At 43.5% G+C, this 115343-nt stretch carries 90 protein-coding genes and 2 tRNA genes (1 of these 92 running past the window's edge); 44 read left to right on the forward strand and 48 right to left on the reverse strand.

Annotated elements, in window-relative coordinates; genetic code table 11:
• Window positions 1-6 precede the first annotated feature (6 nt).
• Window positions 7-681 (reverse strand): 2,3-bisphosphoglycerate-dependent phosphoglycerate mutase, encoded by a 675-nt coding sequence (locus PJIAN_RS12810; protein ID WP_068705680.1) that lies wholly within the window; start codon window positions 679-681, stop codon window positions 7-9.
• A 267-nt stretch (window positions 682-948) separates the two neighbouring features.
• Here PJIAN_RS12810 and PJIAN_RS12815 point away from each other — a divergent pair, with 267 nt between their 5' ends.
• From PJIAN_RS12815 to PJIAN_RS12930, 24 genes are all read left to right on the forward strand, one after another.
• Window positions 949-1164, forward strand: coding sequence for a hypothetical protein (locus PJIAN_RS12815; protein ID WP_068705682.1), 216 nt, complete (start codon window positions 949-951; stop codon window positions 1162-1164).
• Window positions 1165-1225: 61 nt separating this feature from the next.
• Complete coding sequence (locus PJIAN_RS12820; RefSeq protein ID WP_068705684.1) at window positions 1226-1540, forward strand: DUF6660 family protein; 315 nt, start codon at window positions 1226-1228, stop codon at window positions 1538-1540.
• 145 nt (window positions 1541-1685) lie between these two features.
• Window positions 1686-6068, forward strand: a complete 4383-nt coding sequence (locus tag PJIAN_RS12825) for a CusA/CzcA family heavy metal efflux RND transporter (protein WP_068705686.1) — start codon at window positions 1686-1688, stop codon at window positions 6066-6068.
• Window positions 6069-6379: 311 nt separating this feature from the next.
• The gene (locus tag PJIAN_RS12830) at window positions 6380-7561 is read left to right on the forward strand and encodes an efflux RND transporter periplasmic adaptor subunit (RefSeq protein ID WP_068705687.1); all 1182 of its coding nucleotides are present in this window, start codon (window positions 6380-6382) and stop codon (window positions 7559-7561) included.
• Window positions 7562-7613: 52 nt separating this feature from the next.
• Window positions 7614-8225, forward strand: a complete 612-nt coding sequence (locus PJIAN_RS12835) for a hypothetical protein (protein WP_068705688.1) — start codon at window positions 7614-7616, stop codon at window positions 8223-8225.
• 501 nt (window positions 8226-8726) lie between these two features.
• Window positions 8727-9953, forward strand: a complete 1227-nt coding sequence (locus PJIAN_RS12840) for a right-handed parallel beta-helix repeat-containing protein (RefSeq protein WP_068705689.1) — start codon at window positions 8727-8729, stop codon at window positions 9951-9953.
• 329 nt (window positions 9954-10282) lie between these two features.
• Window positions 10283-12214: a polysaccharide biosynthesis protein gene (locus PJIAN_RS12845; RefSeq protein ID WP_068705691.1), complete on the forward strand. Its 1932-nt coding sequence runs from the start codon at window positions 10283-10285 to the stop codon at window positions 12212-12214.
• A 68-nt stretch (window positions 12215-12282) separates the two neighbouring features.
• Complete coding sequence (locus tag PJIAN_RS12850) at window positions 12283-13089, forward strand: polysaccharide biosynthesis/export family protein (RefSeq protein ID WP_236714406.1); 807 nt, start codon at window positions 12283-12285, stop codon at window positions 13087-13089.
• A 37-nt stretch (window positions 13090-13126) separates the two neighbouring features.
• On the forward strand, window positions 13127-15451 hold the full coding sequence (locus tag PJIAN_RS12855; protein ID WP_084252410.1) for a GumC family protein: 2325 nt from the start codon (window positions 13127-13129) through the stop codon (window positions 15449-15451).
• Between the two features lie 24 nt (window positions 15452-15475).
• Window positions 15476-17284 (forward strand): Coenzyme F420 hydrogenase/dehydrogenase, beta subunit C-terminal domain, encoded by a 1809-nt coding sequence (locus PJIAN_RS12860; protein WP_068705697.1) that lies wholly within the window; start codon window positions 15476-15478, stop codon window positions 17282-17284.
• A 39-nt stretch (window positions 17285-17323) separates the two neighbouring features.
• A complete protein-coding gene (locus PJIAN_RS12865; RefSeq protein WP_068705699.1) occupies window positions 17324-17554 on the forward strand; it encodes an acyl carrier protein in 231 nt (76 codons plus the stop codon).
• A gap of 27 nt (window positions 17555-17581) precedes the next feature.
• The gene (locus PJIAN_RS12870) at window positions 17582-18586 is read left to right on the forward strand and encodes a 3-oxoacyl-ACP synthase III family protein (RefSeq protein WP_068705701.1); all 1005 of its coding nucleotides are present in this window, start codon (window positions 17582-17584) and stop codon (window positions 18584-18586) included.
• Between the two features lie 89 nt (window positions 18587-18675).
• The gene (locus tag PJIAN_RS12875; protein WP_153802568.1) at window positions 18676-20220 is read left to right on the forward strand and encodes an MATE family efflux transporter; all 1545 of its coding nucleotides are present in this window, start codon (window positions 18676-18678) and stop codon (window positions 20218-20220) included.
• A gap of 42 nt (window positions 20221-20262) precedes the next feature.
• Complete coding sequence (locus tag PJIAN_RS12880; protein ID WP_068705705.1) at window positions 20263-21459, forward strand: polysaccharide pyruvyl transferase family protein; 1197 nt, start codon at window positions 20263-20265, stop codon at window positions 21457-21459.
• Between the two features lie 11 nt (window positions 21460-21470).
• Window positions 21471-22346 carry a glycosyltransferase family 2 protein gene (locus PJIAN_RS12885; RefSeq protein WP_068705707.1) on the forward strand — a complete coding sequence of 292 codons (876 nt, stop codon included), beginning with the start codon at window positions 21471-21473 and terminating at the stop codon, window positions 22344-22346.
• A gap of 145 nt (window positions 22347-22491) precedes the next feature.
• Entirely contained in the window at window positions 22492-23700 is a 1209-nt protein-coding gene (locus PJIAN_RS12890; protein ID WP_084252411.1) for an O-antigen ligase family protein, read from the forward strand.
• A 24-nt stretch (window positions 23701-23724) separates the two neighbouring features.
• Window positions 23725-24345, forward strand: a complete 621-nt coding sequence (locus tag PJIAN_RS12895) for an acyltransferase (RefSeq protein WP_068705710.1) — start codon at window positions 23725-23727, stop codon at window positions 24343-24345.
• A 27-nt stretch (window positions 24346-24372) separates the two neighbouring features.
• Window positions 24373-25473, forward strand: a complete 1101-nt coding sequence (locus tag PJIAN_RS12900; protein ID WP_068705711.1) for a glycosyltransferase — start codon at window positions 24373-24375, stop codon at window positions 25471-25473.
• A 29-nt stretch (window positions 25474-25502) separates the two neighbouring features.
• Window positions 25503-26420 (forward strand): glycosyltransferase family 2 protein, encoded by a 918-nt coding sequence (locus PJIAN_RS12905; RefSeq protein WP_068705712.1) that lies wholly within the window; start codon window positions 25503-25505, stop codon window positions 26418-26420.
• Between the two features lies 1 nt (window position 26421).
• Window positions 26422-27180: a polysaccharide deacetylase family protein gene (locus tag PJIAN_RS12910; RefSeq protein WP_068705714.1), complete on the forward strand. Its 759-nt coding sequence runs from the start codon at window positions 26422-26424 to the stop codon at window positions 27178-27180.
• A gap of 4 nt (window positions 27181-27184) precedes the next feature.
• A complete protein-coding gene (locus PJIAN_RS12915) occupies window positions 27185-28201 on the forward strand; it encodes a glycosyltransferase family 2 protein (protein WP_068705716.1) in 1017 nt (338 codons plus the stop codon).
• A 265-nt stretch (window positions 28202-28466) separates the two neighbouring features.
• Complete coding sequence (locus PJIAN_RS12920; RefSeq protein WP_068705718.1) at window positions 28467-29711, forward strand: DegT/DnrJ/EryC1/StrS family aminotransferase; 1245 nt, start codon at window positions 28467-28469, stop codon at window positions 29709-29711.
• Window positions 29708-30295: a sugar transferase gene (locus tag PJIAN_RS12925; RefSeq protein WP_084252437.1), complete on the forward strand. Its 588-nt coding sequence runs from the start codon at window positions 29708-29710 to the stop codon at window positions 30293-30295. The genes PJIAN_RS12920 and PJIAN_RS12925 overlap by 4 nt, the downstream gene beginning before the upstream one ends.
• A gap of 114 nt (window positions 30296-30409) precedes the next feature.
• On the forward strand, window positions 30410-34555 hold the full coding sequence (locus PJIAN_RS12930; protein ID WP_172795615.1) for an MBG domain-containing protein: 4146 nt from the start codon (window positions 30410-30412) through the stop codon (window positions 34553-34555).
• 103 nt (window positions 34556-34658) lie between these two features.
• Here PJIAN_RS12930 and pafA read toward each other — a convergent pair whose 3' ends face one another.
• The 17 genes from pafA to hsdR all read right to left on the reverse strand — a co-directional run bounded on the left by pafA (window position 34659) and on the right by hsdR (window position 62234).
• On the reverse strand, window positions 34659-36317 hold the full coding sequence (pafA, locus tag PJIAN_RS12935) for an alkaline phosphatase PafA (RefSeq protein ID WP_068705723.1): 1659 nt from the start codon (window positions 36315-36317) through the stop codon (window positions 34659-34661).
• Between the two features lie 55 nt (window positions 36318-36372).
• Window positions 36373-38658: a GH92 family glycosyl hydrolase gene (locus tag PJIAN_RS12940; RefSeq protein WP_068705725.1), complete on the reverse strand. Its 2286-nt coding sequence runs from the start codon at window positions 38656-38658 to the stop codon at window positions 36373-36375.
• 100 nt (window positions 38659-38758) lie between these two features.
• Window positions 38759-41161: a GH92 family glycosyl hydrolase gene (locus PJIAN_RS12945; protein ID WP_369691203.1), complete on the reverse strand. Its 2403-nt coding sequence runs from the start codon at window positions 41159-41161 to the stop codon at window positions 38759-38761.
• 48 nt (window positions 41162-41209) lie between these two features.
• Window positions 41210-42757 carry a glycoside hydrolase family 28 protein gene (locus tag PJIAN_RS12950; protein ID WP_068705729.1) on the reverse strand — a complete coding sequence of 516 codons (1548 nt, stop codon included), beginning with the start codon at window positions 42755-42757 and terminating at the stop codon, window positions 41210-41212.
• Between the two features lie 5 nt (window positions 42758-42762).
• Window positions 42763-44973 (reverse strand): alpha-N-acetylglucosaminidase, encoded by a 2211-nt coding sequence (locus PJIAN_RS12955; RefSeq protein WP_068705731.1) that lies wholly within the window; start codon window positions 44971-44973, stop codon window positions 42763-42765.
• A gap of 94 nt (window positions 44974-45067) precedes the next feature.
• A complete protein-coding gene (locus PJIAN_RS12960) occupies window positions 45068-46210 on the reverse strand; it encodes an acyltransferase family protein (protein WP_068705733.1) in 1143 nt (380 codons plus the stop codon).
• Between the two features lie 139 nt (window positions 46211-46349).
• The gene (locus PJIAN_RS12965) at window positions 46350-47966 is read right to left on the reverse strand and encodes a RagB/SusD family nutrient uptake outer membrane protein (protein ID WP_068705737.1); all 1617 of its coding nucleotides are present in this window, start codon (window positions 47964-47966) and stop codon (window positions 46350-46352) included.
• Between the two features lie 46 nt (window positions 47967-48012).
• A complete protein-coding gene (locus PJIAN_RS12970) occupies window positions 48013-51285 on the reverse strand; it encodes a TonB-dependent receptor (RefSeq protein WP_068705738.1) in 3273 nt (1090 codons plus the stop codon).
• A gap of 395 nt (window positions 51286-51680) precedes the next feature.
• Window positions 51681-52694 (reverse strand): FecR family protein, encoded by a 1014-nt coding sequence (locus tag PJIAN_RS12980; protein ID WP_172795616.1) that lies wholly within the window; start codon window positions 52692-52694, stop codon window positions 51681-51683.
• A 105-nt stretch (window positions 52695-52799) separates the two neighbouring features.
• Window positions 52800-53372 carry an RNA polymerase sigma-70 factor gene (locus PJIAN_RS12985; RefSeq protein WP_084252412.1) on the reverse strand — a complete coding sequence of 191 codons (573 nt, stop codon included), beginning with the start codon at window positions 53370-53372 and terminating at the stop codon, window positions 52800-52802.
• A gap of 190 nt (window positions 53373-53562) precedes the next feature.
• On the reverse strand, window positions 53563-53856 hold the full coding sequence (locus PJIAN_RS12990) for a thiamine-binding protein (protein WP_068705743.1): 294 nt from the start codon (window positions 53854-53856) through the stop codon (window positions 53563-53565).
• Window positions 53857-53868: 12 nt separating this feature from the next.
• A complete protein-coding gene (locus PJIAN_RS12995; RefSeq protein ID WP_236714408.1) occupies window positions 53869-54726 on the reverse strand; it encodes an SGNH/GDSL hydrolase family protein in 858 nt (285 codons plus the stop codon).
• A gap of 93 nt (window positions 54727-54819) precedes the next feature.
• On the reverse strand, window positions 54820-55470 hold the full coding sequence (locus PJIAN_RS13000; protein ID WP_068705745.1) for an HAD family hydrolase: 651 nt from the start codon (window positions 55468-55470) through the stop codon (window positions 54820-54822).
• 78 nt (window positions 55471-55548) lie between these two features.
• Window positions 55549-57501: a restriction endonuclease subunit S gene (locus tag PJIAN_RS13005; protein ID WP_068705748.1), complete on the reverse strand. Its 1953-nt coding sequence runs from the start codon at window positions 57499-57501 to the stop codon at window positions 55549-55551.
• A complete protein-coding gene (locus tag PJIAN_RS13010; protein ID WP_068705753.1) occupies window positions 57498-58934 on the reverse strand; it encodes a class I SAM-dependent DNA methyltransferase in 1437 nt (478 codons plus the stop codon). Before PJIAN_RS13010 ends, PJIAN_RS13005 begins: the two co-directional genes overlap by 4 nt.
• Window positions 58935-59114: 180 nt before the next feature.
• On the reverse strand, window positions 59115-59507 hold the full coding sequence (locus PJIAN_RS13015) for an endonuclease domain-containing protein (protein WP_068705756.1): 393 nt from the start codon (window positions 59505-59507) through the stop codon (window positions 59115-59117).
• 315 nt (window positions 59508-59822) lie between these two features.
• Window positions 59823-62234 (reverse strand): EcoAI/FtnUII family type I restriction enzme subunit R, encoded by a 2412-nt coding sequence (gene hsdR, locus PJIAN_RS13020; RefSeq protein ID WP_201787363.1) that lies wholly within the window; start codon window positions 62232-62234, stop codon window positions 59823-59825.
• 737 nt (window positions 62235-62971) lie between these two features.
• Between hsdR and PJIAN_RS13025 the strand changes: the two genes are divergently transcribed.
• A complete protein-coding gene (locus PJIAN_RS13025; RefSeq protein ID WP_068705758.1) occupies window positions 62972-63946 on the forward strand; it encodes a hypothetical protein in 975 nt (324 codons plus the stop codon).
• Window positions 63947-64426: 480 nt separating this feature from the next.
• On the opposite strand, the gene PJIAN_RS13030 is transcribed toward PJIAN_RS13025, so the two are convergent.
• From PJIAN_RS13030 to PJIAN_RS13080, 14 genes are all read right to left on the reverse strand, one after another.
• Window positions 64427-64630: a hypothetical protein gene (locus tag PJIAN_RS13030; protein WP_068705760.1), complete on the reverse strand. Its 204-nt coding sequence runs from the start codon at window positions 64628-64630 to the stop codon at window positions 64427-64429.
• Window positions 64631-64662: 32 nt separating this feature from the next.
• Window positions 64663-64815: a hypothetical protein gene (locus PJIAN_RS14935; protein WP_153802569.1), complete on the reverse strand. Its 153-nt coding sequence runs from the start codon at window positions 64813-64815 to the stop codon at window positions 64663-64665.
• A 1-nt stretch (window position 64816) separates the two neighbouring features.
• A complete protein-coding gene (locus tag PJIAN_RS13035) occupies window positions 64817-66892 on the reverse strand; it encodes a discoidin domain-containing protein (RefSeq protein ID WP_068705762.1) in 2076 nt (691 codons plus the stop codon).
• A 13-nt stretch (window positions 66893-66905) separates the two neighbouring features.
• Window positions 66906-69326, reverse strand: a complete 2421-nt coding sequence (locus tag PJIAN_RS13040) for a glycoside hydrolase family 2 TIM barrel-domain containing protein (protein WP_068705763.1) — start codon at window positions 69324-69326, stop codon at window positions 66906-66908.
• A gap of 421 nt (window positions 69327-69747) precedes the next feature.
• Window positions 69748-71787, reverse strand: a complete 2040-nt coding sequence (locus tag PJIAN_RS13045; protein WP_068705764.1) for a beta-galactosidase — start codon at window positions 71785-71787, stop codon at window positions 69748-69750.
• Between the two features lie 104 nt (window positions 71788-71891).
• On the reverse strand, window positions 71892-72044 hold the full coding sequence (locus PJIAN_RS14940) for a hypothetical protein (protein WP_153802570.1): 153 nt from the start codon (window positions 72042-72044) through the stop codon (window positions 71892-71894).
• A 684-nt stretch (window positions 72045-72728) separates the two neighbouring features.
• The gene (locus tag PJIAN_RS13050; RefSeq protein WP_068705765.1) at window positions 72729-73244 is read right to left on the reverse strand and encodes a flavodoxin; all 516 of its coding nucleotides are present in this window, start codon (window positions 73242-73244) and stop codon (window positions 72729-72731) included.
• A gap of 33 nt (window positions 73245-73277) precedes the next feature.
• Window positions 73278-73841: a flavodoxin gene (locus tag PJIAN_RS13055; protein WP_084252413.1), complete on the reverse strand. Its 564-nt coding sequence runs from the start codon at window positions 73839-73841 to the stop codon at window positions 73278-73280.
• Between the two features lie 6 nt (window positions 73842-73847).
• On the reverse strand, window positions 73848-74183 hold the full coding sequence (locus PJIAN_RS15020; protein WP_236714409.1) for a carboxymuconolactone decarboxylase family protein: 336 nt from the start codon (window positions 74181-74183) through the stop codon (window positions 73848-73850).
• Complete coding sequence (locus tag PJIAN_RS15025) at window positions 74183-74608, reverse strand: carboxymuconolactone decarboxylase family protein (protein ID WP_236714410.1); 426 nt, start codon at window positions 74606-74608, stop codon at window positions 74183-74185. Before PJIAN_RS15025 ends, PJIAN_RS15020 begins: the two co-directional genes overlap by 1 nt.
• A 29-nt stretch (window positions 74609-74637) precedes the next feature.
• The gene (locus PJIAN_RS13065; RefSeq protein ID WP_068705772.1) at window positions 74638-75624 is read right to left on the reverse strand and encodes an aldo/keto reductase; all 987 of its coding nucleotides are present in this window, start codon (window positions 75622-75624) and stop codon (window positions 74638-74640) included.
• 12 nt (window positions 75625-75636) lie between these two features.
• A complete protein-coding gene (locus PJIAN_RS13070) occupies window positions 75637-76161 on the reverse strand; it encodes a nuclear transport factor 2 family protein (protein ID WP_084252414.1) in 525 nt (174 codons plus the stop codon).
• A gap of 36 nt (window positions 76162-76197) precedes the next feature.
• On the reverse strand, window positions 76198-77049 hold the full coding sequence (locus tag PJIAN_RS13075) for an aldo/keto reductase (RefSeq protein ID WP_068705774.1): 852 nt from the start codon (window positions 77047-77049) through the stop codon (window positions 76198-76200).
• 20 nt (window positions 77050-77069) lie between these two features.
• A complete protein-coding gene (locus PJIAN_RS13080) occupies window positions 77070-77630 on the reverse strand; it encodes a DapH/DapD/GlmU-related protein (protein WP_068705776.1) in 561 nt (186 codons plus the stop codon).
• A gap of 186 nt (window positions 77631-77816) precedes the next feature.
• Between PJIAN_RS13080 and PJIAN_RS13085 the strand changes: the two genes are divergently transcribed.
• Entirely contained in the window at window positions 77817-78719 is a 903-nt protein-coding gene (locus tag PJIAN_RS13085) for a helix-turn-helix domain-containing protein (RefSeq protein WP_068705778.1), read from the forward strand.
• A gap of 88 nt (window positions 78720-78807) precedes the next feature.
• Here PJIAN_RS13085 and PJIAN_RS13090 read toward each other — a convergent pair.
• Both PJIAN_RS13090 and hisC read right to left on the reverse strand, forming a co-directional pair.
• Window positions 78808-78894 (reverse strand) — tRNA-Ser (locus PJIAN_RS13090).
• A gap of 69 nt (window positions 78895-78963) precedes the next feature.
• Window positions 78964-80001 (reverse strand): histidinol-phosphate transaminase, encoded by a 1038-nt coding sequence (hisC, locus tag PJIAN_RS13095; RefSeq protein WP_236714411.1) that lies wholly within the window; start codon window positions 79999-80001, stop codon window positions 78964-78966.
• 139 nt (window positions 80002-80140) lie between these two features.
• Between hisC and PJIAN_RS13100 the strand changes: the two genes are divergently transcribed.
• Window positions 80141-80701 carry a helix-turn-helix domain-containing protein gene (locus PJIAN_RS13100; protein ID WP_068705780.1) on the forward strand — a complete coding sequence of 187 codons (561 nt, stop codon included), beginning with the start codon at window positions 80141-80143 and terminating at the stop codon, window positions 80699-80701.
• Between the two features lie 86 nt (window positions 80702-80787).
• The gene (locus PJIAN_RS15045; protein WP_262496839.1) at window positions 80788-80910 is read left to right on the forward strand and encodes a hypothetical protein; all 123 of its coding nucleotides are present in this window, start codon (window positions 80788-80790) and stop codon (window positions 80908-80910) included.
• Window positions 80911-80988: 78 nt separating this feature from the next.
• On the opposite strand, the gene PJIAN_RS13105 is transcribed toward PJIAN_RS15045, so the two are convergent.
• The 3 genes from PJIAN_RS13105 to PJIAN_RS13115 all read right to left on the reverse strand — a co-directional run bounded on the left by PJIAN_RS13105 (window position 80989) and on the right by PJIAN_RS13115 (window position 84099).
• Window positions 80989-82116 carry an NAD(P)H-dependent flavin oxidoreductase gene (locus PJIAN_RS13105; protein WP_068705782.1) on the reverse strand — a complete coding sequence of 376 codons (1128 nt, stop codon included), beginning with the start codon at window positions 82114-82116 and terminating at the stop codon, window positions 80989-80991.
• Between the two features lie 189 nt (window positions 82117-82305).
• On the reverse strand, window positions 82306-83142 hold the full coding sequence (locus PJIAN_RS13110) for a LytTR family DNA-binding domain-containing protein (protein ID WP_068705789.1): 837 nt from the start codon (window positions 83140-83142) through the stop codon (window positions 82306-82308).
• A gap of 75 nt (window positions 83143-83217) precedes the next feature.
• Complete coding sequence (locus PJIAN_RS13115; RefSeq protein ID WP_068705791.1) at window positions 83218-84099, reverse strand: homocysteine S-methyltransferase family protein; 882 nt, start codon at window positions 84097-84099, stop codon at window positions 83218-83220.
• A gap of 92 nt (window positions 84100-84191) precedes the next feature.
• On the opposite strand from PJIAN_RS13115, the gene PJIAN_RS13120 reads away from it, so the two are divergent.
• Window positions 84192-84647 carry an MFS transporter gene (locus tag PJIAN_RS13120; protein WP_068705793.1) on the forward strand — a complete coding sequence of 152 codons (456 nt, stop codon included), beginning with the start codon at window positions 84192-84194 and terminating at the stop codon, window positions 84645-84647.
• A gap of 5 nt (window positions 84648-84652) precedes the next feature.
• Here the strand turns inward: PJIAN_RS13120 and PJIAN_RS13125 are convergent, their stop codons facing one another.
• Window positions 84653-86026, reverse strand: a complete 1374-nt coding sequence (locus PJIAN_RS13125; protein ID WP_068705797.1) for a dipeptidase — start codon at window positions 86024-86026, stop codon at window positions 84653-84655.
• A 601-nt stretch (window positions 86027-86627) separates the two neighbouring features.
• Here PJIAN_RS13125 and PJIAN_RS13130 point away from each other — a divergent pair.
• Window positions 86628-88262 (forward strand): hypothetical protein, encoded by a 1635-nt coding sequence (locus PJIAN_RS13130; protein WP_068705798.1) that lies wholly within the window; start codon window positions 86628-86630, stop codon window positions 88260-88262.
• Window positions 88263-88419: 157 nt separating this feature from the next.
• Window positions 88420-89772 (forward strand): DUF5723 family protein, encoded by a 1353-nt coding sequence (locus PJIAN_RS13135; RefSeq protein WP_153802571.1) that lies wholly within the window; start codon window positions 88420-88422, stop codon window positions 89770-89772.
• A 61-nt stretch (window positions 89773-89833) separates the two neighbouring features.
• Here PJIAN_RS13135 and PJIAN_RS13140 read toward each other — a convergent pair whose 3' ends face one another.
• On the reverse strand, window positions 89834-90682 hold the full coding sequence (locus PJIAN_RS13140; RefSeq protein ID WP_101750754.1) for a bifunctional methionine sulfoxide reductase B/A protein: 849 nt from the start codon (window positions 90680-90682) through the stop codon (window positions 89834-89836).
• A 472-nt stretch (window positions 90683-91154) separates the two neighbouring features.
• Here PJIAN_RS13140 and PJIAN_RS13145 point away from each other — a divergent pair, with 472 nt between their 5' ends.
• From PJIAN_RS13145 to coaD, 6 genes are all read left to right on the forward strand, one after another.
• Window positions 91155-91391, forward strand: coding sequence for a hypothetical protein (locus PJIAN_RS13145; RefSeq protein ID WP_068705804.1), 237 nt, complete (start codon window positions 91155-91157; stop codon window positions 91389-91391).
• 13 nt (window positions 91392-91404) lie between these two features.
• Window positions 91405-91839 (forward strand): hypothetical protein, encoded by a 435-nt coding sequence (locus PJIAN_RS13150; protein ID WP_068705807.1) that lies wholly within the window; start codon window positions 91405-91407, stop codon window positions 91837-91839.
• Window positions 91840-92132: 293 nt separating this feature from the next.
• Window positions 92133-93857, forward strand: a complete 1725-nt coding sequence (gene lysS / locus PJIAN_RS13155) for a lysine--tRNA ligase (protein WP_068705811.1) — start codon at window positions 92133-92135, stop codon at window positions 93855-93857.
• 1 nt (window position 93858) lies between these two features.
• Window positions 93859-94884 (forward strand): NAD(P)H-dependent glycerol-3-phosphate dehydrogenase, encoded by a 1026-nt coding sequence (locus PJIAN_RS13160; RefSeq protein WP_068705813.1) that lies wholly within the window; start codon window positions 93859-93861, stop codon window positions 94882-94884.
• Window positions 94885-94923: 39 nt separating this feature from the next.
• On the forward strand, window positions 94924-96267 hold the full coding sequence (locus PJIAN_RS13165; protein ID WP_068705816.1) for a glucose-6-phosphate isomerase: 1344 nt from the start codon (window positions 94924-94926) through the stop codon (window positions 96265-96267).
• A 100-nt stretch (window positions 96268-96367) separates the two neighbouring features.
• Window positions 96368-96820, forward strand: coding sequence for a pantetheine-phosphate adenylyltransferase (gene coaD, locus PJIAN_RS13170; protein WP_068705818.1), 453 nt, complete (start codon window positions 96368-96370; stop codon window positions 96818-96820).
• Between the two features lie 13 nt (window positions 96821-96833).
• Here coaD and PJIAN_RS13175 read toward each other — a convergent pair whose 3' ends face one another.
• The 7 genes from PJIAN_RS13175 to PJIAN_RS13205 all read right to left on the reverse strand — a co-directional run bounded on the left by PJIAN_RS13175 (window position 96834) and on the right by PJIAN_RS13205 (window position 101908).
• Window positions 96834-97034, reverse strand: coding sequence for a Sec-independent protein translocase subunit TatA/TatB (locus tag PJIAN_RS13175; protein ID WP_068705819.1), 201 nt, complete (start codon window positions 97032-97034; stop codon window positions 96834-96836).
• A 166-nt stretch (window positions 97035-97200) separates the two neighbouring features.
• Window positions 97201-98118, reverse strand: a complete 918-nt coding sequence (metA, locus tag PJIAN_RS13180; protein WP_068705820.1) for a homoserine O-acetyltransferase MetA — start codon at window positions 98116-98118, stop codon at window positions 97201-97203.
• A gap of 99 nt (window positions 98119-98217) precedes the next feature.
• Window positions 98218-99063, reverse strand: coding sequence for a glutamate racemase (gene murI / locus PJIAN_RS13185; protein ID WP_068705824.1), 846 nt, complete (start codon window positions 99061-99063; stop codon window positions 98218-98220).
• 58 nt (window positions 99064-99121) lie between these two features.
• A complete protein-coding gene (locus tag PJIAN_RS13190; RefSeq protein ID WP_068705826.1) occupies window positions 99122-100783 on the reverse strand; it encodes a dipeptidase in 1662 nt (553 codons plus the stop codon).
• A gap of 7 nt (window positions 100784-100790) precedes the next feature.
• On the reverse strand, window positions 100791-101396 hold the full coding sequence (locus PJIAN_RS13195) for a riboflavin synthase (RefSeq protein ID WP_068705828.1): 606 nt from the start codon (window positions 101394-101396) through the stop codon (window positions 100791-100793).
• Window positions 101397-101551: 155 nt separating this feature from the next.
• The gene (gene rpsT, locus PJIAN_RS13200) at window positions 101552-101809 is read right to left on the reverse strand and encodes a 30S ribosomal protein S20 (protein ID WP_068705830.1); all 258 of its coding nucleotides are present in this window, start codon (window positions 101807-101809) and stop codon (window positions 101552-101554) included.
• A gap of 27 nt (window positions 101810-101836) precedes the next feature.
• Window positions 101837-101908, reverse strand: a tRNA-Glu gene (locus PJIAN_RS13205).
• 333 nt (window positions 101909-102241) lie between these two features.
• Here PJIAN_RS13205 and lon point away from each other — a divergent pair.
• The 7 genes from lon to PJIAN_RS14945 all read left to right on the forward strand — a co-directional run bounded on the left by lon (window position 102242) and on the right by PJIAN_RS14945 (window position 112601).
• Entirely contained in the window at window positions 102242-104659 is a 2418-nt protein-coding gene (lon, locus tag PJIAN_RS13210) for an endopeptidase La (RefSeq protein WP_068705832.1), read from the forward strand.
• Window positions 104660-104805: 146 nt separating this feature from the next.
• Window positions 104806-106095, forward strand: a complete 1290-nt coding sequence (gene eno, locus PJIAN_RS13215; protein WP_068705834.1) for a phosphopyruvate hydratase — start codon at window positions 104806-104808, stop codon at window positions 106093-106095.
• A gap of 92 nt (window positions 106096-106187) precedes the next feature.
• Entirely contained in the window at window positions 106188-107690 is a 1503-nt protein-coding gene (locus PJIAN_RS13220) for a TlpA family protein disulfide reductase (protein ID WP_068705836.1), read from the forward strand.
• A gap of 181 nt (window positions 107691-107871) precedes the next feature.
• Window positions 107872-108495: a DedA family protein gene (locus PJIAN_RS13225; protein ID WP_068705838.1), complete on the forward strand. Its 624-nt coding sequence runs from the start codon at window positions 107872-107874 to the stop codon at window positions 108493-108495.
• A gap of 50 nt (window positions 108496-108545) precedes the next feature.
• A complete protein-coding gene (locus PJIAN_RS13230; RefSeq protein WP_068705840.1) occupies window positions 108546-109598 on the forward strand; it encodes a glycosyltransferase family 4 protein in 1053 nt (350 codons plus the stop codon).
• 264 nt (window positions 109599-109862) lie between these two features.
• Window positions 109863-112298, forward strand: a complete 2436-nt coding sequence (gene thrA, locus PJIAN_RS13235; protein ID WP_068705842.1) for a bifunctional aspartate kinase/homoserine dehydrogenase I — start codon at window positions 109863-109865, stop codon at window positions 112296-112298.
• Window positions 112299-112445: 147 nt separating this feature from the next.
• On the forward strand, window positions 112446-112601 hold the full coding sequence (locus PJIAN_RS14945; protein WP_153802572.1) for a hypothetical protein: 156 nt from the start codon (window positions 112446-112448) through the stop codon (window positions 112599-112601).
• 211 nt (window positions 112602-112812) lie between these two features.
• On the opposite strand, the gene PJIAN_RS13240 is transcribed toward PJIAN_RS14945, so the two are convergent.
• Entirely contained in the window at window positions 112813-114858 is a 2046-nt protein-coding gene (locus PJIAN_RS13240; protein WP_084252440.1) for a M13 family metallopeptidase, read from the reverse strand.
• Window positions 114859-115098: 240 nt separating this feature from the next.
• A protein-coding gene (locus PJIAN_RS13245) for an IS1096 element passenger TnpR family protein (RefSeq protein ID WP_068706470.1) crosses the window boundary here: on the reverse strand, window positions 115099-115343 show its end. 298 nt of this gene lie beyond the right edge of the window; the window shows 245 of its 543 coding nt (coding positions 299-543); its start codon lies beyond the right edge, outside the window; it ends in the stop codon at window positions 115099-115101.

Here is a 115343-nt window from a genome sequence, read left to right on the forward strand (position 1 = left end):
ATTTTCTCACATGGCTCGTTTTACAACGCCATCTTTGTATTCGAAATAGAGCGGAACGCCGGTCGGTATTTCCAGCTTGAGCACCTCTTCTTCCGACAGGCCGTCGATGTGCATCACAATCGACCGCAAGCTGTTGCCATGCGCCGACACCAACACATTTTTTCCGGCCTGCAACTGCGGCAGAATCGTTTCGGTAAAAAACGGAATGGTTCGTTCTGCCGTATCTTTCAAACACTCGCCGGCAGGAGGAGCCACATCGTAACTGCGCCGCCAGATGTGCACCTGTTCTTCGCCGTACACCTCCGCCGTTTCGGCTTTGTTCTTTCCCTGAAGCTCCCCGTAATACCGTTCGTTCAGGTGCCAGTCGCGATAAACCGGAATCACATTCCTGCTCATGGCATCGTTGTAAATGGTAGTCCATTCGGCCATCTTTCCTTCAGTGTGAATCACCACCGGAGTCTTTTGGCTATTATTGGCCGCCATAGCAATCATGGCCGTTTCGATGGCGCGTATCTGCACCGAAGTAAATATCACATCGAATTCGATGCCGGCAATCTGTTCACCGGCTTTCAAGGCTTCGTCCACACCTTCGCGGGAGAGAGGCACGTCTACCCATCCCGTAAATACATTCTTTTTGTTCCAGACCGATTGTCCGTGACGTATCAATATAAGTTTTGACATAATATACTGCTGTTTTAATGTTGAACATTTTGATTCCGAAAGTTACAACATCAAAAAGGGCTTGTCAAGAGAAAAGTGAATTACGACACAGGCCACTGCGCCAACATTTATCGCCGACATTTCGGTAACATATTGCATGAAAAACTACACGAATGTATTAGCCTCAACTCTTTACGCCGTCCAGGCATCACTAATTACCAATTACTTAGACAAATGGCACACTTTTTATTACGATGAAAGAAAATCAATTACGCAACAACAATTACGATGAACAACGAATCGACCGAAATACTGACCCTGATAAAGATCAGCAGCTTTGAAGATACCCCCTTCTACATTTTCATGAACGAACAAGGTGAATTCCGTTCTCTGGAAACAAGCAAGTCGGAAATTTCAGTCCAACCCGGATCGGTTGTTAAAGCCTGTATTCGCAAAAAAGGGTGTGCCGGAAGAGAGATTACCGCACTCAGCCCGCTGTCATAAACAAAGACTTACTTTCTTGTAGCTTGCATAGTTCCTCATCTCTTTTTATCTTTGCAGTCCGATGATGAAACTGCTGGCTTACATATTATCCTTTTATGTTATTCTGCTTACGCTGATGCCCTGCGTGGATCTGCCGCAGGACAACCGTCTGCATCGACAGGAGATAACTGCCCAAACCAGTACTACACATCATGATTATCAGGATATCTGTTCTCCTTTCTGTACCTGCAATTGCTGCTCCGGACCTGTAGTATGTACTTCTGTTAAAATTGAAATCAACGGTGCTATTGCAGAACCACGCAGATTTTCGAGCTACCTTCCTGCATCCGAATTCAACCTCTACTGTTCGATCTGGCAACCGCCCAAGCTGGGTTAATCACTTTTCTTTTTTAATTCCGGATTCTTCCGGAAACTCCAGTTTGTATCCACAACTTATTTGCGAATACAATTTCCTAACGTCTGTAAACAAACGGTAATGCGGCACATTCGCTCCTCATTACCCGTTTCTCATTACTAACATTATGATCGAACGTATTATACAATTTTCAATCAAAAACAAATTCATCGTGGGCCTGTTTGTGTTGGCTCTTATCGGCTGGGGGACCTACTCCCTCACCCGACTGCCCATCGATGCTATTCCTGATATCACCAACAATCAGGTACAAATCATCTCCTTAGCTCCGTCGCTGGCGGTTCAGGAGGTGGAAAGTTCCATCACGGCGCCCATCGAAGTGGCAGTGGCAAATATTCCCGACATTGTGGAGTTGCGCTCCATTTCGCGACTCGGTCTATCCGTGGTTACCGTTGTTTTCAAAGACAACACCGATATTTACTGGGCACGTCAGCAACTCTCCGAACGGCTAAAAGAAGCCGAAGAGGCAATTCCTCCCGGGGTAGCAAAAACCGAACTGGCTCCGATCTCTTCAGGCTTAGGAGAAATTTATCAGTACCGCCTTGCCGTGACTCCGGGGTTTGAACAGAAATATTCGCCCATGGAGTTGCGCACCCTTCAGGATTGGGTAGTACGGCGCGAAATGCTCGGAACGCCCGGCGTGGCCGACATCAACAGTTACGGTGGCTATGTTAAACAATACGAAGTGGCCGTCAACCCCGAACGTTTACGGGGCATGAACCTCACGCTGACCGACATTTTTTCCGCACTCGAAAAGAACAATGAGAACACCGGAAGTGCCTATATCGACAAGAAACCAAGCGCCTACTTTATCCGTGGAATTGGTCTGGTGAAATCGCTGGACGATATAGGAAAGATTGTGGTAAAGACAACCGCTTCGGGCATGCCGGTTCTGATTCGCGACGTGGCGACCGTGCAATACGGTAGCGCAACACGTTACGGAGCTTTAGTCATCGACAACTCGGAAGCCGTGGGCGGCGTGGTGATGATGCTGAAGGGAGCCAATGCCAACGAGGTAATTAAAAACGTGGAATCACGCATTGCCGAAATACAAAAGTCATTGCCTCAAGGCGTAAAAATCGAGCCGTTCCTCAATCGTTCCGATCTGGTAGGACGCGCCATCGGTACCGTTTCACGCAACCTGATGGAAGGCGCACTGGTGGTAATCTTCATTCTGGTGCTCTTCCTCGGCAATCTGCGCGGAGGGCTGATTGTGGCTTCGGTCATACCGCTCGCCATGCTCTTTGCCATCTCGCTGATGAATATCTTCGGAGTGTCGGGCAATTTGATGAGTCTCGGGGCTATCGACTTCGGGCTTATTGTGGACGGAGCAGTGATTATCGTGGAAAGCGTTGTTCACCGGATCACCCAAAGCAAAACGCATCATCAGGGTATTACGCGCCTTTCGCAACAGCAAATGGACGAAAACGTATTCGAATCTGCCAAGCGTATGATGAGTTCGGCCACCTTCGGTCAAGTCATCATCCTGATCGTTTATCTGCCCATAATGGCGTTGGTTGGCATCGAAGGCAAGATGTTTCGCCCCATGGCACAGGTGGTTGCCTTTGCATTAATCGGAGCTGCTATCCTGTCACTCACCTACGTTCCGATGATTTCGGCGCTCTTCCTCAATAAAAATACGGAGCACAAACGAAACTTCTCCGACCGCATGATGGAGAAACTGCACGAATGGTTTACGCCTGTCATTCATTGGGCTTTAGATCATAAAAAGAGCGTGATCAGTGGCGCTATCGGAGCTTTCATCGTCTCTATTTTCCTTTTTACCCGTTTGGGCGGCGAATTTATTCCGCAACTCGAAGAGGGCGATCTGGCCGCCGGAGTCATCACGCTTCAGGGCGGTTCGCTATCAAACACCATCGACATGGTGGAAAAGGCCAACAAAATACTGTTGACCAACTTTCCGGAAGTGAAACATGCAGTCTGTAAAATCGGAGCAGGAGAAATTCCTACCGACCCCACGCCAATGGAAACCGGCGATTACATTATCACGCTGAAAGACAAGAGTGAATGGACTTCAGCCAAAACCCGCGAAGAGTTGGTGGAGAAGATGCAGGAGGCATTGATTCCGCTGGCCGGAGTGAAATTTGAGTTCCAGCAACCTATCCAGATGCGGTTCAATGAACTGCTTTCCGGTTCAAAACAGGACATTGCCATTAAACTCTTTGGTGACAACCTCGACGTGCTGGCGCAGAAAGCCTCAGCAATAGAGCATCTAATCAAAAACGTTGACGGAGTGGAAGATATCAATGTAGAAAAAGTAACCGGACTGGCACAAGTGCAAGTGAAATACGACCGCGACCGGCTGGCTCAATACGGTTTGTCTATTGAAGAAGCCAACCGCATCTTACGCGTAGCATTTGCAGGCAGTCAGGCCGGAGTGGTCTTCGACGAAGAGAAGCGCTTTGCACTGGTGGTTCGTCTTGAAAAGGATTACCGCCAAAGCCTCGAAGATGTCAAAAATATTTCGGTGGCGCTGCCCGGCGGAGGACAAATTCCGTTTGAACAACTGGGAGAAATATCGATCCAGTCGGGACCGGCGCAGGTATCACGCGAAAATACCAAACGACGCATCACCATCGGCTTCAACGTGCGCAACCGCGACATTGGCAGCGTAATCAACGAAGTGAACCACAAAATCGACCAGCAAATCAAACTGCCGACAGGTTACTATGTTTCGTACGGCGGACAGTTCAAGAATCTGGAAGCCGCCAGCAACCGACTGGCTATTGCCGTTCCGATAGCGCTTTTATTGATTTTCGTGCTGCTCTACTTCACTTTCCATTCGGTAAAACAGAGCCTGCTCATCTATTCGGCCGTTCCGATGGCGGCCATTGGCGGGGTTGTTGCGCTCTGGTTGCGGGACATGAACTTTTCTATATCGGCCGGAGTAGGATTTATCGCCCTCTTCGGAGTGGCAGTCCTGAACGGCATCGTACTGATAGCGGAATTCAACCGACTGGAGAAGGCCGGTTACACCGACATCACCGAACGGGTGATTAAAGGATTACAAACCCGTTTGCGTCCGGTATTGATGACTGCTGCAGTTGCCTCCATGGGTTTCCTGCCAATGGCCTTGTCGACCTCTGCCGGAGCTGAAGTGCAAAAGCCTCTGGCTACCGTAGTCATCGGCGGACTGATTACCGCTACGTTGTTGACATTAATTATTTTGCCGGTACTTTACATCATTTTTTCAATGAGAAAATTTTCGTTTTTCAGAAAGAAAAGAAGCACCGCTACGTTGTTGACGGTAGGTTTCTGCATGGCATTTGCCGGTCAGCTTCAGGCGCAATCTCCCCGAAGAATAACGCTGGATCAGGCAATTGAACTGGCGCTTGACAACAATCTCTCGGTACGCTCTTCGGCCTATTCCGTCGACGCTCAAAAAGCCCTTAAAGGCACTGCCTGGGATTTGCCCAAAACCAGCATTGAGGGGCAATACGGACAGATGAATTCTTACCGAAAGGATAATAGCTTCACGGTAAGCCAGTCGTTCGCTTTTCCGGGACTCTATATCAACCAAAACAAGTTGGCAAAAGCGAATATTAAAAACAGCGAATGGCAATTCAAAGGCACGCGGTTACAGATCGCCACAGAGGTAAAACAGCTCTATCAGCAATTGATTTATCTCAATGCAAAGCTGAAATTGCAAAGCTACCAGGACAGTCTATACGGCAATTTTTCCAAAGCCGCCGAGCTTCGTTCCTCTACCGGAGAAACCAACCGGCTGGAGATGATTTCAGCACATACTCAAAGCATGGAAATCAAAAATCAATTGAAGCAAACGCGTGCCGATATCGACATTGCTACTCAAAAATTGGCTCTGTTGCTGAATATCAACACGCCTGTCGCTCCGTCCGATTCGGTTTTGAAACGTCTGGATTGGTTACCTACTGCAAATGAAGAAGCAATCGCCGGTAACCCATCGCTCGGCATCACGGCACAGCAGGTAGAAGTCTCCCGTTTAGAGAAAGCCGTTGAGAAAAGTAAGTTGATGCCCGACTTTTCGATTGGCTATTTCAGCCAGACCATGCTCGGCACACAGGACGTGAACGGTACGCAACGCAATTACACTTTGTCCAACCGGTTTACAGCCATTCAGGCCGGAATATCCATTCCTCTTTGGTTTGTGCCCGGCAATGCGAGAGTAAAAGCAGCACGGTTCAAAGAGAAAGAGGCGCAAGCCACCCACGAAGCCTGGACAAAATCGCTGACCGGCAACTACCGTTCGTTGTTGCTGGAACTGGAGAAAGATCGCGACAATGTGAATTACTACGAAAAACAGGCTATTCCGGAAGCGGATCTGATTATCAAACAATCCACGCAAAGCTACCGTGCCGGAGCCATGGATTATCTCGACTATCTCCAAAGTCTCGGCAGGGCATTGAGCATCAAACAGAACTATCTGGAGGCGTTGAATGAATACAATCAAACGATAATTGCCCTTGAAGCCATTACCGGAAAAATTAAATAACACGTAAACATCATTAGTTAGCCTGCGGCAGGCCTTTTAGTTCTTATTGTTTCAACAACTGACCTCTTCTTAAGAGGATGTCTCAAGAGGCATATTGATTTTATACTAACTTACGAATCGAAAATAGATATTTGTTCTTATACCCCAAACCCCTGAAGGGGCTATAAATCTGCTATTTCGATTGGCACAAAAGTCCCCTTAAGGGGATGTAGGGGTAGAAAAGAGTTAGGGAGAGAGGTCGGAAATTGCAGAGACACAATCGACTATTCGGCATAAATTTTATTGAATAAAATACTAAATAACATATACTTATGCAACGACATAAATTTCTATTAGTTACAGTTATCTACTCCTTCGCACTACTTATTTCATCGTGCAGCGAAGGCAAAAAAGAGGCAAACGCCAAAAAAGCGGAGAACCTGCCCGAAGACATTGTGGAGATGCGTGATGACCAAATCAAACTGGCCGGCATTGAAACCGGTTTAATCGAAGAACGCTCCATGAGCGGAACCCTGAAAGTAAGCGGAACTATCACAGCATCGCCGCAGGATATGGCCTCGGTGAGTATGCCGATGGGCGGTTTCGTCAAATCTACTTCGCTTTTACCCGGGAGTTCCGTACGAAAAGGTCAGGTTCTCGCAGTTATAGAGAACCCCGAGTTTATCGACATCCAGCAAAGTTATCTGGAAGTGAAAAGCAAACTGGAATATACCGAAGCGGAATACAAACGGCAATCGGAACTCTACAAAAATGATGTGGCTTCGAAGAAAAACATCCAGTTGGCGACTTCCGAATTCAAAGCATTGAAAGCCCAGCAACGGGCTCTGGAACAAAAACTTTTACTGATCGGAATCAATCCTTCCAGATTAAGCGACGAGCGCATCAGCCGTTCGGTAGCGCTCACCTCACCTATTTCGGGGTATGTAAAGACGGTCAATGTCTCCATTGGCAAATCGGTTGCCGCCACCGACGTGCTGTTCGAGATTGTGAATACCGGCCATCTGTTGCTCGAACTGACGCTGTTTGAAAAAGATGCCGACAAGGTAAAGGTTGGCGAAACCATCCATTTCTACATCAACAACGAAACCGAACAACACGACGCGAAGGTGTACCAAACCTCCAAAACGGTCGGTAGTGATCGAAGCCTGAAAGTGTATGCCTCTATACAAGGCGAATGCAAAAACGTTCTTCCCGGCATGTATGCCAACGCTCTGGTGAAAGCGACAGGAAGCAAAGTAACGGCTGTTCCATCGGAGGCCGTGGTCAGCTTCGACGATAAAGACTATATCTTTCTCTTCGATCGCAACAAAACCGAGAACGGACGCGCATTCTGCGAATACCGTATGGTGCAGGTGCATAAAGGCGTTTCGGACGGCGGATACACAGAAATAGTTCTTCCAAAGCAGTTCGATCCGGCAAAAGCAAAGGTGGTGACGAAAGGCGCTTACAATCTACTTGCGGCAAAGAAAAATGCAGGAGAAATGAGTTGTTAACGAATTCGTAGCAACAAACACGTACATTTGTAGACCTTAAACAAACAACGTTATGCGAATATTACTATTCTTAGTCGGCTTTACATTCATTTCTTTGCAAGCCAACGCTTTGACTCCCGACATCATCAAAGACGGCGACGTAAATGGAATTTATGCCACCTTGTCCGACTTTCGACACAATACCCCCTATTTAATTGACGGAAAGCACCATGGAGACAAAGTAAAACTCAATCAGTTTTTCTTTTCGCCAACGATTAACTGTGCGGAAGATGGGCAATCGAAGCTCTTTTACAAAGACTCTATCTTTGCCATCACATTGAAAGACGGGAGAAAGTTCCGTTTTATCAACCGCGAACCCTATCTGATTGCCGACACATCCTGTCTTTATATTTACTCACTAAAAAAGATTATTAGTGAGCGAAAACAGGAAGGACCACACACCCGTACGGCAAATAAAGTCGTTACCGCATATTTCTTTTCGACCGGTGATCATTCTTCCGTTTATCCGTTGTCTATGCTCAATCTCAGGCAAAAGCTGAACGTGAGCAAAGCTGTATTCGACCGACTGGAGAAAGAGTTTACCACCGATGACGCATTGACCAAAACGGACAAACAAACCGGCAGGTTCCGCATCAATGATCTGCTATTAACCGAAGGAAAATAAGCAAGAAGACAAATTTAACACAATAGCCAACCACACTGACACCAAAACAGAATGGTTGGCTATTTCTTTGTTCAAAATTACACCTGTCTGAAAGCGGGTCGTTAGCCCTATTGTCTTGGTAGATGATCTCCCGAAAAACAAAAAAGAGGGGCGTAGCCCTGACGTCTGAATACGGCATCAGATTTTGACATAAAAGACATCAGAGCTACGCTCCTCCATGCATCTTTTGTTGCCATTTTCTACCAAGAATACAGGGCTATGCCCCTTTCTTTGATTATCTGTAAAACACAACGCGTAAACAAAGGCTACGACCAATCAGAATAATCTACAAACAACAAACCATTGAGATATGAAGGTTATTGAGAAGATGCCTTCATGCTACTTAATGCCTCAATGGTTATATTTGGGATGCTAAAACGGCAGGCATAAAATCCTAAAAGCATATTACCCAATCACAAAACCATCCCGCATGTGCTATATTTGAAACATTTATAAGACATTATGCCCACCTGCAAAAACACATTACTGACGATTGTCTGTTTTTTGACACTTCAATTCACAGACAATGTATTCGGAACGGTTTATTACGTTTCAAAATCCGGCAATGATGCTTTTAGCTATTTTGCCGCTCAAAACAAAACCAGTCCCAAACAAACTATTGCAGCCGGTATCCGCTGTTTATCCGCAGGAGACACACTTTACATACGCGAAGGAATCTACAACGAAGCAATCAACGAATACAGGACAAAACTCCCAAGTGGCAATTCGTGGCAAACCGCGGTCACCATTGCCGGTTATCCCGGAGAGAAGGTTATCATCCAGCCCAATGCAAGCGAATCGGAAGTCCTGCGACTAATGGGGTCGTCCGGCGGAACACGGTATGTGATATTCGACAACCTTATTTTAGATGGGGCCAATGTAACGTCCAACATCGTAAAGATCACCTATACAGGCAACAATCCCAACAACACAGCCCACCACATCAGAATACAAAGCTGTGAACTTAAGCAGGCCAAAACCAACGGCATATTTGTCGATTCGGAATCGAACCACAACGAATTTATCAGCCTGAAAATTCACGATAACGGTACGACTGATTTCGATCATGGCATGTACATCTGCGGCAGCAACAACCTGATTGAAAAGTGTGATATTTACAGAAATGCTGGTTGGGGAATCCATATTTACACGGAACATAAGCCCGAAAGCGCTAACTACAATATTGTTCGACGTAACAATATTCATGAAAATGCACGGGCAGAAAACCGTGGTTTTGGAATTATCGTTTCGTCGGGAACTGGGAACTCCGTCTATAACAATCTTATATGGGGCAATAACGGGGGAATTCAGATAGATTATCACGCCGTCAACACAATCATTTACAACAACACCATTTGGTCGAATAACAGAAGTAAAACTCACGAGAATGGAATCAAAACAGGAGCTGGAAGCACCAACGCGAGAATTGTGAACAATATTTCATGGAATCATATAGCCGGCAACATTTCCAATGCCGGAATAAATACATATCTCTCCAATAACCTCACCGACAAATCCCCACTATTTGTCAACAGTTCAAAATCAGACTTTCGCCTTCAGGAAAAATCTCCGGCCATCAATACCGGCAAAAATCTTGCGCCCCTGGTAACTGACGATTACAACGGAATTAGGCGTCCGCAAGGTTCCACTTATGATATTGGTGCATTTGAATACAAGACCTACAAATGAGCCTAACGAAACTTCATACACATCTCATAAACAGGCCAGTATACCTGATATTTATATTTTATTTTCATTTATACTGTTTATTTTAAATAATTAACTGCCTATTCCTTGTTTTTTGTTGCGTTTGTTTATATCTTCGTAACAGATATATTAACCCTTATTGTATAATATGCAAACCATAAAGATGGTTTAAAAAGTTTATTTTGAAAACGTCGCAAGACCACATTTACTTACCACGACTGAAGTATAGAGCTTGAGCATAAAATTGTGGTATTTATTATTCTAAAGAGAAAAGTAATTCGTAGCACTAAAGAGAAATAAGGGAGGTGTCTATGCTCAAAAAGACACATAAATTTTGGGACGTTATTGTACATCGTATCGTAAGTTCCAAATACGTCAGCAGATGGACTATTCTGGGAATTGACCTCATATTATCTGTCATTTCTCTTGTTTGGTGCTATTTATTCGACTCAAGTCTGCATTTCAACGATGCGGTCTCCCTCCCCAAAGTCGAATATCTTATTATTGGCAGCCTCTTTATTTGCCCCTGGTATTTTCTATTTTTCAAAACACATACTGGAATTATCCGCTACTCTTCCTATCACGAAGTCGGGAGAGTGTTAGTCGCTGTTGTCTCAATCAATCTCTCCTATTATATCGTCGGTTTACTCAGCGGATATGGTTATTCAGGCATGTTCATCTCCTTGATTGTAAAAAACACCACCCTCAATTTTATTATTCTCATCGCCTTCCGGTTTGTGGTAGTCAGTTTCTACCGTTTCCTTACCACTTACGTTGCCGGCCGCTACCGACAAAGAAGCCTTGTGTACGGTGTTAGCCGCCAAAGCATCGCACTGGCAAGCCTTTTCCTGACTGACGGATATAAAGGCTATAGAATAGTCGGCTTCCTGACACACGACAAACACATGATTCACCAACGAATATTCGATCTGCCGGTTTATTATGCAGACGACAATCTCGACCATGTAATCAGAGAATACAAAATCAGCGCCTTGTTTCTTGTAAAAAAACAGCCGATAGAAATCCCTGACAAAAAAATATTACGGCAGTGCATCGACCTGCATATCAAAATATTATCTCCAGACCAGGCACAGATGTTTCGCGACCTGATACCTCAAAAATATTACCTGAATCCTCAAATCAAGGATCTGCTTGGAAGAGATGAAATTCAAATTGATTTTGAAAAAATAAAGCTTCAGGTTGAAAACAAGACTGTTCTTGTTACAGGCGCTGCGGGTTCAATTGGTTGCGAGATGGTAAAGCAACTGGTAACATTCAAACCGCAAAAAATCATCTTATTCGATTCGGCCGAAACTCCGCTCAACTCCCTACTGCTGGAGATGGAAAAATACTATCCCAATGTTTGCGAAGCCATATTGGGAGACATCCGCATCCGGAAACGCCTTGAATTTGTTTTCAGAAAGTATCATCCGCACATCATTTATCATGCTGCGGCCTATAAACATGTGCCCATGGTTGAACGGAATCCGTGTGAGGCTGTGCTTACCAATGTGCTGGGAACCCGTAACATTGCAAACTACGCACTGAAATTCAGGGTTGAAAAATTCATCATGGTATCGACAGACAAAGCTGTCAATCCAAGCAATGTGATGGGTGCTTCGAAACGGATTGCAGAAATATACATTCAATCGCTGGCCAATCATCTGGACGGAAAATCAGCTACCAAATTCATAACCACACGATTTGGTAATGTGTTGGGATCAAATGGTTCTGTGATTCCTCTATTCAAAGAACAGATAGAAAACGGAGGGCCGGTAACTGTCACCCACCCCAACATAATCCGTTACTTCATGACCATCCCCGAAGCATGTCGCCTCGTGCTTGAAGCCGGAGTGATGGGACATAACGGTAACATTTATATATTCGACATGGGCAAACCGGTTAAAATTGCCGACTTAGCAAAGAAAATGATTGAAATGGCCGGCTTGGTTCCCAATCGTGATATTCGCATTGTATACACCGGATTACGACCGGGCGAAAAGCTGTATGAGGAGCTGTTAAACGATAAAGAGATTACTCAACCCACGACAAATCCGAAGATCAAAGTGGCGAAGGTTAGAAAATACAAGCTCTCAGAAGTGGCAAAATTAATAAACGAACTGATTGTCAAAGCGATGCTCTTCGACACACGAGCAACTGTAAAGAAGATGAAAGAAATAGTGCCGGAATTCATAAGCATGAATTCAGCATACGAACGATTTGATAAAAAGCTTCCTGATTAGTTTCACCATTTATATCAATGAGGATAAAACGACATCTTTCTGATTTAACATATTAATAGCTTATTATTATGAAGACAATTCCTGTTATTTTAGTTAGTATCTGTCTGTTACTATCGTGCAGCTCTTCTAAAAACATAGCCTATTTTCAATATTCGGGAAACAGGGCCGCTTTTTCGGATTCTTCGGCAACATCCGAAACCAAACTGAAAGCCGGTGATTTATTAATAATTACGGTCAACTCCACATCGCCCGAGGTTGCAGTCCCTTTTAACCTGCCAACGGTGCCCTTGCCTGCCAGTAGTTCTTCTACCACAGCAAATCCGGTGGCTACAGGTACTATTGCCTTACAAAATTATCTGATTGATAAAGACGGCACCATCACATTCCCGGTATTAGGTAAAATAAACGCGGCCGGAATGACCAAGCTTCAATTGGCCGACTACATCAAAAACAAAATATGTCCCCACTATATCAAAGAGATGCCGATTGTAAACATCCGGTACACCAATTATAAGATTTCAGTATTGGGAGAAGTAAACAAGCCGGGCATTTATACTATTGATAATGAAAAAATAAACCTTTTGGAAGCAATAGCCCTTGCCGGAGATCTGACCATATTCGGCATCAGAGATAACATTTTACTTATCCGTGATAACGACAAAGGCCAAAGGGTGACCTTCGAGATTGATCTGAGAGACCGTAACATCGTCAACTCACCACTTTACTACCTGCATCAGAACGACATACTATATATCCAACCCAACAAACCGAAAGCGCGTTCCGCCTCTTTCAACACAGGAGAATCGATGACGCTTTCGGCTGTAGGAATATTGATTTCCGTTGCATCGTTAGTAACGCTGTTAGTCAAGAAATAAGGCACCGCAATGTCGCGAGCCATAAAATGAAAACGGTATGCAATCCAGGATTCAAAATATCACAGACAAATCCGTCAATTTCCGGGAGTCGATTGACAAATACCTACGCCACTGGCCATGGTTTGTGGCATCTGTCTTTTTAGCTTTAATAGCCGGTTTTCTGTATGCCCGTTCGCAACCCGATACATACGAAACCACAGCATCAATCATGGTTCTCGATCAGAGCAAGAACGGAGCTACAAGTCAGGCCAACCTCATCAGCCAGCTAAACAACATCGGACTGACCACTTCACCCACTATGACAAACGATGAAGCAAAAATGATCGGATCAACAGCTTTGATGAGAAAAGTTGTGTACCGACTGGAACTCTATACCTCCTACTCGCACCGCTCATTCCTTAAAAACGAGGACCTCTATGATTCGTCGCCACTCTATGCCCGTTTAGACATGGCAGCACTTGAACGCATAAAAGGCAATGTAATGCTTACCGCGCGTTACGACAGCGGGAAGCTTGTAATTGACGGAGAATACCTGGAACGCCGTTTTGTTGTGCATCCCAACAATTTACCGGGCTACTACGCCACACCGGCAGGCAATTTATATATTGCTCAAAACAAGGGCTACACTACCGATAAATTTCCATTAACCATAAAAATTACCAATCCTTCAAAAGTTGCCAAATTTATTGCTTCAAGTAGCCTGCTTACTCTGGTTAACAAAGAAGCTAATGTAATCGACCTCACGCTGCAAACCTCGAATATTAAAAAAGGGCAAGACATCCTAAAAACACTGGCAACCGTATATAATGAAGATGCTGTAGAACAAATCAACCATTCGGCGATGAGTTCCGCCAATTTTCTGGATGGAAGAATTAAACTGCTAACCGGAGAACTGAGCACCGTAGAACGCGATGCCGAACAGTACAAGCAGAGCAACAACCTCACTAATATTGAAGCAGACGCACAGATGTATTTAGGCAGAAGCAGCGGATACATCACACAACGCAGTACCGTTGAAAACCAGCTGAATCTGATCTCGTATGTGAAAGATTTTCTGCGCAACCCGGCCAACAAATCTGCTTTAGTTCCCAACCTCGGGCTGACAGACGTGGGTCTTGTAAACGTAATTCAAAAATACAACGATCTGGTAATTAACAGAGAACAAATTGCTCAGGGATCATCGGAAGATAATCCTGCTCTCAAAGCGATTAACCTGCAAGTACAAACAGCGCGCAAAGCAATCCTGGAGAGCATAGAAAGCACCCACAAAGGACTACAAATCACCAATCAGGATTTAAATTCACAAAACTCAGCGGTATCGTCGAAGCTCAGGCAAATCCCCAAGCAGGAAAGAGAATTTCTGGAAATAAAACGCCAACAACAGGTCAAAGAATCATTGTACCTGTTCCTGCTCCAGAAGCGTGAAGACGCATCTCTCAGCATGGCCGTTACCATTCCCAAAGGGAGGCTTATCAATACGCCCGACACATCAAAACAGGTCGCTCCACGAACATCAGTTATCCTGTTTGTGGCATTTCTGTTAGGACTTGTAGTTCCAGCCTCATCCATTCAGATTAAAAATCTGATGCACACAAAAATTGAGAATCGTCAGGATGTGGAAAAGATTACCCAAGTGCCTGTTTTAGCCGAACTCGGACACATCAGCACGGATGAAATAATATTGAACCACAAGACGGCCATTAGCCCTAACTCTGAACTTTTCAGGCTCTTGCGATCGAACCTCCAGTTTGTACTTGATGCTTCCTCCCAAAAAGTAATCGTGGTCACCTCGACGCAACAGGGCGAAGGCAAAACGCTGGTCAGCATCAACCTGGCAGCCATCCTTTCGTTAGCAGACAAAAAAGTATTGCTCGTTGAACTGGATTTGCGGCGGCCACGGCTATCAACATACATGGAGATTGAAGCAAAGAAAGGTATAAGCTCTTACCTGATGGGTGAAGATACAGATATGCAGGAAATCATTAAACCGGTCCCTGATTATCCGATGCTGGACATATTGCCCACGGGAATTATTCCGCCTAACCCGAACGAACTGATACTGAAAGACCGTCTCGACATGCTCATTTCCAAGCTAAAAGAAGAATACGATTATATAGTAATTGACTCGGCACCGGTAGGTGTAGTTTCGGACACGTTCCTGATCAACCGGTTGGCCGACATCAACCTGTACGTTTGCAGATCGAGATATACAGACAAACGCAATCTGGTGTATATCAATCAAATTCACCAGGAAAACAGGTTAAATCACCTTTACATTGTGATTAATGATGTTTCGCTTCAAAACCACAGCTATTCGTACCATCGGAAATACGGCTATGGTTATGCACAGGAAAATACGTAGTGAGAACGCTAAATGTAAATCGTCATGATCGAATTACTTCGCAAAGAAGATTGCAACGGTTGTTGTGCCTGTGTTGACATTTGCCCGACAATGGCAATCAAACTCCACACCGACGAAGAAGGTTTCTGGTATCCGGAGACCGATAAAGATGTATGCAATGACTGTGAATTATGCAACAGTGTTTGCCCCGAATTACACGTTGCAGAGGTAAAGAAAAATGATTTTGAAAAGCCCTTTGCGTATGCTGCTGTGCATAAAAACCTTGATGTCAGATTCAACAGCACATCCGGTGGATTGTTTTCTGCCATGGCCGAAATCATCTATAAAAACGGAGGAAGTGTTGCCGGCGCTGTTTACAATGAAGATTTCTCTGTTAAGCACTATATATCAAATACTAAAAGCGATTTACAGAAGCTACGCAGCTCAAAATACCAGCAAAGCAACATGAGCGGGATGCACAGGGAGATCAAACGACGTTTGGATGACGGCGAAAACGTGCTGGTATGCGGAACACCCTGTCAGATGGCAGCATTAAGACTCTTCCTGAAAAAAGATTATAACAACCTCATCATTCTCGATTTTGTTTGCCGCGGAGTCAATTCTCCGATGGTATTTCAAAAATACCTGCAATCGCAGGAAGAAGCGAACGGAGCGAAAATCGTTGCTGCACAGGCAAAAAATAAGGAACTGGGATGGAGAAGTCTGACCTTCAAAATGACTTTCGACAACGGCAAGTCCGTTTTTCAGACCAAAGAATCCAACCTGTTTTTACGTGGCTATCTTAGTGCAAATGCGTATTGTCGACCTTCTTGTTACACCTGCCAGTTCAAAGGGTGGCCGAGAATCGCCGATATTACGCTGGCCGATTTCTGGGGCATCGAACATGTGGATGCTGCGCTCGATAACGACCTGGGGACTTCAATGGTACTGATCAATTCAAAAAAGGGTGCGGCATTCTTTGAAAGCATAAAGGAGAAAATCGATTTTAAAGAAGTAAGTCTTGCGCAGGCATCGGCAAACAACGGCGCGTTAATAACGCCCTTAAAAAAGCCGACCATAGACAGAAAACAGTTTTTCGCCGAGTTGCAAACAGCGTCGTTCGATAAAGTGGCAACTAAATATTTTCCGCCCCCCTCTGTTCCTGCGAAAGAAAAGATTCGGGAATTTCTGGGAACAATACTAACGATAGCACAAACAACACGCTTACACCCAAAAACGCTTTACCAGTTTGTGAAATACAACTTCCTGTCAGGAAAAGTAACAACAAATATCAGAAAGCAAGGGTGGTTGATAACAACGCCTCACTCTGTATTGGAGATACACAAAAGAGCTAAAATCGACTGTAAGGGCACACTATATCTGGGAATGAAAAGAATAAAAAAATCCAGACTGGAAAGCCGCCTGTTAGTAGATCCCGGAGGTGAAATTGTTGTAAATGGCGATTTCATATTTGGATACGGATCTGACATTGAAGTGTTTAAAAACGCAAAACTCATACTAAACGAAAACGGAGCAACAAATATCTCTACCACCATTATTTGTGCTGAACGAATAGAAATCGGCAAGCATGTCAGGATGGGGCGTAATGTCACCATCAGAGACACCAACGGAAATCACTTTCTGGCTCTTCAGGGATACAAGCCATCACGACCTGTAACCATCGGCGACCACGTATGGCTTTGCGAAGGCTGTACCATTTTACCCGGAGTGAAAATTGGCGATGGCGCCATCATAGGAGCATGTTCAACGGTTGTTTCAAATGTACCGGCCAATGCCATTGTGATGGGAAACCCGGCCAAGGTAGTAGATGAAAACATTTTATGGAAATTCTGAGACCTCAACATTTTTATTAACCCTTTAATACCAAAGTATATGGAACTGCAAGATTACATCAGCAAATTCGCTTCCAGGTTTGACGAAACACCTGCCGAAAAATTTACCGCCGATACTGAATTCAAGGCGTTGGACGAATGGAGTTCTCTTTCTGCATTAACCATTATTGCTATGGCTGATGAAGAATATGGAGTCAAAATCAAGGGTGAAGATATCCGCAATTCGGATACCATTAAAGATTTGTATGCTATCGTAAAATCGAGAGCCTGAGCCGCTTTCACAAAAACCACGCGCCCTATGAACCGAAGCTACATAAAAGCAATATCATACTATCTTCCCAAACAGGCACTCACCAACGAAGACCTGGCGAGAGAGTTTTCCGATCCGAATGTTGAAAAAAATGCGGGGAAAGTCGGAATAGATGTAAGGTACATTGCGGCCGAAGATGAGACTGCGGGAGACATGGCAGAACAGGCCGCACGGAATCTTTTCCAGGAATATAACATAGCACCGGAAACGATAGATTTTCTGATACTTTGCACACAAAGCCCTGATTATTTTTTACCGGCTACGGCTTGTGTTTTACAACACCGGCTTGGAATTCCGTCAAACGCCGGCGCTATCGATTTTAATCAGGGATGCTCGGGCTACCTGTACGGGCTCGCGCTGGCAAAAGGCCTGATTGCAGCCAATGTTGCCAAAAACATTTTGTTACTGACTGCTGAGACTTATTCCAAACATATTCATCAACAGGACAAAGCAAACCGGATTTTATTCGGAGATGCCGCATCAGCTACGCTTATCTCCAATGAAGGCTTTGCTGCAATCGGAGAATTCAGTTTGGGAACAGACGGGGCCGGAGAAAATGATTTGATCGTGAGAACAGGAGGATTTAGGCATAAAAACGCGCTGAATGATTTCACGATTGACAAAAATGGCACCGTCATATCATCCGACCACCTGTTTCTAAATGGCTCTGAGATCTTCTCTTTTACACAGGAGAAAGTTCCGCTGCTGGTAAAAGACACTCTGTTACAAAACGGGCTGGAACAAGAGCAGATCGACCTGTTTGTCTTTCATCAGTCGAACCGGTTTATGCTCGACTTTCTGCGAAAGAAAATCAAAATCGACGAAGAGAAATTTTATTATTGCTTATCCCGCTTCGGGAATACCGTATCATCCACCATACCAATAGCTTTGAAAGAAGCCATGACCGATAAATCGATAAAGGTCAACAACAAAATACTTTTGGCAAGCTATGGCGTAGGCTATTCCTGGGCAGGAGTTGTTCTTAATTTTTAGATAAGAAAAAGCGTAACCATCTAAAAATAGCACGTACGACATCATGAAGAAGAGACTAACCATTTCCATTACGGCAAATTACAACTTCTATGTCAACCGCTTCAAATACACGAATAGCAAAAAATACAGCAATGCTCTATTTTCGAATGCTATTTACAATGGGTGTCACTCTGTACACATCCAGGATTGTATTGTATGTACTTGGCGTTGAAAACTATGGAATTTACAATGTCGTAGGCGGAGTTGTTATATTATTCACCTTTCTGAATGGCGCCATGTCGGCAAGCACGTCACGGTTTCTTACTTTTGCGTTGGGCCGACATGACTCCGAAGAATTGAAGAAAACCTTCAGTGCCGCATTAACTCTTCATATCATCATAGCGTTTATCATTCTGCTGCTGGCTGAAACTGTTGGTTTATGGTTTGTCCTGAATAAATTGGTAGTACCGGCCGCACGCATGAACGCGACCATCTGGGTTTACCAGCTATCCATCCTGACGTGTGTCGTAAGTCTGATACAGGTTCCTTACAACGCAGCCATCATTGCCCACGAACGCATGAGCGTCTACGCCTATGTCAGCATTATCGACGTTTCGCTGAAACTTGCCGTTGTATTCCTGCTGAAATGGTTCGTTCCTTTTGACAAATTAGTATTCTACTCATTTTTAATCTTTTGCTCAACCCTCATCGTAGTTTCCATTTACCGGATATACTGCAAAAGACAATATGAGGAATGTGTCTACCACATTTGTTGGGATAAACCGACCTATCAGAAAATGATCAATTTTTCGGGGTGGAGCCTGTTGGGAAATTTCGCATGGATTATGCTGACCGAAGGTTCTAACATCCTGATGAACCTCTTTTTCGGACCGGTGGTCAATGCGGCTCAGGCTGTTACAATGCAGGTAAATTCTGCCGTAACCAGTTTTGTGAACAATTTCCGGACGGCAGTGAATCCACAAATAATCAAGTTATATGCTTCCGACAGAAAAAGCGAAATGTTCAATCTGGTGTTTCAAAGCGGAAAGTACTCCTATTTCATCCTGTTCGTTCTGGTCTTACCTATCCTGCTCGAAACAGAGTTTATCCTCAACCTGTGGCTCAAGGTTGTACCGCAGTACACCGTATTATTGGTAAAGCTTGCACTCATCAACTCTTTGGTTTCAACCCTCGACATGAGCGCGTTCATTGTTTTGCAGGCAGTCGGAAGACTGAAGGAAAGTGCACTGATCGGCTCATCATCCATTTTGTTATTTGTATTGCCCCTGTCATTTATTCTGTTTCATTTCGGATTTGCACCCAGTATTTTTTACTACGTAATGATTATCAATTCATTCCTGTTTTCTTTTGGTATCAGGCCGTACCTGCTGCACAAAATAGCAGAAATGAATATCAAAGAATATTTTGCTCATGTAGTATTCCCTGTTGTGAAAGTGACTGTGGCAGCAGCAATCGTCCCAATCGGAGTAACATTATACATGCCGGACAGCATATTTCGATTCTTCTTAATTTGTCTTGTATCGGCAATCTCAGTTGGAATTGGAGTATACTATTTAGGCATGGACAGCATAACAAAAAAGATGCTTGCCCTTTGGGTAAAAGCAAAGTTCTCAAAATTAGCAACTAAACCATAGAAGTGTGATTTTATTATTGTCTGATCTATAAATAAGATTTGTATGAAAAAGATACTCATCACACATGTGTCCAACACATTAAATTACGGTAGTGCCATGATGGCCATCAACCTGATTTATTATCTGCACAAAAGAATGCCAGAGGTTGAAATTTGGTGCGAATGTGACCAGTATCATCTGGATCGCTTAAAGAAAGCAAGCGGATATCAGGATCTTAACGCGTACCAAAGCAAACCTGTGAGACGCAGCAACATGATAATGAAGATATACAGGTTTTTGTCCGGTAACCGTGAAGACATACTTCATATAAGCTACCAGTTTGATTTAATGATTGTTCTGGGCGGCGATGACCTTTCGGAGGTATATCAAAGCAATGCCATGTCGAATGCGTTGTACTATTATCACATCAACCGTCGCAAATGCAAGGTAATCTTATTGAATCAGAACATCGGGCCTTATACCGGTATCTATAAAATAATCAACGGATTGCTATTGCACAAGCTTATCATATCCACCAGGGATCAGCGCAACTACGAATACCTGACAAGTAAGCTTCATCTGAAGAACGTGCAGGCAACCCGCGATCTTGCCTTTTTACCACTTCCCAAACAGGAAGAAACGATAAAAGAAATGCACGAGAATTTCATTCATGACCGATACATCGTGGTGGTACCTTCCGGAGTTTTTATTCATTACGGGCTCAACCAAATGCAAGCCGTAAAAGTTTGGGCGAGTATCACTAATCTCTTATTATCCAAATACAAATCACATATCATCGTGCTTTTGGGGCATGTATTAGCCCCACCCACTTCCAACGACCGACAAATAATAGACCCGTTATCGGCAATGTTCAAAAACGATCCGAGAGTGATAACCGTAACAAACGTACTGCAACCGATAGAAGCAAGAGCCATCATCGCAAATAGCGAGTTGGTATTTACCGGCAGGATGCACGCAGCAGTTTCGGCCCTTGCAACCGGCACCATTCCTTTGGCATTCGCTTACAGTGAAAAATACTTTGGTGTTGTTGCAAGAGGCTTTGACATTCCGGAACTGGTAATCGATTGCAGAAACGGAGTGATGAACCAAGCCGGTTTCATGAATACCGTGCAGGAGCATATTCAGTTCATCAACAGAACAAAAACAGACCTTGAGAGTAAAATCAGATATGAACTAACCAAAACCAGAGAGCTGGCAAATAAAAACATTGACATTGTGGTACAACATCTGACTAAGTAACAGCGCTTAAAATGTTTTCGGTAGTAATTCCTTTATATAACAAAGAAAACAATATTGCACTCACCATTGATTCCGTTCTGAATCAGGATTTCCGTGACTTTGAAGTGCTCATTGTGAATGACGGATCGACAGACAACAGCCTTTCGGTGGCAGGAAAGATTGCAGACGAAAGAGTACGTGTCATCGATAAGCCAAACGGAGGAGTTGCAAGTGCCCGAAACATGGGAATAAAAGCAGCCATATACGATTGGATTGCTTTTTTGGACGGCGATGATCTATGGAAACCGACTTACCTGTCGATGATGAAAAAGTTAATAAACGAGTTTCCGGAAGCCTCTTTCTTTGGCAGCCAGTTTATCAAACAGGAAAAAGGGGAAGACAGGATTGTCAATTCAATTCACAGCAAACGCGGATATATAGACGATTTTTTCAAAAAGGAAACGGAGGCGTTATTGGTCTCGTCTTCCAGCGTTATCGTCCGAAAAGATTGTTTTGATAATGTCGGCTATTTTAACGAGCGCTATACAAGAGGCGAAGATTTGGACATGTGGTGCCGGTTGGCAAGGAATTACAAATTTGCATTTGAGCCCATGCCTCTTTGTTACTATCTCCTCGACGGAGAAGACAGAGCGTGTAAACAGAAACAGCCCCTCAACCAATATTATCTGGAATTCCATTTGTCAGGCAAATCGCGTTACGAGAAGAAGTTTCATTTACAAATAGCGGAGGTTCACCTTATAGAAATGCTGAGCAGCAAAAGATATGCGGATTTTCTCAGGTTAGCCCTCAGGTACAACATTTATCTGGTAATTATCATTCTGAATATCATCAAAAGACATTTATCAAAAATAATCAAGCATCGCTATTTCAATTTGAGAATTCTTTGAAAGCATTGGAGAGTAAATCGATAAGACTGTGTCAAGACATCAATAACTCCGTCCTTCAGGGCGGAGGCAAAAACAGGCCGATTTTTCACGGGCTTTAGCCCTGAAAGAAATATAAAGAGAAACGAGAACAAGAAATAACTGACACATGAACTGGGAGAAGCTACATATTATGGTTTTATATTGCTTCGTTTTCCTGTTGCATTTTGAATACTGGAGCGTATTCGGCAAAGACGAGGATAACATGACAATCACCAAGTTTGTCGGTTACCTGTACTTTATACTGGCGCTTCGTGACGTTGAACGATTCTTTCTATTCTCCAGAATTAAAGCCTTTTTAATTCCGGTTCTGGCTTTCTTTGGCATGCTCACCATTATCTCATACGCCAACTACAATTCACTTTACCAGCAATTTGCGAATGTCATTGATTTGTCCGCTTTCCAATGTATCCTCATGTTTTGGATTGTCTGCAACCACCTGAGCGGGCAACCCAAAGTAATTTACCGCACATTTGTTGCATTTGTTGCCGGCGCCGTTGTGATGGGCATTCTTTACAAGATGGGCGTGGGTGTTACAATCACCGACGGACGGCTATCCATGTTCGGAGACGACGAAAATGCGGTGGGCATTCGAATGACATTGGCAATCGTGGTTGTGTTGAGTTTGATATTTGAAAATCCGTTAAACTGGAAAACTCCCCGGTTCTTACTACTACTAACCTTGCCTTTCCTGTTTCCCGTGCTGGCGCTTTCAGGGTCACGTACTGCGCTTATATGCTTAGCTATAGGACTGTTGATTTTTATTCTGCTTATCAAACTTAAACCCCTGCTCAAAGCCGGATTTCTTGTAATAGCCGCAGCAGGTGTTATACTGATGGTGAACTATTTCTCACACTACGATACTTTGCAAGAACGCCTTGTCAATTCGATTTCATATGGAGACACAGCCGGAAGAACGTCCATCTGGAAACATATTCTTCCCATTTTTTACGAATCACCAATAGTAGGCGTTGGCACTACCGGCTATGCCAAACGGGCAATTCCTGTTTTCGGGGTATTCAAGGGCGGCCACTATCGCAGCCCACACAACGTATATCTCGAAATGCTCTGTTACACGGGTGTGGTCGGACTGGGATTATTTCTGCTGTTTTTAGGCCGGGTCTCTTTCAAAAGCGTGCAGCTCTATTTACGCAACAACTATATAGTCACCGGCATTTTGATACTGATCACAATGATCGACATGTTTGTCGGGCAGGGATTATACAACAAAATTTTCTGGTATTTCTATGCCGTCATTGTGGCGCTACAACTGAATGAAGAGCCTGAATTGTCGAATGAACCGATAGTAAGCACTTAGATTGTTTTCAAAAAGCCATTCATCATGCAAAGCAGTTTCATCAACATATTAGCAAGAAGAATCATCGATGCATATTTCCGGTGTTATACCAATATCATCTTCTGGTTGAACCATGTAAAGCACGGAGCCAACTGTACCGTAAAAGGGAAAATCTACATCCGGAATTTAGGAACGATAGAAATCGGCGACAACTTGCGCGCCAACTCCGGAAACAGGTTTAACCCGATAGGAGGCGATACCGTATTGAGGCTCAATGCTGATGAGGATGCAATCATTACCATCGGAAATAATGTGGGACTTTCAAATTCCACCATCTATTCCACGCGTGCCGTTATCATAGAAGACGATGTATTGGTGGGTGGCAGTTGTAAGATCTACGATTCCGATTTTCATTCTAAAGACTTTGCAGAACGGCGTAATTCTTTTTTCCATGGCAATGAGGGCACTCATATAGCCGCATTGCCGGTCATTATTAAAAAAGGAGCCTGGATAGGCGGCCATTGCATCGTACTGAAAGGAATTACCATTGGCGAACACTCTATTATCGGCGCGGGAAGCGTGGTTACCAAAAGTGTTCCACCTAATGAGATATGGGCGGGAAACCCTATAAAATATATCGGAAAAGCAAATAAACATGCGGAATAAACATCGCAACATTTATTTCGATTCACGATGAACAACAAGCCCAAAATAATGCAGCATTGCGTGGAGGCCTACCTGAATATCGGAGGTCCCGCGACGGAGTATCTGTTACTGATGAATTCTCCACTGAATGACAAATTTCAGTTTGATCCACTATTACAGAGAGTAGCTCCTCATGGCATTAATCTGGCATTATTGAGGGATATGATTGCTCAAATAAAGAAAGTAAAACCCGATGTAGTACACGTGAGAGGATTACACAGCGAAGGATTTTACGGTTTACTGGCCGCACGCTTAGCCGGTGTAAAGAAAGTGGTACTCTGTGTGCACGGCACTTATACCGATTCGCTGAATGTAGGAGCCTTCAAGAAGTTTATCTATGGCAAACTCATAGAACCGTTTACGCTCCGAAATGCAGATTTAGTGTACTGCGTGTGTGATTTTGCAGCCAAAAGACCTTACATCTATCAACACACCAATCATTTGTACGGGTTTATTCACAATGCGGCACCCGACTATTCCATGTATAACAAAGAGGAAAGCCGGCTGAAAATCCGGACTGAGTTAGGTATCGGACCCGACGAAATTGTAGCCGTCACAGTGGGGAGAGTCACCTTTGGCAAAGGCCACAAGACGCTGGTAGACGCGATAAAACTACTTGAAACGCGGAAATACAATATCCGCTACCTTGTTGTAGGTGAAGGAGATTACCTCAACGAACTGCAAACACAACTTGCCGACGAAATAAAATCAAAGCAGGTAATATTGCTTGGTCAGCGCACTGATGTGAGGGACATATTGTTTGCAAGCGACATTTTTATTTTTCCGACGTTGCACGAGAACCTGTCCATTGCGCTTCTGGAAGCTTGTGCCGCCGGACTTGCAATCATTGCTTCCAACGTTGGCGGAAATCCGGAAGTAATTCAACATGGCAAAACGGGAATTATGATACCCCCGCGCAACGCGGAGAAACTGGCAAATGCCATACTTGCACTGGTAAGGAATCCGGAGAAACGAGAGAAATTAGCGGCTCAGGCACAAGAAAATGCAAAAACAAATTTCAGTCAGGAAAAGATTTTCAAAGAGATTGAAACGATGTACAATTCGGTATTGATGCAAAAAAAAACGTAGCGATTGTCATTCTGATTTAAGATTATCATATGCGAACTGCTTCCTTTGTCATTCCCACTTTCAGGGAAACGGAAAAAATCAAAACTCTGATTCATAGTTTCGACAACATCAGAGACGAAAACATTGACATCATCATTGTGAATGGCAATCCTAATGATGAAACCAGTCAGTGGTTAAGAGATTGCAGTGACTCGCGAATCATAGAAAAGGCAGGTAACCCCTCTCTTTACTGGGCCGGATTGGTAAACGTCGGCTTGCGGCACATTCTGGAATCAGAGCCTCGTCCGGCATACGTTTTCCTGATGAATGCCGACATCGTATTTTCATACGACATTCTCCAATCATTTCTGAACGAAGCTAAGATTTTACCGCCTTGCCAACTTGGAGTGGTTACGGTCTCCAATGGTCAAATTATTTCAAGCGGCGTGCAAGTCCTTTCGTGGAGTTTTACACAAAACCGGCATCCACTTGCAGGCAGCAATACCTCATTATTACCAAAAGATCAATTAATTCCGGTAGACTTTCTACCGACACGTTGTATCATGTTTCCGCTTGAGGCTCTGCAACAAGCAGGGATTACTTCGGAAGAAAGGCTGCCTCACTATTGCAGCGATTACGAATTTACGGCAAGGCTAAGTCGATTCGGTTATAAGGCATTTATAGCAACCAATATTACTATTGAAGTTGACACGCACAACACAGGCAACGATGTTTACTACAAAAAAACAAGTCTCAGGAAACGTGTTGTCTCTCTCTTTTCGGTCAAGTCGCCCTCCAATCCGGTTTATTTGACACGGTTTATCCGCATGGTATATCCGTGGTATGCAAAACCATCCGCCATACTGCTGTATCTATTGCGGAGCCTACTGGAAATTGTATTGGGAGGTAGTGCTGTGAAGAAATTATTTTATCGTGCAGAATCAGGTTTTTCAGGTCGACAGGTTTAGTATGAAAACAATTGCTCTCATGTATCACGATGTTTATCTGGAGACTCCACACGAAAGCGGACTGCAAAACGCGGGGTCTCAAAAATACAAGGTCAGACTTTGTGATTTTGAGAAGCAGGTGAAAGCGGTTGTAGATCATTGCCGGGCAAAAGAAATTCCTCTTTCCAGAGTGATGTTTACGTTCGACGACGGAGGAAGTTCGTTCAGCAAATTTATTGCGCCGATACTGGATGTACACGGACTGAAAGGATACTTCTTCGTTTCCACACACTATCTCGACACTGACGGGTTTATGACACGCGACGAAGTGGCAAACCTGCATCACAATGGTCATATCATTGGCACTCATTCACATACGCACCCTGCCAATTTATCGAAATGCGATGAAAAAACAATAGAACAGGAATGGGAAAAGTCGGTTACATGCCTACAGGAAATCATTCAGGATCAGGTTGTTTACGCATCATTACCGGGCGGTTATATTTCCGAATCAATAATCAAGCAGTTGAGTTCATGCGGAATACACAAGGTCTTCACATCAATTCCAACGACACGGCAGGAAGCTATTGCGGGCATGACATTCATTGGTCGGTATCCGGTTACGTGTAGCATGAATGAACGGCACGTTATCAATATATTTCTAAAACACTCTTATGTACGTTGCCTGAAATCGATCAAATGGCACATTCTCACGGTTGTAAAAAGTTTGTTAGGCGATAACTACCTACGCATCAGGTCGGAAATATTGTCCAAAATGTAACATTATGGAAAGCATTTCTGTAATATGTCCTACGTATAACGAACGGCCAAACATCACACAGTGTCTTGAATCCGTTGTTTCTTCCTCTTACGAAAAAGACAAGATGGAGGTTGTGTTCGTTGATGGCATGAGCAATGACGGCACCAGGGACATTATTATCCGATATACCCGTCAATATTCATATATCAGGATGATTGACAACCCGAAAAAAAGCGCGCCGTCGGCATTGAATATCGGCATTCGTGCCACAACGGGCAGCATCATTATCAGACTGGATGCGCACGCAACATACCCCCCGGATTATTTCCGCATTCTGGTTACCAATCTAATCGAAACACAGGCTGACAACGTTGGTGTTGTTATCAGGAGTCTCCCGTTAAACAATTCATTAATAGCAAATGCCATAGCAATGGCGGTTAGTTCCCGCTTCGGCGTAGGCAATTCCTACTGCCGCATAGGAACCGACAAATTGAAGGAAGTAGACACGGTTCCGTTCGGATGTTTTCATCGCGAATTGTTTAGCCGCATCGGCATGTTTGACGAGGAACTTATTCGCAATCAGGATGATGAATTTAACGCAAGGATCATCAAAAACGGCGGAAAAATAGTTCTGATACCAGATATAAAAGTGATTTACTACCCGCGGGACGAAGTAAGTAAAATCGCAAAAATGTTTTATCAATACGGCTTATTCAAACCATTGGTCAATAAAAAGAACGGCAAGCCGGCTACCATCAGGCAGTTTTTCCCGCTACTTTTTTTATTGGGATTACTCGTGGGTGGCGCAATGGCTTTCCGGGCAAACGCTTTTTTGTGGGTTTACATCTGTTTCATAGGATTATACTTTGCTACGGCCCTTGGCTTTGCACAAAACAAAATAGAAAAACGTCACCCGAAAGGACTATTGCTAATGATTCCATGGGTATTTTTTGTCATGCATATCAGTTATGGTTGGGGATACCTGGTTGGCATATTTAAGTTACTTATTCACAGCAACTTTAACGCATTAACAAACAGATAAAAAACGACAATAATAGCTATGTAATTTAGCTACGCGAAGAAAGAATTTATCTTGACTATTAGTGGACATGATGTTTGGTTTATTGTACTGATTGACCCCTCCTAACCTCCCCTAAATGGGGAGGAATTGGATCGCAAAATGAGAAAATTTCATCATTTTACAACACAAAAGCCCCCATATTGGGGGGTTGGGGGTCGAAAAACACAAAACAAACGAGTTCATTGTTGACATTCAGACCGATCAATTAATCTAAAGAGAAAAAAACATGAAAGTTCTATTTTCACCCCCGTACATCGACCATGATGTAATTACGGAAGTGGTCGATACTTTGACGTCCGGATGGATTACCACCGGTCCAAAAGTGAAAGCATTGGAAGACGCTTTTGCAAACTATGTCGGAGTAACACATGCTGTTGCCGTCAATTCATGGACATCCGGCGCCATTATGGTATTACGGTGGCTGGGATTAAAACCGGGAGACGAGGTCATCGTTCCGGCCTACACCTATTGCGCAACGGCACTTGCCGTTTTAGAAGCGGGAGGAACTCCGGTAATGGTGGATATAGACCCCGATCTCACTATTTCAACCGAAGCCATATCCAAAGCAATCACTCCCCGAACAAAAGCAATCATTCCTGTTGATATTGGAGGTTGGGCTTGTGATTACGAAGCCATTCAACACTACATAAACGAAGACTGGGCAAAAGCCATTTTCACCCCAACATCGCCTGTACAACGACTTCTGGGACGCATTATGATTATTGCAGATGCGGCACATTCTCTTGGCGCTACTCAGGAGGGAAAGCGTGTCGGTTCGTTGTGCGACATCACTATTTTTTCGCTACATGCCGTCAAAAATATCACTTCCGCCGAAGGTGGCATGATTTGCCTCAACTTGCCGGAGCCTTTCAATAACGACGAGCTGTACAAGCACTTTCGCATCATGACTATCTACGGTCAGTCGAAAGATGCATTGGCAAAAACTCAGCCCGGCTCCTGGGAATACGATATTTTATTCCAGGGTATGAAAATCAATATGCCTGATGTCAATGCGGCTATTGCTCTTGCTCAACTTCGTAAATACGACGCTTTACTGGACGAACGCCGCCGGATATATGTCCGTTACAACATGTTGCTACAACCTTATGAATGGGCACTTCCACCTCCATTCGACAATGAGGTGCAAACTTCAGCTTACCATCTGTATCCGCTGCGAATACGGGATATCACCCTGCAACAACGCAATAAGATAATAGCCGAAATTGCGACTCATGAAGTGTCGGTAAATGTTCATTTCATTCCAATGCCCATGTTAACGGTGTTCATGCACCTGGGGTATAAAATCCGGAATTATCCTGAATCATACGACAATTACACGCGAGAAATTTCATTGCCTGTATATCCACAACTCACAAACGATCAGATAGATTTTGTAGTCGCTACTCTTGTTGAAGCATACAACAAAATTGTACACAAATGGCACCCGCAACCCATCATGAATATTATCTGAAACGGAAAGTTGATATTGTTCTGTCTCTTTTAGGGCTTATATTGTTAAGCCCTCTGTTTCTGATAATCGTCCTGCTAATTCTGACCGATTCGGGGAGACCTGTGTTTTACCGGCAACCCCGAACCGGCAAAGGCGGCATACCATTCGACATACTCAAATTTCGCACCATGATTGTCAACGCAGATAAATCATCTTTACTAACAATAGGACTGCATGACAACAGAGTAACACGAACAGGCTATTATCTCCGAAAATATAAAATCGATGAATTGCCACAGCTAATCAATGTCTTAAAAGGAGAAATGAGTCTGGTTGGCCCACGTCCCGAAGTTCCGAAATACACACAGCTATACTCACAACGACAAAAAGACGTGCTATCGGTTCGTCCGGGTATTACGGATCCGGCATCCATTTTACTGAAGGATGAAAATGAAATGATTGCGGCTTCCCCTGATCCCGAAAAATTCTACATCGAGAAGCTAATTCCTGAAAAGTTATCAATTAACCTTCAATACATTGAACGAATGTCACTAAAAAATGATCTGAGAATTATTGCCAAAACGCTACTTGCCATTATCCGTTAGTATCATTTTACCATTAATGATTGGAATAAAAACATTAAAAAATGACCAATTCAACTGTCTCTAAAAACGAGCTACATCTTCATACTTAGTATGAAGAATCTAATACTCAAAGCTATGAAAAAAATAACATTTCTACTTTTTAGCATTGTTTTTGCTATAGGAATCAACGCACAAGTCTACAAGACTGTTACGATAAGTGCCGGAGGGTTGCATGATGCATTAGCTCCCGAAGATTTCACAACGGTTACAAATCTCACCATCAATGGCTCCGTCAATGCTGCTGATTTTCTCACCATGAGAGATGAAATCACTGCGCTATCGGTCATCGATTTAAGCGGAGCTACCATCGACGGGAATAAAATACCGGATGAAGCCTTTTATTTCTCAATACCCAAAACAGGAAAGTTGAGCCTGACACAAGTGATTTTGCCAGCCTCTGTGACAGCATTAGGTGACTATGCCTTTTACGGTTGCTACTACCTGGCTACAATCAACCTTCCGGCGTCGTTGCAATCAATCGGAAGCTGGACATTTGCAGACTGCCACTCGTTGATTGTTGATCCGAACCTTCCTTCCTCTCTGACTTCATTGGGTGTGGGAGCTTTTGTACATTGCCACAGTTTGCCAGCTGTAAATATACCATCGTCAATCAATCATATTGACAACTGGACATTTGCAGCATGTTATAATCTTGTTTCTGTTACTATTCCATCTTCGGTAACGGCGATATACAACAATGTTTTTAAAAATTGCCAGCATTTACCGTCCATTACAATTCCATCAACAGTAAATTATCTTGGATATGATGTATTTTACAATTGCTTTGCCTTAACCACTGTAGATCTAAGCCAAACATCGCTCCCTGCTCTTTTGAAAAACACGTTTTTCAATTGCAACAATCTGCAAACTATTAAAATACCATCCACCGTTACTACTATCGGAGATTCTGCTTTTTACCAATGTTCGGCACTGACGGGATTGTATGCCTATCCTCAAACTCCGGCAGACCTGAGCACTTCCAAAGATGTTTTTCTGGGAGTAAGCACCTCAACCTGTACACTATATGTGCCTCCTTTCAAGAAAAGCGACTATCAAAATGCACTCCAATGGAAAGATTTTCTCAATATCGCTGTAATGAAGTTACCTTCAACTATAACGGCTACAGGAGAAACAACCTATACATACAACAATTCACCTCAGGGGCCTGCTTCTGCTGACGTGACCGGATCGACAGGCACTAAGTCATATAAATACAGTGGAACCGGATCGACCAGTTATCCGGAAAGCACTACACCGCCTATCAATGCAGGAACATATCAGGTTGTAGCAACAGTGGCTACCGATGAAAATTATCTGGAAGCCACATCTGCTCCGCTTGCCTTTACCATCAACAAAAAAGATGTAACCGTAACAGCCGGTCATCTTGAAAAAACGTACGGGGATGATAATCCTACGCTGACAGCTGTGGTGACAGGTGCCATTGAAGGCGGAGATGTTGTGAATTATTCATTGGCAACAACAGCTGTAAAACTTTCCGGGGTCGGTGATTATCCCATCTCGGTAACGTTGGGCAGCAATCCGAACTACAATATTACCAAAACCGACAACACGCTGACAGTAAACGCCAAAGAGATAACAATAGCAGCTGACCATCTCTCCAAAACCTATGGAGATGATAACCCGACGCTGACAGCTGTTGTTACAGGCGCTGTAGAGGGTGGTGATGCCGTAAATTACTCATTGACTACCACAGCCGTAAAACTTTCCGGGGTCAGCGATTATCCTATTTCGATAACATTGGGAAGCAATCCAAACTACAACATTACCAAAACAGACAATACGCTGACGGTAAACGCAAAAGACGTAACCATCGCAGCTGACCATCTTACAAAAACTTATGGAGATGATAACCCGACACTGACGGCTGTGGTTACAGGTGCTTTAGCAGGTGGAGATGCTGTGAACTATTCGCTGGCTACTACAGCCGTAAAACTGTCCGGGGTTGGTGATTATCCTATATCAATAACGTTAGGAAGCAATCCGAACTACAACATCACAAAAACTAACAATACATTGACAATTACAACCAAGAGCATTTCTGTAACTGCAAATGCACAGAGCAAATCGTATGGCGATCCGGATCCGACTCTTACGTTTACAAATTCGCCGGCATTGGTAGGTAGCGATGCTTTTAGTGGGGCATTAGTTCGTGACGCAGGAGAAAATGTGGGTACATATACAATCAGGCAGGGAGATTTAGCTTTGAGCAATAATTATCTTCTAACTTTCACCGAAGCTCTGCTTACTATTAATAAAGCTTCCTCCAGCATTTCAGTTGTAGGCTCGGCGACATTTACTTACAATGGCAATCAGCAGGGGCCTGACAATTATTCAAAAACAGGATCAAGCGGAGCCGTAACCTATAAATATAGAGGCACCGGGGCAACATATTACAAGAACAGCTCAACACCACCGACTAATACCGGCACTTACCAGGTTATTGCAACTCTTGTCGCTGATGACAACTATTATGGAGCTTCATCTGTGCCATTTGCATTTTCTATTAATCAAAAGAACGTAACTGTAACAGCAGATCATCTCTCAAAAACGTACGGGAATGATAACCCGACACTAACTGCCACGGTCAACGGTGCTGTCGAAGGTGGAGATGCCATAAATTACTCATTGGCTACAACAGCTGTAAAACTTTCCGCCGTTGGTGATTATCCCATCTCGGTAACGTTAGGAAGCAATCCAAACTACAATATCACCAAAACTGACAATATACTAACTGTAAGCGGTAAAGCAGCATCCATCACGGCAAACCATCTCTCCAAAATTTACGGAGATAACAATCCTACGCTGACGGCGGTGGTTACTGGCACAGTTACTGGCGGCGATGCAGTAAATTACTCGCTGGCTACAACGGCTGTAAAACTTTCCGATGTTGGTGATTATCCTGTTTCGATTACATTAGGTAGTAATCCGAACTACAACATCACCAAAACCGACAATACGCTGACGGTAAACGCAAAAGACGTCACCATCACAGCAGATCATCTCTCCAAAGCATACGGAGAAGACAATCCGACACTGACATCTGTAATTACGGGTGCTGTCCAAGGTGGAGATGCTGTAAATTACTCGCTGGCTACTACAGCTGTAAAACTGTCCGGAATTGGCGATTATCCCATCTCGGTAACGTTGGGAAGCAATCCGAATTACAACATCACCAAAACTGAGAACACGCTGACGGTAACAACCAAAAGGATTTCTGTAACCGCAAACGCACAGAGCAAAATGCATGGTGTTCCGGATCCTGCACTTACGTTTATAAATTCTCCTGAACTGGCAGGTAGTGACGCGTTCAGCGGGACGCTGATTCGTGATGCCGGAGAAAGTGTGGGTAGTTATGCAATCAGACAAGGTAGCTTAGCGCTGAGCAGTAATTATTCGATAAACTTTACAGGAGCTTTACTAACGATAACTTCTGCCACTTCCTCAATTACCATAACAGGCGCCAATAGCTTCACCTACACTGGTTCTCCGCAAGGTCCGGCAACATCAACACACACCGGTTCCACCGGAACTGTTTCTTATGCATACAAAGGTACCGGCTCAACCTCATACAGTGAAAGTTCGACACCACCGACTAATGCTGGCTCGTATCAGGTTGTGGCAACTCTTGCTGCCGACGAAAATTACAGCGGAGCATCATCTGTACCGTTCAATTTTACCATTTCCAAAGCCAATGCCACGATCGCTGTTGTTCCTTACGATGTCAAATTCGACAACAATGAACATATTGCAACAGGTACTGCTACCGGGGTAGTTGGTGAAGATCTGAGCAATCTGCTTGACCTGACTTTGACCAGACATACAGCGGTAGATACATATACCGACACCTGGTCATTTGCAGGAAACAGCAACTACAATAGCGATTCGGGCACAATAACAGACCACATTAATTTACCTACCGGGATAATCACGACGGAAGATCATCCGATGAAAGTTGTTGTTTATCAAACACCGGGAAGCTCTATGGTTAATTTCAAGTTTACGCCAAAATATTCCGGAAGGGTTACTATTGTCATCTATAACACAACAGGATTTGAAATAACAAGGCTAACCGACAAAGAAGCTATTGCTGATCAGGAAACAATTATTCAATGTTCCACAACTCTTCCTTTAGGTTTATATACTTATAGATTAGTTTGTGAGACCTACTACAATTCAGGCAAATTTATCGTCTCAAGATAATATTATTAAGACTGGACTCTTCGCTTGAATCGACGAAAGAGGCTGCCTCAATTGAATTTGAGACAGCCTCTGCTTTTATGAACCGGCAACTATTTATGATTTATCATTTTCCGTCCGTTACTTCCGTTACCGGCAATCCCACACATCCGCTTGGCATCTGAATGTGTAACAAAGCGGCAACCGTGGCTGCAATATCCGTTATATTTACTCTCCGATTCAATGCTCCGTGTTTGATCTTCCAACCCATAAACAGCAATGGAATATGCGTATCATACGGATTCCAAAGACTGTGATTCGCACCTTTTGTATACGAAGAGGGTGTCCATCCGGCCTGAGGAATAAAAACCACGGACCCACTCCGTTGGGGATTATAGCCGTTTATCGCCATTGTTTTGATGGGTTCAGGAATCGAACTGACAGCCAGTTTATCCTGATCGGCGACATACAAAATACCCTCCTGACGTTTCAGAAACTCGACGACAAAAGCTTTCAGTTTTTCCCTGTCGATCTGCAAACTATCTACCAGATGATTGTTGAACGAAACCTGAAAAGTACCAACACGGGCAATCAGCTTATCTGATCCAAACTCTTTTTCCACTCTTTTCTTAAGAGTTCCTGCGATGCCTTCATCCAGCAGACCAGTCGGCATCTTATGCGCTGCTAAATAGCCTTCCGAATTTGCTCCGGCATGGTCAGCTGTAAGGAAGACCAGATAATTACCCTTGCCGACTTTCGTGTCCAGATAGATGAAGAATGATGTCAGGTCGCGATCGAGGCGCAGATATACATCTTCCAGTTCTATTGAATTCGGACCGTACAAATGAGCCGCATGGTCGGTCGAAGCACAGTTAATTGTCAGAAAATCGGTAGTGCCGCCTTGTCCCAGTTGATAACCGTCAACTGCTGCGCGGGCAAACTGCAAGGTCAGGGTATTTCCGAAAGGCGTCTGCTCAAACGAACTACGATCCTGAGCAAAGGCCTTTTTCAAATCATATGGAAAGACAGGTTTTTCGGCCCCTTTCAACAATCCCTCCCAGGGCGAATCGTCCGGTGTACTTTCTGTATATTGATTGATCGGCAGCAATGTGTTCCAGCCATTTTCAATCAGTTTCTCCACCGGTTTTGTTGCATTAAACAGCTTCACCCATTCAGGCAATTGTTGCAGATAGTAGTTACTTGTAATAAATTGTTCGCTGGCTTCGTCGAACCAGAAAGCTGCGGTCGGATTATGTCCGGCAGGCAAAATGGCAGCCCTGTCTTTGAGCGAAACACCCACCACTTTCGACTGAAAATTGGTAGCCATGCGCAATTCGTCTGTAATAGTGGTTGCCATCAGGTTGCGTGGTGACATTTTGCCTTTCGGCGAAGAAGCAACACCTACTGCATCGACAGTGGAATCGTCCGTACAATAAACCGATTTACCCGATACCGGATCAACCCACGAATTGCCGGCAATACCGTGAATGGAGGGAACAGAACCGGTAAAAATAGAAGCATGTCCAACTCCTGTTATCGAGGGAATATAGTTAAGCATGGTATTCTCACACGAAAACCCCTCGTTAAGTAAACGTTTGAAACCACCTTCTACATATTTGTTGTAATAACGGTAAAGGTAATCCCATCGCATCTGGTCTACCACAATGCCCACCACCAACTTAGGTCGTTCGAGTTGAGCTGACTGCTTGCGTGTGGTTTGAGCCGGTACCAAACCGACCATTGTCAGGGATAAAATAATCAATAAAAAGTATCGCTTGCAAAACATATCTGATTGTTTAAAATAATGGATTTCAATTCAGTACAATTCGTAGACGGAGCCATTAAAATTCTCCTGACGGCGGCAATTGCGTTGCGCCCCATTGCGCAGGTTTATCGCCCATTTCGAGCAACAATTCACCTCCTGCAGCCACATCGGCATGTTCAATCCAGGACTTATCATATTTCACCCCGTTCAAAGTCGCCGATTTGACAAAACGGTTTTTCCCGGAAAGATTTTTGGCCGTAATAACAAAGGTCTTGCCGTTCTCCATGTGCATTTTTGTCTGGCGGAAAAACGGCGAAGTAATCAGGTAATACGACTGTCCGGCATTGGGATAAAGTCCCATCATGTGAAAATCGAGCCATGACGACATAGCGCCCGAATCGTCGTTGCCCGGAATGCCGCAGGAAGTCGCATCATAATTGTCGGTAATGATTTTCCGAGTACGTTCACTACTCAGGTCGGGCCGACCGATCCAGTGATAAAGACACGAAGTCAGGAACGAAGGTTCGTTACCCACGTTATAAAAGCCATTATCGAACAACGTATCCAATCGTTTACTAAACAGCTCTTTGCCACCACTTTTTTCAATCAATCCCGGCACGTTGTGCGGCACCGACAGTGAATATTCCCACGAACCAGCTTCGTAGAAAAACCCGCACCACCAACAGAGACAATTAGGCCAGTCCTGCGCCGTGGGAGTGTACAAAAGGAACTCCCGCTGTCCGTTCACAATGTCGCAGGGAATGCTGTCAATCCAGCGCCCCGAAGCATCTTTGGGCATAATAAATCCCCTCGCACCGTGGTCTTCAATATCACGCCACAGGTTCTCCCAATTATTCGACTGTTTTAGAAAACGACGGTATTCGCTCATACGGTTCAGCCCTTTGGCCACGCGGGCAATGCAGTAATCGTCGTACGCATATTCGAGGGTACGATTTCCGGCCCGCACAAAGCGATCGGAGACATAGCCCAGAGTGTTGTAATCGGTAAGACCTCCCCTGCCCTCTTTCTCTTCATTGCCACCCGGAGGCACAGTAGCATCTTTCAGCATCGCCTGCAACCCGAGGCCGTAATCAATTCCTTTCAAACCTTTCACATACGCATCGGCAATCAGTACCTCGGCATTGGAACCGCCCTGTGTGCGACCATTGCAGTTTCCACTGCGGGCATCGGGCAAATAACCGTCGCGTTTGTAAATATCGAGCAGCGCTTTTACAATATCCACTTGTCGCGATTCGGCAATGAGCGTAATGAGCGGATGCGACGAACGATAGGTATCCCAAATGGCATAAAAATCATCGTAATAAGGCTGATCGGATGTCCATTTCGGATTCTCACCCGTGCGGTCGACCGGCATCAACAGAGTGTGGTACAGAGCCGTGTAGAACATCTTCTTCTGATCCGCAGTGGCATCATCCGAAATTTCTATCCGTTTCAGCAAATTCTCCCAGCGGTTTTCCGTTTCGGCACGCAGTTGTTCAAAATTCCAGTGCGGCACCTCCTGTTCGAGATTTTGCTTTGCTTTTTGCGTACTGATAAACGAGATGGCAATTTTCAACCGCACGGTATCTCCGAATGTGTCGTCAAAATAAAGCAAAGCTCCGGTTTTCTCTCCGGTATCTACCTGTACTTTTGTTCCGTTACTCAATTTAGTTCCCTTCCAGGTACTAAAACGAACAAACGGGCGATCGGCAACAGCATAAAAATAGACCGTGTAGGCATCGCCATTGTTCCAACCACCACGAATGCGAGAATAGCCACTAACAGCACAATCGGACTCCACCCGCACCTCCGAGCCGACAAATTGCTGGGCTTCGCGCGAATCGGGGATCGGTTTCTCGCCCAGAAAATCACCTGCATCTATTTCCAGACACTTCGTTTTATTGCCGTACACAAAGCGGTAAAAAGCCACTTTAGGCGAAACGGTAATCTCCGTCCGGATATTCCATTTTTTGAGGAATACACTGTAATAACCGGCCTTGGCTACTTCGTTTGTCCGCAACGAAGTTTGCAGGATGGATTCCAAATCGCCAGAGAAAGGCATTACGGTGATATTGCCGTATTTCGGACCTCCGCCGGTGCCACTCACATGGGTTTGACTGAAGCCGTAAATCGGTTGCAAGGTATCGGCCAAATAGCCGCTATTGGATCCCTTGTTGTTATCCGGCCCCGGCTTTATCATTCCGAACGGACACGACGGTCCGATAGTTACGTTTCCCAATCCACCTTTCCCTTTGCCCGTACCGATAAACGGATCGACATATTGAAAATGGTTTCCGGCCAACAGACTATGACCAAAAGCAATAACTCCCAGCAGGTTCAAAATCAACAACAGACGTTTCATTTTGCAAGTAAATTAATTACGATTACAACAACAAACCATTAAGACATTAAGCTAGTTAAGCAATCTCCGTTACACTCTTAATCACTTAATGGTGAATATTTCATTCTTTGCCCCAGTTTTTATTAGGCTCGGCTCCCATATCAATCAGCAAATGCGCACCATTCACAATATCGGAATGTCGGAAATAGAATTTATTCATTGGCTTTCCATTCAACAACACCGATTGAATATAGGGCGACTGACTGTTGTTATGTGCCGTTTCAATAACAAACTGTTTGCTCTTATAATACTTCGGATTCAGCGTGATCGTTACCTTTGGAAACAGAGGACTGCCCAGTTCGTATTTCGGATCCGCCTCACAACCGCCCGTCATCTGAAAAATCCCCAGTTTCATCAAAACACTGAGCGAACCCATCATTCCCTGATCTTCGTCACCATTATAGCCATAGTAAGGCGACACCTTACTGTAAGCGCTGTCCACCACCATGCGACTCCAGTATTGTGTGAGCCACGGAGCGCCTGCATAATTGAAAATAAATGCCATCTGCGTGCCAGGCTGGTTGGAATAGTTGGTCCACGTACGTTGATCGTTGATAAATTTACGGGCTGCCGATGGTGCTTTTACAGCACCAAATTCCACCACCCCCGGTTCTGCCATCTCCGGATGCTCGTTGCAGAAACGATGCCATTCGGAAACTTCAAACTGTTTATTCAGTCGTGTAACTGCCGAATCGGCGCCTCCCATCAGGGAAAATAATCCCGGCAAATCGTGCGGCACAAACCAGATATATTCGGCACTGTTACCCTCTTCGAATCCTTTATTGGTAATGAGCGGATCAAACGGCTTTTGCCAGTTGCCATGCTTATCTTTCGGAACCATAAACCGTTCTTTCGCGTTATAGATATTCCGGTAGTTTTCAGAACGACGGGTAAAGTACGCCGCATCTTCCGTTTTACCCAAAGCCCTGGATAATTGCGCTAAACACCAGTCCTGATAAGCATTTTCGAGTGTAATGGCACCACCGTCCTGATGCATTCCGTAAATGGTATCCGAAAGCGGATAAGGCACATAGCCATGCTCCATGTAGAATTCCAGACCGCCACCTTTGGCAGTGTTGTGTTCATAGCCGATTTTACTCATCATACCACCCGGCAGATGATTCTTTTTCAGCCCTGCGTAAGCCGTCTCGATATCGAATCCGCGGATTCCCTTTTGCCAGGCCGCCACAAAAAAGGGTGTAGACGAAGCTCCCGTCATCACGTAGGTGTAATTTCCACCCGACGGTCCACGGGGAATCAGGCCTCCGTTTTTGTAATATTCCACAAACGAATTGCAAAACTCTTCGGCTACTTCGGGATAAACCAGCTGCCACAACGTATTCAATGTCCATTGGGCACCCCAGAAAGCATCGGAGTTGTACATGTTGAATTTCGGCTTTCCATTTGCATCCAACGGCAACTGACGCACTATCGGCTGGGCTCCGGTACAATCGGTATATTTTCCATCGGCATCGCTGATTATGCGACGTCCCTGAATGGCATGCCAAAGGTCTGTATAAAAACGCTGCTGCTGAAGAGCGGTTCCCCCCTCAATCTGAATACGCGACAACATGCTGTTCCACTGGTTTTCGGCATCATTCCGAACAGTGTCAAAACTCCAACCGGGAGCTTCCACTTTCAGGTTTTCAGCCGCACCCTCTTCGCTGGTGTAAGAGACGCCTACCTTCATCAGCAAGGGTGCTTTCGTTTGGTTGGCAAAGGTGAGCAAAACCACCCCTTTTTTGCCACTCCATTTGCTGATTCCGTTTCGCTGTTCGGTTCCTTCCTGCAGGATAATTTCTTTGACAGGGCGATTGAACACCGCACAAAAATAGACGGTTGCACTACGACTCCGGCGAAATGTAGGCGCATTTACCACATAGCCGCGAATCTCGTAATCGTTGACCTTCGCAAAGCCACCTTCCGAAATATCCGAAGGTCCGAGATGCTTCCCAAGGTCAAAGATAATACCTTGGTGTTTTGAGTTCTGAAACGTGTACCGATGAAAACCGACCCGATTAGTGGCAGTCAATTCAGCTCGGAGCGTGTATTTTTCCAAAAACACGGAATGATAGCCCGGACGAACGGTTTCCTTGGAATGCAAAAAACGTGATGAATAGTCGTTGAATAGCTTGGCCCTATCTCTCATGTCAAAACTTACCGGCATAACAGCGACTCCTGCCAGTTGCCATTCGTGCACATGACTGAAATCCTGAATGGAGTCCACTTCATAGCGATAGCCGCTGTCCCAGTCCTCATCGGTTCGGTTATCGGGAAACAGGCTCACCATACCGAATGGACGGCAGGCCGATGAAAAATAGAACCAACGCGAATGAGCCGAGTCAAGCCATGGATAAACCTTATCGACCGGACGTTGAGCAAATGTTATAAACGAGACAAGCACCAGAAAAACTGACACATACATACATTTTATAAACAACAATTTACGATTTACCATATCCATTAAATGTAGTTTGCTTATTGCTTACAACTTGTCACTTATAACTCATGTCTATTTCAGCGTCACAATTCCCGTTGCATTATCAAAAGGCAACTGCACATTACGGGCATCGAAGCCTTTCACGTTGCTGAGTACCAATGCCGGAGCAGCTTTGCCGCTCATCACGTTGACATTATCGAGCTGCAACTGTTTCACGTCATCAAAAACAAAAGCAGGACGAAAATCTTCCTCTTTGTATGAAACCCGCACATTCGATAGTTGCAACCCTTCCACGTGGCGGCTGTAAAACGCCCACGAAGGCAGTTCGCCGAACATCGAGAATTCAGGATAGCCGGCTGGATTTTCGGGAACCTTCGCCAAAGAGTCGATTGCTATACAAGCCACGTTTTTGTCTCCACCGCCCGGATAAACGATTTCAATATTCTCTAGTTTTACGTTCTGCACAGGATGGCCGGGAAGACCGGTCACAGAAGACGGAAATACATTGTGAGGATAGCGCAAGGCCGGGCCTTCCATCGGATAGCCTTTGTCCGGCTTCTCTTTGGGCACCTCTACAGTCATGTTGCGGATGGAAATGTTACGTACCTGACTGATAACCTCGTCTTTGTTGCGATGTCCGAGACGAACCACAAACGCGTTGCCCGTATTGACAGCCTTGATGTTGTTTACGTCGATATTTTCCAAAACGCCACCATCAACGGACTCTATGGCCACAGCAGAACGGAAAGTATCGTATACTTTTATGTTGCGAATGGAGATATTTTTGAAACCACCATGAGAAGCTGTACCCAGTTTCACGGCATTGGCACTCGAACGAACGATACAATTTTCGACCGTAATATTCTCGCAGCAATGATTCCGTTTTTCAGATTTAAGGCAAATGCCATCGTCGTCGGCATTGAAAAAACTATTGGTAATAACCGCGTTCACACAATCCACCAGATCAATCCCGTCGTTATTCCAGTAGGTGTTACTTTCCACTTTGATGCCGTCGAATACCATGTCGCGGCAATTTTCATAACGTTGCACCCAGCACGAACCGTTTTTGAGTTCAATATTGCGAACCTGCACATCGTTACAATCCTCAAAATTAATCAACATAGGACGATTAATTTCTGCCGAACGCACCTGATGCCAGGGGTTTTCGGTTTTCCATTCTTTGTCCTGTATGACTCCGGCCTCAAGCAATACCTGAAGATCTTTCAGCACACCTTCCGCTTGACCATCAATAACTCCATAACCGGTTAGTGCTATATGCTCTGCCTTATCGGCAACAATGAGTGCCGAAGCCGGTCCTTTGCCATAATCAATCCGTTGGGTTGTGGCCAACAGGTAAGCACCCTTCTCCAGATGAAGATCGACGTTCGATTTCAGTTTTATAACGCCGGTTACAAAACGTCCGGCAGGGATAATTACCTGTCCGCCACCGGAAGCCGAAACCTGATCAATCGCTTTTTGAATTACCGCAGTATTTTTTGTAACGCCGTCACCTTTCGCTCCTAACGAGGTAACGTTGACTATCTTCAATTGAGCAAACAAGCATACCGGTAATGATAGCATGAGGACACACAATCCGTTTTTCAAGGTTCTTCGTATCATATTTCCTATTGATTAATAAGTTGATTTCTGTATTTTTTGTATAGTCGTTGGGCTTCTAACACACTATTACCCGAAACCTGAGTAGGAAAATCCTTGTGTTGGTTTACCCACTGCCATTCCCATTGGGAGATCTCTTTCCCGAAGGCTTTCACATCCATCTCTTTTCCCGCAGCCATTGCTTTTTCGGTTTCGGCAAAAAACTTCTGCCAGCGCACTTTGTAGAAATCATTGAGCAGCCCGCTCCACTGGCGGCAGGAGTATTCGTGCAAAGGACTGTCGGCATCGCCCCAAAGCGTAATCAGGTCGCGGGCGTTGCGTTCGTAAAGGGCTTTTTCCGATTCTGTCGTTCCGCAACTACGGGCATCTGCCAGCCATTTGCCCAACAGAAAATCGCTGCGGGTAGCCAGTAACCGATCCATATCACTAATCAGTTCCAGATAAGTGTCACTGTATCTTTTGAACGCCACCTGGTCTCTGTCCTGATAGGCCTTAATCCACTTCACCTGCAACGTACGAGCATAATTGGCCAATACCTGACGGGTCAGATCGACCAGATCATAACGGAAACCGTCGCTGTTTTTATAGACATCTGCCGTTTTTACAAACAGATCCCAGGCCGGAATCAAATCCGCACGTTTGTAGTTAAGACGTGTCTTGGTCCAAACGGTAGCCGAATCAAAAGTCGGGCGACCGGTCAGAATCGATTCGGCTCCATCGCGAATATCCTTGCCGTTGTAGACAGTACTCTTTAGCACCTGCCAAGCCTTAAACATATCGGCATTAGAAGCGACAGTTCCCTTTCCATAGCGATTGCGGATATACGATTTCAGCCATTGATCGAGATCAATAGCCGACGTGCGCCAGGTATTCTCCATCATCAGTTCGTACAACACCGGCGTCTGCTCAATGGCTTCCATCGTCAGCCCAATACCTTTCAGTTTGCCTGCATTTTTATCGGCAAGCGCGGCGGCCGGTTGCGATGCCACCCGCTCCATTTGCCCAAAGAGACTGATATTACCTCCGAAATTGTGCAACATGTTCCATATCCAGGGCTTTCCGTAGTAAGCTTCAGTGCGTTTCCACACCGGTTCGTATTCGGTAATCAAATCAAGCAGAATCATCTTATCGTTGGGCACAGCATCTAGCAGAGCCTTTACCTGAGGTGCATTCCAAAACTTGCGATCGCTAAAGAAGAGCCAGCCCTGCATCACCCACACTGCCTCAGGATCGGCCTGACGCATCCCTTCGTACACACGGGCGCTCAGTTTCGAAAGAAATTCCGGCTCGTTGGACGGCGGTTCATTTTCGTTGAACGTATCGGCAGAATAGAGGTGATCGGTGCCGAACAACGCAGTCTGTTTTTGGAGGTATTTCTTGCCAATTTCGGCAAACAAAGGATCTTCCGCATCGAGAATATAAGTATCGGCAAAACCATTGTTCCAGTTGGTTTGTTTCAGTTTAGCATTGGGAAAACGCTCTTTGAAAGCTGCCGGAACGTGCCCCGTAAATGCGGAAAGCACGGGCTTCATTCCCAGTTCGCGTTCGCGTTGCAGAATTTTAAGTTGAAGATCCTTCTGACGGTTCATCCACGACTGAGGCAGCGGGCCGCCCCACCCGTCCAGATTTCCCATCCAAAACCAGGAAAAATAAGCCGGGCCACAAAAGAAATTTTCTAATTCTTTGCTGGTAAAACCCATCTCCTTGTACACTTCGTTCCACACGTATTCTTCACCCGTAATAGCCAGCGGCATGTTGATGCCATGAAGTGCCATCCAGTCGATCTCCTTCTCCCATCGGTTCCAGTCCCACCAGCTCATGCTATAGTTGTAGGTACAATAGTTGAGATAGTTGCGATAGTCGTAGGGAGATGATTTTGTTATTTTTTTGTCCACCTTCGGCAATTGTGCCGGAAGGTTCATGTTTACGCCATTCCAGGTAATCTGACAATGGCAATATTCGTTCAGGTAGTAATAAAGCGCTGAAGCTACAGCAACACCGTCGTTACCGGCCAACACAATTTTATTGCCGCGGGACGACAATTCAAAACCGTCTTTACCATTATTATCAGTCAACGGTTCCACTATAAATTTGTCGGCATGAGCAGGCACTATGCGTTTAATCAATGCCCGGGAGGCATCCACAGACAAACCGGCAGCCTGAGCAACTAATCCGGCTGTAAGCAATAAACACAAAAAGAGGTTTCTGAAAGTTGTCATAAAAACATACAATTTTGGTTAGTACAATAGATTTTTGATCCGCCAGTAGAGACGTTGCATGCAACGTCTTTACAATCGAGTTTCCGGCAATGACCTACACTTTCAGAAACCATCTCTTTTTGTACAGAAAATAAAGCAAGGCCAGTTGCAATGCCAGCATTCCGGTACCAATCCACACCTCCTGCCACGCTTCGGACAAGGATTGAACCATGCCTCCGAACAGGAAAGTAGAGGTATATTTGAAGTCGATTACTCCATGAGCCGCCATGTAGATAAGAATGGAATTGGTGCCAATCCAAACGAAAGGCATACTCCATTTCTTCATGCCCCACACGTCGATCACCAGATAAAATACGAATAGAAACACCAGACTCAAGCCTCCGGCAAAAAGCACGAACGAACTGGTCCACATATTTTTATTGATCGGGAAAACAATATCCCAAAGCAGGCCAAGACCCATCAGCACCACACCGGCACCGCCAATCATCAGGCTCTTCTTAAACGGTGTAATGGAAGCAAATTCCCTGCGCAGAAACTGTCCGGTGAATACTCCCAGCATAGCTGTTCCGACAGCCGGGATGGTCGAAAGAATTCCCTCCGGGTCGTACACCACCCGGTGCAACTTACCCGGCAAAAAGAGCCGATCGAAATACCCCTCCAGATTTCCTTCCTTCGTCAAATCTCCGGCACCATAACCCGGTACCGGCACTGTTATCATTAAAATCCAATACCCTATCAGCAATGTAAGAAAAATAACAATCTGCGTCCGCAACCCGCAGTTCATAAAAATAATAGCGGCAAAGAAACAGGACAAAGCGATACGCCCGAGCACGCTGGCAAAACGGGTTTGTTCGTAGCCGTTGAATTGAAGAGCTTTATTCACTACCATACCACACACAATCAAAATCAATGTTCGTTTGATAAGATCTCTGTATGCGTGTCGTTTGGCAATTTTAAGAGCTTCATTCTCTTTCCCTTCCAGCTTTTTACCGTAAGAATAAGGCATCGATACCCCCGCAATCAGGATAAACAACGGAAATATCATGTCGTAGAAGGTGAATCCGTTCCACGGAGTATGATGCAACTGGTCGGACATCCATTGAGATACGGGATCGCCGGAAACTTTTGCCAATGCATGAATAATAATTTCGCCACTGATAATCCACATCATATCGAAGCCGCGAAGAGCGTCCAACGACAAAAGACGTGCGGATTGTATCCCTTTTTCCTGTTGCATAATCAAATCAATATATAAATACCTTTAGCTTAAAACAGTAATCTTTTCTCAAAATGTTCGATAAACAAAAGGCTGCCGACCCGCAACAACACAACTCAGCATCTCACAGTCGACAGCCTTAAATATTAAATCACTCTAATTAATAACCCGGGTTTTGGGTCAGTTTCGGATTCTTGATCATTGCAGCAGTTGGTATCGGGAAAATACGACGATACACACTGGCATCTTTTTTAAAGCCCCACTTACCTTCAAATTTACCGAAACGGATCATGTCGTTACGACGCCATGTTTCATATGCAAATTCGCGGGCTCTTTCTTTGTACAAATCATCCAGAGTAACAGCTGTCCATGGCGTAGACGTTGTTCTCTTGCTGCGTACATCGTTCACCAATGACAAAGCTGTTTGTCCGTTTGTTGCATTGCCACCACGAAGGATAGCTTCGGCCTTCATCAACAGAATGTCCGAATAACGGAACACCGGCATGTCGTTGTTTTGGTTACGGCTGGTTGATGAAGCATCAGGATAGAACTTGATGTTACGATAACCCATGTTCCATGCAATTTCATCGTTTCCGCAATCAAACAATATTGAATCCTGACGTAAAACAATGTTCGGAGTCAAGTTAACCTGATAAGTCATGTTAGCATCTGGATCGCTTCCTGCATAATATTGATCGTATGCTTTTTTCTTAACTGTTAACATAATTGGAGTAACGCCATCGTTCATGTACTGCAATCCCGTCAACCATTGTTTATTTCTGACATCATTCGGATCATCAAAATTGGCATAAAACTCAGGCAAGGTACTTTCGGGAGCACTTGGTGTAAATGGAAGTCCGAACTTCGCCTTTTCAGAACGGGGAACATCGTAACGTGCACGATACATCATACCATTAGTTCCGCCTAAAGCCGTATACGACGGATCGAAAGGAATAGCAAAGATGAATTCCGGAGTAGAAGGTCCGTTGTTCGGATAGAACATTTGCAAATAGTTGCTGGTAGTTGCCAATGTGTACTTGCCCGAAGTAATAACATTATCGCAGGCAGCAATACAATCATCATAACGTTTTGTACCAGTGTAATATTCAGCATTCAGATACATCTTAGCCAACAACGCATAAGCCATATACTTGGTTGGATAACCATATGTAACCGCATTAACTGTCGATGTCAGGTTAGGCAAACAAGCCTTGATCTCACTCTCTATAAAATTGAACACCTCTTTGCGATCCGTTTTTGGTTTTTGTTCAAAATCGCCATAGGTTGTTACAATAGGAACATTCCCATAAAGATCCATCATATAGAAGTACGCCAATGCACGTACCATTCTCAATTCCGACAACATCCGGTTTTTGGTAGTTCCTTCCGGCATATTTGATTGCAGAATATACATGGTCTGATTGTCATAACCGATAATACGAGACAACCAGTCCCAACAACTTACAGCCCAACCGTAGTCAGGAGTCCATTCATGATAGTGAAAATTCCGGTATCCCTTATTATCATACCAGTTACCGCCGCGAGCGGGCAATATGGCTTCATCGCTACTAAGCTCAGTTACAAAATAATAATCCATCGCGTAGTTGCCTCTCAAAGCAGCATACACAACACCTGCAGACGCTACAAACTGAGCGGAATCTTTCGGATATGTATCCGGAGTAATCTGGGTTGTGACAGGCACATCCAAATCATAACATGATACCAGAAGAGTCGACATTAAAGCCGAAAACAATATGTATTTAAATCTCTTTTTCATGTGTTTATATTTTATTTTTATACTAATGCCACAAGGACTTCATATATTAAAAATTGACATTGACTCCAAACAAAATGGTTCTTGTTTTAGGATAGAAGTTGTTAGAATCAATACCCGGGGACATACCACCCATATTTACTTCAGGATCCACTCCTGTGTATTTGGTGATCACAAACAGGTTGTTTACAGTGCTGTAAAGACGAACATTTTCGATATATTTTATCGGTTTTTTGAAGGTATATCCCAATGTCAGGTTTTCCAAACGCAGATAGCTGCCACTTTCAATAAAGCGGGAAGAATATCTGAACGCATTTCCATCTTTTGCCGATTCATTTGCGGCGTCAACCAAAATATTGGTGTAAGCTGCGGTTGAAGGACGGAACAAATCTGCACGTGTTGCATTGAATATTTTGTTGCCATAAACACCACGGAGGAAGATACTCAAATCAAAGTTTTTATAGGTAAAGCTGTTAGACCAACCATAGTTCAGCTTCGGTTGAGGACTGCCGGCATAACGATAATCTGATGTAGTAGGATTCGTTGTCAACGTTCCATCTTTTGCAAGGTATTGAGATACTCCGGCACTGTTTTTACCCTGATAAATGAGTGTAAAGAACTGTCCCAATGGATATCCTACCTTACGAATCTGCAAAGTACTTCCTGTTTGTCCGCCACCATCAGGTTGTGTATAACGAATTGAGTCGCCACCTGAGAAATAGGGATTAGACAGACCTGTAATAGTATTTTTGTTGTGAGCCAGGTTAAGGCTTGTTTTCCATGTAAACGTTCTTGTTTTAACCGGAGTAGCCGAAATACTGAATTCAATACCCTTGTTATTAATACTACCACCATTAGCCCAAAGGCCAGCAGCAGGAACAAGAAGAATATCTGCATCATACCAGTAAATCATGTCGGTAGTATTTTTGTTATACCAGTCAAAGGTGAAGCTCAACTTTCCTTGTAAAAGGGAAGCATCTAATCCAAAGTTTGTTGTTGCTGTTTTTTCCCATTTCAAATCAGGATTAGCCGCCTTGTTAGGACCGTACGACATCATTGAACCGCCGTTGTAATTGAAGCTACCCATTGGTCCGGAAAGGAACTGTGCTGTATAAGCACTGAACCCTGTTGAGTTACCGGTTACACCATAGCTACCTCTGAATTTCAGGTCATAGAAGATATTCATTTTCTGAATAAAGCTTTCCTGACCGGCTCTCCAGGATACACCCACTGATGGGAAGTAACCCCAACGGTTGTTTTTGCCGAATACAGATCCACCATCACGACGCAATGACCCTTGCAGATAATATTTGTCGTTGTAGTTATAGTTCAAACGGGCAAAATTTGAAATCAAACGAGTCTTAGAGTAAGCCTGATCATAGCCAAAATCAACTCTGTAGCCATTAATTGTAGAATAGTTACCAAGTGCAAGGTTGTTAAAGCTCATGTTGTTTACAGGGAAATTTGCATTTGTTGCCTGAAAACCATCACCGTAAATATCATTCTGGAAAGAATACCCCAAAACGGCATTGATAGAATGAGCGCCAAAAGTACGATTCCATGTCAACCAGTTTTCAAATACAGTGTTCGTGGTCTGATAATTATTTCTCATCGCTGAGCCACCCGGTTGGAATGTTACAATTGTACGTGTGCTGGGGGGATCCGGGTTGTTGTAGAATACAGAACCATTGTACTGATACAAATAGGAATTGTAGTATTCACCGTACAGTGCATTATAATTCTGGTATGACAAGCTCATGTCATAAGTAAGGCCGAAAGGTAATTTTGCATTGATAGTAAATGCGGCAATCAGGTTGTTGTTTTTAGATTGGCTCTGAGCATTATTAATAATAGCTGAAGGGTTGAAATAGCCATTCTTCGTAAAGTTTTCAAAATAAGAACCGTCTGCATTTTTTACCGGAGAAGTTGGCAAGTGATAAGCCGTTTGGTACAATACAGCACCCAACAATGGTACATAATCAGACACCACTCTTGCGTTTGCAACTGACAAACCGAATTTTACCTTGTCATTGAAAGCATATTGGTCGAAGGTCACGCGGGCCACAACCTTGCTTTGGTTACTTGTCTGGATAATACCCTGTTTGTTAGAGTAGTTCAAACTTGCACTGTAACTGTTATGCTCACTACCGCCGTTAAATGAAAGGTTGTGATTGGTAGAGTAAGCTGTGCTACGCTGAATGGACTTTTGCCAATCGGTGTCGGCCCCTGTATCTTCGGTCAGGTTCTGATTTGTTGTTTTACAAAAATCACGCAGTTGAGCTCCATTCATCAGTTTCAGGCTGTTGGTCACATTTTCGATACCGGCATAGCCATTGTATGAAATATGAGTCACACCCTTTTTTCCTTTTTTAGTGGTTACCATAATAATACCATTGGCAGCACGGTTACCATAAATAGAAGTAGCAGCAGCATCTTTCAATACGTCGATAGTTTCAATATCGTCAGGTGCTACCAGCGAAATATCTGCACCGGGAATACCATCAATTACGTAGAAAGGCTCCATAGAACTGTTCAATGTTGATGTACCACGCAGAATTACGCTTGATTTGCGGGTCGGGTCACCACTTACCGTTACGTTCAAACCTGCAGCTTTTCCCTGTAACAATTGACCGACATCGGTAATTGCTCCTTTGTTCAGTTCGTCTGTCTTCACCGAAGTAACAGATGACACAAGGCCTTTTTTGGTAGTTGTTCCATAACCTACAACTACTATTTCATTCAGCTTGGTATCCATTTCTTTCAGGGAAACATTCACTATTGATTGCGAGCCAACTTTTACACTTTGGTTGGTCATTCCCACAAAAGAGAATTCCAGAATAGCACCGGCCGGCACTTTGTTCATCTCGTAATGTCCGTTCACGTCCGAAATTGTCCCCGCAGAAGTACCTTTTACCATTACCGTTACGCCCGGCAACAGATTCCCTTTTTCATCGGTGATTTTTCCTGATACTCTTCGGGGTTCTCCGAAAGCCTGTGATTCGGAGGCTTTTTGAGATTGTGCATTTACTTTTGTAATGACAATATGGTCGTTCTTCACTTCGAAACGAACATCTTGTCCCTGTAGAATCACTTTTAATGCTTCGTCAACCGATTTACCGTTTACGTTGACTGAAACTATTTTTTGCATATTGACATCGTTGGCATCAAACCAGTACGACAGTCCACTCTGTGATTTCAAAGCTTCTAAAGCCGCTTTTACTGTCACTTTTTCAAGCGAAAGCGTTACTTTTTTTTGCTGAGCAAACGCAGATGTTGCCATAACGAGCACCAGCAAAAATAAAAAATACCTGAGTTTTTTCATACGAAAATGATTTTGTGTTAATGGAAGATTGAAATACTTATCGCTTTATCGGTATAAAAAAAGTTGATATGATAAGAATTTCGCTACCTAATCAATTAATAGACTGAAATTTAATTATTCATCCAGATACTTACCTGATCACTTCGGAATAGGCAAGGAGATACCAGTCCGTTTCAGGGAGAGCCCCTGTCGGATAATCCAATAAATTGATGTTGATTGAGTTTCGGAAAGTTTTTGTAGCTTTGCGGAATCTAAAACAACAATCGTTCGCCAGAACGAGCCTGCCGGGGGATGCTGCAACATCGTCCGGCATTTTTTATGAGGAAGGGTTATGTTTTAGGCATAAATTGAGTGTTTTATAAGGTTAGTATTCAATTATAAGGTTGTTAATAAAGCTATTTGGTAACAGTAATCACGCTTTCTTTAAATTTATAATGAAACTGATTACCGGCTGTCATAATATCAAAGATTTCCTGTATTGACTGTGCCTTGCGGAAATCACCGTAAAATTTACGATTCAGCAAATCACTGTCTTTTACATTGATACTTACATTGTATTCTCGTTCCAGACGACGGATAATCTGACCAAAGCGCTCTGCGTCAAACACCAGCTTGCCGCGTGTCCATTCGCTCCAATCGGAAGCTTGTACTTTTTCAATCGTCATCTGCCCGTTTTGTTTATTCAGCGTCGCCTTCTCATTCGGTTTCAGCAAACAGGGGACCGTATTGTCAGCCAAATGGTTTGTAAGACTGATGGACCCTTCGAGCAATGTAATATCCACCGTAGGATCTTCCTTGTATGAACGTACATTAAACTTTGTTCCCAGCACTTTCACTGCCATTTCTTTTCCATTCACCGTAAAAGGCATATGTGGATTTTTTGCCACTTCAAAATAAGCTTCTCCTTCGAGCGAAACCTTACGGCTGCGTTTTGCAAAATCCTGTGCGTAGCTCAATTTACTGCCGGCGTTAAGCCATACCGTTGTATGGTCGGGAAGTTCTATTTTCGATTTAGATCCTAAAGGTACAGTTACAGAATAGAGATTGGTACTCTGAGCATACCTGTTTAACACATAAACACTTACACTCCCCAGTACAAACGCAATAGCTACTGCTGCAGCCCACCGTGTAAAACGGGCAAATGCAAACGATTTTTTCTTATCTGCTGACATTTCCTGTGCTGCCACTCGGGTTTTGAATCTGCGATACGCCGTGTCTTTATTGAACAATACCGTATCGGCAGCCGTACTGTCCCAAATGTCACGCATCTGCATATAATAGCTTTGGTTGGCATTACTTTGCGCCATCCATTGCCGTAAAGATTCTTCTTCGGCAGCATTTGCAATTCCACCCAATACATTAATAATGAGGGAATCAATCTGATCTTGTGTCAATTCGGAATTATTCATGATTTGCATTCTAATAGTAAAGACAAGTAAAAAAATGGTTCGGGTAGTCCATAAATGTTAAAAAACAACGGGTATCGTTATTTTTTTCTTCAACGAAGAATCACCTCAAAAGAACAGGGTCATGTATTCCCGCAGGTTCGTGCGCAGAGTGGACAGCGCATTTTTAATATGGTAACGCACCGTATTGGAAGAAATGTCAAGACGTTCGGCTATCTCATCATAGCTAAGATTTTCGAACCTGCTAAGCTTAAACACATTACGACATTCCACAGGTAAATGTTCTATAGAATCGTTGATCTTCTGTTCCAATTCCTTCTCGATAATAACACCCAAAGGAGAGCTTTCGGGTTCAACAGACATATTTTCGAGCATCTCGGTTGCAGTGGATGGCAAACGTGCTTCGTGTACCACACTCGATTGTTGCAGATAATTGAGACAACGGTTGCGGATAGAGGTAAACAGGTAAGAACTGAGAGAAGAGTGAATGGAGATGCTTTCGCGGTTTTCCCAAAGATAAAAGACAAGATCCCCCACGAGGTTTTCTGATACATAATTATCACCCGTGTAGAGTTTGGCTACGCGACACAGCCTCACGTAGTATTTGTCGTAGAGATACCTGTAGGCACTCTCGTTTCCCTCTTTCAGCTGGGTTATTATGAACTCTTCGTGTTCAATCATGGAATCTTAAAAATACAAAAACGCTCTTATTGGAAAGCGCACAAAGATAATCTTTATAAACTCTAAAGACAACCCCTGAAATTACATTTTCATTAAAAAAGAGCACCACAAAGGCCATTTTAGTCAAAATTACAAAAAAGGAAAGCCATTGAGCCTCCCTTTCAGTTAAATTTTGACTATAAAAATACCGCTATTTTGCCCTGACGGCTTCTATCTTGTGATTCATCTGCCCCGTTTTTCCCGGCTTATTGTCAAACTTGGCGGTACAATAAATCCGATCTGCAACAGTTTCAAGCAACGAATTGGCTTTGGCAAGCACGTCCAGACATTCTTCCATGGTATCGCATTCCACAATAGTACCCATGGCTGTTAACTGACTTTGAAAAGGCAGTGCATCTACCATCTCCACCACCCGTTTCACATACTGACTCACATGCGCCCCTTTATCCATGGGGAACATGGCAAATTCCATTATTACTGACATAGTCGTTCTTTTTTATTTTTCCACAAAGGTAGAGGGTAATGACAGCAATTGATACTGAATGGTCTTTGCCAAACGATAATCGCCTGCCGCATTGGGATGCAAACGGTCGGTATCCGCATTATGGAAATACTGCGCCTGTGCATCTGCCAACGGATAAAGGCCACTCAACGAGTAAAGGTCGATAAGCGGTACTGCCCAATAGGAAGCTGACTGCTTCAGCACATCAATATAGCTGTCAATATACAATCCGAGTCCGTTGCAGTAATTTTCGTCAGGTTGCACGTTCTTTTCACCGAATTTGGCATATCCTCTGTGAATGGGTGTCATGATAACAATTTGCTGCTGCGGGTAATTTGCTTTGAGATACGACATTACTTTGTTGATACGACCGCAAAAGGTGGTATCGTTAACTACCGGTGTACGGTATTTCCGAGTCACCACATTACCATTATGATTGGTCTGCTTCATGGTTTCGGTAAAAAACTGGCCGATCGGGGTGTTGTGATTATAATCGTTAGTTCCCGCAAAAATCAGGATAGCATCCACATCAGTCCCTTTCTCTTCGTGCAGTTTCAGAGCTTGCCGGTAAATGCCGTCCCACATATTGCCGCTAATGCCGTAAACCGACGGTTCAACACCCAGCAATTCGGTGAGATATTCCCAATAGACGCAGGTAGTACCCACACGGCGTTTGTCAGTCATCGAGTCGCCCAGATAAGCCACCCGTTTGCCCTGCCACTGGGAATGAAGCGTTTTTTCACTATCAGCCACCACCACTTTTGGGGCATCTTTCGGCGCCATTTGCTGTGCCGACACGTTCACGCCTGCCATCAACACAACAAAACAGGCACTTGCAATCATTTTTTTCATATCAATCAAATATCCAATTATATATATCACCAGAATCTACTGATCCAAAATCAGTTTTTAATCAATCCTTTCGCATCTTACGTCGATAACACCCTACCCGATCACCTCATCCAGTCCTATAGCAAGCGAATCGACAATCTGATCGGCTGCGGACAATTTTTCTGCGGGAAAACTGGTTGTCAGCGCCAGACAGCGGGCTCCGGCAGCTTTGGCGGCGGTCACCCCACTCACGGCATCTTCCACCACCAGGCATTCGTCGGGCGATACACCAACCTTCTCCGCTGCCAGTAGGTAAATATCCGGAAACGGCTTTTTACGTTCCACCTCTTCGCCGCTCACTATCGCATCGAACGTACCAGCTGGCACGCCGATCTCCCGCAGGTTGATCTCGATCTTCACACTATCTGCGCTACTGGCCACCGCCAGTTTCAGCCCGCGCTGACGGCATTGTTGTATAAAGGTTGCGGTACCGGGCAGTGATTTCAGTTTACCGTGGGTTATCTCACCATACAGCTGATAAGTGCGTGCCTTGTCGCGTTCTATCTCCACCTCAAAACCGTTGGCTCTGCCGATACCGGCAATATAGCTGTTTTCGCCCGTCCCCACGAACGGAAGGGCATCTTCGGGTTTCACCTGCACATCGTGTTCGGCGAACATCATGCGGGCAGCCGCGAAGATATACTCCTCCGAATCCACCAACACTCCGTCCATATCGAACAGTATTGCTTTTATCTGTTTATTCATGTGTCTTTTTATTCTTTATTACTTGTCGCAGACAAAATCGACGCTTCATCATTTACTATCACTAAAGAACTATGATAACTACTTCTCAATCACCGATCCCCATCCTGCCGGAATAATATTATTTCCACGCATCCAATCCAGAGCGCTATCCAGACGGTCTGTGTACTTTTGTTTACGTGGATCCCAATTCAAAAAGTCCTGTTTCAATGCCAGATCGTTAATGATTTGCCCCTTTATGATACGATTGTTCCAAACGGCATAAAGGGTAGCCACTATTTCGCACTGCTCCCATTTGGCTTTTTTGAAGGTGCTAATAATCGATTCTATCTGCTCTTTTTCGCCCGAGAACTTTTCTTCAAACAATTCATCGACTGTCGCAACGCCCATCATTTCGTGGTAACGTACATGATTGTCTATTTTGTTTTTCCGGGCATCGTATATGCCATACCTTCTGAGTTTCGATTCTATCTCTAATATCAATTCGTCATAAGGCCCGGCTACATTGACTACATATTTCGATTCAAAATCGATTTGGCAGATATACTCTACCAGAAACAAGAGCTTCATCATCATCACACGGCCAAAACCATCCGAGTTGAAGCGACGGATAAGGTAAGCCGCCAAAATGGTGCGCTCGCTGATATTCGATTTTCGGGTAGCCGACACCGTCTGCAGAACCGGTTCCGCTTTTTTCTCCTCCAACGCCTCCCGCAACACCTGTTGCAGCAGCATTTCATTTTGCTGTTGACTAGCGCGGATGCTGGCTTCCAGTTCGTCGCAGGTGCGCATTAGCTCGTCAAGCTTGCTGACAATTGCTTGCTGCTCGGAGAGAGGGGGAAGAGGAGAAATAATATTCTTTAGCTTAGTTCCATTAAAATTTGCTTGACCATTTTGTTGAATAATATGTGGCTCAAGTTGAGATTCTCTACAAAAACTAGAATTTATGTAAGAGTTGATGAAATCAACTGAAATCTGTTCAATAAATTGGATACGTATTAAATATGAAGCAAAAGTCATTACTGAATTTTGGCCTTTATATACACCAGATTTCCCAACTAGCTCCCAACTATTTGTTCTATTGAATAGTAAATCATTATTGAATAGATATAATCTGGGTAAATCTTTAATTGTGTCTTTTACGTATTTCAAGTTATCCAAAACAATTTTCCCATTTTGAATATTATTCATTCTTAAAACTGGTATGTTTACTGAGTTTAAGTCTGCCTTTTCAGATGTTCCATATTCTATGTTATATGCTATCTCCCCCAATCTACACCACGCCCAGCCCTCTGGAATTTCAAAAGGAATTTCATCCTCACCAATCGGTGCTAATTCTTTCTCCTTTTTTAGTTTTCCATCTTTGATGAGTTGTTTCTTTTCCGCCTTTATCTTCTCCAACAAGGCCTGAGCACTATTTTCCCCTTCTATCAGTTCGGGGTGTGCGCTGCGGAAGTCGGCTGTGAGCTTGCCCTGCATGGCTTCGCGCAAAAAGGATTGGCGAAGTTGTCTGACAAGATCGAGTTGGTGGGTGAGTTCCGTTGATAGAGAATCACTTTGCAACTGATTTTTTTTGTATCTATCAATTATTTCTGTCTGTTTATCGTAGTCGGGTAGAGTAACTTCTATCCTGCATAGATCTTCAAAACGTAATGCCTGCCTTACTGTGCCTCTGGCATGTTGTTTTATCTGACTTAAACCCTCTGAAGATTTAAGAAACGTTAAAAGTAATTGAGGTAGTACTTTATTCGGTTTTACTTTAAATAACACATAAGCAGGACTAATCAAACCTTTAATATCCTCTTCTACATATGCTATCGAACCGACATTTATTCTATAAGGATTATATGCAAAGCAACCCTTTTCAATTATTTTATAGTCATCACCTTTTTCCTCAGCTGCATATTTTGATTCCGTTATTCCTTTTTCATTACTAACTCCTAGAAACGGTAAATTTTCAGAACCACCTAGGTCTTTAGCTCTAACAGAGAATGACTCCACCAGCTCTTTTAGTTTATATATGCGGGAACTCATTTAAGGACCTCCTTTAATTTAGCCAACAATCCCGCACTTTTCTCAAACGATTTATCCAGCATCTGCATCAGTTCGGCACTACTATATTCAATGGCATCTTCCTGTCGGTTGGGGTTTTTAATATCCAGGTCGTAGCCCCGTTCTTTCAGGGTATCGATAGATACTTTCCAGCACAGGTCGGATTCCTGGCGGTGGTTCCACCATTTCTTGATGGGAGCAAACTCTTTGAGTTGTATGGTTTTGGTTTTGCTGTACGATTTTTGTCCTTCGGGCAGGCGGTGTTCGTAGTACCAGACTTCCTTCGTCGGTTCTCCTTTGGTAAAGAAGAGCAGGTTGGTAGCCACCGTGGCATAGGGCTGAAATACCGAATTAGGCAGGCGGATAATGGTGTGAAGGTTGCAATCTTCGAGCAACTTTTGGCGTACCCGCTGTTTAACGCCGTCGCCGGTGAGTGAGCCGTCGGGCAACACAATACCGGCGCGTCCACCCTGTTTCAGCAGGTGTATCATCAGCACCAGAAAGAGGTCGGCGCTCTCTTTGGTACGGAAGCTTTGCGGAAAGTTGTTCTCGTTATTGTTGGCCACAATGCCACCAAAGGGCGGGTTGGCCAGTATGGCATCCACACGGTGCCGGTTGGTATAATTGCTTAGTGGTTGGTCCAGCGAATCTCGATACGAGATTTTGGGCACTTCAATGTCGTGCAAAATCAGGTTGGTAGTCGCCAGCAGATAAGGCAGTGGTTTGTATTCCCATCCTATAATATTCTCGGCGATACTTTGGCGCTCTTCCACGCTATTGGCCTGTTTCTTCAAGTGCTCGATGGCAGCCGTGAGGTAACCACCCGTTCCGCAGCTCGGATCCAAAATCTTTTCGCCCAGTAGCGGATTTACCATTTCGCAGATAAACTCGGTAATGGCGCGCGGGGTATAAAACTCCCCGCTCTTGCCCGCGCTTTGCAGTTCCTTGAGAATGGTTTCGTACAACTCACCAAAAGCATGACGGTCTTTGGCTATGTTGAAGTCTATCTCATTCAGCTTGTTCAATACCTTGCGGATATTGATGCCGCTTTTCATGTAGTTGTTGTTGCCTTCAAACACCTCGCGTACAATGAGCGCCCGTTTGTTGCGCAGGTCGTCGGTGCTGTTTACCGGCAGGTTGCGCAGATCCTGAAACAGTTTTCGATCCACAAATTCCTGCAATTCATCACCAGTAATTCCCTCGTCATTGCCAGCCCAGGCATCCCAGTGCAGTTCGTCGGGGATAGGACTTGTATAGTTGTCGTTGAGTAGTTCAAGCTCTTTGTCTTTGTCGGAGAATATTTTGAAAAACAGCATCCATCCCAGCTGTTCGATGCGTTGCGCATCGCCGTTTAGGCCGGTATCCTGCCACATTATCTTGCGGATGCTATCGAGGGTTCCTTTTAGGTTTGTCATTATTATTGCTTCTTTTTTTTATTCTTTTTTCGCCCCTAAATCCCCTGAAGGGGACTTTGGGTAAGTGCGGTTTCAGAGGTTTGTATCGTTAAGTATGCTTTTTCTTATCTTAATTACGAGAATACTTTTGTATATTTTGCGATCAGAAGTCCCCTTCAGGGGAATCGAAGATCAGCGCAGCTAATTAGGGGTAGCCAGCTTAGCAACACCTAAATAACGTTTAATACTATCTACTACCTTTTCAATATCATTCAGAACCTCTTCATTTGTAAACCGGATAACGGTTAATCCCCATTTTTCCAGTTCCGCAGTTCTTCCATCGTCGTATGCTTGTTGATATTCGTGAATACCTCCATCTATTTCAATCACTAATTTGAATTTGTGACAATAAAAATCAGCAACAAAAATATCAATCGGATGTTGTGCCTTAAAACGGACTCCCAACTGGGATTTATTCAGATTTTCCCAAAGTTTTGTTTCTGCCGGAGTCATATTTTTTCGTAATAACTCAGCATTCTGAAATATAGTACGCTTTGCACCATAAAACATTGCGGGTTGTTCGGTTCGTTGCATGGCTTTATTTTTCTCGTCTTACTTTTCGCTCTTTTTTCTGTCCCTAAATCCCCTGAAGGGGACTTTGGGTAAGTGCGGTTTAGGAGGTTTGTATCGTTAAGTATGCTTTTTTCTTATCTTAATAGCACGAGAATATCTTTATATATCTTGCGATCAAAAGTCCCCTTCAGGGGATTTAGGGGCAGATTTAGTTCTTGCGTTTTTCGATCAGAAGTCCCCTTCAGGGGACTCGAAGATCAGCGCAGCTAATTATGGGTAGTACACCGAGGGCAGTCACGAGCCGCAGAATCCCTAAGATAAACTAAAAACAAATTACTACCCTATACTCTGATACAATTCCTTTTCCAACTCTTTTATGGCTCTCATATAATTGGCTTTACTACCAAATTCATTGATAATTTCCACCGGCGAACCATATTCGGTAAAGGGTTGTACCCGCAAAACATCCATGTTTTCGATATTGGTAATTCCTTCGTCGGCATATTTATCTAATAAAGCTTCCAGTACTTTACGGGCTTGTTCGCCGTATTTTGCAAAGTAGTTGCGCTTCTTTACATTATTGGCTCTTTCTTTACGCGTTAATGGCGGCTGCCCGTAAGCTACGTGGCATATCAGATCGAACAAATCAACCTCTTTGTTTACCGCATTTTCGAGTGCTTCTACCATCACCCCCTGCTCTTCCAGCTCCTGAACAAGGATTTCTTTTTTGTCTGCACTATTCCATGATTTCAAAAAGTCATCGAGCGATGCATAGCGTCCCATAACAACTTCGCGGGTATAATCCTTCAGACTAACAGTAATAGGTTTGCCATTGTTATCGAAATACAACTCGCGACTTATCAAAGCAGACACGTCGACTCCATTAACATACACTTTAGTCTTGCGGATGGGAGTATCCCACATAGTTTTGTCCTCATCTTCCGGCTCCGGGTATCTGACAACCGGATTGATTACAATTTCTTCTCCCGTTTCTTCATCTTCAATTGAAGCATGATCATTCTCTTCTTCGCTAATAATATCAGTTAAATCGGCATTTCCTGAAACAGGTTTTACGCGTATCGGATCACCGTCAAACTCTTTATCAGCAAACAAATCGGTTACGTTACGAAAATCAAGGATGGTAAAATATAGCTTATTGAATTCTTCATTAATGCGCGTACCACGTCCGATTATCTGCTTGAATTTGGTCATGGATTTAATTTCGGCATCCAGCACAATTACTTTGCAGGTTTGAGCATCAACACCTGTGGTCATTAATTCTGACGTAGTTGCAATCACCGGATAGCGTTCTTCAGGGTTGATAAAATTATCCAGCTCCCGTTTACCTTCGTCATTATCGCCGGTAATCTGCATGACATACTTATAATTATCGGCAGCCAAATCGGCATTGCAATTGGCAATAGCCGTTCGCATACGGTTAGCATGGTCAATATCGGTACAGAACACAATCGTTTTGGCAAAGCGATCGTAGCCATTCAGAAACTCCGTCAATTTTTGAGCAACAACTTGGGTACGCTCATCTATAACGAGATTTTTATCAAAGTCTTTACGGTTATAGATGCGGTCTTCCACCATATCTCCGTCTTTATCGGTTTTGCCCTTTTCGGGGCGCCATCCTTCGGCATCGACATTGATCGTAACCCTTACAACCCGATAAGGAGCCAAAAAACCATCGTCGATGCCCTGTTTTAATGAATAAGTATAAACGGGATCGCCAAAATACTCGCTATTGGATACTTCACTGGTCTCTTTAGGAGTAGCAGTCAAACCGATATGAGTAGCTTTATTGAAATAGGTTAAGATTTCATGCCAGGCACTATTCTCTTTTGCACTTCCACGATGACACTCATCAATAACAATCAAATCGAAAAATTCCCGGGAAAATTGCTTATAGGCATTCGCCTCTTCGTCAGCTCCTGATAACCCTTGATACAATGCCAGATATACTTCGTAGCTTTTATCTATCATTCGGTTTTTTACAACCGTCATTTTATCCTTGAAATGTTTGAAATCACCCCGCTTTGTCTGGTCAATCAGTGCATTACGATCGGCCAGAAACAAAATACGCTTTTTTGCTCCGCTTTTCCATAGTCGGTGTATAATCTGAAAAGCCGTGTATGTTTTGCCTGTACCGGTTGCCATTACGAGCAAAATGCGGGGCTGTCCATTCGCAATAGCTTCTACCGTACGATTAACGGCAATTTGCTGGTAGTAACGAGGACTACGTCCGCTACCATCAAAGAAATAGGTTTGTGAAGCAACTTTTTCGGCTTCGGGAGTATTAATGCCTTTGTATTGTTTGTACTTTTTCCACAACTGTTCGGGTGAAGGAAAGCTATTGTTATCAAGAACTGTTTCAATGTTTCCATCCGTCGCGGTTCGGTCGTGGAAGAGAAAACCACTTCCATTGCTGCTAAACACACAAGGTATATCCAAAATTTGGGCATAATCTAACGCTTGTTGTATGCCATCTCGAATGGAATGTTTATTGTCCTTTGCTTCTATAATCGCAATGGGTATATTGGGCTTGTAATAAAGGATATAGTCAGCCCGCTTTTTTGCACCACGAGCCGTAAGTTTACCACGTACATAGATTTTCCCATCAGTAAAACTGACTTCTTCAAGCATTTGGGTATTTCTATCCCAACCGGCATTCTCTATAGCAGGCGTAATAATTTTTGTACAAATATCTCTTTCTGAAAGTGATTTAAGATTAAGCATTACCATTGCATTAGAATATTTACTTAGGGAATCAATTTTCAACCTTCAAATCTACAAATTCCCTTTGAAAACAGCCGCCTCTTTGTTAATTTTTTCAGGCTTCAGTTTCTATTAAAAGGCTTCTTGGATCGAATCAAATATTCTTATCAGCACCACACTAAGAACAATCAGTGAAATTTGATTACCTTTATTCACCACAAATCATAAAATTGACACACCAATTTACCACATCAATTTATCCATCAGAATATTAATTATGGCAATAAGCATTACAAATCAATAATTTTAATCGTTAAAGTTTCATTTTCCGAAACACCAACGAATATCTATTTTCATCTTTAGAAACATATCACAATCAAATACACGTATTTAGAAACAAACAATTCAATACAAAAAAGTTATGTTTGTATAAAGTTACTCAATTTCGTAATCGCGCGTTTTTTATTGGAAATCCAATAATCAGAATATTGTCAGCAAACTAAACGTATCAATCCCAAACCTCCAACAGAGGGCACTAACAAAGAAGCATCATTGAAAAAAAGCAGCGTAAACAGTCAAGTTAAATTGTGATCGACTCAGGCGATAATAATTACGTTTATTTATACGCATTATCATGAATAAGTTTATTAGTTTTGCATAATGGTTTGCTGGGCGTATAGTTTCCAAACCAAAAATTTCGACGATCATTCGCATATAAAAAGCTTCATATAAAGAGAAAAAGCAAGAAAAAAAGAATCGAACTCATGAAAAATTTACTCAACAAACGACTGATATCTGCTATCGAAGAGTGTATTCCCGAGGGACAAAGTACGGCGTCTTTCCTTGCCGACATATTGTCGACTGGCAAAGAAGCTGTTTACCGTCGATTAAGAGGTGATGTTTTGTTTTCGTTTGATGAAGTAGCCAAAATATCACGTACACTCAACCTCTCGCTCGACAATATCGTGGGCGCTAATAACGCCGACAAGGTTCTGGTCGAATTAAGCATCATGAAAAGCCCGAATATGATCGAAAATTTCAAACAAATGATGCTCAATACAACCCGTCATATAGAACGGATAAGTACATATCCGAATTCGGAGTCGAGAGTTGCATTCAATATCCTGCCCTGGAGCTTTTATCTGAATTATGACAATCTTGCCCGTTTCAGCATTTACAAGTGGGTGTATCAGAGAAATATAAATTCTGACACGCTTCATTTCTCTGACTTCTCTCTTCCTTCCGGAATCAAAGAATGCAACCAGAAATATGTTTTTGCATTCCGGGAGATTAAAAATTCCTGCGTTATCTTAGACTGGAGTGTTTTTATTGCCTTTATCAAAGACATTGATTATTTTGTAAAGCTGGGTCTCATCGCCCGCCCTGATCTGTTACTCATCCAGGAAGAACTTTTGTCATTATTGAATGAGATAGAAGGATTTACAGTTTCAGGTCGCTATGCCAACGGCAATACTATATCTATCTACCTCTCCAATATTGAATTTGAGACTCCCTATGTACACCTGAAATCAGATAGCTACGAATGTTGCCACATCCGCATATTTTCTATCAATGGTATTAATTCTGAAAACAGCGAAATATGTCAGGAGCAAAAACGCTGGATCGAAACTCTCAAACGCTATTCGACACTAATTACACAAAGCGGAGAAATACAAAGGGCTGAATATTTCAAGACACAAAGAGAACATATCAAAAAAATGAGTACTGTTCTTGCGTAAATTTCTAAACAAATCTGTATTGCGCATTAAACAGCCATCTCTTTACACTATTTAGTTCAATTTTCTTCAAATGACAAAAACCCATATTAAGTTACCGAAATAGAAAAACGAGACAGAATGATTTGTCGAAATTGACACCATCGGTTTGAAACCTTCCCATTACCTTTGTGCCGTCGTGTTGGTTAGGAAGCTATTAAAAGATTAAAAGGAAAACAAAAACCACAAGAAAGTTCGGGGCAAAGCCTCGTTTGTTTTCATAGAAAAACACATAATACTTCAGTTGTAATGTTCGCTCTGGAAAGCTTAAGGCGAACGAATTTTTGAAAGAATGGAGCGACGTGATGTCGCTCCTTCAAAATATAGCACAATGACAATCAACAAGAAAAAAAATGATCCTGAGTTTAATATAAATTCAGGACAGTAATCTAAAGAGAAAGTGAAGAGCCGTGACCAGAAGTAATTTCAGGTCACGGTTTGTTTTCAGAGTAATAACACGATCGCAGGCACAGAAAACTCCGGATCTTTCCATTTACCCATGCAGTAACCATACTCGCCGGTCAGACAGAGATGAAGTTCGCCGGAGATATTTGCTTTGTGGAATGCCAAGGCATAGTTGATACTGTAACGAATATTCCACAAAATCAGTCTTTTTTGCGGATTCTTTTCCCGCCAAACCTTTTCCATTCGCCAATTCCGACTGGATCAGGTATCACCTGCTAATCGCCGTTCAGGCTCGTTTTGTGTCGGTTTGACACATTCACCATAGCAGTTTGAGCATGCAAGCCGCCTGTAAAACACATCAGGCAAAGAAGAGCAACTATCTGAATGCTGAATAGCTTTTCTTTAACGACAATCATTTTATATTGCATCTTATTCGGTTATCACATCCACTTCGGCATACCCCGCCACATTATCGCCGGAAGTGTTCTTCAACGCACGGAGTTTAATATACCGCGCCGTTACCGGAGCAAACTTTTTAGTCTGCAACAATGGATTGTTTTTGATATTCGAAAATTCGCCTTTATCTGTCAATTTCCAGTTCATATTATCGTCCGACACATAAAATTCGTAAGTGGTGATGATGCCTGAGCTCCACCGGTTTTGATCCGGCAGGTATTTGATGCCGGACACGTTGTACTTATTCCCCAAATCGATCACCAAATCAACGGGCATTTTTCCGTCGCCCTTTTGATGACATACAGTGGCCGGATCGCCGTCAATAATTGCGTCGCTCTTTTGGTCATTGATTCCCACTATTTTCCAGTTCTTTTTAGAGACATCAAATTTTTCGATACTCACAGGACTGCTTTTGCCCGAAGTCGGGTCATAGCAGATTGCTTTTATTTCCACTTTTCCGTCAGCAGAAAAAGCACCCGAATATTTATTTGATTTTGAGGTAGGAGTGCTACCATCCAAGGTGTAATAAAAAATCGGTCCGATATCATTTGTGCTTATTGTCACCTGACCTGCCTGATTACGCATAATAACCGGTGCATTGAGAAATACCGGAGCGTTATAAATGCCAATGTTAGAGATGGCCGGACTACATTTTGAATCGGCAATAGTGAAGCGTACATGAGTTGCCTTTACGGCCGGGAAACGCAATATCCGTTTGTAACCAATCGTAGTTCCTTTGGCCAATTCTTTCCAGGCTCCATCCACAAACGCTTCGACTGTAAATGCCTTAACACGCTGTCCCAAGCGGATATATTCCTGTGTCAGAAAACGGTTGAACAAAGTCGGCTTACCCAAATCAATTGTCAAAGAGGCGGCTTTTGTATTGTCATCGGTAGCCCAATAGGTATTTTTGTTTCCATCGACTGCCATTGCTGCCGCAAATCTGCCCGATTTACCACGAATATTGGAAGCTGTAACTTTCTTATTCAATGCCAGATTAACGGCAAACGATTCGTTCACCGCTTTGGCAAATGCAAGGGCATTTTTTTCGTCGGTCGGATGTATCAATCCATTGGGCATGATTGGGAAATTGAGCAACATGGAGCCGTTGCGCCCCACAGAATTGTAGTACAGATCCATTAGTTGTGGAACGGTTTTCACCTTGCCGTCTTCACCCGGATGATAGAACCACTCGGGACGAATGGACGTGTTTACTTCGGCTGCCACCCACGCATTTCCGTTTTCCACACCAAAATGCAACATATTCCAGGGCACTTCGCCGGTAGCGTTCAACAAGCTCCAGTTAGTCTCGCCCACATAACCGTCTTCCGTTCCTACCCAGCGAAGATCGCCACGATCACCACCATCGTTCCAAATCACACATTTAGGCTGCAACTTGTGAATCAATGCATAGGTATTTTTCCAGTCGTAGTAGGTGGTGCGGTCGATCGTACGGGTTTCGTTTGCACCGCCATAATATCCATTACCGCCATTGGCACCGTCAAACCACACTTCAAAAATTTCGCCATAATCGGTTAATAGTTCGGCCAACTGATTGCGGAAATAGGTAATATACTCCGGCTTGCCGTAATCCTTGCTATTTCTGTCCCAGGGAGACAGGTAAATTCCAAGTTTCAGACCATATTCTTTGCAAGCATCTGCCATTTCGCGCACCATATCGCCTTTCCCGTTTTTCCAGGGAGCGTTCTTGACCGAATATTCGGTATATTTCGATGGCCACAGGCAAAAGCCACAGTGGTGTTTTGCCGTAATGATAATTCCCTTCATTCCAGCCCCTTTGCAAATACGCGCCCATTGGCGACAATCCGATTTCTCGGGATTGAACAATTTCACATCCTCATTTCCAAATCCCCATGACTGGTCTGTGTAAGTATTCAACGAGAAATGGATAAACGCGTATCGTTCCATTTCCTGCCACCTCATCTGATTCTCTGTCGGAACCGGGCCACATGGAGCCGGAGCTTTTACCTGAGCATTCATGCCTATTATTAGAACGGAAAATGCAATCACACAGAATATTTGCTTCATACTATTCGGAAATTTATTGTTTATGTGTTTTGATCATGAACGTAGCTTCAGCCAAGTCCTGTGATTTTATGGTTAACTTTATGGCACCTGCATTATGCGAACTCTTCAGTACAACCAGAGCACGCCCTTTCCATGCTTTGCGGGAATTGCCCACATACGGATCGCAATCTTTCATATCGGCATTGCCAACGCCCGCTATTGATCCCTCGCCTTCCACTGTAAATGTCAGGCGATTATTGGCATTAGGCTGGAAAATCCCATTTTTGTCTGTGATGTCAACTGTTACAAAGGATAAATCCTGACCGTTGGCAAGCAGTTGGCTTCTATCAGCAGTCAGCTTTATCCGGGCTGCCTGATCGGCTGTTTGCAGAATAGATGATTCCATCTCCTTCTCATTTTCAACACCTACAGCCTTTAGTGTACCGGCAACATACGGAACGGCAAAAGTAGCTTTGAATAGTTGCTCACGGCCTGTAAGCTGCTCGCCAATAAGCTTATCATTGATATAAAGCCGTACTTTGGGATATTTTGAATACACCTCCACCTGCACATTTTCACCCTCAAATCCGGGCCATGTCCAGCTTTCCCAGGTTGGCCAAACCGACCAAAGGGTCTCTTTAATTTCGATGGGTTCGGGAGCCGGTTCGCGAACGGCCATGTACAATTTCTCGGTATTATTGTACAACATACTACGGTAGTGCGAGATAGGCTTACGCCAACCGGTCAGATCAACATCGCCACAATAAGCACCATGCCACGGAAAGAAATCGTGTTCCCAGTGTTCGCCGGGAAAATCACCCGAATAATACCAGCGGCCGATAGACGATTCGCCAAAATAGTCGAGAGCCGTCCATACAAAATCGCCAATAATATATTTGTTATCCTGCACCAATTGCCAGTTGGAGAAAGCGTCGCGGGGATATGATTCGGTCTGAACGATAATGCGTGAAGGCACCCGTTGATGATCGTCGGCGGCGCGGTTCAACTGGTAATTGTACCCGCACACATCATGCGCTGCCATCAGCGGGTCAAACATGCTCCATTCATTGTCCCATGTGGTCATGGCCGAAGTTACCGGACGTGTCAGATCGATCTTTTTTATAGCATTTGCCAGCATTTTTGCGGTTTCCACAGCGGCAGGCTCTTTCCTTTCAATTATTTCGTTCCCGATACTCCACATGATTATGGAAGGACGATTGCGATCACGTAACACCATAGCATTCAGGTCGCGTTGCCACCAGGTGTCGAAATGTATCGAATAGTCAAACTTAGTTTTGGACGTTCGCCAGCCATCAAACGCTTCGTCAATTACCAACAACCCCAGGCGGTCGCAGGCTTCGAGAAATGCCTCCGATGGTGGATTGTGCGATGTTCTTACAGCATTAAACCCGGCAGCTTTGAGCAATTCAATGCGGCGTTCTTCGGCACGATCGTATGCAGCCGCACCAAGGCAACCATTATCATGGTGAACGCATCCGCCATTGATTTTTATTGCTTTACCGTTCAACTGAAAGCCATTTTCAGCCGTGAATTTCAGCGAGCGAATGCCAAAAGTATTTTTGCTCTCATCGACCACCTGTTTCCCATTTGCGACTTCTATTTCAGCCTTGTATAAATTGGGTGATTCAGGCGACCAAAGCAAGGGATTGGAAACTGCCACGGTTTGAGCGACATCTTTTTCACTGTTTGCCGCAAGTTCGATGCTGGTTTGCTGAATGCCTGATTTTCTCCCATTCTTGTCCACCAACACCGTTTTCACAGTAACTTTTTGAGGCAAAGAAGTTTCATTTTTCACCACCGTCTTTATCTGAACTTTGGCTTTTCGCGCAGAAACCTCGGGAGTGGTAATGCCGACGCCCCACCGGGCAATATGCAAGGGGTTGTCCACCATCATCCAAACATGGCGATAGATACCCGAACCGCTGTACCAACGGCAATTTACTTGCTGCGAATTATCGACCTTCACAGCAATCACGTTTTCCTGTCCGGCACGAAGGTAAGGCGTAAGATCATAGCTGAAGGAGGAATAGCCGTAGGGATAAACACCCAGCGATTTCCCATTGAGAAACACTTCGGAATTCATGTAAACCCCTTCAAAATAAATAGAAACGTTCTTATTTTTCCATTCGGCAGGAACTTTGAACGATTTACGATACCAGCCAATGCCCGCCGGGAAATACCCACCAGCGCTCCCGGTTGGATTCTTTGAGCTAATCTTTCCCTCTATACTCCAATCGTGGGGCAAGTCGAGGTTGCGCCAGGCGGCATCGTTGAAATCTACATTCTTTGCACCTTGTGCATCTCCCAAAAAGAACTTCCAGTTAAAGTCGAAAAGTTGTTTCTTCTCCTGATTGTTTTGCGCAAAAATGGAGAAAGAGCATGCAAACAACAGGCAAATCAATGCCTTGATTTTGAGAATAATAAGTTTATTCATTTTTTATTGTATGATCATTTTTTTATCGCTATTCCAACACAAAACCATATTGATACGACTGACTACTTAAAATTGTATACTTATCCATTGCCATTAGAACAAATTACCCTTCTGCCATGCAATAGCCTGTTTCTGCCCAAAGTGTTCCCTTTTTCACTCAGGTATAAATATTCAGACAAACATCGGATGTAGCTGTGTCGGCCAATTGAGGTAAAAGTCATTGATGGAGGTTATTCCATCCGGCTCAACTCTAACAACGCGCACTATGGCATTGTCACCTTTGTGAAACTACGAGCTGAAGTCAAAAATCTCCCATAGACCTATTTGAATCAGATGGCTCATGCGCATAAGAACTGATCGCAAAAAACAATAGAAAAAAAACACAATGGTTCCTTTGATTGAGATTTTGTCAAATGGAAAACTATTTGGTTTCGATAAATTCCGGTTCGTAAGGTGCAACTGTAAAGCTGCCGTTATAATCCTTATCAAACAGGATACTTCTGGATTTCCCTTTCAACGGAATTTCTTTGGCTTCTCCACTTACATTCAGGTACAAAAAGTGCGTTTTATCAATCTGACGCGCCATGACACCCGATGGTACTTCGGGTCCCTTCTTTATGTTCAACTGAACAATCAGTTCATCAAGCAAAGGATTGAGTACGCTGGCATCTGCCGGCAAACCGACATAGATTGCGCGCCCTTTGCCGTACTTGTTCGAGGTGATGATGGGATAATCCTTATCAAGACTGGTAATACTTCCGATTACCTCGGCACCTTTCGGTTCGATAACGTCAAATCGTGTTGATTCGGTATCGACCGCTTTTCCTTTGTAGGTAAGTTCAAGTTTTTTCCCTTTGTATGATTTGCGGGATATTTCGTTATATGCTTCCGTTTCTTCAAAATTTGCAATCCGGATTCCGAACACATCACTCAAACGGCCGGGACGCGTTTCTGAGAATACTTTTCCGGTTTCGTCGACAAAGGCTGAGTTGCTTGTCATGACAACGGTACCCCCATTCTTCACAAATTCACGAATTTTATTGGCTGTAAGGTCATCCATAACCGTAATGCCCGGAACAAAAAGCAATTTATAGGTCAATGCACTTTTACTGATTTCCACAACATTTGCATCCATATTGCGCCAGTAAAATAGATTCCAACAAGCTTGTAGCTGGTTTTCCTGTTGTTCGGGGAAAGCGCTACTTGCTATCTGGCTCGAAAACGAAAATGCCAACCCAACTTCCGGTTGTGGTTTGTACGGGAAATATTTTCCGATCTTATTAAATTCGGTGGCTATTTTCTTATATTCTTCGTACTTACGATTGGGCATTCCATCCCAATCCAGCATTCCTTCCAGATATTGTTCTTCTCCACCCCACATGCTTTGCCATGTCCAGCCACAGACCATTTGATTACCGTACATTAAAGAGGCATACGCCGATTTACGGATGGAATTCGGTACCGCATTGTGCGTTGTAAATTCACTACACCAGAATGGATTAGTACTCTCGAACTGAATTCTTGACATTCCGAATGCTGCATTCATTACTCCCCAGTTTGTGGTCAGGGAATTTCCGGGATAAAAACCACAGCCTTCACGCGTCATTTTGCCCGAATATGCAATTTCAGACCAGTCGATATATTTCAACGGACTATAGTACCAGGCATTTGTATTTGTGAGGACACCTGGTGCATTGGTATTGACTTTATCCAACACTGTCAACAAAAAATTGTTCACTTCAGCGGAAACGAAAGTACGGAAATCGAGGATTTTTTCGGGAGCACCGTTTTTTTGACCTTCGGTTGGCAAGCCAACTTCTTCGAACTGATTTAACCGGCGCGACCAGCGTTGGGTTGCCCATGCTTTATTGAGAGCTTCAATCGTGCCGTACTTCTTGTGCAACCACTCTGCAAATCGCAGCCGCACCGTTTCCGAATACGAAATGGGGCCATCTCCCGACTCATTATCAACACCAAAAGCCAGTAGAGCGGGATGTTTGGCATATCTTTTTGTCAGCATGTCAGTATATCGAAGCGCATACTTCTGGAAATTGGGATCTCCCGCATCGTCCATATAGCGGTGATTGGGGTACAACTGGTTGCCTGTCGCACTGACAACGTCAATGGAAGGGAATTTCTTGTGCAACCATATAGGGGCAGGATGCACGGCAATATCCAGAATCACTTTAATTCCGGCTTCGTTCATCCTATCCATCATCTTATCGAACCATCCAAAGTCAAACTGTCCCTCTGAAGGTTCATAGCTATCCCAAGCCAAATGACCCATGCGCACCACCGTAAACCCTGCGGCTTTCATCAATTGAATATCACTCTTGATTTTTTCGATATTCTTATCATCGTGAGGATGATAATTGGTACCGACATAAAGTCCTTGCGCGTTCAATACACAACTAAACGAAAATACGACCGCAATAAGCAGTAGAAATTTGGCACTTTTCATGTAAATATACTTGATTTTAAGGAGTTAACAAAAAAACTACGCTTCTGTATTCAATTTCACGATCCTTTCCTTTCAAACTAAGTCCTTCTTCATAATCGAACCAATCAAAAACAGGCAGGATTGGTGTTCTCCGACCCAATTCCGGAAACACACATACCAACGATACGCTCCCGTACAGCACCTCCTCCAAGTGTATATATTTCAAAGCACTTGATAGCAATTTCTATTTTCTGCACTTTATCAGGATCAAAGCGCATTGGAAGAGATTCTATTTTATTTTTCTTTATAAACAGCTATTGGTTGGTGAAACCTACCTGTTTATATTCACACTTTACATATCGGCTGAAGTAAATCGCCGTTAGTAAAATAGAATGCAATCAGTTTATCATCATATTCGAATGTGAACTCGTATGTTTGTTCCTATGATCAATCCGGAAATTTATGGCCATACCACAACGAATCAACTTCAAAAACCCGTTTGACCACTCTCAGGACATCTCTGAACAAAAATTTTCTGCTGGTAAAAAGTCAAATTTCCTGTTTTATTATTGTTCACTGATATTATAGACTTCCCGTTGCTGATAGAAACTACAAAATTTGCACGGCCAAAGATACCACTAAATCTATCACTTGCTCAGGCAAAACAGGAATAAAACAGCCGTTTATGTTTCCTATTACATGCACTTATGGTCTTTTAGTGTAAGCAACAACGAGTCAAGTTTCAAATGTGCCTTTTGGGGGTTATCTATTTTACTGGTAATTATCCTATGAATTTATCAGAAGAAGCATGCATTATTATTGTAATGCAGAGTTATTGTTTACAAAGTCCATCCATCAGTGTGAAGGCAAACGCAGGAAGATATTCTGTTGGTTTTAGCCTTGAGAAACAAATCACTCAGGACTAAAGCTCAAGTGTTGACAAATAAGACTTACAACACAACTTATTTTTGACTTTTCAGCCAAGATTGCACGATATTATCCGAATCGGCCACTACTCCGCCTCGAATAGCAATACCCGGAAGCACAATTGCATTAGGGCAAAGTCTTTTAATATCCCGTTCGCCACACATTCCGCTACCTTCATGTGTGCAGAAAGGAATAATGGTTTTCCCTGTAAAGTTGTACGATTCTAAAAAAGTACAGACTGCCATCGGGAAAGCTCCCCACCAGTTGGGATAACCAAGATAAATAGTATCGTAATCGTCCATATTCTTAACCGTTTCAGTTAATTCAGGACGTTCATTTTGCCGCAATTCCACTTTTGCCACATCCGTTGTTTCCATATAATCAACCGGATAAGGCTTAATTGTGTTGATATAAAACAAATCGCCTCCGATGATGGCTTGTATTTGCTTTGCGACAACTTCGGTATTGCCGACTGGCAGGTTTGTAATTTTTCCGTTTACATAGTTTTGACCCCGACGGGAATAATATGCTATTAAAGTTTTCTCTTCCATATACTCTATTTTGTTGAATTCTAGCAGCGTCGCTTAATTAATGAATTTCATTTTCCTGAGCCAAATTAGCACTTTAGCATTATCACTATTCACACTCCTGCCCCAGATGGCTAACCCTTCCAAATGAGTTGATTTGGGACAAAGTTTTTTAATATCATCGGTGGCACGACCCAACTCGCTGCCTCCGTGAGTTATAAAAGGTACAATTGTTTTGCCATCGAAATTATACGACGAAAGGAAAGTTGCCACAGGCGGGGCAATAGTTGACCACCAATTGGGCGACCCAATGAGAATAATATCGTAATTCGATATGTTTGCAACCTTATTTTTTAACGGTGGTCTGTATCCTGCTTTTATCTCCTTCTTGGCTTGATCAACCACTGTTCTATAATCCGTAGGATAGTCTTTTACCGGCTTTATCTCAAAGATGTCGGCTCCTGTAGCTTTTTGTATTTGCTGAGCAACTACACGGGTATTTCCGCTATGCGAAAAATAGGCTATCAGAATCTTTTTCTTACTTACAGGAGTCTGTCCATGGACACTAATCATTGAAACAATGGCAACTAAAATGCCGAATAGAATTAATCTTGTTCTCATAATTATTTATTTTTCAGGTAAAACTTCATTTAAGCAAGCTAATGCATTCAGGGTGCGTGGGTAGCCGATGTAAGGCAAAAGCTGGGTAGTAATACCAATCAATGTTTCTCTATTGTTACCCACATTCAGGTTCCCTTGTATATGCCCCCTCACTTGAGAGTCAGTACCACCCATACTGATGAGCATAGAATAAGTCAGCAACTCCCTTGTTTTCATATCTAAGCCATTGCGGGTGTAGTAATCGCCAAAGCAGTTTGAAGCCAGATAGTCCTGAATGTGTTTTTGGTCGTCTGGGGCATTTTTACGCATTTCATCAATTTGCTCGCCAAAGGTTTCTTTCATCAGCCCAAACCTTTTGCTTGACGATTTTCGGGCGTTGTGGTGGACTGTCTTTCCAAAGGAAGTTCGATGCTTCGTTCTTTAAAGATCTCGTTGGTTGCATACAGACAGTCGATAACCTTTGCCACGCCTGCATAGGCCACCGATTGGTAAAGTACTTCCTTCACCTGAACCGGACTAACACCAATATTTAATGCTGCATTAACAAACATTTTATATTCGGTTAAAGCGCCCTGAGCAATACACGAACCCATTATCATCATGGTGCGGGTTTTGGTGTCGATATTTCCGTGGCTTACAACTTCATCAAACGCCCAATTATCGAAAATTTCAATCAGCTCAGGATCGGTTTGGGCTGCCCTCGATTGGTAGTTTGGCCAAAGTTCTTCGTGATTTTTAATGGCCTCAGCAGACACATTTACTTTCATCTCTTATTATTTTTCAAATTTACAAGCGCTTAATCCTTATCTACCATTTTTTCGCTACTTTCAGGATAACGATGACCTATAATTTCAATTGCAGAGAGTGCATTTTTGATTTTACCTAAATCGTCAGGCGTTAATGTTACATTGACCGAACCTGCGTTTTCTTCTAAACGGTGAATCTTTGTTGTTCCGGGGATTGGAACAATCCATGGCTTTTGGGCGTTAACCCAGGCTAAAGCTATTTGCGCGGGTGTTGCATTCTTTTGTTGCGCAATTTGTTTTACCAAGTCAACCAAAGCCATATTGGCTTGTCTGTTTTCCTCATTAAATCGAGGGATGCCGTTGCGGAAATCATTTTTAGAAAACTCGGTATTGACATCAATTTGTCCGGTTAAAAACCCTTTGCCAAGTGGACTAAAAGGCACGAAACCAATTCCAAGCTCTTCCAAGGTTGCAAAAGTTTTTGTTTCAGGTTCGCGCCACCATAGGGAGTATTCGCTTTGCAATGCCGAAACTGGCTGTATGGCATGAGCCTTGCGAATATTACTTGCTCCGGCTTCCGACATCCCAAAATATTTCACTTTCCCTTCACTGATTAAATCTTTCACCACTCCTGCCACATCTTCAATAGGCACTTCGGGATCAATGCGGTGTTGATAGAGCAAATCGATGGTTTCAATCTTTAGGCGTTTCAATGAGCCTTCAACTCGTTGTCGAATATAAGCGGGTTTACTGTTTAATCCTGCCGGTTGGCCATCAACGTAGTTAAAACCAAATTTGGTAGCTACCACAACTTTATCTCTGAAAGGAGCAATTGCCTCGCCAACTACTTCTTCATTTAAGTAAGGTCCATAAATTTCGGCTGTATCAAAAAAAGTAATTCCTAACTCATACGCTCTTCTGATTAGCGCAATGGCTGCTTGTTTGTCAATAGCAGGGCCATAGCCATAACTAAGTCCCATGCAACCCAGGCCTATTTCGGATACTTCAAGACCTTGTCCTAATATTCTTGTTTTCATGCTTTAGTTGTTTTATTTCAATTCCGTTTTCTCTGTCCAGGTGAAGTTCGATTGTCTTTTGGCAATGAGCCATTTGCCATTTTGTTTTACATACGTGTCGTGGTAAATAACCCCCATCGTATTTTTCATTTTCTTACCGTTTTCGTTGCCTATAAGCGTTACTAAACAGTATGAAGTGCCTGTTGCATGGTCTCCATTCAGGGTTAGCACTTGCTGTCCATTGATATGATACACAACATCAAAAAGCTGTAAAAAGCCCGCAAAAGCATCACCAATTTGCTTCCGGCCGGTCAGAAGCCCCGTCGATTTTCCATCCATAAAGCTTTCTACGGTTGCGTCTTCGGTAAAAAGAAAGGTTTGTTTCTCCACCTCTTTTTGGTCGGCAAGTACTGAAAATACATCGACCAATTCTTTAAGAGCAAGTTTATCTTGCATTTCTATTACTTGTTTGTTTGATTCCATTTTTTTCGTTTTTTGAGCTTCGGCAGCAAAGCCAAATGCGATTACTAAAAGTAAAATAACAAGAAGTTTTTTCATCGTAGCTTTTATTTAGAAGTTTAATTTTCAGGTCGTTTATTCTGGCAGTCTGTAGCTGCCCAGCATTTTGACCATTGATGGATCTCGGTGGTCAAAAAACAGACTCCGCCTGGTGTCAAGTGAAGCTATAGCTTCCATATCTTCACGGGTCAAACTGAAATCGAAAATATGGAAATTCTCCTCCATTCGCTCCTTGCGTACAGATTTCGGGATTACCACTACACCCCGTTGAGTCAGCCACCGCAGTGTAACCTGAGCAACTGATTTGCCGTATTTTTCACCGATTGATTTTAATAACTCGTTTGCAAAAAGGTTGTTGCGACCTTCGGCAAAAGGTCCCCATGACTCGATTTGTACATTATTCTCCTTCAGAAAGTTTTGTACTTCTACCTGTTGGCAAAACGGATGAGTCTCTATCTGATTGATTGCCGGTACCACCTCATTGTGAAGTATCAAATCCATCACGCGGTCAGGTGGAAAATTACTAATACCAATGGTTTTTACATTACCGGCTTTGAATAACTCCTGCATTGCACGCCACGAACCATAAATATCGCCATAAGGTTGGTGAATCAGGTACAAATCGAGGTAGTCTAATTGTAATTTATTCAGAGATCGTTCAAAGGCTTTCATTGTCCGATCATACCCTGCATCAGACACCCAGAGCTTTGTGGTTATAAATAGTTCTTGACGGGAAATACCACTATGTTGAATTGCCTTTCCGACAGCCTCTTCATTTTGATAGGCAGCTGCCGTGTCGATAGAGCGGTAGCCAATTTCCAACGCATCAGATACTGATCTTTCACATTCCGTTTGATCTGCAATTTGATAGACGCCAAATCCCAGAACAGGCATTTTTATGCCGTTATTTAATTTTACAGTCTGCATATTCTTGTATTTCTATGTTATTAGTTCAATCGTTTGAGCACTCTGGCCGGATTACCGCCAACCACCACATTGGGTTCTACATCCTTGGTCACTACAGCTCCACCTGCAACAACAGAATTTTCACCAATCGTAATACCGGGTAAAATGGTAGCTCTAGCCCCAATCCACGCATTGTTTTTAATATGAATTGTCTTGCAAACCAAAACATTATGATCGTTTAAATCATGGTTAGCTGTAAGTAAGGTTACTTGTGGGCCAATCATAACACCGTCCTCAATTATGATAGTTCCTGCTGTCATACAAGTACAGTTATGATTGATAAACACTCGTTTACCAAGTTTCAATTGCGATCCAAAATCAATATAAAAAGGAGACATTATTGCGGTTCCTTCCTGAAAGGGTTCGCCTAAAAGTTCAGCAAAAAGAGTTGGTAACTCATCCAGCTCATGGAATTCATTGTTTATCTTCTGCAATATTCTTCTGGAAGTTACCATATCTGCAATAGCAGGTGCAAAATCAGGATCGTACATATTAAGTGGTTCACCACTGCTTAGTCGCTGATACAAATTGTTTGTTTCCATTGTTCTGTTCTAAATCCGTTTATAATCATATCATTAACTTCGGTGCAAAGTTCATACATTTTACAAGGAATTGTTTTATACAGATTCCGGTAATAGCTACCATTTTTACGGAATCATGCTATTTAATAATAGATTCCTTATAAGCATGTTTATATTTGCACAAAAGTTCTTCAAACAGATATTAAGATGGAAGATATTTACAGACTGGAAACAGTTACCGATTACAACAATTTGTTGGGAGTTGAAACTAAATACCCTTTGGTGAGTGTAATCGATTTATCTACAACTCAAAGCTCCAACAAGAGTTATACTCATTTGAATTTTGGCATATATGCTATTTATTTTAAAGAAGCAATATGCGGGCAAATGATATATGGAAGGAATTCATATGATTATCAAGAAGGAACATTGTTATTCATATCTCCGGGTCAAGTTGTGAAAATCATAAAAAACGAACAAGTTACCGTAAGAAAAGGATGGGTTTTAATTTTTCATCCGGATTTGATTCATGGCACCAATTTGGGTAAGCATATTAATGACTATAACTTTTTTTCTTATGAAGTGAATGAAGCTCTACATATTTCAGAAAACGAAAGAAAAATTTTCTTTGAATGTTTATCGAAAATTTCATACGAAATTGACCAACGGATTGATAAGTATAGCAGGAAATTAATCGTCAGCAACATTCAACTTTTATTAGATTATTGTGTTCGGTTTTATGACCGGCAATTTATAACCAGAGAAAGCATTAACAAGGGAATTATCGAAAAATTTGAGAAACTGATGCTTGATTATTTCCGATCAACAAATCCCCAGCAAGATGGGTTGCCATCGGTTGGATACTTTGCGGATAAATTGAATCTATCGTCAAACTATTTTGGGGAATTAGTCAAAAAAGAGACAGGCAAAACTGCACAAGAATATATACACCTAAAAATAATTGACCGGGCTAAAAACAGGATTCTGGAAGACTCAAAATCAATCAGTGAAATAGCTTACGAATTAGGATTTAAATATCCGCAGCATTTTACCCGGATGTTTAAGAAGAGTACGGGTTATAGTCCGAACGAGTATAGGTTGCTTAACTAATTTGGCACGCTTGAAGATATTCACAAAAAGTAAAAGCTCGCAAAATCAATGATTTGCGAGCTTTTATTCATTTTTGAAATTTTCATTGCGGAAAGCGAGGGATTCGAACCCCCGGTACAGTTACCCGTACACCGCATTTCGAGTGCGGCCCATTCGACCACTCTGGCAGCTTTCCCTGGTCGATTTGCGAATGCAAAGGTACACTTTTTTATTTTTTGTCCAAGATATTTTTACGCAAAATAAATCAGGCGTTATATTCTTCAAGCGCTTTGAGCAGTAAATCATTTTCTGTCTCCACGCCCACTGTAATACGAAGGCATCCCTCGCACAAAGTAACGGTATTACGGTTACGAACAATAATGCTTTTTGTAACCAGATAACGATACACGGCATTGGCATCTGCTACTCTTACCAGCACAAAGTTGGCATCCGTCGGAAAGACTTCCTGCACCATCTCCATTTTGCTCAGACTATCAATCAAACGTTTCCGTTCTTTCAGCAGTAATGACACCCATTCGGCCTTGCGGTCGACCTGCTCCAGTTCATCCAGCACCAGGCGCTGCGTTAACACGTTGATGTTATAGGGATATTTTACTTTGTTATAGAGATCAATGATCTCTTCGGATGCAAAGGCCATTCCCAAGCGAACACCGGCCAATCCCCAGGCTTTAGAGAATGTCTGTAATACAATGAGTCGGGGGTATTTCTGCAATTCGTTCAGCCAGCTCGGTTCAGAAGAAAAATCAATATAAGCTTCGTCAATTACCGTAATGCCCTTGAAACCATGTACAATCTTGAGCATCTCCTTACGGTTAAGCAGGTTGGCTGTAGGATTATTCGGAGAGCAAAGAAAAATCGCTTTGGTATTTTCATCCGCAGCATCGAGTACCCGCTGAGCATCGAGCGAATAATCGGCATTGAGGCGCACTTTGCGGTATTCCACATCATTAATATCGGCACTTACCTGATACATACCGTAAGTAGGATCGATAGCTACCACGTTATCCTGACGCGGTTCGCAAAACACACGAAACACGAGGTCGATCGCCTCATCGCTACCATTACCCAAAAACACCTGTCCCGGATGGATGCCTTTTATCGCAGCAATACGTTCTTTTACTGTCCATTGCAATGGATCCGGATAACGATTATACGGATAATTCAATGGATTTTCGTTTGCATCGAGATAAGCTTCGGCTTCTCCTTTGAATTCGTCGCGGGCACAGGAATAAGGCTTGAGCGACAAAATGTTCTGACGGACTAATGGAGTAATTTCTGACACGGCAATAATTATCTGTGTTAATATTCGGTTGGATAGCATAAACATCTATCCGAATGCAAAGTTACGAAATATAGAATAGAATCAAACTTTTGACGGTCACACTGACGAAAAAAGTCCTACTTTTGTCAATTGCAAGACGATGAAAATCTACATCAAAAATATGGTCTGCCTCCGCTGTAAACTGGTGGTGGAAATGGAGCTGAAACAACTCGGCCTGCATCCTGTTTCAGTGGAGTTAGGTGAAGCCAACATTCAAGAAGAGCTATCGTCGGTTCAACTGGCTCGCTTCAACGACCAACTCCGCCTATGCGGTCTGGAACTGATGGACGACCACAAAAGTATTCTGGTGGAGAAAATCAAGACCCTGATTATTGATCTGGTACAGGAACATAACGTCGAACTCTCCACCAACCTTTCCGATTACCTGAGCGACCGGCTAAACCACGACTACACCTACCTTGCCAACCTTTTTTCAGAAGTAAAAGGCACTTCCATCGAGAAATTTTTTCTTGCCCACAAAATAGAACGTGTAAAAGAGCTATTGGTGTATGAAGATCTGACGCTTTCTGAAATTGCTGATATGCTCCACTATAGCAGCGTTGCCCACCTCTCCGGGCAGTTTCACAAATTGACGGGACTTACACCTTCTCATTTCCGCCAGCTGAAAGACAAACGGCTGAAGATGCTCGACCAGGTGTGAAAGTTGTAATATTTTACCGGAAATGTATTAACCCGTTCGTTGGGAAAACCTCACTTTTGCATACAGTTTAACCAACACAACACGATATGTCAAAGGATAAAGAAGGTCATGTAAAAGACCAGAAAAAAGCGCCTCAGAAAACGCTGAAAGAAAAAAGAGCTGAAAAAGCAGCCAAACGTATGGAAAAAGGAAAAGCTGAAGTTCAGTAGCCGAGACTACTTTCCAAGATGAAAAAAGCCCTGCAAAAAAATGCAAGGCTTTTATGATTTAAAGGGGCTGTTATCTGTTTAAGCTACTGCTTCTGCAGCCAACTCTTTAGTCGATACACTTCTTTTCATAATTTCAGCATTATATTCGCCTACAATTTCGTCAACAACTTCCTGTACATGCGAAATCTTTGTAGCGCGGTAACCGTTGGATCCCGAGAAAGCAAAACCCTCGTGCATTCTGCCCTGCGACGCATTGTACAAGGCAAGTGCTATGCAATATGGAGCTTCTTTGTAGTTGCACGAGCTAAGGCAGTTCCATACGCATTTGAACGGTTTGGTATTTCCTTTCAGAATTTCGCCTACAAATTCGTTACGAATAACCCTTCCCGGCAATCCCACAGGACTTTTGATAATGGTTATATCTTCTTCTTTACAGGCAAGATAAGTTTCTTTGAATGCCAGCGCCGCATCACATTCGTGTGTAGTAACAAAACGTGTTCCGAATTTAACACCCTTGGCTCCCACCTGCATTATTTCATACATGTCTTTGCCGGTATAAACACCTCCGGCCGCAATCACAGGAACTTCTTTGCCGAATTTTTCCTCAAAAGCTTTCACTTCTGCAACGGTGTCTTCAATCAACTGACGCAAAGGAACCACATCGCCTACCACTTGGTCGGCTTTGAATCCGAGATGACCTCCGGCAAGTGGTCCTTCAACCACTACTGCATCCGGTATGCGGTTATATTTATTCGCCCAATATTGGAAAATGAGTTTGGCAGCCTTGCCAGATGACACTTTTACTGCAAGCTTGGTGTGAAAATCGGTAAAGCCGGCTTCTGCCAACATTCCGGGAATACGCAAAGGCAATCCGGCACCCATAATTACAAGATCCACTTTTTCTTCAACAGCAACCTGAATCAACGCTTCGTGATCGGTAAGCGCCATCATTATATTGACTCCGATTAAGCCATTGGTAAGACTTCTGGCCTTTCTGATTTCTCTTTGTAACGCTCTTTTGTTTGCAGCACGGTAGTTACGCATGTAGTCTGGTTCGGTCATTCCGATGGCCGCAGCCGAGATTACTCCGATTCCACCCGCATTGGCAACAGCCGACGCTAATCCTGACATTGAAATGGCTACTCCCATTCCACCTTGTATAATCGGCAAACGTGCCTCAATATCCCCTATTTTCAATGGTTTCATAACTGATTTTGAAATTTCGTACAAAAGTAGAGGCAGATAAAATCACTCTGAAAAAATAGGGTCGATCAAAAGGTAAATAGGGGTCAAAATTAGTTTTAGGGACGAATTTTATTCGTTTAGGGACGAATTTTGGCGGCAAAAAAAATGCCCGAAATGATTTATTCGGGCACTGAAGCTGGCAAAAAGGAGCTAAATCAACTCCTGTAATTTTGCTACCGATGGTTTAGAGACCGGAATCGGCGAAGATAAGTTTTCAATAAAGAGTTTGTAGCCCTGAGAGCTTCCTTCTATGCGGTCAATAAAATTGATGTTTACCAGATATGAACGATGGCATTTTACAATAAACTTATATTCCTTCAGAAGATTTTCGGCATAAACCAAACTGCATCGTACCATTTGGTTTTTTATATTTTCGCCCTCTTTCCAAAAAACTTCTACGTAATTATTTGCAGAACGAATAAACAACAGCAGGCTTACTTTTACGGCCAGACTATCTTTCTGATAATCGGAATTAAAATAAACAATCTTGTCCTGAATCAACTTATGATCTTTCAGTTTCTTGCTCAATTCGTCAGCCACTTTAAGGTGCGAGCGGAGCATCTTGTTATGATTCAACACAATAACAAGCGTAATTGGAATAACAGCCACCAATACAAGCTTCACCACCAGATCGAAACCTACCTTAAGAACACCCAGCATATTGTTGAGTATAAAATAAGAGGCCAGAATGGTAAACAAGATCCAAACATTCCACAACACCTCTTTCCCGATATTCCATTTGGACGATGCAAAAAATTTCGGAAAGAACGAGGGCAATAACAGCAAGTGAAAGCTCAACGACAAAAATGTCACAATCGACAAGCCGGCAATCAGATACAACTTTGGCTTAGCCGGCAACAAACTGATATTAAACGGTTGAAAAAGCCACAGGAAGCCAAGAATAACAATGCTTATAAAAAAGACAATCTTGCTATTGTAGCTTAAATCGTCATTAAAAGGATATGGTTTTTTGAAAATATTCTGCATGTAATGGTTGTATCGCAAAGGACACCGTTATAAATCAATATTAAGACGTCACGCTAAACGAAAACAAAATCCGATTTAGCGAAGAACCTGAACCAATTTGCGGATATGTTCCGGTGTGGTACCGCAACATCCACCGATTATATTGGCACCTGCAGCAGCAAGACCGGGTGCAACGGCTGCCATCATGTCCGGCGTTTCAGGAAACGAGGTGCACCCATCTTTGAATACCGGCATACCGGCATTGGCATGAATCAGCACCGGAATATCCTTATCTACCGCGCGAATCTCTTCCGTAATTTTTACCATCCCTTCAATACCGTTACTACAGTTGGCGCCAATAATATGAGCACCGGCCTCTTTCAGGGCTTCTACCATTTCTGTCGGCGAAACGCCCATCATCGTACGGTATTCGTCGGTAACGGTTTTATCGAATGTCATGGTACAAATCACTTCGCAGGGAGTATTTTCACGGGCTGCTTTTACGGCAATCGTGGCCTCGTCAATCGCAGTCATCGTTTCAATAACGATAGCATCTGCTCCACCTTCATACAACGCTATCGACTGCTCTTTGAAGGCTTCGTATAATTCTTCTTCGGTTACATCGCCCATCATCAGCATCTTTCCGGTAGGTCCAACGGAACCCAGCACATATTTGTCCGCGCCCGCCGCTTTGCGTGAAATTTCGGCAGCCTTACGGTTGATTTCCGTCACATGATCTTCCAAACCGTAATTTTGCAATTTGAAACGATTGCCTCCGAAGCTGTTGGTTTCTATCATATCAGCACCTGCAGCAATGTAGCTCACAGCAATATCCAGTACGTCGTCCGGACGATCAATATTCCATTGTTCGGGACATTCGCCCGGTTTCAGACCCTTTGCCTGCAAAAAAGTACCCCAGGCGCCGTCTGAAATCAGCGTTCTGCCTTCTGCCACAAGTTGAGATAAAGATTTTTTCATGAGTGATGCTGTCGTTTTTAAAGCGTGTGCAAAAGTACGATAAAAATAGAAGCCAAAAAATAGTGTAACTTTGTCGTTCAATAAAAAGAAACATGGAGACCAATATAGCAGCCGTCAATCGCCGTAATTTTTTTGAAATAAAAGAATCGCGTAAGAAATTCCTTTTTCTGGGCTGTGGTGCTTCCGTTGTAGGCGCCTTTTTGCTGGCATTCACGCCACGTTTCTTCTCTGTTGTCACACTGATCGGTGCTCTGATTCTGGGCGTGGGACTATTAATGATCTACAAAGGGTTCAATATCAAAACCCTTTTAATCATTAGCCGCGAAGGCATCCGAACCCGCAAACAAGGACTGATTCTCTGGGAAAATATCGAAACGTACTCCTTTGATAATGTCTCGAAAAGTGCTGTCTTTTCGCTACAGTGTAAGGCTCCACACGAATCGCTGCTCATAGACCTCTCGATGAGCGACCTGAATCACATCCGTCAAATCAGAGAAGCCATCGACACATTTACCGAGGGCTTCGAGATCAAAGAAGAGAGCAAATAAGGCTCTTATCTGACCGGCGTTTGAGCGGCAACTTCACGATAGAATTCAACGATGGCGGTTATTCCTTTGAAATAAAGATCGACAGGGAAATTTTCGTTCGGCGAGTGAATCGCATTCGACTCTAGCCCGAATCCCATCAACACGGTTTTAATGCCCAACACCTTTTCGAATGTGGCAATCACAGGAATGCTTCCTCCACGGCGCACCGGGAGCGGCTTTTTACCAAATGCTTTTGTGTAACCGGCTTCTGCGGCTTTATACCAGGGCATATCCACCGGACAAACATAACTATCCCCTCCGTGAATTGGGGTCACATCTATAGTAATTGACTTCGGAGCAATACTTTCCAGATGCTTTTTCACCAACAATCCAATCTGCACGTGATCCTGATGCGGCACCAAACGGCAGGAAAGTTTGGCATACGCTTTTGAGGGCAACACTGTTTTGGCACCTTCGCCGGTATAACCTCCCCAGATACCACATACATCAAAGGTAGGACGGATGCCGGTACGTTCGAGAGTAGAATAACCTTTTTCTCCCTGAACCTGTTCAATTTTCAACGATTGCTTATAGGCTTCCTCGTCAAAGGGTATTTGAGCCATTGCGGCCCGTTCATCCGGAGATACGTTTTCCACATCATCGTAAAAACCGGGCACGGCAATACGTCCCTGTTCGTCGGTCATGGAAGCAATCAGTTTGCACAGCTCGTTAATCGGGTTAGCCACAGCACCGCCAAAAATACCGGAGTGCAAGTCTCGGCAAGGCCCTGTTACTTCTACCTGCCAATAAGCTAAACCGCGCAAGCCAGTAGTAATGCTCGGCATATCTGACCCCAGCATACTGGTGTCCGACACCAGAATCACATCCGCTTTGAGCAATTCTTTGTTGGCCTGACAAAATGCTTCGAGGCTACCGGAACCGATCTCCTCTTCACCCTCCAGAATAAACTTGACATTGCAGGGAAGCGTGTTGTCCGAAAGCAGGTACTCTACCGCTTTGGCATGCATCAACGACTGACCTTTATCATCATCCGCACCGCGCGCCCATATTTTCCCGTCCTTAACCACCGCTTCAAAAGGATTGGTATTCCACAATTCCAGCGGTTCTACCGGCATTACGTCATAGTGTCCGTAAATCAATACGGTGGGCACTGCTTCCCCCACCCGTTTTTCGGCAAAAACAACCGGGTTCCCTTCGGTCGGCATTACTTCTACCCGATCCATACCCAGTTGTTTCAGCAATTCCTGCCAGCGTTTGGCACACTTCTGCATATCCGGTTTATGTTCGCTTTTAGCACTCACCGAAGGAATAGCAATCAGTGAAAAAAGCTCGTCAAAAATTCGCTGCTTATTCTTCGAAAGATATTCTGATAATTCCATTCTATAATTCATTTTTCTTATTTAATACTGCACCACAACTAATTACACCGACATAAAAAGACAGCATAAAAATTGAAACCATCAGGCAAAGATAAACAAATCAACAACAGAAAAGCTACACTTTCAAAAAGGAATATTCTACAGGCTTATTTAGGGAGTATCCGTATAGCAATAAAACTAACACTTTAACTTAAAAACACCATTCAGAACAGTTGCAAAAAACAACTAAATCACTATCTTTGCACCTGTAATTTTACAAACCAAAAGATAAAGCTACATCTCTCCACTGACGCTTATCCTGTCAGTTTTTACTCTGGATGACAACCCTCAAAGTCTCCTAAAAGAGAAAAATATCAAAAAAGCTTTGTACAAAAGCCAGTTACTTCATTTTTGAATAAAAAGGCTCAACAAATCTGAAAGACGAATACGATCAGTCATCCTCATTGATCTAAAGAAAAAATCACACAATCTTTCCGGTGATGGAATTATTAAAGCAATGAAACCATCAATTGCATATCCTAATCTATTGATTGGGAGATTTATGCCATTTTCAAACGTACTCTATCAGGTCAAGAATATTAATAAAACATAGACTTATATTATGATCGCCAAAACAAAATTCAGGTATCTGTTAACAGTTATCGCTTCAATTGCCTTGTTCTCTTCCTGCATCAACGATATTGATTTAAAGGATGTTGACGACACTATTTCAATGAATGGAGCAGCAGTATTTCCATTAGCGCAATCGACCATTACGCTGAAGGATTTTATCGACAAGCTCAATATTGACAACATGACGGTGAACAGCAATAACGTCTTAACCGTAAACTACAAGCCAAGTACAAGCTATAGTTTCAACCTGAACATTTCGCCCTCCGACGTTTCGATAAACACGACTACCCCGACCACTTTGTCGTCTAAAGCCGGAACAACCATTTCTGCCGCCACGTTTAACTCGTTAAGTCCTTCACAGGTTGCAGAGATTGACCTGCGCTCACTGGCCTCCACTAACATTACTCGACTCGACAGCATTTACATAAGCAATGCTACTTTAAGTTTCACGCTCAACACCAACATCAATTTCGCTGTCAACCAATTACAACTGACCGTTACTCCTACGCCGACCTGTTTCCCGAGCCTCTCGCCAACGACGTTTACAAACGTAAGAAATGGTTCGGTTTGCACCATCTCGCTCACTAATTGCTGGATTAAGCCGCAATCTTCAAAAATATCGCTTTCAATCGCGACACAAGCCACTTCCGGCAATATTTACGTTCCGGCATCTCCTTCCCTGAATAGTTCTGCGGCGCTAAAGAATATCAACTTTAAGTATGCATTCGGACAATTTGCCTATAACCTAGCCTCTCAGACCGGCACATTCGATTTAGGATTTCTGAACGATGTAATATCTCCAACCAGCTATCTTCCGTTTAAGAATCCGGCTTTCAAGCTAACCTGCTATTCCAACGCCCGCATTCCAATGCAGCTGAATATCGACTACATTAAAAGCTACAACAGCAGCTCTCCGTCAAATGTCCGTTTCGCATCGTTCAGCGGATCGACAAGCACCTCTCAAGCATTCACAAAGATGCCATCCGCACCCGGGAAAAGCGCTGTTGACTCTTTGATCTTCAACAAAACAAACGGCAATATCGACAATCTTTTCACCTTGCCGGGCATCAACACCATTGCCTATTCATTTGGTGCACAATCGCAAACCGGCGGTATCTCCAATCAATTCATAATGAGTAAGGATACGTTCACGATTTCTCCTTCGGTGAATATCCCGTTTGCATTTAACGCGGGAGTAAATGTACAAATGACTGACACCCTCTCATTAGGCAATTCATTTACCGATTTCCTGAACAAAAACGACCTGCAAAACGTCAAACTCTGGTTGATTGCCAACAACTTTACATCTACTAAAATAGCCATTGGATTAACCCTGCTTGATGCGAACAAACAGCCTTTTTCTACGACACAAAACCTGACGCTCAACACAACCCTGAATATCGACAACACGACAGGGCAAGCAACTCAGACTTCAGCCACGACGGATCAGCAACTAAGTCTGGCATATTCGGCAACAGACCTCAAAAAAGCGCAGTATATCAAACTAAGTTATTCGCTTGCGGGGAAAGATCTCACAACGCCTCTCACGCTAACCTCTACCGATTTCATCAAAGTCAAGCTATGTGCTTACGTAAAAGGCAGTGCAAAATTAAATGATAACTAATTATTATACTGCCGTATATCAACTCAAATAAATTTACGTCAAAATAAAATCCTCATATATGCATTCTCTTAAAAAAGCCGGAATATTTCTCTTTGTCCTGTCAGTTTTTCTCACAGATTCCCCTCTGGCCCGTTCTCAAGGCAATACCCTGTATTTCATGGAAAACGTTCCATTCCGAAACTCGCTCAACCCGGCTTTTACACCAACACAAAAATGGTATCTGGATCTGCCAATATTATCCAGCATCAACATTTGGGCAGGCAATAATTCGGTTTCTGCCTCAGATCTCTTTTTTAAGCAAAACGGCAAATTAATTACTCCTTTTCACCCCGATGCAGACAGAGATGCTTTTCTGAAAGTTCTGCAACCCACCACAGACATCAACCTGAATTATGATCAACAGCTGCTGGGCTTCGGTTTCAAAGCCCGTAACAACTACTTTACATTCGGCGTCAACCAGCGAATTGAAAGCTCCGTCGGCATTCCCAAAGACTTACTGAAACTATTACTGAAAGGCACGCCCGACACCATCGGAGTCAACAACTTCAATTTACAGTCGCTACGGGCAAACGTGACGGCTTATCTTGAAACTTCAGTGGGATTTACGCGGTCTGTCAACAGCCGGCTGTCAATTGGAGGCAAAGTGAAATTCCTGTTAGGCGAAGCCCATGCAGATGCAAAATTCAGCAAACTGCATCTGAGTGTCGACAAACAATCGGCAATACTCACGGGTAACGGTTATGGAAGGATTACAGCGCCATACGATATTTCGCAAAACTCAGACGGCACTCCTAATGAATTACTAACAAAAGAAGCATTGCAAACACCCATTGGATGGGGTTTGGCAACCGATTTGGGCGTCGTGTATAAGCTACAGGATAACTTCACACTTTCTGCATCTCTTTCCGATCTGGGATTTATTCATTGGAAAAAGACCAGCTGGAAAGCGGACATGACGTACAAAGCCACGTTTACCGGAATGGATTTCAAAATCAATGGAGACAATAATGACTATGGCAAACAGATGGAAGATTCGCTCAAGAATGCATTTACCTATTCAGGAAACGGAGCCGGATACACCACTTATCTGACGGCCAAAGCTCGTGTGGGTGCCGAATATGGTCTATTGAAAAACAAAATCAGTCTCGGACTTCTTTGGGAAAACACCCTCGGCGGAAACTACAAATATTCCGAGTTAACGGGCTCTGTCAATTTTCGTCCGTTCTATTTCTTCAACACCTCGTTTAGCTATGGAGCGATTAATGGTAGATTAGGCACCTTTGGACTTGGAGTAAACCTGATTGGCGGTCCATTCAACCTATACTTTGCCAGCGATTACGTACCTGCCTACTTCACAAAAGATGGCATCCCGTACAATTCTAAATATGTTGATGCACACATTGGGTTGGTACTTACTTTCGGACACGGCAAAAAGGCAAAAAAAGAGAAAATTCACAATCAAATCATAGATATACGCCAAAGTGACTCAATTCCATCACAAAGTCTGTAAATTATAAAAATGAATAACAAAAGAGCCGGAAAATCGATTGAATTTTCCGGCTCTTTGTAGTTTAGAATATCTTGCGATAAATATGGCAATAAGGCGTTGTACCCTTGTGGTCGTAGTAGTCCTGATGGTAATCCTCGGCCGGCCAGAAAGGTGCTGCGGGACGCAACGTGGTAGCCACTTTATATCCTTTTTCTGTCAATATCCGAATATATTTTTCCGCGATGGCTTTTTGCTCCTCATTGGCATAAAAGATAGCCGAAAGATATTGCGACCCGATATCAGGCCCCTGACCGTTTGTTTGTGTGAAATCATGTGTTTCAAAGAATAATTTCACCAACTCTTCGTAACTGGTTTGTTGCGGATCGAACACAATTTCGGTCGTTTCCAGATGTCCCGTTTCGCCGGTGCACACCTGTTTGTATGACGGATGATCGACATGTCCGCCCATAAAACCAACCGTGGTTTCCATCACTCCTTTGGCCTTGTTGAAGTGATACTCTGTGCCCCAGAAACAACCGGAAGCAAACCACGCTTTTTGAAAAGCCTGCTTATCGTCAGGGATAAAATTCATAGAAATGGAGTTAACGCAATGACGGGTGTTTTTTGCGGTAAAACCTTCATTCAAGAATACGTGCCCGAGATGCGCTCCGCATTTGGCACAGGTTATTTCTGTACGTTGACCGTCGGCATCGGGTGTACGCAGAACAGCTCCGGGAATCTCATCATCAAAACTGGGCCATCCGCAATGCGATTCAAACTTACTTTCCGATCGGTAAAGCGGAGCCCCGCATTGTTTACACACGTAAGTACCTTTCGCCTTCACATTCAATAGTTTGCCCGTAAAAGGGCGTTCCGTTCCCTTATGAAGAATCACATATTGTTCTTCAGGAGTTAAATCTTTATGTTGCATAACTGAAGATTGTAACAGTAAACAAATAGAAATGAATAATATAGTTCTCATACCAAACAAGCATTAAAGTAAAACACTCCCATAAAACATGTTTCGTAAAAGGGCTACAAATATACCATCACGGCATGAGCGTTTCCAAAAAATCAGCTACAATAAAGCATAAATAGTTAGCAAGGTGAAAAGTATAAGGTAAAAGAAAACGGAGATACTGTATACAAAGGTGATTTTGATGAAAGTAAAATTAAATAGTTTGGACATTAATCATCATTGATTCGCGTTTAATAAACGTATTGTATAATCAGTTGCCGATTTATGGCCACAAGGCAATTATAGAGAAGCAAGAATCATAAGTTTATCGTAAGTTTATCGTAACTCTTCGACAAACTACTTGCAATACGTGTAAAGTACAAATACCTTTGTATTTCACATAAATAAAGCTATACGATTAACATTAAACAAAACAGTAATACCTATGGAAACAAAACAGCAAATAAGACTGATTTGTGCTACATGTGGAAGTGATTCCCATTTTGAGTTCAACGAGAAGAAATCGCACATTAAATGTACAAATTGTAACAGAGAATATAGTGGCGGGTATAACGAACTACTTGAATTGAATAAAGATAGGATAAGGCAACAAATGGCACAAGAAGCTAAATCGGAAATTCTCAACCATCTAAAAGAAGCATTTAAGACAACAAAAACATAAAAGTCAAATAGTTATGGAAAACGCAAGCTTAATACTGCCAATTCTGGCAATTTTAGTTCCTATATATATCTATGTCCGCCATGATAGAAAAATTAAAAATCAGGAAAAGAAACTCAATGATTACCAATTGAAGAAATTTGAATTAGAAGATATTGAAAATAAAAAAGCTCAAATCAAAGGTAATATAATTACCAATGGAGGAAGAGGAGTGCTCAAAGTTTTTAATACAGGAAAGTCTACTGCTCATAATATTAGATTAGAGCTATTAAGTAAACCTGAAGGAATCATTGGTTTAGAATTTGATCCATTCGCAATGTTGAATTCTCAAGAATCTACAGAAACTTCATTCTTCCTTGCAGAAGGACATACTTCTACATTAAAAGTAAAATACACTTGGAATAATAGCTATAAAGAGGACAATGAATTTATTCAAGTACTAACAATATAGATTTTAATGATTGGAGTAGGTCGATTTTGTCTATCACTACAAATCTGTAGGGAAACACCTGACGGCGTTTCTGCTATGCGTTCCAACGCTCTTCCACCCCGATGAATCCGGGGGAAGAAACATAAGCAAACGCAACAGAACGCCGTAGGTGTTACCCGATCGGATCACATGCTACAACATCACTTCTATAATACGATTGCAGTACGATTCCAGCACATTGTAGCCCAATTCCATCCGCTTTTGCCCAAAAAATTGTATCTTTGCGCAACTAATATTGACTGACTTATAAACCTATGGAACTTAGCGAACAAGAGCAACTGCGCCGTGAAAGCTTAAACGGACTCAGAGCTCTGGGAATAGAACCCTACCCCGCCGCAGCTTATCAGGTTACGGCTCTTTCGGATAACATCAAATCTACCTATCAGGATGATGCACCGCAACGTGAAGTAACTATCGCCGGCCGTATCATGAGCCGTCGCATAATGGGAAAAGCCTCATTTGTAGAACTTCAGGACTCTGCCGGTCGCATTCAGATATATATTACCCGCGACGATATCAGCACCGACGAAGAGAAAACCATGTACAATGTCGTTTTCAAAAAACTGCTTGACATCGGTGACTTTATCGGCATCAAAGGGTATGTTTTCCGTACACAAATGGGCGAAATTTCGGTTCATGCTCAGGAATTGACTGTCTTGAGCAAATCGCTTCGTCCGCTTCCTATCGTTAAATACAAAGACGGCGTGGCTTACGATGCTTTCGAGGATCCCGAGCAACGCTACCGTCAACGCTACGTCGACCTCGTGGTAAACGACGGCGTAAGAGATATTTTTCTCAAACGTACCAAGGTATTCAACTCCATGCGTAACTTCTTCAACGAACAGGGTTACGTAGAAGTGGACACTCCGGTACTGCAACCTATTCCCGGCGGTGCTTCGGCGCGTCCGTTCATCACGCACCACAACGCACTGGATATTCCGTTGTACCTGCGTATTGCCAACGAGCTCTATTTGAAACGTCTTATTGTAGGTGGTTTTGAAGGTGTCTACGAATTTTCGCGCAACTTCCGTAACGAAGGTATGGACCGCACTCACAACCCTGAGTTTACGGCCATGGAAATCTATGTTTCCTACAAGGATTACAACTGGATGATGGATTTCACCGAAGCCATGATCGAAAAGATCTGTCTGGACGTAAACGGCACTTCTGAAGTAACGGTGGGCGACAAAACCATCAGCTTCCAACGTCCGTTCAAACGCATCACTATGATCGACGCCATCAAGGAACATACCGGCATCGACATCAACGGAATGAACGAAGAACAGTTGCGCGACGTATGCAAACAACTGGGTATCGAAGCCAACGACACTATGGGCAAAGGCAAACTGATCGACGAAATTTTCGGCGAGAAGTGCGAAGGCAACTACATCCAGCCTACCTTTATCACCGACTATCCTATAGAAATGTCACCACTCTGCAAACGCCACCGCAACAATCCTGAACTGACAGAACGTTTCGAATTGATGGTAAACGGCAAGGAGCTGGCCAACGCATATTCAGAGCTGAACGACCCGATCGATCAACGCGCCCGTTTCGAAGAACAGTTGCGACTGAGCGAAAAAGGCGACGACGAAGCGATGTTTATCGATCAGGACTTCCTGCGTGCCCTCGAATACGGTATGCCTCCCACATCAGGTATGGGTATCGGCATGGATCGTCTGGTGATGTTGATGACCAATCAGGTGGCTATTCAGGAAGTATTGCTCTTCCCGCAAATGCGCCCCGAAAAGGTGATTCGCAAAGACAGCGCCGAAACTTTCATGTCAATTGGCATTCCGGAAGTATGGGTAGAAACTGTCAACAAAGCAGGTTTTATAACCGTTGCAGCTTTGAAAGATCAAAACCCGAACAAACTTCATCAGGATTTGTGCGGACTCAATAAAAAACTCAAATTAGGACTGACCAACCCGACCAAAGAAGAAGTAACTTTGTGGGTTGAAAACGCTAACAACCGTTGATATGGCGACCGATAGTGAAAAACAGTGCTCCGAGTATTCTCCCGGACGAATTGCCGTCTGCGGAGGTGGAAGTTGGGCAACTGCCATAGCTAAAATTCTCTTAAGTTCTCAGGATAGCATCAACTGGTACATGCGTCGTCAGGATCAGATTGACGAGTTTTTGCGGTTGAGCAAGAACCCTTCATACCTGACGGGGCTCAAATTTGAGACCGACCGCATCAACTTCACAAGTAAGATAAACGAAGTGGTAAAAAACTCGGACACGCTGATTTTTGCCACTCCGTCGCCATTTCTGAAGATGCACCTGAAGAAGTTACGTCAGTCGTTGAAAACCAAGACCGTCGTTACTGCTATCAAAGGAATTGTGCCGGATGAAAACTTAATCGTCACCGATTATTTCCAGCAATTTCTGTCGGTTCCGAAGGATAATCTGGTAGTTCTTGCGGGTCCGTGTCACGCTGAAGAAGTCGCACTGGAACGTTTGTCATATCTGACAATCGCATGCAGCAACCGTGAGAAAGCGCGTAAACTGGCCTGCGTATTTACCAACAATTACATCAAAACCAGCACAACAGACGATGTTACCGGCATTGAATATGCTTCGGTACTGAAAAATGTTTATTCTATTGCCGCCGGTATTTGCCACGGCTTGAAATATGGTGACAACTTCCAGGCTGTTCTTATTTCGAATGCCATTCAGGAAATGCAACGCTTTTGCAACGCAGTTCACCCATTGCACCGCAGCATCGACGAATCAGCCTATTTGGGCGACCTGCTGGTAACTGCCTACTCCAAATTCAGCCGCAACCGCACCTTCGGAACCATGATTGGCAAAGGCTATTCGGTTAAAACGGCTCAACTTGAAATGGAAATGATTGCCGAAGGTTATTACGGCACAAAATGTATCAAGGAAATCAACGAGTGCTACCACGTAAAGATGCCTATCATGGAATTTGTTTATAATGTACTATACAACAGAGCATCTCCCATTCTTCAGGTAAGAGCACTCACTGAATTGATCCGTTAATTCATTTTACACACATCAATTTCAAATAACACACATCAAATGGGAAACATCAGCATTAACATTGACAAAACCTTTGGATTTATCTCCAAAGAGGCTGTTTCGGGCTACGAAGCAGCAGTAAAAGCAAGCAATGCTGCTTTACATGCCGGAACCGGCAAAGGAAATGACTTCTTGGGTTGGCTCAACCTACCCTCGTCAACGACAGCAGAACATCTGGCTGACATCGAAGCCACTGCCAAAATCCTAATCGACAACTGCGAAGTAGTGGTTGTGGTAGGTATCGGCGGCAGCTACCTCGGAGCAAAAGCCGTGATCGATGCTCTTTCCAACAGTTTCGACTGGTTGCAAACCGAACGTAAATATCCGGTAATCGTTTATGCCGGTCAAAACATCGGCGAAGATTACCTCTTCGAATTGCAATCGTTCCTGAAAACAAAAAAATTCGGTATCATTTCCATCTCGAAATCGGGAACCACGACCGAACCTGCTCTGGCTTTCCGCCTGTTGAAATCACAATTGGAAGCACAACAAGGCAAAGAAGCTGCTAAAAAACTGATTGTTGCTATCACAGATAAAGCCCGTGGCGCGTTGCGTACATTAGCTACACAGGAAGGTTACAAAACATTCATCATTGAAGACAATATCGGGGGTCGTTACTCATTCCTGACACCGGTTGGTTTGTTACCAATCGCTACTGCCGGTTTCGACATCAAACAATTAGTTGCCGGTGCTGCCGACATGGAAAAGATAGCCGGTATGGATACTCCGTTTGCGGAAAATCCGGCTGCCATCTACGCTGCAACACGTAACGAACTCTACAAAAACGGCAAGAAGATCGAAATTCTGGTGAACTTTCACCCGAAACTTCACTTTGTTGCTGAATGGTGGAAACAGCTCTACGGTGAAAGCGAAGGCAAAGAAAACAAAGGCATTTTCCCTGCTGCTGTCGACTTCACTACAGATCTTCACTCTATGGGTCAATGGATTCAGGAAGGCGAACGCACTATTTTCGAAACTGTTATCTCGGTAAAAGAACCGAACCACAGCGTTAGTGTTCCTTCTGACGATGCAAACCTTGACGGCTTGAACTTCCTCGTTGGCAAAAGCGTTGATCAGGTAAATAAAATGGCAGAACTGGGTACCATGTTGGCTCACGTTGACGGTGGTGTTCCCAATATCAAAATTGAATTGCCTAAGCTCGATGAGTACAACCTCGGACAATTGCTCTATTTCTTCGAAAAAGCATGCGGTATCAGCGGTTATGTTCTCGGTGTGAATCCGTTCGACCAACCGGGCGTTGAAGCATACAAAAAGAATATGTTTGCACTGCTCGACAAACCGGGCTACGAAGCCGAAAGCAAAGCGATTAAAGCAAAATTATAAGCACTTATTTTTCAACACAAAGACTCAAAGACACTAAAATGATAAAATAATTTGATTTGTGTCTTTGTGCCTTTGTGTTTGAATCCAAATTGGAGATTGTATGAAACGTGCCATTTTTCCCGGAACATTCGACCCATTCACTATCGGTCATTACGACATTGTGAAACGCGGATTAAATCTTTTCGATGAGATTATTATCGGTGTGGGTGTAAATCAGGCAAAGAAGACTTTCTTTACCGTTGAAAAGCGAGTGGAAATAATCAGGATGGCATTTAAGAACGAACCTCGCATCAAGGTGCAGGAATATAACACATTGACCGTCGATTTCGCCAAAGAAGTGGATGCCCAGTTTATTTTGCGGGGATTGCGCTCGGTAAGCGACTTTGAATACGAACGTACCATCGCTGATGCCAACAAACATCTGGAAGGTATTGATACTGTTATTCTCAACACCGATCCGGCCTATTCGTTTATCTCATCAACAGTGGTACGCGATTTGCTGGCTTACGGGAAAGACATTTCTGCCTTTTTACCTCCCGATACCAGTTTATAAGTTTATCGGGAAATTACTTTGTGGTTTCGTCCTTCACCTCATCCACACTTTTTTTCACTTCTTCTTCAACGTCCTTCATACCGGATTTGAAGCTTTTCACTCCTTTGCCAAGGCCGTGCATCAATTCAGGAATTTTCTTCCCGCCAAACAACAGCAACACAATCAACGCAATAATGAGCAAATGCTCGTAGCTAAGAAATAATAAAGTAGTCATATAAATATTTACGATTAAATCATTTACGATTTACAATTGAGCCTGTTTGCTCAGTTGCCTGACAGTATTTTAACCCCATCACACAACTCTACAAAGTTAATACATTTATCGGGTTTGAATAGTTGCAACCTGCAAATATTTTCCATCCAAAACAGGTCGTTTCCGATTAATGAATATCCTGAGCGTTGAAAGGCGTGGCCTGATACACAAAGTAGTTCAGCCAATTGGAAAACAGCAAATTAGCATGACCTCTCCAACGCACCAGCGGTGCTTTTTTCGGATCGTTATCCCGGTAATAATTTTGAGGCACTTCAATAGATGCCCCTTTGGCAATATCGCGCTTATATTCCTGATCGAGAGTATTTGGAGCATATTCAGAATGGCCGGTGATAAAGAACTCGCGACCATTGCGCGCCATCACCATATATACGCCTGCCTCTTCCGACTCAGACAGAATGGTAAGATCCGGGCACTTCTCAATATCTTCACGTTTAATTTCGGTATGACGGCTGTGAGGGGCATAAAACACATCATCAAAACCTCTAAAAATTGAATTCAGAGGATCGTTCAATGTATGTTCGAATACACCGAATTTTTTCTGATCCAATTGATATTTGGGAATATCGTAAAAATGGTACAAACCCGCCTGAGCCGCCCAACAAATGTAAAAGGTCGATGTCACATGCGTACGGGCCCAATCAAATATTTTAGTGATTTCAGGCCAATAACTTACATCTTCATACTCAAACTGCTCTACAGGCGCTCCCGTAATAATCATCCCATCATACTTCTGATCCTTAATCTTATCGAAGTTCTTATAAAAGGCAATCATGTGCTCGATGGGCGTATTCTTGGAAGTATGCCCTTTGATCTTGATAAAATCGATCTCGATCTGAAGCGGCGAGTTCGACAGCAAACGAATCAAATCGGTTTCCGTCGTTATTTTGAGAGGCATCAGGTTAAGAATGGCAATCTTCAAAGGACGAATATCCTGCATGGAGGCCTGAAGTGAATCCATCACGAAGATATTCTCACGCTTCAACTGCTCAATGGCAGGCAACTTATCAGGAATATTTACAGGCATTTTTCTATTTACAATTTATCCCGATAGCTATCGGGGTTACAATTTACGTTTGAAAGCGGCTCACCTTCTCTCCACCTCACTTTATCACTTTCTCACTTTCTATAACTGTATCTGTCGGGCATTGATGTTCTCGGCCATGAAAACAGATGCCGAAGCAGCAAATTTCTCTTCAGCCTCCGTTGTAAGAAAACGGCATTTCCCACCCTGCGAACATTTTTGCTCCATTTCGGGATGGCGGCTCAGATAGTCGGCAAGACTATCGGCCACTATGTCACCCTGAATAACCAATGCTACATGCTTGGGCAGGTATTTCTGAATTTTATTCACCAGTAACGGATAATGCGTACAACCCAAAATCAGGGTATCTATTGCCGGATCGACCGAAAAGAGATGATCCAGATTTTTCTTTACAAAATAGTCAGCTCCGTCCGAGTCATACTCTCCGTTTTCAACCAGCGGCACCCACATAGGACACGCTTCACCAGTCACCACAATATCGGGAAACAGCTTGGCTATTTCAAGCGGATAGGATTGCGATTGAATAGTACCAGTCGTGCCTACCAGACCAACATGACGTGTTTCTGTCAGACTACCGATAGCTTCAACCGTAGGGCGGATAACACCAAGAACACGCCTGTTTGGAGCCAAACCGGGAAGATCGCGTTGCTGAATGGAGCGCAAAGCCTTTGCCGAGGCTGTATTGCAAGCCAGAATAACCAGATGGCAATCCAGTTCAAACAGCTTTTTCACACACTCCAATGTATAATGATAGACTACCTCAAACGAACGTGTTCCGTAAGGAGTACGGGCATTATCGCCGAGATAGAGATAATCGTATTGAGGCAAGCGTTGACGGATGGCATTCAAAATAGTCAACCCTCCGTACCCCGAATCGAAAACCCCGATCGGACCTATTCCTTTATGAGATAATTCTGTCTGAGACATTTTTTAGCTTCAAGATTCTCTCTGCTCACTGTGTACTGAATACTGGAGACTGAGAACTTTATTTTCTCTGATCCAGTTCTTCTTTGCTTTTCACTCTGAATTTATCCGGTTCCGGGTCAACAATCTGGTGTTTGTATGCATCAGGATAACCAACTCTGTTGATTTTGGAAGGAATACCAAATTCGTTTTGCTCGAATTTGCCATCTTTTTCAATCTTGATATTTCCATCCATATATTTCACCATCATGTATTCTCCCAGTTCTTTCCAGGATGCAGTGACAGCCTCAGCCTGTTTATTGCTAAAATCGGTAAGGTAAGCTCTGGCAGCAACCGGATCTTTGGCATACATTTCGAGAGCTGTTTTATCAATAGCAGGCACACTATCCGAGAATTGTTTTTCCCATTTTGTCTGCAACTTGCGGATATCTTCAATCATGTACGAATATTTGGTGTATGCCATGTTCGATACCCAGTTGAAAATCCAGAACGAAGATGTCCAGGAAAATTTCAGCAAACTACCGTTATGTTCGTCAAAGCACAGAGGTACTTTGGTGATTCCGCAATACATCGGCACATATTCCGAACATGCAGCATCGTCAACTCCGAACCAAAAAATTCCGCCCACAGGGTCAGGCATCCAGTGACGCATTTGTGCAATAAACGAGAATCCGGTCTGATAAGTTGCTGTCGGACGTTCGTGTACATACTCTTTGCCATCGAGTTTCCATGTCAACGGGCTACAACGCATAGGCGATCCGTAAGGGCCGGCCCCTACTCCTTTTGTAATATCCAGTTCGGTGCCTTCATAACGATCTCGCATGGCAAAAATCAGATCTTTCAATTCTACTTTTTTCGTCGGTTTTATCCACAATGGCATCCGTTCTTTGGTTTCACCTTTCACATACGAAAGATATTTGTCCATTGCCGGATCCATTTTGCGGAAGAACGACCACACGCGGGCTTCGCAGGCACGCAAGGCTACATAATCGAGCGGTGCGTATGTATCAGAAAAGCTGAATTCCGTATTATTACCATTGAAATAACCCTTTTCCCGTGCAAAAGAAATCACATCGGGAGAGAACAAACACTCATCCGGTTTGTCGAGAGGAAAAGTTGTAATACGAGCCTGATTGGCATGAGCACTCACGCAATCGTCGGGAATACGACGGGCAACCCAAACGGCACCTTTGCCCTTCGGTCCTTTGCCAACCATCTCCATAATCCATATCTCTTCCGGGTCTGCAATCGAAAACGATTCTCCTTCGCTTGCATAACCATATTCTTCAACCAGCGAAGTCATTACCTTAATCGCTTCACGAGCCGTTTTTGCACGTTGCAAAGCAGTATATATCAAGGTTCCGTAATCCATTACCGAAGTGGTATCTACCAATTCTTCCCTACCGCCAAAAGTAGTTTCACCGATAGCCACCTGATATTCGTTCATATTGCCCACCACAGAATAGGTATGAGCAACTTGTTTGATTTTGCCCATATATTTACCGGTATCCCAATCGTGCACATCCACCATTTCACCGGGCGCATGGTCGGCAGCCGGCCGAAACGCCAGTGCTCCGAACAAGAAATAGGAGTCGGCTGCATAAGAAATAAAGGTAGAACCTGTAGTAGAAGCATTCTTGCCCACTAAAAAGTTGGTGCAGGCATACGAAAAACCGAACAAAGTTTCGGCTATCAAAAAGAGGGAGATAAAAATCTTCTTCATAAAATCATCAATGGTTTATATTCATCATACGACTCAGGTATTTTCCGATAATATCGAATTCGATATTAACAACCGAACCTTCCACGATTTGGTCGAAGTTGGTATGTTCGCGTGTAAAAGGGATAATAGCAACAGAAAAACCGTCGGTCTTCGAGTTGACCACCGTAAGGCTTACTCCATTCACACATACCGAGCCTTTTTCAACAGTAACATAACCCTGAGCTGCCATTTCGGGAGCCACCGAATATGAAAATGTGTAGTACCAGCTACCATTATTTTCCTGAACCGATGTACAAACGGCTGTTTGATCTACATGTCCCTGCACAATATGTCCGTCCAGACGACCATTCATAATCATGCTGCGTTCAAGATTCACCTTACTGCCAATCGTCAGCAAACCCAGATTTGATTTATCCAGCGTTTCTTTAATGGCAGTGACAGTATACACATCACCGGCAATATCCACAACAGTGAGACAGACACCATTATGTGCAACACTTTGATCAATCTTTAATTCACCTGTAAATGAGCAGCGTAATGAAATATGCAGATTATCCTGATCTTTTTGCAGGCCAACTACAGTCGCGGCTTCTTCTATAATACCTGAAAACATAAATTATTCTTCAAATTATACAATTAATATCCTGACTTCATTCATTTTTAAGGAATGCAAATGTACAAAAATTGCAGTTCACGAGCAACTTAATAAAAACAAACCCCCCGCCACAAAAGTGACAGGGGGCATATAGGACTTTAATTAAAAAGCGATTACTTCGACAACTTATTCACATGCTTTGCCAATTTCGATTTCAAATTGCTGGCTTTGTTTTTGTGAATCATGTTGCGTTTTGCCAATTTATCCAACATTGCAGCCACCTGAGGCAACAATGAAGCAGCCGCATCAGCTTCTTTCGTAGCACGCAAAGTTCTTACGGCGTTGCGAGCAGTTTTAGCATAATAACGGTTGTGCAAACGATTTTTTTGCGTTTGACGTATTCTTTTGACAGATGATTTGTGGTTTGCCATAGTTATGTTTCAAAAAGTATATCTTAGTAGCCCATAGGGGAATCGAACCCCTCTTTCCAGAATGAAAATCTGGCGTCCTAACCGATAGACGAATGGGCCATGTGTCTCTCACAAAAGCGGTGCAAAGGTAAGGGACTTATTTCAATCTTCCAAATATCCTGAGCATTTTTTTCGCATTTTTCTTCACTTTTTTTGTAACAAACTCATTATCAACACTGAATTTCATCACTTTTTTCACCTCTCCAATTTGGCACATTTTGGCACAGCTATTGTAACAAACGGCAGTCATTGTTTTGTAATATTATTTATACTATATTTGGATGGGATTTTCCAATTGGAAACCAACGAATTAATATAAATAATTACAAAGAAAAAATTTTATCGACCCAGACAAGGCTGCTGCCAAACTGACAACGCAACTAACATTTTGACATGGATATTATCATCAACAACCTTCAGGAAGAACTTTCTGACGAGCAACCGGGGTATCTCTCGATCGTAGCGGACAGCAATGATTTACCGGCCATCAATATAAAACCGGACGAATTAGTTCCTGTTTTACCCTTACGAAACACTGTAATGTTTCCAAACATTGTAATGCCGATTGCCGTAAGCCGCAATAAATCGTTACGCCTTATCCGGGAAGTGTATCAAAAAAACGGGATACTAGCAGCTGCCACACAAAAAGACGCAAAGGTTGAAGACCCTGCAACCAATGATATCCAGCAAATAGGTACGATTGCCCGCATCGTACGTATTCTTGAAATGCCGGATAACAGCACGACAGTTCTTCTTCAGGGCATACAACGCTTCGAATTAAAAGAAATAGTGACATCAACTCCTTACCATCAGGGATTGGTAACACTCTTGGAGGATAAAGTGCCTTCGGAAGACAATCGTGTATTCAATGCTCTGATTGAAGCTATCAAAGAACTGGCAATAAAAATTATCCAGAATTCGGGAATGATTCCACCCGAAACCTCTTTTGCTATCCGCAATATTGACAGCTCTGAACAGCTCGTCAACTTCATTGCCGGTAATTTTGCTTTGAAAGTTGCCGAAAAACAGCGCTTACTTGAAATTGAAGACCTTGAAGAAAGAGGCTATCAGTTGCTTGAAATCCTGAACAAAGAGTCGCAATTACTTGAAATAAAAGCTTCCATACAATCCAAAGCTCGCGAAGATATTGACCAGCAACAGCGCGAATACTTCCTACAACAACAGATGAAAACCATTCAGGACGAATTGGGTGGCGGCATCAACGAGCAACAAATCAAAACAATGCGTGAAAAAGCGCAGGAAAAGAAATGGGGCAAGGAAGTTGCCGAAGCATTCAATTCTGAACTGGAAAAGCTGGAACGTATGCATCCGCATTCTCCGGAGTATCCAACCCAGATGAACTATGTGGAAACCATGCTGGCATTGCCATGGAACGAGTATTCTAAAGATAATTTTGACCTGAAACGGGCACAAAAAATACTTGATCGCGACCATTTCGGATTGGAGAAAGTAAAAGAACGCATTATCGAACATTTGGCTGTATTGCGACTGAAAGGTGATATGAAGTCTCCAATCATCTGCCTGTACGGCCCTCCGGGTGTCGGAAAAACGTCTTTGGGCAAATCCATTGCCGAATCGCTGAACCGTAAATACATACGAATTGCGTTAGGTGGTTTGCATGACGAGGCCGAAATTCGCGGACACCGTCGTACCTACATCGGTGCAATGCCGGGACGTATCATTCAAAACCTGAAAAAAGCAGGCACGGCAAACCCCGTCATGGTACTGGACGAAATTGACAAAGTGAATGCCGACTTCAAAGGCGATCCATCATCTGCCCTGCTTGAAGTGCTTGACCCGGAACAAAACTCAACTTTCCACGATAACTATCTTGATATTGATTTCGACCTGTCGAAGGTGCTGTTTATTGCCACTGCAAACACCACTCAAACAATCTCACAGCCCCTACTCGACCGCATGGAGATGATTGATGTAAGTGGTTACATTACAGAAGACAAAATAGAAATTGCACATCGACACCTGGTTCCGCGTCAACGCGACAATCACGGTATAAAGAAAGATCAGATCACAATTCCGAAGGTAACGCTTAAACACATTATCGAATCGTATACACGTGAATCGGGAGTACGTGATCTGGAACGCAAAATTGCCAAAATCATGCGTCAGGTTGCGAAAAAGATCGGTACAGAAGAACCGTACGATCTCATCGTTCAACCGGATGCACTGAAAGAATATTTGGGCACCCCACCTTTCAGTCGAGACATTTACGAAGGCAACGACTATGTGGGCGTAGTTACAGGCTTGGCATGGACATCGGTAGGTGGAGAAATCCTCTTTATCGAAACCAGCTTAAGCAAATCGAAAGCACCCGCTTTGACGCTCACCGGCAACCTAGGAAATGTAATGAAAGAGTCTGCCATCCTTGGCCTGGAATACATCAAATCGCATGCCGCACAAATCGGCATCGACGAGAGCAAATTCGAAGAAATGAGCGTCCATGTTCACGTTCCGGAAGGCGCCATCCCTAAAGACGGTCCTTCGGCTGGTATTACCATGGTAACGGCTTTGGCTTCGGCATTTACGCAACGGAAAGTCAAAAAAGCGTTGGCCATGACCGGCGAAATGACCCTGAGAGGCAAAGTATTACCCGTTGGCGGAATCAAGGAAAAAATTCTTGCCGCCAAACGTGCCAACATAAAGGAACTTATTCTTTGTGAAGACAACCGGAAAGATATTGAAGAAATCAAACCGGCTTATCTGAAAGGGCTCACCTTCCATTATGTAACCGACATCAAAGAAGTTCTTGACATTGCTCTTTTGAAGAAATAATGAAGAAACGGCGTTTATAATCAAAACTCTTTGATTTCGCTTTTTCGTAACGTATCTTTGTACAAACATCCACGCAGGTTGTATCTCAGCGCATGAGGTTCGCCTCATGGATGTTTTTTGTTTATAAATATATAAATCAATTAATTATGTCGACTATAAAAAAAGTTCATGCACGGCAAATTTTAGATTCGAGAGGGAATCCGACCGTGGAAGTGGAAGTAACAACCAATGAAGGTTTTGTAGGGCGTGCAGCTGTTCCATCGGGTGCATCGACCGGTGTTCACGAAGCTGTAGAATTGCGTGACGGTGACAAATCAAAATATCTGGGCAAAGGTGTTTTGAAAGCCGTGAATAATGTAAATTCAGTTATCGCTCCGGCACTCGAAGGTCATTCGGTACTCGATCAGCGAGGCATCGACAATGCAATGCTGGTACTAGACGGCACTGAAAACAAAGGCAAGCTTGGTGCAAATGCCATTCTTGGCGTTTCGCTGGCAGCCGCACATGCAGGAGCTGCCGTTACCAAACAACCACTTTTCCGCTACGTAGGAGGTGTTAATGCAAACACATTGCCTATCCCAATGATGAACATCCTTAACGGAGGTTCTCATGCCGATAACTCTATCGACTTTCAGGAATTTATGATTATGCCGGTAGGTGCCAGCCGTTTCAGCGAAGCACTCCGCATGGGTTCCGAAGTATTCCACCATTTGAAAGACGTATTGAAAAAACAGGGATATTCTACCAACGTGGGCGATGAAGGCGGGTTTGCCCCCAATCTGAAATCGAACGAAGAAGCTGTTACCGTCATCCTGCAGGCCATCGAAAAAGCCGGTTACCGTCCGGGTGAAGATATCTGCATCGGGCTCGACCCGGCTTCTTCCGAATACTACATTCCGGAAGAAAAAGTGTACCATCTGCATAAATCGTCGGGCGAAAAGCTAACTCCTGCTCAAATGGTAGCTTACTGGAAAGAATGGACATCAAAATATCCGATTATTTCTATCGAAGACGGAATGGCCGAGGATGACTGGGACGGTTGGAAACTGCTGACCGACACCATCGGCGATCATGTTCAGTTAGTAGGCGACGACCTTTTCGTGACCAATGTAAAACGTTTGCAAATGGGTATTGATCGAAAAGTCGGCAATTCCATTCTGATCAAGGTAAATCAGATCGGTTCGTTGTCAGAAACCATCGACTCGGTGAATTTGGCACAAATCAACGGGATGACCACTATCATGAGTCACCGTTCGGGAGAAACCGAAGACAGCACTATTGCCGATTTGGCCGTTGCACTGAACACCGGACTGATCAAAACTGGTTCGGCATCGCGTAGTGACCGGATCGCAAAATATAACCAATTGCTCCGTATTGAAGAGGCTTTGGGCGACCAGGCCATCTACTGGGGTAAAAGTTATAAATATGCCAGGTAGTTTTTAAGTTTAATTTTCACCTTTCGAATATCGGGGTTTCTTCACAAAGTTTCCCCGATATTTTTTTATTTTTGCTCAAAATTTAATTGGCAATGAAGCACAACAAACTCTTTTCCATAATTCTTCTAATCAGCTGTCTTTCTGTTACCGCATACTCTAAAAGTGGTTATGAGATTAAAATCAAAGTCTCCGGTCTGAAAGACTCTACCGTAGTTTTGGCACACTATTTTGCGAAAGAATCTCTCACTTTCATAAAAGACGACTCTACCAAACTGAACAAGAAAGGAGAAGCTGTCTTTGCAAATACCAAACCGTTGACCGGAGGAATGTACATAGTCATTCTCCCGCAAAAGAAATACTTCGACCTCTTTATTGGCAACAACCAGCAATTCAGCGTGGAAGCTGACACCGCAGATCTGGTTCGGAGCGTTAAATTCAAAGACTCGGAAGAAAACACTTTATTCTACAACTATCGCAATCTGATTACCGGCAAAACCAAGGAGATGAAGCATCTTAACGAACAGTTTGCCAGCGCTAATAAGGCTCAGAAAGACTCCATTACCAAAGCACGTACCACTCTCAACACTGAGGTTAAAAGCTATATCCGTCAATCAATAGATCAACACAAAGGAACCTTTTTCGCCACATGGCTACAGGCTTTACAGGAAATAGATATTCCTCCATTGCCGCGGGATGCCAAAGACAATGTGACCGACCCGAATTTTCAGTACAAATACTGGCACCAACATTTCTTCGACAATTTTGATCTGTCGGACATCAGACTCCTGCACACGCCTTTCTACGAACGCAAAGTCATTGACTATCTTGACAAAGCTGCCATACAGCACCCGGATTCTATTCAAAAAGAGACTGATCGGCTAATGACAATGATCGGAACAAATGAAGAAGTTCGTCGTTACCTACTGGGCACTATCTACAACCATTTGGCAGAAAAGGCAAATCAATATGTAGGTATGGACAGTCCGTTTGTATATTTTGCCGAGAAATACTATCTACCGCAAGCAACGTGGGCCGATCAAAAATTCAGAGACAACCTGCAAAAAGACATTACCAAAATCAAGCCCAATCTGATTGGAAAAGAAGCCCCGAATTTGCCGCTTGCCGAAATTCCGGCGGAGCATTTTATAACTTCAAAAACAGATACGGTTGCCCGCAAAAGCCTTCAAATAGGGCGAATGATGAAGTTACAAGATGTCAGGGCTAAATTCACCGTCCTTGTATTCTGGGAAGTCGATTGCGGCCATTGTCAGAAAGAGATGCCCTTGCTCTACGACTCCATCTACCCCATTATCAAAAATAAAGATGTAAAGATTGTTGCTATCCATATGCTTACCGGAGCAGATGCTAAAGCAAAATGGGTAGACTTTGTAAACGACCACAAACTCTACGATTGGATCAATGCAACTCCGCTCGAGTATACTTACAAAGACACCTACAACATCATCTCCACTCCCACCGTATACCTGTTGGACGAAAACAAGCGCATTCTATCCAAACGCATTGGCATCAAACAACTGCCAGAGGTAATTGAGAATGAGATAAAAAGGCAACAAGCCCAACAATCATCTCATTAAAAACAAAAAACATCATATTCATTTTCAAGTCTATAATACCGACAAAATTCATTACTGCTCTTCATAAAACTCTTAGCAATATCCTCTTCAAATCGTAATAACTTTGCAATAGTTCCACTCTAATTTTGCATGTGTAAAAAGGCAATCAACGCTTCGGCGGGTTGCTTAAAACAAACAACACATGCCCGACGATTTAGTCTTTTATATCAGTCAATACGGCTATCTGGCCATTTTCCTTTTCATCTTCCTGCAAGAGATCGGGGCTCCCACCCCTCTGCCCAACGAACTTATTCTTATCTTTTCCGGCTATCTGGCTTTTACCGGGATTCTGAAATTGCTTCCGCTGGTTCTTACAGTGGCTGGTGCCGATTTGCTGGCAGCTACCACTCTCTACGTAATTTTCAACCTTTTCGGAACTTTCTTGCTTAGTGCAAAAGCACGATGGATTCCTATTTCTCAGCAAAGCATTCACAAACAATCGCAAAAAATAGCCCGCCTTGGATTTAAGGGGATCGTCATCGGACGGTTATCTCCCTTTATCCGGGGCTATGTGGCTGTTATCTGTGGCCTGCTGCACATCAACCCGAAAAAATACGGAATCACTATCATAGCGACCTCGGTCATCTGGAGCTCATTCTACATTGGTGCAGGTTATCTTTTGGGACCGTACTGGAAACATATCGATATGCATCTCGAAGAATTCAAATACATGCTAATGGCAATACCTGCCGGAATTTTCCTTTGGATTGTTACCCGGTATGTAGTCGGCATACTATACAAGAAACACGCACCAAACACATTATAACGAAGCACGTCCGCATAGTTACATATAACAACCAATTCAAAATAGTTAAAATGAAAGTACACGTAGTATCCGAAACCGCCTACATGATTAAGGGCAATGGAGTACACACCGCATTTGTAGATCATGTGGAACTCCTCAAGGCAAATCAGGATCTTGAAACCGTAGTAAACAATGAAGAGAGAGGCGATGTGATGCACAGCCACACATACGGTCCCTTCTATTTCTGGAAAGGTCTCCGATACAAACATAAAAGAGTATTCACGGCTCACGTTATCCCCGATTCAATCAAAGGTTCGCTGCCTGCATGGAAACTGTGGATGCCTTTTGTAAAGTGGTATTTCAAACAGGTCTATTCGTATGCCGATGTCTGCATTGCCATTTCGCCGCGAGTGGAAGAAGCTATCCTTGAAAGCGGAGCCAAGACTAAAATAGAACGGGTATACAACCCGATTCCCGTTGACCGGTGGAAATGCTCTCCCGAAAAACGCCGTCAGGGGCGTGAGATATTGGGGATCAAAGAGGACGAATTTGTTGTTTTGGGCGTGGGACAGCTGCAAGCCCGTAAAGGGGTGGAAGACTTTATGGATGTGGCTGCCTCCATTCCGGAAGCACGCTTTGTGTGGGCAGGCGGTCGTCCTTTCGGCCCGATGACAGAAGGCATCACTCGTATAGACACCCGCATTGCCGAAAGCGAAGGCTCCAACATACAGTTTACCGGCATGTTAGATTTAGACAAAATGCCACTTATTTACGCTGCCGCCGACCTGATGCTCTTTCCGTCGTATCAGGAAAATTGCCCGTTGGCACCCATTGAAGGAGCTGCCTGCGGACTACCGGTAGTTTTCCGCGACCTTGCAGAATACACTACGCTTTACGAACGCCCGTACCTGAAAGCCTCGACCACCGACGAATTTATCCGACTGACTCGCGAAATGATGTCGGATTCCAAAAAATTAGAGGAAGGGAAATCCATTTCGCAGGCACTAATACGGCAATTCGACAAGCATGAAATACGCGAAAAGCTGTTGAATATTTACCAATACCTCTACGAAAGCGACCTGCAACGAGCTGCATCAAAATTTCCTTCATTCCAGACAACCTGATTTTTCTATCTCTTTTCCGGAAGCGGATACTCATTCGGGTATCCGCTTTTTTGCCTTATTTCAACATCATATTGTTTATAATAAACAGATTACCGTTATTTTGGAAGGAGTAAGGCAAAAACGTATCTTTGTACTGAGATTTATCCGAAGCCATTAGTCTGCATTTATTCTTTGCGCAGGCCGGGGAATGGATTTGTAACCATTTCCTTGTTGGAAGAAGAAAATCATCACCAAATCTATTTATTTACTTAAAAAACAAAACAAATGAAGGTCTTAAAATTTGGTGGAACATCCGTAGGTTCCATCGAAAGCATTCTGGAGGTAAAAAAAATCGTTGAAGCCCAGCAGGAGCCGGTAATCGTAGTAGTTTCCGCACTGGGTGGTATCACCGATCAACTCTACCATGTTTCTAACTTAGCCGCTAATGGCGACCCGACCTACATCGATGCCATGCAGGCAATTGTAAAAAGGCATATCGATGTGGTAAATGGCGTTGTTCCTGCCGAAAAACGAACTCAGGTCACAACAACTATCACCGACTTACTGGAAGAACTCACCAACATTATGAAAGGTATCTTCCTGCTTCAAGACCTTACCCAAAAAATCACCGATTCTATTGTAAGTTATGGTGAACGTGCCTCTTCGACCATTGTCGGACAGGTGATTGACAATGCCGTTACGTACGACTCTCGTAAATTTATCAAAACTGTTCCGCAGTTTACCAAACATATCGTCGATTTCCATACCACCAACACGCTTATCAAACAGCAGTTTGCCAACGAGCAGAAAGTGGTTGTGTGCGGAGGTTTCATCTCTTCCGACACCCGCACCAATGTGGTGACCAACCTCGGTCGCGGCGGTTCCGACTACACGGCGGCTATTCTGGCGGCTGCTTTGAAAGCTGACGTGCTGGAAATATGGACCGACGTAGACGGTTTTATGACTGCCGACCCGCGCATTATCAGCAACACTTACGTTATTGATAAACTGTCGTTTATCGAAGCCATGGAGTTGTGTAACTTCGGTGCAAAAGTGATCTATCCGCCGACTATCTATCCTGCTTATCACAAAAATATTCCCATCCGGATCAAAAACACGTTCAATCCGTCTGCTCCGGGAACTTATATCTCCAACGACCGCACCACCGATACGGTAAAAGCAATCAAGGGTATTTCATCCATCAACGACACCTGTTTGATTACCGTTCAGGGATTGGGCATGGTAGGTGTAATCGGCGTGAATTATCGCATTTTCAAAGCACTGGCAAAAAATGGAATCAGTGTATTCCTCGTTTCGCAGGCAGCTTCGGAAAACAACACCTCGTTTGCCGTTAAAAACAGCGATGCCGACCTGGCCGTGAAAGCGCTCGACGAAGAGTTTGCCCGTGAGATCGAACTGGGCGAAATGAATCGTGCCGTGGCAGAAAGAGATCTGGCTACCGTGGCCATCGTGGGCGAAAATATGAAACGCATTCCCGGTATTGCCGGAAAACTGTTCGGCACACTGGGGCGCAACGGCATCAACGTGATTGCCTGTGCGCAGGGTGCTTCGGAGACAAATATTTCGTTCGTTACCGACCTGAAATCGTTGCGCAAAGCGCTGAACGTAATCCACGATTCGTTCTTCCTTTCCGACTATCAGGTGCTCAACGTATTCCTCACAGGTACGGGCACCGTGGGTGGTAGCCTGCTCGACCAGATCCGTCAGCAGCAACCCAAACTGATGGCAAAAAAAGGCTTAAAGCTTAACGTGGTAGGTATTGCCAATGCCGAAAAAGCGCTCTTTACCCGCGAAGGCATCGATCTGGAAACTTACAAGGAAGAAATCGAAGCAAAAGGCAAACCAACCTCTCCGCAACTGTTGCGCGACGAGATTCTGGGCATGAATATCTTCAACTCGGTATTTGTCGATTGTACGGCGAGCCCCGAAGTGGCAACCATCTACAAAGATCTGTTGTCGAACAACGTTTCGGTGGTGGCTGCCAATAAAATTGCTGCTTCGTCGGAATACGAAAACTATGCCGAACTGAAATCGATTGCCAGCAAACGCGGCATCAAATTCCTCTTCGAGACGAACGTAGGTGCCGGGCTGCCGATTATGAATACCATCAACAACCTGATTAACTCGGGCGACCGTATTTTGAAAATGGAGGCCGTACTTTCGGGTACACTCAACTATATTTTCAACACGCTGAGTGCCGAAAACACATTGAGCAAGACCATCCGCATGGCAAAAGAAGCCGGTTACTCCGAACCTGATCCCCGCATAGACCTGAGCGGCAAAGACGTGATTCGCAAGCTGATTATCCTGTCACGCGAAGCCGGTTACCGGGTGGAACAATCGGACGTAGAGTGCAACCTGTTTATCCCCGAAAAGTATTTCAAAGGTTCGCTGGAAGATTTCTGGAACACCATAGGCGAAATGGATGCGCAGTTCGAGCAACACCGCCAACGCCTCGAAACCGAGCACAAACGTCTCCGTTTTGTGGCTACCATGGAAGAGGGAAAATGCAGCGTAGGCTTGCAGGAGGTCGATCAGCGTCATCCGCTTTACGACCTAGAAGGAAGCAACAACATCCTGATGATTACCACCGAACGCTACAACGACTATCCGATGATTATCAAAGGATATGGTGCCGGAGCCAGCGTAACTGCTGCTGGGGTGTTTGCCGACATCATCAGCATTGCAAATATCAGATAATCAATTAATAGTTAACAACTAAATAAACACCCCGCTTTCGAAAACGAGAGCGGGGTGTTTTTGTTTTGCAAAATCTAAAAATATAATATGAGTGTCTTATATTTGATCTAATGGCTTGAAAAAACCTATTTGCATAACCACAGGTCTGTGACCTGTGTGAATATAACCTTCAATCATCACGACCTGAAAGGTCAGACCATATATACTAAAAGTGATGCCTTTCAGGCATTGAAGAATGGAGCTTTATCCAACCGTAAGCCATTGGCATACGGTTATGAAAATAACGCCTTTCAGACGATGTGAAATACAAGTAGGCAATATATCCGATAGTCAAAGATAGAATTATCCATATTTATATAGCTCCGTCTAAAAAGGCGAAGCTAATTCAAAGTTGATCGCATTTCGGTTTAGTCTTGACGACAAAACAAATCCTCTTTCATCACTAACAAAGCCCCGCCGGAATACATCCGACAGGGCTTTCTTTGCTCTTTATTCTTTGTTCTTTGCTCTAAACTTACCAGATCAAGGCCTGTTTTTCTTTTGGCAAATACATTTTGTCGCCCGGTTTCACGCCGAAAGCTTCGAGGAACATGTCGATATGCGGCAAGGTACCGTCAACACGCCATTTAGCCAATGAGTGAGGATCGAGCTTTGTGAGACGCAACATTTCCTGTTCACGAATATTGCTTGCCCAAACTGTAGCATAACCGAGGAAGAAACGTTGAGCAGGGGTAAAGCCGTCCATTTTATTTGCGTTGACATCGCCTTTTTTCATAGCATTCTGCATAGCAACGTATGAAATATGAAGACCTCCGTTATCCGCAAGGTTTTCACCAAGTGTCAGTTTACCGTTAGCTTTGGTACCGGGAACCACTTCGATGTTGTTAAAATAGTCAACCAACACAGAAGCGCGGGTATCAAATTTCTTAGAATCTTCGGGCTGCCACCAATCTTTCAGGTTACCTGTTAGGTCGTACTGGCGACCTTCGTCGTCGAAACCGTGTGTCATTTCGTGACCAATTACCACACCGATAGCACCATAGTTGGTAGCATCGTCAGCCTGTTGGTTGAAGAAAGGAGGTTGCAGAATAGCTGCCGGGAAACAAATTTCGTTAGTTGTCGGTTGGTAATAAGCATTTACGGTTTGCGGAGTCATCAACCATTCGTTCACGTCGGTAGGTTTGTCCACTTTGTTAAGCATGTAAGCCAAATCAAACTGATTGGAACGAAGGATATTTGCAAAATAGCTATCAGTCGACACTTTCAGATTGCTATAATCACGCCATTTGTCAGGATAACCGATCTTCACGTGAATAGCTTTCAGCTTTTCAACAGCTGTATTTTTGGTCTGCTGATCCATCCACTCCGAAGCCTGAATGCGTTGTGCAAAGGCATCCTGCAGATTGTGTACCAGTTCCACCATACGTTTTTTAGCTGAGGGCGGAAAATATTTTTCCACGTACATCTGGCCGACAGCTTCGCCCAACGAACCATTGATGGTAGTCACCACTCGTTTCCAGCGCGGACGCATCACTTCACGACCCGACATCGCCTTTCCGAAGAAAGCAAAGTTGGTTTTCACGAAATCTTCACTCAAATAAGGAGCTGCCGTATTGATAACGTTCCATGCAAAATAAGCCTTGATGGCACTGGGTTTGCCGTTTTTCAGCACATTCTGAACCGCCTTGATAAATTCAGGCTGAGCCACGTTCATGCTTTTCATGTTCGGCAAACCGACACCTTTGAAATAGGCATTGAAGTCTACATCAGGAGTCATTGCAACCAGTTTGGCCAACTCCATTTTGTTGAAGTTTTTATGCGGATCGCGGAGAGTTACACGGTCGAACGATGCTTTTGCCAATTCGGTTTCGAGTGCCATAACCTCTTCGGTCAGTTTAGCTGCCGGAGTTTTGGTCAGTTTGGCGTAACCCGAAAGGTCGAACATCTTGGTCATCATCTCCTGATATTTTGCACGAATTTCTTTTGTATGATCGTCGTTTTCGAGATAATAATCGCGTTGACCCATACCGATTCCTCCCTGATACAACCAGGCAATAGTCATTTTACTATTGGTATAATCGGCCTCGGCAGCCAGTTCGAAGAATGGAAAAATCCCGTTTTTATGCAGTGTAATCAACTCACTCTGAATCTGTTTTTTTGTAGCCAGTTTTGAAATAACATCAAGCAGAGGTTTAATAGGAGCCGCTCCCTGTTGTTGCAGTTTCACGCTGTCCATCCCCATATTGTAAAGGGTGGCAATTTTGTCTGGAATCGAACCCACAGCATGTTGCTGTTGAGCCAAACCGGTAATAAGTTCTTTCAACTTCGACTGGTTCTCTTCAGCTAGTTTGTCGAAACTTCCGTAACGTGCATATTCAGCTGTCAATGGGTGGTTTTTCATCCAACCGCCACAAGCATACTGATAGAAATCGTCAGCCGGATTGGCCGTCGTGTCCATATTGGCACGATCAATTCCCGAAGTCTGATTCGGAGCCGGGACTGGCTTTGAGGCTGTAAAAAGTGCGAGGGCACATCCTGCCAGAATCACAAATTTTTTCATTCGCGAAAAATTAAATGTAAATAAATATTCTACAAGAAATGCCATTATCCGGCACAAATCACTTGGGATAACAGCATTTTAAGGTTTAATGTGCAAAGTTAAATGAAAAAACAGAAAGGCAAACTTTTTTATGAAATTATATGCATGAAACATCTTATTCTGAAAAATAAAAAAGAGCAAAACCGAATTATTTTCAGTTTTGCCCTTATCTTATTTTTGACTCAAAAGAGATGATTATTCTCAGCGTGGAGATTCTTCTTCAAAGTTCACGTCTCCAAATCCTTCACTATCAAGTTCGTCAGCATTAAATTCTTCATCACCGTAGAACTGTTCATCAATATCGCCGGTTCCCTGCGCAACAGCCATTTCATTAAAATCCACAAACTGTTTTGGAGGCGTTCCTTCAGAACGCGTACACACGGCTTTATCACTGTTTTGACGGGGGATCAGCTCCTGCATGGTGATAAAAAAGGCACGATCACCCA

This window comes from Paludibacter jiangxiensis (assembly GCF_001618385.1).
Lineage (GTDB): Bacteria > Bacteroidota > Bacteroidia > Bacteroidales > Paludibacteraceae > Microbacter > Microbacter jiangxiensis.

Excerpts from the sequence above, each read along its gene's own strand:
- PJIAN_RS12810 (WP_068705680.1), bottom strand. The coding sequence starts at position 681 with ATGTCAAAACTTATATTGATACGTCACGGACAATCGGTCTGGAACAAA.
- PJIAN_RS12815 (WP_068705682.1), top strand. The coding sequence starts at position 949 with ATGAACAACGAATCGACCGAAATACTGACCCTGATAAAGATCAGCAGC.
- PJIAN_RS12820 (WP_068705684.1), top strand. The coding sequence starts at position 1,226 with ATGATGAAACTGCTGGCTTACATATTATCCTTTTATGTTATTCTGCTT.
- PJIAN_RS12825 (WP_068705686.1), top strand. The coding sequence starts at position 1,686 with ATGATCGAACGTATTATACAATTTTCAATCAAAAACAAATTCATCGTG.
- PJIAN_RS12830 (WP_068705687.1), top strand. The coding sequence starts at position 6,380 with ATGCAACGACATAAATTTCTATTAGTTACAGTTATCTACTCCTTCGCA.
- PJIAN_RS12835 (WP_068705688.1), top strand. The coding sequence starts at position 7,614 with ATGCGAATATTACTATTCTTAGTCGGCTTTACATTCATTTCTTTGCAA.
- PJIAN_RS12840 (WP_068705689.1), top strand. The coding sequence starts at position 8,727 with ATGCCCACCTGCAAAAACACATTACTGACGATTGTCTGTTTTTTGACA.
- PJIAN_RS12845 (WP_068705691.1), top strand. The coding sequence starts at position 10,283 with ATGCTCAAAAAGACACATAAATTTTGGGACGTTATTGTACATCGTATC.
- PJIAN_RS12850 (WP_236714406.1), top strand. The coding sequence starts at position 12,283 with ATGAAGACAATTCCTGTTATTTTAGTTAGTATCTGTCTGTTACTATCG.
- PJIAN_RS12855 (WP_084252410.1), top strand. The coding sequence starts at position 13,127 with ATGCAATCCAGGATTCAAAATATCACAGACAAATCCGTCAATTTCCGG.
- PJIAN_RS12860 (WP_068705697.1), top strand. The coding sequence starts at position 15,476 with ATGATCGAATTACTTCGCAAAGAAGATTGCAACGGTTGTTGTGCCTGT.
- PJIAN_RS12865 (WP_068705699.1), top strand. The coding sequence starts at position 17,324 with ATGGAACTGCAAGATTACATCAGCAAATTCGCTTCCAGGTTTGACGAA.
- PJIAN_RS12870 (WP_068705701.1), top strand. The coding sequence starts at position 17,582 with ATGAACCGAAGCTACATAAAAGCAATATCATACTATCTTCCCAAACAG.
- PJIAN_RS12875 (WP_153802568.1), top strand. The coding sequence starts at position 18,676 with ATGTCAACCGCTTCAAATACACGAATAGCAAAAAATACAGCAATGCTC.
- PJIAN_RS12880 (WP_068705705.1), top strand. The coding sequence starts at position 20,263 with ATGAAAAAGATACTCATCACACATGTGTCCAACACATTAAATTACGGT.
- PJIAN_RS12885 (WP_068705707.1), top strand. The coding sequence starts at position 21,471 with ATGTTTTCGGTAGTAATTCCTTTATATAACAAAGAAAACAATATTGCA.
- PJIAN_RS12890 (WP_084252411.1), top strand. The coding sequence starts at position 22,492 with ATGAACTGGGAGAAGCTACATATTATGGTTTTATATTGCTTCGTTTTC.
- PJIAN_RS12895 (WP_068705710.1), top strand. The coding sequence starts at position 23,725 with ATGCAAAGCAGTTTCATCAACATATTAGCAAGAAGAATCATCGATGCA.
- PJIAN_RS12900 (WP_068705711.1), top strand. The coding sequence starts at position 24,373 with ATGAACAACAAGCCCAAAATAATGCAGCATTGCGTGGAGGCCTACCTG.
- PJIAN_RS12905 (WP_068705712.1), top strand. The coding sequence starts at position 25,503 with ATGCGAACTGCTTCCTTTGTCATTCCCACTTTCAGGGAAACGGAAAAA.
- PJIAN_RS12910 (WP_068705714.1), top strand. The coding sequence starts at position 26,422 with ATGAAAACAATTGCTCTCATGTATCACGATGTTTATCTGGAGACTCCA.
- PJIAN_RS12915 (WP_068705716.1), top strand. The coding sequence starts at position 27,185 with ATGGAAAGCATTTCTGTAATATGTCCTACGTATAACGAACGGCCAAAC.
- PJIAN_RS12920 (WP_068705718.1), top strand. The coding sequence starts at position 28,467 with ATGAAAGTTCTATTTTCACCCCCGTACATCGACCATGATGTAATTACG.
- PJIAN_RS12930 (WP_172795615.1), top strand. The coding sequence starts at position 30,410 with ATGAAAAAAATAACATTTCTACTTTTTAGCATTGTTTTTGCTATAGGA.
- pafA (WP_068705723.1), bottom strand. The coding sequence starts at position 36,317 with ATGTTTTGCAAGCGATACTTTTTATTGATTATTTTATCCCTGACAATG.
- PJIAN_RS12940 (WP_068705725.1), bottom strand. The coding sequence starts at position 38,658 with ATGAAACGTCTGTTGTTGATTTTGAACCTGCTGGGAGTTATTGCTTTT.
- PJIAN_RS12945 (WP_369691203.1), bottom strand. The coding sequence starts at position 41,161 with ATGGATATGGTAAATCGTAAATTGTTGTTTATAAAATGTATGTATGTG.
- PJIAN_RS12950 (WP_068705729.1), bottom strand. The coding sequence starts at position 42,757 with ATGATACGAAGAACCTTGAAAAACGGATTGTGTGTCCTCATGCTATCA.
- PJIAN_RS12955 (WP_068705731.1), bottom strand. The coding sequence starts at position 44,973 with ATGACAACTTTCAGAAACCTCTTTTTGTGTTTATTGCTTACAGCCGGA.
- PJIAN_RS12960 (WP_068705733.1), bottom strand. The coding sequence starts at position 46,210 with ATGCAACAGGAAAAAGGGATACAATCCGCACGTCTTTTGTCGTTGGAC.
- PJIAN_RS12965 (WP_068705737.1), bottom strand. The coding sequence starts at position 47,966 with ATGAAAAAGAGATTTAAATACATATTGTTTTCGGCTTTAATGTCGACT.
- PJIAN_RS12970 (WP_068705738.1), bottom strand. The coding sequence starts at position 51,285 with ATGAAAAAACTCAGGTATTTTTTATTTTTGCTGGTGCTCGTTATGGCA.
- PJIAN_RS12980 (WP_172795616.1), bottom strand. The coding sequence starts at position 52,694 with ATGAATAATTCCGAATTGACACAAGATCAGATTGATTCCCTCATTATT.
- PJIAN_RS12985 (WP_084252412.1), bottom strand. The coding sequence starts at position 53,372 with ATGATTGAACACGAAGAGTTCATAATAACCCAGCTGAAAGAGGGAAAC.
- PJIAN_RS12990 (WP_068705743.1), bottom strand. The coding sequence starts at position 53,856 with ATGTCAGTAATAATGGAATTTGCCATGTTCCCCATGGATAAAGGGGCG.
- PJIAN_RS12995 (WP_236714408.1), bottom strand. The coding sequence starts at position 54,726 with ATGAAAAAAATGATTGCAAGTGCCTGTTTTGTTGTGTTGATGGCAGGC.
- PJIAN_RS13000 (WP_068705745.1), bottom strand. The coding sequence starts at position 55,470 with ATGAATAAACAGATAAAAGCAATACTGTTCGATATGGACGGAGTGTTG.
- PJIAN_RS13005 (WP_068705748.1), bottom strand. The coding sequence starts at position 57,501 with ATGAGTTCCCGCATATATAAACTAAAAGAGCTGGTGGAGTCATTCTCT.
- PJIAN_RS13010 (WP_068705753.1), bottom strand. The coding sequence starts at position 58,934 with ATGACAAACCTAAAAGGAACCCTCGATAGCATCCGCAAGATAATGTGG.
- PJIAN_RS13015 (WP_068705756.1), bottom strand. The coding sequence starts at position 59,507 with ATGCAACGAACCGAACAACCCGCAATGTTTTATGGTGCAAAGCGTACT.
- hsdR (WP_201787363.1), bottom strand. The coding sequence starts at position 62,234 with ATGGTAATGCTTAATCTTAAATCACTTTCAGAAAGAGATATTTGTACA.
- PJIAN_RS13025 (WP_068705758.1), top strand. The coding sequence starts at position 62,972 with ATGAAAAATTTACTCAACAAACGACTGATATCTGCTATCGAAGAGTGT.
- PJIAN_RS13030 (WP_068705760.1), bottom strand. The coding sequence starts at position 64,630 with ATGGAAAAGGTTTGGCGGGAAAAGAATCCGCAAAAAAGACTGATTTTG.
- PJIAN_RS14935 (WP_153802569.1), bottom strand. The coding sequence starts at position 64,815 with ATGCAATATAAAATGATTGTCGTTAAAGAAAAGCTATTCAGCATTCAG.
- PJIAN_RS13035 (WP_068705762.1), bottom strand. The coding sequence starts at position 66,892 with ATGAAGCAAATATTCTGTGTGATTGCATTTTCCGTTCTAATAATAGGC.
- PJIAN_RS13040 (WP_068705763.1), bottom strand. The coding sequence starts at position 69,326 with ATGAATAAACTTATTATTCTCAAAATCAAGGCATTGATTTGCCTGTTG.
- PJIAN_RS13045 (WP_068705764.1), bottom strand. The coding sequence starts at position 71,787 with ATGAAAAGTGCCAAATTTCTACTGCTTATTGCGGTCGTATTTTCGTTT.
- PJIAN_RS14940 (WP_153802570.1), bottom strand. The coding sequence starts at position 72,044 with ATGCGCTTTGATCCTGATAAAGTGCAGAAAATAGAAATTGCTATCAAG.
- PJIAN_RS13050 (WP_068705765.1), bottom strand. The coding sequence starts at position 73,244 with ATGGAAGAGAAAACTTTAATAGCATATTATTCCCGTCGGGGTCAAAAC.
- PJIAN_RS13055 (WP_084252413.1), bottom strand. The coding sequence starts at position 73,841 with ATGAGAACAAGATTAATTCTATTCGGCATTTTAGTTGCCATTGTTTCA.
- PJIAN_RS15020 (WP_236714409.1), bottom strand. The coding sequence starts at position 74,183 with ATGAAAGAAACCTTTGGCGAGCAAATTGATGAAATGCGTAAAAATGCC.
- PJIAN_RS15025 (WP_236714410.1), bottom strand. The coding sequence starts at position 74,608 with ATGAAAGTAAATGTGTCTGCTGAGGCCATTAAAAATCACGAAGAACTT.
- PJIAN_RS13065 (WP_068705772.1), bottom strand. The coding sequence starts at position 75,624 with ATGAAAACAAGAATATTAGGACAAGGTCTTGAAGTATCCGAAATAGGC.
- PJIAN_RS13070 (WP_084252414.1), bottom strand. The coding sequence starts at position 76,161 with ATGAAAAAACTTCTTGTTATTTTACTTTTAGTAATCGCATTTGGCTTT.
- PJIAN_RS13075 (WP_068705774.1), bottom strand. The coding sequence starts at position 77,049 with ATGCAGACTGTAAAATTAAATAACGGCATAAAAATGCCTGTTCTGGGA.
- PJIAN_RS13080 (WP_068705776.1), bottom strand. The coding sequence starts at position 77,630 with ATGGAAACAAACAATTTGTATCAGCGACTAAGCAGTGGTGAACCACTT.
- PJIAN_RS13085 (WP_068705778.1), top strand. The coding sequence starts at position 77,817 with ATGGAAGATATTTACAGACTGGAAACAGTTACCGATTACAACAATTTG.
- PJIAN_RS13100 (WP_068705780.1), top strand. The coding sequence starts at position 80,141 with ATGAAAATCTACATCAAAAATATGGTCTGCCTCCGCTGTAAACTGGTG.
- PJIAN_RS15045 (WP_262496839.1), top strand. The coding sequence starts at position 80,788 with ATGTCAAAGGATAAAGAAGGTCATGTAAAAGACCAGAAAAAAGCGCCT.
- PJIAN_RS13105 (WP_068705782.1), bottom strand. The coding sequence starts at position 82,116 with ATGAAACCATTGAAAATAGGGGATATTGAGGCACGTTTGCCGATTATA.
- PJIAN_RS13110 (WP_068705789.1), bottom strand. The coding sequence starts at position 83,142 with ATGCAGAATATTTTCAAAAAACCATATCCTTTTAATGACGATTTAAGC.
- PJIAN_RS13115 (WP_068705791.1), bottom strand. The coding sequence starts at position 84,099 with ATGAAAAAATCTTTATCTCAACTTGTGGCAGAAGGCAGAACGCTGATT.
- PJIAN_RS13120 (WP_068705793.1), top strand. The coding sequence starts at position 84,192 with ATGGAGACCAATATAGCAGCCGTCAATCGCCGTAATTTTTTTGAAATA.
- PJIAN_RS13125 (WP_068705797.1), bottom strand. The coding sequence starts at position 86,026 with ATGGAATTATCAGAATATCTTTCGAAGAATAAGCAGCGAATTTTTGAC.
- PJIAN_RS13130 (WP_068705798.1), top strand. The coding sequence starts at position 86,628 with ATGATCGCCAAAACAAAATTCAGGTATCTGTTAACAGTTATCGCTTCA.
- PJIAN_RS13135 (WP_153802571.1), top strand. The coding sequence starts at position 88,420 with ATGGAAAACGTTCCATTCCGAAACTCGCTCAACCCGGCTTTTACACCA.
- PJIAN_RS13140 (WP_101750754.1), bottom strand. The coding sequence starts at position 90,682 with ATGCAACATAAAGATTTAACTCCTGAAGAACAATATGTGATTCTTCAT.
- PJIAN_RS13145 (WP_068705804.1), top strand. The coding sequence starts at position 91,155 with ATGGAAACAAAACAGCAAATAAGACTGATTTGTGCTACATGTGGAAGT.
- PJIAN_RS13150 (WP_068705807.1), top strand. The coding sequence starts at position 91,405 with ATGGAAAACGCAAGCTTAATACTGCCAATTCTGGCAATTTTAGTTCCT.
- lysS (WP_068705811.1), top strand. The coding sequence starts at position 92,133 with ATGGAACTTAGCGAACAAGAGCAACTGCGCCGTGAAAGCTTAAACGGA.
- PJIAN_RS13160 (WP_068705813.1), top strand. The coding sequence starts at position 93,859 with ATGGCGACCGATAGTGAAAAACAGTGCTCCGAGTATTCTCCCGGACGA.
- PJIAN_RS13165 (WP_068705816.1), top strand. The coding sequence starts at position 94,924 with ATGGGAAACATCAGCATTAACATTGACAAAACCTTTGGATTTATCTCC.
- coaD (WP_068705818.1), top strand. The coding sequence starts at position 96,368 with ATGAAACGTGCCATTTTTCCCGGAACATTCGACCCATTCACTATCGGT.
- PJIAN_RS13175 (WP_068705819.1), bottom strand. The coding sequence starts at position 97,034 with ATGACTACTTTATTATTTCTTAGCTACGAGCATTTGCTCATTATTGCG.
- metA (WP_068705820.1), bottom strand. The coding sequence starts at position 98,118 with ATGCCTGTAAATATTCCTGATAAGTTGCCTGCCATTGAGCAGTTGAAG.
- murI (WP_068705824.1), bottom strand. The coding sequence starts at position 99,063 with ATGTCTCAGACAGAATTATCTCATAAAGGAATAGGTCCGATCGGGGTT.
- PJIAN_RS13190 (WP_068705826.1), bottom strand. The coding sequence starts at position 100,783 with ATGAAGAAGATTTTTATCTCCCTCTTTTTGATAGCCGAAACTTTGTTC.
- PJIAN_RS13195 (WP_068705828.1), bottom strand. The coding sequence starts at position 101,396 with ATGTTTTCAGGTATTATAGAAGAAGCCGCGACTGTAGTTGGCCTGCAA.
- rpsT (WP_068705830.1), bottom strand. The coding sequence starts at position 101,809 with ATGGCAAACCACAAATCATCTGTCAAAAGAATACGTCAAACGCAAAAA.
- lon (WP_068705832.1), top strand. The coding sequence starts at position 102,242 with ATGGATATTATCATCAACAACCTTCAGGAAGAACTTTCTGACGAGCAA.
- eno (WP_068705834.1), top strand. The coding sequence starts at position 104,806 with ATGTCGACTATAAAAAAAGTTCATGCACGGCAAATTTTAGATTCGAGA.
- PJIAN_RS13220 (WP_068705836.1), top strand. The coding sequence starts at position 106,188 with ATGAAGCACAACAAACTCTTTTCCATAATTCTTCTAATCAGCTGTCTT.
- PJIAN_RS13225 (WP_068705838.1), top strand. The coding sequence starts at position 107,872 with ATGCCCGACGATTTAGTCTTTTATATCAGTCAATACGGCTATCTGGCC.
- PJIAN_RS13230 (WP_068705840.1), top strand. The coding sequence starts at position 108,546 with ATGAAAGTACACGTAGTATCCGAAACCGCCTACATGATTAAGGGCAAT.
- thrA (WP_068705842.1), top strand. The coding sequence starts at position 109,863 with ATGAAGGTCTTAAAATTTGGTGGAACATCCGTAGGTTCCATCGAAAGC.
- PJIAN_RS13240 (WP_084252440.1), bottom strand. The coding sequence starts at position 114,858 with ATGAAAAAATTTGTGATTCTGGCAGGATGTGCCCTCGCACTTTTTACA.